This is a genomic window from Pseudomonas citronellolis, assembly GCF_001586155.1.
Classification (GTDB): Bacteria; Pseudomonadota; Gammaproteobacteria; order Pseudomonadales; family Pseudomonadaceae; genus Pseudomonas; species Pseudomonas citronellolis.
Genome location: NZ_CP014158.1, coordinates 5,013,075 through 5,124,329 on the forward strand (window position 1 = coordinate 5,013,075; position 111,255 = coordinate 5,124,329).

Annotated in this window: 103 protein-coding genes and 2 tRNA genes (2 of these 105 running past the window's edge); 54 read left to right on the forward strand and 51 right to left on the reverse strand. The window is 68.4% G+C overall.

From position 1 onward, the window contains the following. The 5 genes from PcP3B5_RS21770 to PcP3B5_RS21785 all read left to right on the forward strand — a co-directional run. Positions 1-88, forward strand: partial view of an MFS transporter gene (locus tag PcP3B5_RS21770; protein WP_043270959.1) — the 3' end only. It extends 1,277 nt beyond the left edge of the window; the window shows 88 of its 1,365 coding nt (coding positions 1,278-1,365); the start codon falls outside the window, past its left edge; it ends in the stop codon at positions 86-88. Between the two features lie 162 nt (positions 89-250). Next, positions 251-1,561, forward strand: a complete 1,311-nt coding sequence (locus tag PcP3B5_RS21775) for a mechanosensitive ion channel family protein (protein ID WP_043270961.1) — start codon at positions 251-253, stop codon at positions 1,559-1,561. A 117-nt stretch (positions 1,562-1,678) separates the two neighbouring features. After that, on the forward strand, positions 1,679-2,209 hold the full coding sequence (locus PcP3B5_RS21780) for a dihydrofolate reductase family protein (RefSeq protein ID WP_043270963.1): 531 nt from the start codon (positions 1,679-1,681) through the stop codon (positions 2,207-2,209). Next, complete coding sequence (locus PcP3B5_RS32250; protein ID WP_009623629.1) at positions 2,206-2,334, forward strand: NUDIX hydrolase; 129 nt, start codon at positions 2,206-2,208, stop codon at positions 2,332-2,334. The genes PcP3B5_RS21780 and PcP3B5_RS32250 overlap by 4 nt, the downstream gene beginning before the upstream one ends. Positions 2,335-2,702: 368 nt before the next feature. Next, complete coding sequence (locus PcP3B5_RS21785; RefSeq protein ID WP_043270965.1) at positions 2,703-3,305, forward strand: C40 family peptidase; 603 nt, start codon at positions 2,703-2,705, stop codon at positions 3,303-3,305. A gap of 200 nt (positions 3,306-3,505) precedes the next feature. Here the strand turns inward: PcP3B5_RS21785 and rarD are convergent, their stop codons facing one another. The 4 genes from rarD to PcP3B5_RS21805 form a co-directional block, all read right to left on the reverse strand. Further along, the gene (rarD, locus tag PcP3B5_RS21790) at positions 3,506-4,417 is read right to left on the reverse strand and encodes an EamA family transporter RarD (protein ID WP_043270967.1); all 912 of its coding nucleotides are present in this window, start codon (positions 4,415-4,417) and stop codon (positions 3,506-3,508) included. After that, positions 4,414-5,277, reverse strand: a complete 864-nt coding sequence (locus PcP3B5_RS21795) for a carboxylate/amino acid/amine transporter (RefSeq protein WP_043270970.1) — start codon at positions 5,275-5,277, stop codon at positions 4,414-4,416. Before PcP3B5_RS21795 ends, rarD begins: the two co-directional genes overlap by 4 nt. A 325-nt stretch (positions 5,278-5,602) precedes the next feature. Next, entirely contained in the window at positions 5,603-6,202 is a 600-nt protein-coding gene (locus PcP3B5_RS21800; RefSeq protein WP_043270972.1) for an FMN-dependent NADH-azoreductase, read from the reverse strand. A 149-nt stretch (positions 6,203-6,351) separates the two neighbouring features. Next, a complete protein-coding gene (locus PcP3B5_RS21805) occupies positions 6,352-6,666 on the reverse strand; it encodes a hypothetical protein (protein ID WP_009623635.1) in 315 nt (104 codons plus the stop codon). A gap of 55 nt (positions 6,667-6,721) precedes the next feature. On the opposite strand from PcP3B5_RS21805, the gene PcP3B5_RS21810 reads away from it, so the two are divergent. The 6 genes from PcP3B5_RS21810 (at position 6,722) to PcP3B5_RS21830 (ending at position 12,341) form a co-directional block, all read left to right on the forward strand. Further along, positions 6,722-7,645 (forward strand): PA3225 family LysR-type transcriptional regulator, encoded by a 924-nt coding sequence (locus tag PcP3B5_RS21810; protein WP_009623637.1) that lies wholly within the window; start codon positions 6,722-6,724, stop codon positions 7,643-7,645. 15 nt (positions 7,646-7,660) lie between these two features. Next, complete coding sequence (locus PcP3B5_RS21815) at positions 7,661-8,452, forward strand: alpha/beta fold hydrolase (protein ID WP_043270975.1); 792 nt, start codon at positions 7,661-7,663, stop codon at positions 8,450-8,452. A gap of 30 nt (positions 8,453-8,482) precedes the next feature. After that, positions 8,483-9,043, forward strand: a complete 561-nt coding sequence (locus tag PcP3B5_RS21820) for a peptidylprolyl isomerase (protein WP_043271553.1) — start codon at positions 8,483-8,485, stop codon at positions 9,041-9,043. 75 nt (positions 9,044-9,118) lie between these two features. After that, the gene (locus tag PcP3B5_RS21825; RefSeq protein ID WP_061562383.1) at positions 9,119-10,951 is read left to right on the forward strand and encodes an ABC transporter ATP-binding protein; all 1,833 of its coding nucleotides are present in this window, start codon (positions 9,119-9,121) and stop codon (positions 10,949-10,951) included. A gap of 148 nt (positions 10,952-11,099) precedes the next feature. Beyond that, a complete protein-coding gene (locus PcP3B5_RS30995) occupies positions 11,100-11,564 on the forward strand; it encodes an REP-associated tyrosine transposase (protein ID WP_082657051.1) in 465 nt (154 codons plus the stop codon). A 510-nt stretch (positions 11,565-12,074) separates the two neighbouring features. Next, positions 12,075-12,341: a DUF2790 domain-containing protein gene (locus tag PcP3B5_RS21830; RefSeq protein WP_009620414.1), complete on the forward strand. Its 267-nt coding sequence runs from the start codon at positions 12,075-12,077 to the stop codon at positions 12,339-12,341. An 88-nt stretch (positions 12,342-12,429) separates the two neighbouring features. Here the strand turns inward: PcP3B5_RS21830 and PcP3B5_RS21835 are convergent, their stop codons facing one another. Beyond that, complete coding sequence (locus PcP3B5_RS21835; RefSeq protein ID WP_061562384.1) at positions 12,430-13,557, reverse strand: GNAT family N-acetyltransferase; 1,128 nt, start codon at positions 13,555-13,557, stop codon at positions 12,430-12,432. Positions 13,558-13,768: 211 nt separating this feature from the next. Between PcP3B5_RS21835 and PcP3B5_RS21840 the strand changes: the two genes are divergently transcribed. Continuing rightward, positions 13,769-14,020: a hypothetical protein gene (locus PcP3B5_RS21840; protein ID WP_009620418.1), complete on the forward strand. Its 252-nt coding sequence runs from the start codon at positions 13,769-13,771 to the stop codon at positions 14,018-14,020. A 3-nt stretch (positions 14,021-14,023) separates the two neighbouring features. On the opposite strand, the gene PcP3B5_RS21845 is transcribed toward PcP3B5_RS21840, so the two are convergent. Next, positions 14,024-15,052: a glycosyltransferase family 4 protein gene (locus PcP3B5_RS21845; protein WP_061562385.1), complete on the reverse strand. Its 1,029-nt coding sequence runs from the start codon at positions 15,050-15,052 to the stop codon at positions 14,024-14,026. After that, positions 15,049-15,861 (reverse strand): UDP-2,3-diacylglucosamine diphosphatase, encoded by an 813-nt coding sequence (locus tag PcP3B5_RS21850; protein ID WP_009620422.1) that lies wholly within the window; start codon positions 15,859-15,861, stop codon positions 15,049-15,051. The genes PcP3B5_RS21845 and PcP3B5_RS21850 overlap by 4 nt, the downstream gene beginning before the upstream one ends. Positions 15,862-15,985: 124 nt before the next feature. Here PcP3B5_RS21850 and PcP3B5_RS21855 point away from each other — a divergent pair, with 124 nt between their 5' ends. The 3 genes from PcP3B5_RS21855 (at position 15,986) to PcP3B5_RS21865 (ending at position 18,097) form a co-directional block, all read left to right on the forward strand. After that, on the forward strand, positions 15,986-16,750 hold the full coding sequence (locus PcP3B5_RS21855; RefSeq protein ID WP_061562386.1) for a helix-turn-helix transcriptional regulator: 765 nt from the start codon (positions 15,986-15,988) through the stop codon (positions 16,748-16,750). Between the two features lie 77 nt (positions 16,751-16,827). Further along, positions 16,828-17,169, forward strand: coding sequence for a tRNA-binding protein (locus tag PcP3B5_RS21860; RefSeq protein WP_061562387.1), 342 nt, complete (start codon positions 16,828-16,830; stop codon positions 17,167-17,169). Between the two features lie 64 nt (positions 17,170-17,233). Next, a complete protein-coding gene (locus PcP3B5_RS21865; RefSeq protein ID WP_082816389.1) occupies positions 17,234-18,097 on the forward strand; it encodes a DMT family transporter in 864 nt (287 codons plus the stop codon). Between the two features lie 478 nt (positions 18,098-18,575). On the opposite strand, the gene PcP3B5_RS21870 is transcribed toward PcP3B5_RS21865, so the two are convergent. From PcP3B5_RS21870 to PcP3B5_RS21890, 5 genes are all read right to left on the reverse strand, one after another. After that, the gene (locus PcP3B5_RS21870) at positions 18,576-19,061 is read right to left on the reverse strand and encodes a hypothetical protein (RefSeq protein ID WP_061562388.1); all 486 of its coding nucleotides are present in this window, start codon (positions 19,059-19,061) and stop codon (positions 18,576-18,578) included. 176 nt (positions 19,062-19,237) lie between these two features. Continuing rightward, entirely contained in the window at positions 19,238-19,636 is a 399-nt protein-coding gene (locus PcP3B5_RS31870; protein ID WP_160326804.1) for a DUF1493 family protein, read from the reverse strand. 255 nt (positions 19,637-19,891) lie between these two features. Further along, positions 19,892-21,463, reverse strand: a complete 1,572-nt coding sequence (locus PcP3B5_RS21880; protein WP_061562389.1) for an aldehyde dehydrogenase (NADP(+)) — start codon at positions 21,461-21,463, stop codon at positions 19,892-19,894. A 146-nt stretch (positions 21,464-21,609) separates the two neighbouring features. After that, positions 21,610-22,602, reverse strand: coding sequence for an AraD1 family protein (gene araD1 / locus PcP3B5_RS21885; protein ID WP_009620432.1), 993 nt, complete (start codon positions 22,600-22,602; stop codon positions 21,610-21,612). Between the two features lie 28 nt (positions 22,603-22,630). Further along, positions 22,631-23,935 carry an MFS transporter gene (locus PcP3B5_RS21890; RefSeq protein ID WP_061562390.1) on the reverse strand — a complete coding sequence of 435 codons (1,305 nt, stop codon included), beginning with the start codon at positions 23,933-23,935 and terminating at the stop codon, positions 22,631-22,633. 188 nt (positions 23,936-24,123) lie between these two features. Here PcP3B5_RS21890 and PcP3B5_RS21895 point away from each other — a divergent pair, with 188 nt between their 5' ends. Then, the gene (locus PcP3B5_RS21895) at positions 24,124-25,857 is read left to right on the forward strand and encodes an IlvD/Edd family dehydratase (protein WP_058072869.1); all 1,734 of its coding nucleotides are present in this window, start codon (positions 24,124-24,126) and stop codon (positions 25,855-25,857) included. Between the two features lie 89 nt (positions 25,858-25,946). Then, positions 25,947-26,669, forward strand: a complete 723-nt coding sequence (locus PcP3B5_RS21900) for a FadR/GntR family transcriptional regulator (RefSeq protein WP_009620436.1) — start codon at positions 25,947-25,949, stop codon at positions 26,667-26,669. Positions 26,670-26,676: 7 nt separating this feature from the next. On the opposite strand, the gene rfaD is transcribed toward PcP3B5_RS21900, so the two are convergent. Both rfaD and PcP3B5_RS21910 read right to left on the reverse strand, forming a co-directional pair. After that, positions 26,677-27,675, reverse strand: a complete 999-nt coding sequence (gene rfaD / locus PcP3B5_RS21905) for an ADP-glyceromanno-heptose 6-epimerase (protein WP_061562391.1) — start codon at positions 27,673-27,675, stop codon at positions 26,677-26,679. 109 nt (positions 27,676-27,784) lie between these two features. Then, positions 27,785-28,069 carry an Rdx family protein gene (locus PcP3B5_RS21910; protein ID WP_009620440.1) on the reverse strand — a complete coding sequence of 95 codons (285 nt, stop codon included), beginning with the start codon at positions 28,067-28,069 and terminating at the stop codon, positions 27,785-27,787. Positions 28,070-28,135: 66 nt separating this feature from the next. On the opposite strand from PcP3B5_RS21910, the gene PcP3B5_RS21915 reads away from it, so the two are divergent. Then, positions 28,136-30,322, forward strand: a complete 2,187-nt coding sequence (locus tag PcP3B5_RS21915) for a patatin-like phospholipase family protein (protein ID WP_061562392.1) — start codon at positions 28,136-28,138, stop codon at positions 30,320-30,322. 707 nt (positions 30,323-31,029) lie between these two features. Here PcP3B5_RS21915 and PcP3B5_RS21920 read toward each other — a convergent pair. The 5 genes from PcP3B5_RS21920 to recQ form a co-directional block, all read right to left on the reverse strand. After that, complete coding sequence (locus PcP3B5_RS21920; RefSeq protein WP_061562393.1) at positions 31,030-33,111, reverse strand: motility hub landmark protein FimV; 2,082 nt, start codon at positions 33,109-33,111, stop codon at positions 31,030-31,032. Between the two features lie 281 nt (positions 33,112-33,392). Continuing rightward, the gene (gene slyA, locus PcP3B5_RS21925) at positions 33,393-33,827 is read right to left on the reverse strand and encodes a transcriptional regulator SlyA (protein WP_061562394.1); all 435 of its coding nucleotides are present in this window, start codon (positions 33,825-33,827) and stop codon (positions 33,393-33,395) included. Positions 33,828-33,921: 94 nt separating this feature from the next. Next, positions 33,922-34,938, reverse strand: a complete 1,017-nt coding sequence (locus PcP3B5_RS21930; RefSeq protein WP_061562395.1) for a DUF2804 domain-containing protein — start codon at positions 34,936-34,938, stop codon at positions 33,922-33,924. Between the two features lie 93 nt (positions 34,939-35,031). Continuing rightward, the gene (locus tag PcP3B5_RS21935) at positions 35,032-36,189 is read right to left on the reverse strand and encodes a GGDEF domain-containing protein (protein WP_061562396.1); all 1,158 of its coding nucleotides are present in this window, start codon (positions 36,187-36,189) and stop codon (positions 35,032-35,034) included. Positions 36,190-36,314: 125 nt separating this feature from the next. Then, positions 36,315-38,459 (reverse strand): DNA helicase RecQ, encoded by a 2,145-nt coding sequence (gene recQ / locus PcP3B5_RS21940; RefSeq protein WP_061562397.1) that lies wholly within the window; start codon positions 38,457-38,459, stop codon positions 36,315-36,317. 954 nt (positions 38,460-39,413) lie between these two features. On the opposite strand from recQ, the gene PcP3B5_RS21945 reads away from it, so the two are divergent. The 4 genes from PcP3B5_RS21945 (at position 39,414) to lapD (ending at position 43,136) form a co-directional block, all read left to right on the forward strand. Continuing rightward, entirely contained in the window at positions 39,414-40,001 is a 588-nt protein-coding gene (locus tag PcP3B5_RS21945; RefSeq protein WP_009620456.1) for a UPF0149 family protein, read from the forward strand. A gap of 10 nt (positions 40,002-40,011) precedes the next feature. Then, entirely contained in the window at positions 40,012-40,413 is a 402-nt protein-coding gene (locus PcP3B5_RS21950) for a YbaN family protein (RefSeq protein ID WP_009620458.1), read from the forward strand. A gap of 62 nt (positions 40,414-40,475) precedes the next feature. Beyond that, positions 40,476-41,177: a cysteine protease LapG gene (gene lapG / locus PcP3B5_RS21955; protein ID WP_061562398.1), complete on the forward strand. Its 702-nt coding sequence runs from the start codon at positions 40,476-40,478 to the stop codon at positions 41,175-41,177. A 9-nt stretch (positions 41,178-41,186) separates the two neighbouring features. Then, on the forward strand, positions 41,187-43,136 hold the full coding sequence (gene lapD, locus PcP3B5_RS21960) for a cyclic di-GMP receptor LapD (RefSeq protein ID WP_061562399.1): 1,950 nt from the start codon (positions 41,187-41,189) through the stop codon (positions 43,134-43,136). A 311-nt stretch (positions 43,137-43,447) separates the two neighbouring features. On the opposite strand, the gene PcP3B5_RS21965 is transcribed toward lapD, so the two are convergent. Both PcP3B5_RS21965 and pap read right to left on the reverse strand, forming a co-directional pair. Further along, positions 43,448-43,780, reverse strand: coding sequence for a hypothetical protein (locus PcP3B5_RS21965; protein ID WP_043271016.1), 333 nt, complete (start codon positions 43,778-43,780; stop codon positions 43,448-43,450). A gap of 11 nt (positions 43,781-43,791) precedes the next feature. Beyond that, complete coding sequence (gene pap / locus PcP3B5_RS21970; RefSeq protein ID WP_009620467.1) at positions 43,792-45,282, reverse strand: polyphosphate:AMP phosphotransferase; 1,491 nt, start codon at positions 45,280-45,282, stop codon at positions 43,792-43,794. Positions 45,283-45,389: 107 nt separating this feature from the next. Between pap and mnmC the strand changes: the two genes are divergently transcribed. Further along, positions 45,390-47,357, forward strand: coding sequence for a bifunctional tRNA (5-methylaminomethyl-2-thiouridine)(34)-methyltransferase MnmC2/FAD-dependent 5-carboxymethylaminomethyl-2-thiouridine(34) oxidoreductase MnmC1 (gene mnmC / locus PcP3B5_RS21975; protein WP_061562400.1), 1,968 nt, complete (start codon positions 45,390-45,392; stop codon positions 47,355-47,357). 274 nt (positions 47,358-47,631) lie between these two features. Here mnmC and PcP3B5_RS21980 read toward each other — a convergent pair whose 3' ends face one another. Further along, positions 47,632-48,102, reverse strand: a complete 471-nt coding sequence (locus tag PcP3B5_RS21980; RefSeq protein ID WP_043271020.1) for a MarR family winged helix-turn-helix transcriptional regulator — start codon at positions 48,100-48,102, stop codon at positions 47,632-47,634. A 140-nt stretch (positions 48,103-48,242) separates the two neighbouring features. On the opposite strand from PcP3B5_RS21980, the gene PcP3B5_RS21985 reads away from it, so the two are divergent. From PcP3B5_RS21985 to PcP3B5_RS22000, 4 genes are all read left to right on the forward strand, one after another. Further along, complete coding sequence (locus tag PcP3B5_RS21985) at positions 48,243-50,012, forward strand: N-acetylglutaminylglutamine amidotransferase (RefSeq protein ID WP_061562401.1); 1,770 nt, start codon at positions 48,243-48,245, stop codon at positions 50,010-50,012. 61 nt (positions 50,013-50,073) lie between these two features. Beyond that, a complete protein-coding gene (gene ngg, locus PcP3B5_RS21990; protein ID WP_009620475.1) occupies positions 50,074-51,846 on the forward strand; it encodes an N-acetylglutaminylglutamine synthetase in 1,773 nt (590 codons plus the stop codon). Further along, the gene (locus tag PcP3B5_RS21995; RefSeq protein WP_043315663.1) at positions 51,843-53,045 is read left to right on the forward strand and encodes an osmoprotectant NAGGN system M42 family peptidase; all 1,203 of its coding nucleotides are present in this window, start codon (positions 51,843-51,845) and stop codon (positions 53,043-53,045) included. The genes ngg and PcP3B5_RS21995 overlap by 4 nt, the downstream gene beginning before the upstream one ends. A gap of 69 nt (positions 53,046-53,114) precedes the next feature. Beyond that, positions 53,115-53,345 (forward strand): YheU family protein, encoded by a 231-nt coding sequence (locus PcP3B5_RS22000; protein ID WP_043315660.1) that lies wholly within the window; start codon positions 53,115-53,117, stop codon positions 53,343-53,345. 455 nt (positions 53,346-53,800) lie between these two features. Here PcP3B5_RS22000 and PcP3B5_RS22005 read toward each other — a convergent pair whose 3' ends face one another. The 10 genes from PcP3B5_RS22005 to PcP3B5_RS22045 all read right to left on the reverse strand — a co-directional run bounded on the left by PcP3B5_RS22005 (position 53,801) and on the right by PcP3B5_RS22045 (position 62,408). Further along, on the reverse strand, positions 53,801-54,130 hold the full coding sequence (locus PcP3B5_RS22005) for a YnfA family protein (protein ID WP_009620480.1): 330 nt from the start codon (positions 54,128-54,130) through the stop codon (positions 53,801-53,803). Between the two features lie 18 nt (positions 54,131-54,148). Next, positions 54,149-54,574, reverse strand: coding sequence for a hypothetical protein (locus PcP3B5_RS22010; RefSeq protein WP_009620481.1), 426 nt, complete (start codon positions 54,572-54,574; stop codon positions 54,149-54,151). Positions 54,575-54,808: 234 nt separating this feature from the next. Next, the gene (locus tag PcP3B5_RS22015) at positions 54,809-55,621 is read right to left on the reverse strand and encodes an SDR family oxidoreductase (RefSeq protein ID WP_009620482.1); all 813 of its coding nucleotides are present in this window, start codon (positions 55,619-55,621) and stop codon (positions 54,809-54,811) included. A 128-nt stretch (positions 55,622-55,749) separates the two neighbouring features. After that, positions 55,750-56,055: a hypothetical protein gene (locus PcP3B5_RS22020; protein ID WP_009620483.1), complete on the reverse strand. Its 306-nt coding sequence runs from the start codon at positions 56,053-56,055 to the stop codon at positions 55,750-55,752. 114 nt (positions 56,056-56,169) lie between these two features. Further along, the gene (locus PcP3B5_RS30400; RefSeq protein ID WP_009620484.1) at positions 56,170-56,322 is read right to left on the reverse strand and encodes a DUF3309 family protein; all 153 of its coding nucleotides are present in this window, start codon (positions 56,320-56,322) and stop codon (positions 56,170-56,172) included. A gap of 138 nt (positions 56,323-56,460) precedes the next feature. After that, positions 56,461-57,087, reverse strand: coding sequence for a 3'-5' exonuclease (locus PcP3B5_RS22025; protein WP_061562402.1), 627 nt, complete (start codon positions 57,085-57,087; stop codon positions 56,461-56,463). Continuing rightward, the gene (locus tag PcP3B5_RS22030; RefSeq protein WP_061562403.1) at positions 57,084-58,874 is read right to left on the reverse strand and encodes a DUF294 nucleotidyltransferase-like domain-containing protein; all 1,791 of its coding nucleotides are present in this window, start codon (positions 58,872-58,874) and stop codon (positions 57,084-57,086) included. The genes PcP3B5_RS22025 and PcP3B5_RS22030 overlap by 4 nt, the downstream gene beginning before the upstream one ends. A 77-nt stretch (positions 58,875-58,951) precedes the next feature. Then, positions 58,952-60,607 (reverse strand): cation acetate symporter, encoded by a 1,656-nt coding sequence (locus PcP3B5_RS22035; RefSeq protein ID WP_009620490.1) that lies wholly within the window; start codon positions 60,605-60,607, stop codon positions 58,952-58,954. Next, positions 60,604-60,915, reverse strand: coding sequence for a DUF485 domain-containing protein (locus tag PcP3B5_RS22040; RefSeq protein ID WP_024128557.1), 312 nt, complete (start codon positions 60,913-60,915; stop codon positions 60,604-60,606). Before PcP3B5_RS22040 ends, PcP3B5_RS22035 begins: the two co-directional genes overlap by 4 nt. A 635-nt stretch (positions 60,916-61,550) precedes the next feature. Then, a complete protein-coding gene (locus tag PcP3B5_RS22045) occupies positions 61,551-62,408 on the reverse strand; it encodes a glycine betaine ABC transporter substrate-binding protein (RefSeq protein ID WP_061562404.1) in 858 nt (285 codons plus the stop codon). Between the two features lie 276 nt (positions 62,409-62,684). Here PcP3B5_RS22045 and PcP3B5_RS22050 point away from each other — a divergent pair, with 276 nt between their 5' ends. Beyond that, positions 62,685-64,268 (forward strand): glycoside hydrolase family 17 protein, encoded by a 1,584-nt coding sequence (locus PcP3B5_RS22050; protein WP_061563324.1) that lies wholly within the window; start codon positions 62,685-62,687, stop codon positions 64,266-64,268. A 1-nt stretch (position 64,269) separates the two neighbouring features. On the opposite strand, the gene PcP3B5_RS22055 is transcribed toward PcP3B5_RS22050, so the two are convergent. After that, positions 64,270-64,641, reverse strand: coding sequence for a hypothetical protein (locus PcP3B5_RS22055; RefSeq protein ID WP_061562405.1), 372 nt, complete (start codon positions 64,639-64,641; stop codon positions 64,270-64,272). A gap of 171 nt (positions 64,642-64,812) precedes the next feature. Here PcP3B5_RS22055 and PcP3B5_RS22060 point away from each other — a divergent pair, with 171 nt between their 5' ends. From PcP3B5_RS22060 to PcP3B5_RS22075, 4 genes are all read left to right on the forward strand, one after another. Beyond that, a complete protein-coding gene (locus PcP3B5_RS22060; RefSeq protein ID WP_009620500.1) occupies positions 64,813-65,298 on the forward strand; it encodes a GNAT family N-acetyltransferase in 486 nt (161 codons plus the stop codon). A 110-nt stretch (positions 65,299-65,408) separates the two neighbouring features. Then, positions 65,409-66,755, forward strand: coding sequence for an alpha/beta fold hydrolase family protein (locus PcP3B5_RS22065; RefSeq protein WP_061562406.1), 1,347 nt, complete (start codon positions 65,409-65,411; stop codon positions 66,753-66,755). Beyond that, a complete protein-coding gene (locus PcP3B5_RS22070) occupies positions 66,756-67,586 on the forward strand; it encodes an MlaA family lipoprotein (RefSeq protein WP_009620504.1) in 831 nt (276 codons plus the stop codon). Between the two features lie 110 nt (positions 67,587-67,696). Further along, positions 67,697-68,554, forward strand: coding sequence for a pirin family protein (locus tag PcP3B5_RS22075; RefSeq protein ID WP_061562407.1), 858 nt, complete (start codon positions 67,697-67,699; stop codon positions 68,552-68,554). Between the two features lie 326 nt (positions 68,555-68,880). On the opposite strand, the gene PcP3B5_RS22080 is transcribed toward PcP3B5_RS22075, so the two are convergent. Further along, on the reverse strand, positions 68,881-70,062 hold the full coding sequence (locus PcP3B5_RS22080) for a patatin-like phospholipase family protein (RefSeq protein ID WP_061562408.1): 1,182 nt from the start codon (positions 70,060-70,062) through the stop codon (positions 68,881-68,883). 72 nt (positions 70,063-70,134) lie between these two features. Further along, the gene (locus PcP3B5_RS22085; RefSeq protein WP_058072890.1) at positions 70,135-71,064 is read right to left on the reverse strand and encodes a lipid A biosynthesis lauroyl acyltransferase; all 930 of its coding nucleotides are present in this window, start codon (positions 71,062-71,064) and stop codon (positions 70,135-70,137) included. Positions 71,065-71,222: 158 nt separating this feature from the next. Here PcP3B5_RS22085 and minC point away from each other — a divergent pair, with 158 nt between their 5' ends. From minC to PcP3B5_RS22115, 6 genes are all read left to right on the forward strand, one after another. Beyond that, on the forward strand, positions 71,223-72,080 hold the full coding sequence (minC, locus tag PcP3B5_RS22090; RefSeq protein ID WP_061562409.1) for a septum site-determining protein MinC: 858 nt from the start codon (positions 71,223-71,225) through the stop codon (positions 72,078-72,080). Between the two features lie 61 nt (positions 72,081-72,141). Beyond that, positions 72,142-72,957 (forward strand): septum site-determining protein MinD, encoded by an 816-nt coding sequence (minD, locus tag PcP3B5_RS22095; RefSeq protein ID WP_061562410.1) that lies wholly within the window; start codon positions 72,142-72,144, stop codon positions 72,955-72,957. Next, positions 72,954-73,208: a cell division topological specificity factor MinE gene (gene minE / locus PcP3B5_RS22100; protein WP_009620516.1), complete on the forward strand. Its 255-nt coding sequence runs from the start codon at positions 72,954-72,956 to the stop codon at positions 73,206-73,208. Before minD ends, minE begins: the two co-directional genes overlap by 4 nt. Before the next feature lie 66 nt (positions 73,209-73,274). Then, on the forward strand, positions 73,275-73,910 hold the full coding sequence (locus tag PcP3B5_RS22105) for an RluA family pseudouridine synthase (RefSeq protein WP_009620518.1): 636 nt from the start codon (positions 73,275-73,277) through the stop codon (positions 73,908-73,910). Positions 73,911-73,922: 12 nt separating this feature from the next. After that, complete coding sequence (locus PcP3B5_RS22110; protein WP_061562411.1) at positions 73,923-74,501, forward strand: class I SAM-dependent methyltransferase; 579 nt, start codon at positions 73,923-73,925, stop codon at positions 74,499-74,501. Positions 74,502-74,971: 470 nt separating this feature from the next. Then, a complete protein-coding gene (locus tag PcP3B5_RS22115; protein WP_043271052.1) occupies positions 74,972-76,261 on the forward strand; it encodes a M18 family aminopeptidase in 1,290 nt (429 codons plus the stop codon). Positions 76,262-76,584: 323 nt separating this feature from the next. Here PcP3B5_RS22115 and PcP3B5_RS22120 read toward each other — a convergent pair whose 3' ends face one another. After that, positions 76,585-77,301 carry a UTRA domain-containing protein gene (locus tag PcP3B5_RS22120; protein ID WP_043271054.1) on the reverse strand — a complete coding sequence of 239 codons (717 nt, stop codon included), beginning with the start codon at positions 77,299-77,301 and terminating at the stop codon, positions 76,585-76,587. Between the two features lie 349 nt (positions 77,302-77,650). Here PcP3B5_RS22120 and PcP3B5_RS22125 point away from each other — a divergent pair, with 349 nt between their 5' ends. From PcP3B5_RS22125 to PcP3B5_RS22150, 6 genes are all read left to right on the forward strand, one after another. Beyond that, the gene (locus tag PcP3B5_RS22125; RefSeq protein WP_061562412.1) at positions 77,651-78,706 is read left to right on the forward strand and encodes an ABC transporter substrate-binding protein; all 1,056 of its coding nucleotides are present in this window, start codon (positions 77,651-77,653) and stop codon (positions 78,704-78,706) included. A 65-nt stretch (positions 78,707-78,771) separates the two neighbouring features. Then, positions 78,772-79,581, forward strand: a complete 810-nt coding sequence (locus PcP3B5_RS22130; protein ID WP_043315626.1) for an alkaline phosphatase family protein — start codon at positions 78,772-78,774, stop codon at positions 79,579-79,581. Continuing rightward, positions 79,578-80,420, forward strand: a complete 843-nt coding sequence (locus PcP3B5_RS22135) for an ABC transporter permease (protein ID WP_043271058.1) — start codon at positions 79,578-79,580, stop codon at positions 80,418-80,420. The genes PcP3B5_RS22130 and PcP3B5_RS22135 overlap by 4 nt, the downstream gene beginning before the upstream one ends. Further along, positions 80,404-81,192, forward strand: a complete 789-nt coding sequence (locus PcP3B5_RS22140; RefSeq protein WP_058072894.1) for an ABC transporter permease — start codon at positions 80,404-80,406, stop codon at positions 81,190-81,192. Before PcP3B5_RS22135 ends, PcP3B5_RS22140 begins: the two co-directional genes overlap by 17 nt. Next, positions 81,189-82,184 carry an ABC transporter ATP-binding protein gene (locus tag PcP3B5_RS22145; RefSeq protein WP_043315622.1) on the forward strand — a complete coding sequence of 332 codons (996 nt, stop codon included), beginning with the start codon at positions 81,189-81,191 and terminating at the stop codon, positions 82,182-82,184. Before PcP3B5_RS22140 ends, PcP3B5_RS22145 begins: the two co-directional genes overlap by 4 nt. Continuing rightward, positions 82,184-82,837, forward strand: coding sequence for an HAD family hydrolase (locus PcP3B5_RS22150; RefSeq protein ID WP_043271064.1), 654 nt, complete (start codon positions 82,184-82,186; stop codon positions 82,835-82,837). Before PcP3B5_RS22145 ends, PcP3B5_RS22150 begins: the two co-directional genes overlap by 1 nt. A 241-nt stretch (positions 82,838-83,078) precedes the next feature. Here PcP3B5_RS22150 and PcP3B5_RS22155 read toward each other — a convergent pair whose 3' ends face one another. Continuing rightward, entirely contained in the window at positions 83,079-84,041 is a 963-nt protein-coding gene (locus PcP3B5_RS22155) for an NAD(P)H-quinone oxidoreductase (protein ID WP_043271066.1), read from the reverse strand. A 152-nt stretch (positions 84,042-84,193) separates the two neighbouring features. Between PcP3B5_RS22155 and PcP3B5_RS22160 the strand changes: the two genes are divergently transcribed. Continuing rightward, the gene (locus PcP3B5_RS22160; protein WP_043271068.1) at positions 84,194-86,275 is read left to right on the forward strand and encodes a carboxy terminal-processing peptidase; all 2,082 of its coding nucleotides are present in this window, start codon (positions 84,194-84,196) and stop codon (positions 86,273-86,275) included. 96 nt (positions 86,276-86,371) lie between these two features. After that, positions 86,372-88,120 (forward strand): GGDEF domain-containing protein, encoded by a 1,749-nt coding sequence (locus PcP3B5_RS22165; protein ID WP_043271070.1) that lies wholly within the window; start codon positions 86,372-86,374, stop codon positions 88,118-88,120. Positions 88,121-88,127: 7 nt separating this feature from the next. Here the strand turns inward: PcP3B5_RS22165 and PcP3B5_RS22170 are convergent, their stop codons facing one another. The 7 genes from PcP3B5_RS22170 to PcP3B5_RS22200 form a co-directional block, all read right to left on the reverse strand. After that, a complete protein-coding gene (locus tag PcP3B5_RS22170) occupies positions 88,128-88,607 on the reverse strand; it encodes a hypothetical protein (protein ID WP_043271072.1) in 480 nt (159 codons plus the stop codon). Continuing rightward, positions 88,604-88,969 (reverse strand): hypothetical protein, encoded by a 366-nt coding sequence (locus tag PcP3B5_RS22175; protein WP_009620544.1) that lies wholly within the window; start codon positions 88,967-88,969, stop codon positions 88,604-88,606. Before PcP3B5_RS22175 ends, PcP3B5_RS22170 begins: the two co-directional genes overlap by 4 nt. Further along, the gene (locus PcP3B5_RS22180) at positions 88,966-89,283 is read right to left on the reverse strand and encodes a helix-turn-helix domain-containing protein (RefSeq protein WP_043271074.1); all 318 of its coding nucleotides are present in this window, start codon (positions 89,281-89,283) and stop codon (positions 88,966-88,968) included. Before PcP3B5_RS22180 ends, PcP3B5_RS22175 begins: the two co-directional genes overlap by 4 nt. A 171-nt stretch (positions 89,284-89,454) precedes the next feature. Then, a complete protein-coding gene (locus PcP3B5_RS22185) occupies positions 89,455-89,880 on the reverse strand; it encodes a YkvA family protein (protein ID WP_009620548.1) in 426 nt (141 codons plus the stop codon). A 368-nt stretch (positions 89,881-90,248) separates the two neighbouring features. Then, a complete protein-coding gene (locus PcP3B5_RS22190; protein ID WP_009620550.1) occupies positions 90,249-90,986 on the reverse strand; it encodes a BamJ family beta-barrel-assembly machinery protein in 738 nt (245 codons plus the stop codon). A gap of 231 nt (positions 90,987-91,217) precedes the next feature. Next, positions 91,218-91,294 (reverse strand) — tRNA-Asp (locus PcP3B5_RS22195). 15 nt (positions 91,295-91,309) lie between these two features. Next, positions 91,310-91,385, reverse strand: a tRNA-Val gene (locus PcP3B5_RS22200). 178 nt (positions 91,386-91,563) lie between these two features. On the opposite strand from PcP3B5_RS22200, the gene rdgC reads away from it, so the two are divergent. The 4 genes from rdgC to PcP3B5_RS22220 all read left to right on the forward strand — a co-directional run bounded on the left by rdgC (position 91,564) and on the right by PcP3B5_RS22220 (position 94,557). After that, on the forward strand, positions 91,564-92,484 hold the full coding sequence (gene rdgC / locus PcP3B5_RS22205; protein ID WP_009620552.1) for a recombination-associated protein RdgC: 921 nt from the start codon (positions 91,564-91,566) through the stop codon (positions 92,482-92,484). A gap of 270 nt (positions 92,485-92,754) precedes the next feature. Beyond that, positions 92,755-93,699 carry a bile acid:sodium symporter family protein gene (locus tag PcP3B5_RS22210; RefSeq protein WP_043271076.1) on the forward strand — a complete coding sequence of 315 codons (945 nt, stop codon included), beginning with the start codon at positions 92,755-92,757 and terminating at the stop codon, positions 93,697-93,699. 142 nt (positions 93,700-93,841) lie between these two features. Further along, positions 93,842-94,156, forward strand: coding sequence for a quaternary ammonium compound efflux SMR transporter SugE (sugE, locus tag PcP3B5_RS22215; RefSeq protein WP_009620556.1), 315 nt, complete (start codon positions 93,842-93,844; stop codon positions 94,154-94,156). Between the two features lie 191 nt (positions 94,157-94,347). Further along, on the forward strand, positions 94,348-94,557 hold the full coding sequence (locus PcP3B5_RS22220; RefSeq protein WP_009620558.1) for a cold-shock protein: 210 nt from the start codon (positions 94,348-94,350) through the stop codon (positions 94,555-94,557). A 49-nt stretch (positions 94,558-94,606) separates the two neighbouring features. On the opposite strand, the gene PcP3B5_RS22225 is transcribed toward PcP3B5_RS22220, so the two are convergent. From PcP3B5_RS22225 to PcP3B5_RS22235, 3 genes are all read right to left on the reverse strand, one after another. After that, positions 94,607-96,481 (reverse strand): MFS transporter, encoded by a 1,875-nt coding sequence (locus PcP3B5_RS22225; protein WP_061562413.1) that lies wholly within the window; start codon positions 96,479-96,481, stop codon positions 94,607-94,609. 984 nt (positions 96,482-97,465) lie between these two features. Continuing rightward, positions 97,466-98,326 carry an AraC family transcriptional regulator gene (locus PcP3B5_RS22230; RefSeq protein WP_061562414.1) on the reverse strand — a complete coding sequence of 287 codons (861 nt, stop codon included), beginning with the start codon at positions 98,324-98,326 and terminating at the stop codon, positions 97,466-97,468. Between the two features lie 9 nt (positions 98,327-98,335). Then, a complete protein-coding gene (locus tag PcP3B5_RS22235; protein WP_009620564.1) occupies positions 98,336-98,905 on the reverse strand; it encodes a GNAT family N-acetyltransferase in 570 nt (189 codons plus the stop codon). Between the two features lie 251 nt (positions 98,906-99,156). On the opposite strand from PcP3B5_RS22235, the gene PcP3B5_RS22240 reads away from it, so the two are divergent. Together PcP3B5_RS22240 and PcP3B5_RS22245 are read left to right on the forward strand one after the other, a co-directional pair. Next, the gene (locus PcP3B5_RS22240) at positions 99,157-102,633 is read left to right on the forward strand and encodes a PAS domain-containing hybrid sensor histidine kinase/response regulator (RefSeq protein WP_061562415.1); all 3,477 of its coding nucleotides are present in this window, start codon (positions 99,157-99,159) and stop codon (positions 102,631-102,633) included. 648 nt (positions 102,634-103,281) lie between these two features. Then, positions 103,282-104,541 carry an MgtC/SapB family protein gene (locus PcP3B5_RS22245; RefSeq protein ID WP_009620567.1) on the forward strand — a complete coding sequence of 420 codons (1,260 nt, stop codon included), beginning with the start codon at positions 103,282-103,284 and terminating at the stop codon, positions 104,539-104,541. A gap of 119 nt (positions 104,542-104,660) precedes the next feature. Here PcP3B5_RS22245 and PcP3B5_RS22250 read toward each other — a convergent pair whose 3' ends face one another. After that, entirely contained in the window at positions 104,661-105,359 is a 699-nt protein-coding gene (locus tag PcP3B5_RS22250; protein WP_237143113.1) for a MerR family transcriptional regulator, read from the reverse strand. 460 nt (positions 105,360-105,819) lie between these two features. Here PcP3B5_RS22250 and PcP3B5_RS22255 point away from each other — a divergent pair, with 460 nt between their 5' ends. Both PcP3B5_RS22255 and PcP3B5_RS22260 read left to right on the forward strand, forming a co-directional pair. Next, the gene (locus tag PcP3B5_RS22255; protein ID WP_043271084.1) at positions 105,820-107,607 is read left to right on the forward strand and encodes an SDR family oxidoreductase; all 1,788 of its coding nucleotides are present in this window, start codon (positions 105,820-105,822) and stop codon (positions 107,605-107,607) included. Beyond that, on the forward strand, positions 107,604-108,491 hold the full coding sequence (locus PcP3B5_RS22260) for a metal-dependent hydrolase (protein ID WP_043271086.1): 888 nt from the start codon (positions 107,604-107,606) through the stop codon (positions 108,489-108,491). The genes PcP3B5_RS22255 and PcP3B5_RS22260 overlap by 4 nt, the downstream gene beginning before the upstream one ends. A gap of 331 nt (positions 108,492-108,822) precedes the next feature. Here the strand turns inward: PcP3B5_RS22260 and PcP3B5_RS22265 are convergent, their stop codons facing one another. The 3 genes from PcP3B5_RS22265 to PcP3B5_RS22275 all read right to left on the reverse strand — a co-directional run. Then, entirely contained in the window at positions 108,823-110,187 is a 1,365-nt protein-coding gene (locus PcP3B5_RS22265) for a DNA recombination protein RmuC (protein ID WP_162493543.1), read from the reverse strand. A gap of 524 nt (positions 110,188-110,711) precedes the next feature. After that, positions 110,712-110,918 carry a hypothetical protein gene (locus PcP3B5_RS22270; protein WP_043271090.1) on the reverse strand — a complete coding sequence of 69 codons (207 nt, stop codon included), beginning with the start codon at positions 110,916-110,918 and terminating at the stop codon, positions 110,712-110,714. Positions 110,919-110,993: 75 nt separating this feature from the next. Next, positions 110,994-111,255: the end of an RES family NAD+ phosphorylase gene (locus PcP3B5_RS22275; RefSeq protein WP_043271092.1), read on the reverse strand. 509 nt of this gene lie beyond the right edge of the window; only the last 262 of its 771 coding nucleotides appear in the window; the start codon falls outside the window, past its right edge; it ends in the stop codon at positions 110,994-110,996.

Genomic DNA, 111,255 nt, shown 5'->3' on the forward strand with positions numbered 1-111,255 from the left:
TGCGCTGTGCTTCCTGGTCGCCGCGGCGGTGGTCTGGGGCTTCGGCATCGAGACCCGCGGGCGCACCCTGGAGGAGCTGGCGGGCTGAGGTTACATTTCGGAAATATCCTGCTCGGCCCTGCCGCTACCCTGCCGTTACAATGCCGCGCTCATCCCGGCCACCGCGGCCGGGCCTTCGCGGCTACCCCGTAGCCTCCGCACCACGCGCCACCCCGCACTGGCGCCCCGATCCAAAGGATGTTTCCGGCCTATGGACCTTTCCTCTCCCCTCGCCACCCTCCAGGGCTACTGGGCCCTGCTCGACCAACACCCGCTGACCAGCGCCGCCCTCGGCCTCGTCATCCTCCTCGCAGTGGCCTGGATCGTCGGCCGCCTGGCCCGCTTCCTGGTCCGCCGCGCCGCCGACCTGCTGGCGCGCCAGCCGGCCCTGAGCTGGCTCGCCGACCTGCGCGACAACCGCGTGTTCCAGCGCCTGGCGCAGACCGTGCCATCGCTGGTGGTGCAGTTCGGCCTGGTGCTGATCCCCAACCTGGCCGGCAGGCCCGAGGCCTTCCTGCGCAACCTGGCCATGGCGGTCACCGCGCTGTTCCTGCTGCTGGCCCTGAGCGCCCTGCTCGACGCCCTGCTGGACATCTACGCGCGCACCGAACACGCCCGCACCCGCTCGATCAAGGGCTACGTGCAACTGGCCAAGCTGTTCCTCTTCGTCTTCGGCGGCATAGTGGTGGTGTCGATCCTCATCGACCGCTCGCCGATGCTGCTGCTCTCCGGCCTGGGTGCCATGTCCGCGGTCCTGCTGCTGGTCTACAAGGACACCCTGCTGAGCTTCGTCGCCAGCGTGCAGCTGACCAGCAACGACATGCTGCGCGTGGGCGACTGGATCGAGATGCCCCAGGTCGGCGCCGACGGCGACGTGGTGGACATCACCCTGCACACGGTGAAGGTGCAGAACTGGGACAAGACCATCGTCTCGGTGCCCACCTGGCGCCTGATGTCCGAGTCGTTCAAGAACTGGCGCGGCATGCAGCAGTCCGGCGGGCGGCGCATCAAACGCAGCCTGTACCTCGACGCCAGCCAGGTGCGCTTCCTCGACGAGGCCGAGGCGCAGAAGCTGTCCGGCGTGCGCCTGCTGACCGACTACCTGCGGCGCAAGCAGGACGAGCTGGCCGAGTGGAACCAGGCCAACGCCGGCAACGTGCCGCTGTCGGCCAATCGCCGGCGGCTGACCAACATCGGCACCTTCCGCGCCTACGCCGAGGCCTACCTCAAGGCCCACCCGGACATCCATCCGCACATGACCTGCATGGTCCGCCAGCTGCAGCCCGGCGCCGAGGGCGTGCCCCTGGAGATCTACTGCTTCACCCGCACCACCGCGTGGCTGGACTACGAGCGCATCCAGGGCGACATCTTCGACTACCTGATGGCGGTGCTGCCGGAGTTCGGCCTGGGCGTCTACCAGCAGCCCAGCGGCCAGGACCTGCGTGGCGGGCTGCAGGGCCTGTTGCCGACACCGGCGGCTCGTAGCGAACGCCACCCGGCGCTGGACATGGAACAGGCCTGAGAACCCGCGCCAGGCTCCGATCGGACGGGCGACAGCCCCCGGCCTGGCTGCCTCGCCTGGCCGGTGCCATGCTCAAGGCAGGCGCGCGCTTCCGCGCGCCTTTCCCGGAGAAACGCCGTGTCCGCCACCCTCATCTATTACGTGGCCAGCAGCCTGGACGGCTACATCGCCCGCCCCGACGGCAGCGTCGACTGGCTGGACGCATTCGACGGCCATGACGACGACCATGGCTATTCAGCCTTCTACGCCGGCATCGACGGCCTGCTGATGGGCCGCGGCACCTACCTGCAATGCCTGGACTTCGGCGACTGGCCCTACCCGGACAAGCCGGCCATCGTCCTCACCCGCGCCAACCAGCTGCCGCTGGCCTCGCCCCAGGTGGAACTGCAGCACTGCCCGCCCAGCGAAGCCCTGGCCAGCCTGGAAGGCCGCGGCTGCCAGCGCATCTGGCTGGTGGGCGGCGGCAGCCTGGCCGGCAACTGCCTGGCGGCGGACTTGCTCGACGAGGTGATCGTCAGCATCATTCCGCACCTGCTCGGCGCCGGCATCCCGCTGTTCGGCATCGGGCTCGAACGGCGCCTGCAGTTGCTGGAACAGCGCAGCTTCCCCAGCGGCATCGTGCAGGTGCGCTACCAGGTCCTCAAGTGAGCCCCCGCGCCGCCGCCGAACCGGAAGAGCTGGCCTGGCTGGAAGACGGCCGCCACCCCGAGCCGCTGGCGCCGCTGCTGCGCGAAAAAGTCCTGCCGGCGCTACGCGAACACCTCGCCGACTGACGGAAATCGTCAGAGGACCTGCATTTCGTCGGGTTTTTCCCTGCGACACCAGGTCCCACCCCGCGCCCTTCCCGCCCCCTTCCGGCCCCCCTCGCGCGAACCTGGGCCATCTCCCGGCAACCCGCCTGGCATAGGGCTTTCGGCTATAAGGTCGGCGCCCGACCGGGCAGTCCGAACACATGTCACCGAATGCCCGCCGAGTCACACGGCGCTCCCCACAAGCGACGGACGGTCAAAACACTGTCACGAAAAGTCGGTCAGAATGCGCGGAATTTTTCGCGGACCAAAGGAAACCATCGCCCGCCGAAGAGCAACGGCGATCCAGCGGAGTCTGGGTTACATCCACAACCAGAAAGAAGACATGCCGAATGCGCAGTACCCTTTTGACATGCCTTTCCATAGGCTTGGCAGCCAGTTTGGCCGCCGTTGTAACCGGGGTGGAAGCTTCCCCACGGGCCACGCGTTCCTACGCGCCCGCCCCCCTCGAACTCCGTGTCCCGGTACAGGGCAAGGAGCTGCTGAGCATCGCCCCGCCGGCGAAGCAGCAGCCCAGTGACGCCCACCAGGTCACCCAGCGCGCCTTCAGCATGATCGGCACGCCCTACCGCTGGGGCGGCACCTCGCCCAAGGGTTTCGACTGCAGCGGCCTGGTCAAGTACGTGTTCCGCGACGTCGACGACGTCGAGCTGCCGCGCACCGCCCGGGCCATCTACCAGAGCAGCAACCCCAAGGTGGCGCGCCGCGACCTGCAGCCCGGCGACCTGGTGTTCTTCCGCATCCGCAGCCGCAACGTCGACCACGTGGGCATCTACGTCGGCAACGACCGCTTCGTCCACGCCCCGCGCCGCGGGCAGCGGGTGAAAGTGGCCAACCTCAACGACAAGTACTGGCAACGCCATTACCTGGCGGCCAAGCGCGTGCTGCCGGAGACCCTGGCCAAGGCCGACCTGCCGGGCAATCGCTTCGAGTAAGGGCCCGCGCCGCGAGAACAAGGACGCCGTTTTCCCTGCCCGGGAAAACGGCGTTTTTCATGGGCGCGGGACCAACGGCGGATAACCGCGAACGGTTATTCGCCCCACGGTTGGGCAGGGCTGTAGGAGCGGGCCCTGCCCGCGAATCGCGCGCAGGGCGCGCTCCTACATTGAAATGGCGTGGCTGAAAGCGTGCCTCATCACGCCCCACCACCCCGCCGCTCGCGCCGCGCCTGCTTGCGCAGCAGCCGCGCGCTGTCCCAGCCGGTGAGCAGGATGGCCAGCCAGATCGGCCCGTAGGTCCACAGCTGCTGCGGCTGGAACGCCTCGCCGAGGAACAGCACCGCCAGCAGGAACAGCAGCATCGGCTCGACATAGCTGAGGATGCCGAACAGCCCCATGGGCAGCAGCCGGCTGGAGGCCATCATGGCAGCGAAGGCCAGGGCGCTGATCAGCCCCAGCATCGGCAGCAGCGCCCACAGCCGCGGCGTTTCGGCGAACACCTGGAGGTCGCCGAAGTGCCAGATGGTCCACAGGGCGAAGGGCAGCAGCACCGCCATCTCGAAGACGAAGCCGGACAGCGCGTCCACGCCCATGCGCCGGCGCAGCATGAAATACGGTGGATAACCCAGGGCGGTGATCAGGCTGAACCAGGAGAAGGCGCGGGTCAGCCACAGCTCGTGGAGCACGCCGACCAGCGCGCAGGCCACGGCGATGCCCTGCAGCGGCGTCAGGCGCTCGCCGTAGAACAGCCGGCCGCAGAGCACCATGGTCAGCGGCAGCAGGAAGTAGCCCAGGGACAGCTGCAGGGTCTGGCCGACCATGGGCGCGTAGATGAACACGCCCCACTGCACCAGCATCATCGCCGCGCTCAGCGGGAAGCACAGCAGCAGCCAGCGCTCGCGCAGCAGGCGCCGGCCGGCATCGCGCAGCACGCCGCCCTGGCCGGTGAAGGCCACCAGCAGCAGGACCATGGGGATCGACCAGACCACCCGGTGCGCCACGATCTGGATGCTGTCCAGCGGCGCCAGCCAGCGCAGGTAGCCCGGCAGCGTGACGAAGAGCACCGAGGCGGCCAGGGAAAGGGCGACGCCGCGACCGGAAATGTTCATGCCACGGCCCTCCGCGCCAGCCCCAGGCGGTTCACCCAGAGCGACGCCACTATCACCCCGCCGCCCAGGGCCAGGCGGGCCAGGTCGGCATGTTCGTTCCAGATCAGCAGGTTGATCAGGAGCCCCACCGGCACGTGCAGGTTGTTCATCACCGCCAGGGTGCCGCCATCCACCAGCGTAGCCCCCTTGTTCCACCAGAACTGCCCAAGGGCAGTGGCCAGCAGGCCCATGAACAGCAGCACCAGCCACTGCACCTCGGTGGTCGGCAGCTTGGCCGGGTTGCCCAGCAGCACCCAGCCGGGCAACGCCACCAGCAGCGCGCCGACGAAGAAGTAGCCGAAGCGGCGGTACTGCGGGATGTCCGACGGGTAGCGCGCCACCAGGTGCTTGTACAGCACCTGGCCGGCGGCGAAGGTGGCGTTGGCCAGTTGCAGCAGCAGGAAGCCTTCGATGAAGTCGCCGCTGACGCCATCGTAGCGGATGATCGCCGCGCCCAGCACGGCCACCGCCGCTGCCAGCAGCGCCCAGGGGTTGAAGCGGCGGTTCAGGGCGTCGTCGATCAGCGCCACGTGCAGCGGCGTGAGCACGGTGAACAGCAGCACCTCGGGCACCGTCAGCACGCGGAAACTCTGGTACAGGCAGACGTAGGTGATGCCGAACTGCAGCGCGCCGACCAGCATCACCCCGCCGATGAAGCGCGGCGCCACCCCGCGCCAGCGCGTCAGCGGCAGGAACACCGCGCCGGCCAGCAGCACCCGGGTGAGCACGGCGAAATAGCTGTCCACCTGGCCGGCGAGGTACTCACCGATCAGGCTGAAGGAAAACGCCCAGAGGACGGTTACGAAAAGCAGGTAAGGCATGACCGGACAGGCGCACCGAAAAGGGGCGTGGAACATAGCGGTTTTGCCGGGGCGAAGAAAGGGCCAGGGTGCTGTCCGGCATGAACGGGAGGTTCAGCGTCGGCCTGTAGCGGGCCCTGCCCGCGATTCGCGCGCAGGGCGCGCTCCTACATGGGAACGACGTGGATAGGATTCATCCGCGATCCCGCCGGCAGGGCCGGCGCCCCATGTCATCGCGAACCCCGGCAAAGAAAAAGCCCGGTCGACATTCGCAGGGGGGAAGTGCGTCGACCGGGCGTCGCGCCCAGGAGCGACGGGCGCGCAAGTGGTAAGCCGGAATCTGGGGTCAGGCCACCGCGGCCAGTTGCTCGCGGGCCTTGGCCAGGCCTTTCTCGGCGAACTCGGGGCCCATGTTCAGACCCTCGGCATGGACGAAGGTGACGTCGTGGATGCCGATGAAGGCCAGGGCCTGGCGCAGGTAGGGCTCCTGGTGGTCCAGCGGGCCGCCGGCGTAGACGCCGCCGCGGCTGGTCAGGATGTAGGCGCGCTTGCCGCCGAGCAGGCCCTGGGGACCGGTCTCGGTGTACTTGAAGGTGACGCCGGCGCGCAGCACGTGGTCCAGCCAGGACTTCAGGGTGCTGGGGATGGCGAAGTTGTACATGGGCGCGGCCAGCACCAGCACGTCGGCGGCCAGCAACTCCTCGGTGAGCAGGTTGGAACGCTGCAGCGCGGCCTGCTCGGCGGCGCTGTGCTGCTCGGCCGGCTTCATCCATCCGCCCAGCAGGTCGGCGTCCAGGTGCGGCACCTGTTCCAGCGCCAGGTCGCGGACCTGGATCTCGTCGGCGGGGTGGGCGGCGCGCCAGTTGGCGATGAACTCGGCGGTCAGCTGGCGGGAGACCGAACCTTGTTGGCGGGCGCTGCTTTCGATTACCAGAACACGGGACATGGGCTTGACCTCCAGCGGTCGTTTGCGTCGATGGAGGCCAGCTTATGGAATGACTTATCGATAAAAAAGCAGAAATAATTGCTTCAAAATATCGATTTAGTTGATTTGTACCGCGTCTGCTCCTAGTCTGGAGAACATGCGCTGCCGGCTCAGGCCGGGTTGCAGGTCAGCTTGATGCGCAGCTTGATGATGGCGCGGCCGAAGCTGGCGGTGAGGTTGCTGGACTTGCCGGCGGCGAGCACCGTCTTGCGCACCTTGGGCGACTCCGGGCCGTTCTGGAACACCGCGGTGCAGGCCACGTCCTGCTTGCCGTAGTTCTGCAACAGCACGGCGCCCATGCTGTCGCCGATGTCCTGGGTCTGGACGTCGATCTCCGTGCCGTTGAGGGACTTCTCCACCTCGATCGGGTAGGCCAGGGCGGTCAACGGCAGCGACAGCAGCAACGCACAGCAGATTCTTTTCATGTGGCGGTCTCGCTCGGTTCAGGCAGAGCGCCAGATTAGACAAGAGGAGGCGAGGATGAAAGCGCCCCGCGTTACCCTGGATCAATGGCGCACGCTGCAGGCGGTGGTCGACCACGGCGGCTTCGCCCAGGCCGCCGAGGCCCTGCACCGCTCGCAGTCTTCCATCAGCTACACGGTGGCGCGCATGCAGGAGCAGCTCGGCGTGCCGCTGCTGCGCATCGACGGCCGCAAGGCGGTGCTCACCGAGGCCGGCGAGGTGCTGCTGCGGCGCTCGCGGCAACTGGTGAAGAGCGCCGGCCAGCTGGAGGAACTGGCCCACCACATGGAGCAGGGCTGGGAACCGGAAGTGCGCCTGGTGGTGGACGCAGCCTACCCCACCCTGCGCCTGGTCCGCGCGCTGTCCGCGTTCGTGCCGCAGAGCCGCGGCTGCCGCGTGCTGCTGCGCGAGGAGGTGCTGTCCGGCGTCGAAGAGGCGCTGCAGCAGGGCCATGCGGACCTGGCCATCAGCGGGCTGAACATCGCCGGCTACCTGGGCGCCGACCTGTGCACCGTGGAATTCGTCGCCGTGGCCAACCCGGACCATCCGCTGCACCGCCTGCAGCGCGAGCTGACGCACCAGGACCTGGAAAGCCAGATGCAGGTGGTCATCCGCGACTCCGGCCGCCTGCAGCCGCGCGACGTCGGCTGGCTGGGCGCCGAGCAGCGCTGGACGGTGGGCAGCCTGGCCACCGCCGCCACCTTCGTCGGCAACGGCCTGGGCTTCGCCTGGCTGCCGCGGCACATGATCGAGCGCGAACTGCGCGACGGCTCGCTGAAGCCGCTGCCGCTGACCCAGGGCGTCACCCGCGAGAGCCGCTTCTATCTTTATCCGAACAAGGAAAAGCCCCTGGGCCCGGCCACGCAGATCCTCGTCGAACTGCTGAAGACCTTCGCCAACGTACCCCTGGACGCCCCCTTCGCCGCGCCGCCGAGCGCCTGACCCGGAGAACCGCCGATGCCCTACCTGCACCACGACGGCCAGCGCCTGTACTTCGAGGACAGCGGCCAGGGCACGCCCGTGCTGCTGGTGCACGGCCTGGGCTCGAGCAGCCGCGACTGGGAGTACCAGGTGCCGGAGCTGCTCCGGCGGCACCGGGTGATCGCCCTCGACGTGCGCGGCCACGGCCAGTCCGACAAGCCCCGCGAGCGCTACAGCATCGCCGGCTTCGCCGAGGACGTGGCGGCGCTGATCGAGGAACTGCGCCTGGCCCCGGTGCACCTGGTGGGCATCAGCATGGGCGGAATGATCGGCTTCGAGCTGGCCACCCGCCGGCCGGACCTGCTCAAGAGCCTGACCATCGTCAACAGCGCCCCGGAAGTGAAGCCGCGCACTTTGCGCGAATACCTGGAAGTGGCGCGCCGGCTGTTCCTCGCCCACGTGCTGGGCCTGGACACCGTGGGCAAGGCCCTCGGCAAGCTGCTGTTCCCCAAGCCGGAGCAGGCCGACCTGCGGCGCAAGATCGAGCAGCGCTGGCCGCAGAACGACAAACGCGCTTACCTTTCCAGCCTGCACGCCATCATCGGCTGGGGTGTGCAGGAGCGCCTGGGGCGCATAACCTGTCCGACGCTGGTGGTCAGCGCCGACCGCGACTACACCCCGGTGACGCTCAAGCAGGCCTACGTGGAGCGCCTGCCCAACGCGCGCCTGGTGGTGATCGAGGATTCGCGCCACGCCACCCCGCTGGACCAGCCGCAAGCCTTCAACAGCACCCTGCTCGACTTCCTCGAGCAGGTAGACCATTCCTAAAACACCTCAGGAAACATCCGCAAAATGACCCTGTTCAAACGCTTCCTGCTCGCCGCCTGTACCCTCGTCCTGGCCACCTCGGCGCTCGCCGCCGACCCGGCGAAACCCCACGTGCTGCTCTCCACCACCCTGGGCGAGATCGAGGTAGAACTCGACAGCGCCAAGGCGCCGATCAGCGTGAAGAACTTCCTCGGCTACGTCGACAGCGGCTTCTACAACGGCACCATCTTCCACCGGGTGATCCCCGGCTTCATGGTGCAGACCGGCGGCTTCACCGAGAAGATGCAGGAGAAGGACACCGGCGAGCCGATCAAGAACGAGGCCGACAACGGCCTGCTCAACGCCCGCGGCACCCTGGCCATGGCCCGCACCAGCGACGTGAACTCGGCCACCAGCCAGTTCTTCGTCAACCTGACCGACAACGACTTCCTCGACCACGGCCAGCGCGACTTCGGTTACGCCGTGTTCGGCAAGGTCGTGCGCGGCATGGGCGTGGTCGACATGATCGCCAAGGTGCCCACCACCAACCGCGGCATGTACCAGAACGTGCCCGCCGAGCCGGTGGTCATACTCTCCGCCAAGCGTCTCTGAGAATCCCCGATTCCCACGCTGACGGAGGCCTGAAACGGCGGGCCCGGGACGGGCCCGCGACAACCGAGAGACATCATGCTCTACCGCCGCTTCGAAAAGCTCATCGACCCCTTCCGCGACGCCCCCGAGCACATGCCTCCGGCCGACGTCTGGCGCTTCTACACCTACTACCTGCGCCAGGTCTGGCCGGTGTTCTCGATCCTGCTGGTGGTCGGCCTGATCGTCGCCCTGATCGAGGTGGCGCTGTTCAGCTACCTGGGGCGCATCGTCGACCTCGCGCAGAACACCGCGCCCGCCGACTTCTTCCGCCTGCACGGCAACGAACTGGCCTGGATGGCCGTGGTGGCGCTGGTGCTGCGCCCGCTGTTCAACGCCCTGCACGACATGCTGGTGCACCAGAGCATCAACCCCAGCATGACCAACCTGATCCGCTGGCAGAACCACCGCTACGTGCTCAAGCAGAGCCTGGGCTTCTTCCAGAACGACTTCGCCGGGCGCATCGCCCAGCGCATCATGCAGACCGGCAACTCGCTGCGCGACTCGGCAGTGCAGGTGGTGGACGCCTTGTGGCACGTGGCGATCTACACCATCAGCGCCCTGGTGCTGTTCGCCGAGGCCGACTGGCGGCTGATGATCCCCCTGGTGCTCTGGGTGATCGCCTACGTCGGCGCCCTCGCCTACTTCGTGCCGCAAGTGAAGCGCCGCTCGGTGGCCGCCTCGGACTCGCGCTCCAAGCTGATGGGGCGCATCGTCGACGGCTACACCAACATCACCACCCTCAAGCTGTTCGCCCACACCCGCCAGGAAGAGGACTACGCCCGCGAGGCCATCGCCGAGCAGACGCACAAGGCCCAGCGCGCCGGGCGCGTGGTGACCTCCATGGACGTCAGCATCACCATCATGAACGGCATCCTCATCGCCGGCACCACGGGCCTGGCGCTGTGGCTGTGGAGCCAGGAACTGATCTCGGTGGGCGCCATCGCCCTGGCCACCAGCCTGGTGATCCGCATCAACAACATGTCCGGCTGGATCATGTGGGTGGTCGGCGGCATCTTCGAGAACATCGGCCAGGTGCAGGACGGCATGCAGACCATCGCCATCCCCCGCCAGGTGGTCGACGCGCCCGACGCCAAGCCGTTGGTGGTGACGCGCGGCGAGGTGCGCTTCGACGAGGTGGACTTCAGCTACGGCAAGGGCAGCGGCCTGATCCAGGGCCTGGACCTGGTGGTGCGCCCGGGCGAGAAGATCGGCCTGGTCGGGCCCTCCGGCGCCGGCAAGTCGACCCTGGTCAACCTGCTGCTGCGCCTGTATGACCTCGAAGGCGGGCGCATCCTGATCGACGACCAGGACATCGCCCACGTGACCCAGGAGAGCCTGCGCGCGCAGATCGGCATGGTCACCCAGGACACCTCGCTGCTGCACCGCTCGATCCGCGACAACCTGCTCTACGGCCGCCCCGGCGCCAGCGAGGAAGAACTGCAGGAGGCGGTGCGCAAGGCCCGCGCCAGCGAGTTCATCCCGCAGCTGTACGACGCCCAGGGCCGCACCGGCCTCGACGCCCACGTCGGCGAGCGCGGCGTAAAGCTCTCCGGCGGCCAGCGCCAGCGCATCGCCATCGCCCGCGTGCTGCTCAAGGACGCACCGATCCTGATCCTCGACGAAGCCACCTCGGCGCTGGATTCGGAAGTGGAATCGGCCATCCAGGAAAGCCTGGAGACGCTGATGCAGGGCAAGACGGTGATCGCCATCGCCCACCGCCTCTCCACCATCGCCCGCATGGACCGCCTGGTGGTGCTGGAACACGGCCGCATCGTCGAAAGCGGCAGCCACGCCGAGCTGATCGAACACGGCGGCCTCTACGCCCGCCTGTGGCGCCACCAGACCGGCGGGTTCGTGGGGGTGGATTAACCAACAATCCCCCTGTAGGAGCGCGCCCTGCGCGCGATTTCGCGGGCAGAGCCCGCTCCTACAGGGCAGGCAGCGCATTCGGTGGCGGCCAGCGCTCTTTCCTCAGGGGTTGGAAGCGATATTCAGTCCTTTCCCCTGAGGACTGAATATGGACGAGCAATCCCCGGGCCATTCGGCGCTGCGCAAAGGTCGGTTTTCCCAGCCTCATACGACCTACCTGGTTACGACCACCACATACGACCGCACACCCATTTTTCGCTGCTTTCCTGCCGCCTGTGCGGCAGCGCGCTGCTTCGGCGACCCGAGGCTCCTCGACGACGGCCATATGCTGGCTTGGGTACTGATGCCCGACCATGCCCACTGGCTGCTCCAGATCGGTTCTGGGGCGAGCTTGAACAGTCTTGTGAACCGTCTGAAATCATGCAGTGCCCGGCACGTGAACCAGTGTCTGGGCAGGTCCGGAACACTATGGGCACGGGCGTATCATGATCGCGCACTGCGCCGAGACGAGGACCTGCGTGCCGCCGCACGCTACGTCGTCGCCAATCCCCTACGTGCCGGCCTGGTGGCCAAGGTTGGCGACTACCCCTTCTGGAACGCGGTCTGGCTGTAGGAGCGCGCCCTGCGCGCGAATCGCGGGCAGGGCCCGCTCCTACAGGTTGACGCCGAATCTCCTGCCCAGCCCATTCGCAAAGCACCACACCTTGTAGGAGCGCGCCCTGCGCGCGAATCGCGGGCAGGGCCCGCTTACAGGTTGACGCCGAATCTCCTGCCCTGCCCATTCGCAAAGCACCGCACCTTGTAGGAGCGCGCCCTGCGCGCGAATCGCGGGCAGGGCCCGCTTCTACAGGATTCCTGCGGCATATCGCCCAGTCCGTTAATGAAGCCTTAAGCCTCCATCCCGAACCCTGCGACAAGTCGCCGCATCACCCTGGTCGATGATCATTAGCAAGCACATCAATTTCTCGCGTGGGGTGGTTCGGTGGTCATATCTGTTCCACGCCCCGCCACGCGGTGGACGCCTGACGCATCGCCCCCTGCCCGCCCCCGGACCCGCGGCCAGACATCGGATGCCAGTGCTCCAGGGCGGGGCTTCATCCCCTTCGCTATGAGGACCACCAGAATGAAGATTGCTTCTGTCGTATCGGCGGTGCTTTCCAGCCTCGCTCCCATGGTCTTCGCCCAGGACGCGATCAAGGAGCCGGGCGCCGACCTTCCGACGGTCGAATATCACTACGGCATGTCGCTGGATATCGACAAGGTGCTGCACCGTACCGACAACTCGCACAAGGTGGGCATGGTCCCCGCCTACCTCGTGTACCAGGACCACGAGGGCACCACGCACCGCGTGCGCTTCCTCGAATGGGGCGGCCAGGCGAGCCACGTCTGAGCCCCACCCGGTCTCGGTCCCTGGTCGACTTGGCCACCCCGCGAGCCTGTCGTAGCGGCCGGGGGCCGACCTTCTACCCGACTTTCCCTTACTCCGCCTGCCGGTAAGGCAGCGCCGCCCGCGCCTCCTCGGCGTAGGCGCGGATGCCGGCGCGTTCCTGGGCGAGGAAATCGTCCACCGCGGCGCGCAGGCCCGGGTGCCCCAACTGGTGCCAGGAGCGTGTGAGCACCGGCTCGAAGCCACGGATCAGCTTGTGCTCGCCCTGGGCGCCGGCGTCGAAACGGCGCAGCCCGGCGGCCAGGGCGTAGTCCAGGCCCTGGTAGAAGCAGGTCTCGAAGTGCAGGCGGTCATACTCCGCCAGGCAGCCCCAGTAGCGCCCGTAGAGGGTGTCGCCATCCACCAGGCTGAAGGCCATGGCCACCGGCCGTCCGTTGCGGCGGGCGAAGACCACGCGGATCGCCTCGCCCATGCGCTCGGCCAGCAGACTGAAGAACTCCCGCGTCAGGTACGGCGCCTGGCCGCGCACCTCGTAGGTGCTGGCGTAGCAGGCATAGACGAAGTCCCAGTCGGCCTCGGCCAGCTCGGGCCCCTCCATCCAGCGGAACTCCATGCCCTGCCCCGCCACCTGCTCACGCTCCTTGCGCAGTTGCTTGCGCTTGCGCGAGGCCAGGGCGTCGAGGAAATCCTGGAAGTCCCGGTAACCGCGGTTGAACCAGTGGTACTGGCAGCCCAGGCGCTCCAGCCAGCCGTCCTGCGCGGCGATCAACCCATCGGCGCGCGGATCGGTGAAGTTCACGTGCACGCCGGACCACACGCCTTCCGCGGTGCCCTCGGCCAGCACGCCCAGCAACTCGGCGATGCCCTCGTCCGAGCCCAGCAGGCGCGCACCGCTCACCGGCGAGAAGGGCACGCCCACCAGCAGCTTGGGGTAGTAGCGGATGCCGGCGCGCTGGCAGGCGTCCGCCCAGCCCCAGTCGAACACGTATTCGCCATAGGAATGCGCCTTCACGTAGGCCGGCAGCGCCGCGCGCAGCCGCCCGGTGTCGTCGAGCAGCACATGGTGCGCCGGGCGCCAGCCGGTGCGCGCGGTGACGCTGCCGCTGTCCTCCAGGCTGGCGAGGAAGGCGTGGCGCAGGAACGGCTGGGCGTCCGGCAGCAGGGCGTCCCACTGGCCGGGCGCGAGGTCGCCGAGGCGGGAAAGTCTATGGATAGGCATGCCGACAGTCTGGCGCCGGGCGCGGTAGAAGAAAAGTGCCGCGGCGCCCTTCGTCGCCCCGTCCTTGCACGGCCGGCCCGCTGTTCTAAGGTGGGGATACGCGAAAGCACAGGCCCCGCCCCAAGCGGGACAGCCACGCCAGAGCGGCGCGGCGCCTGGCGCCGGCAATGGCGCAGGCGGCGCCCCCTGGCCCGACAGCGAGGTCCATGCCATGCAAACCCTGCAATGCACCCATCGCGACTACACCATCATCGCCCGCGTCTTCGAACACCCGGGGCTGCCCACGCCCTATGCCGGCGGCTGCCAGATCATCGCCCCGGACGGACGCAGCACGCGGCGCCAGCCGCTGCCGACGAAGATGGCCTTCCTCGCCGACCTGGACGCCGCGCAGCACGCCTCCATCGCCCACGGCAAGTGGCTGGTGGACCAGAGCCTGGACAGCGACCGCGACCTGTTCCACTAGGCCTCAGTCGACCAGGGCCTCGGCCTCGGTCATGCCACCCGGCTCGCCGAGCGGCCGCTGCAGGGCCAGGAACTGCTGCGCCGAGAGCCGCCAGGACTGCCCGGCGGCCCACTCGGCGCAGGCCTGGCGGTCCAGCGCCAGGGCGCGCAGGCAAGCCTTGCGCAGGTCGCTATCGATGGCGCCAGTGACGCCATCCTCCAGCACGTCCAGCGGGCCCGGCACCGGGAAGGCGGCCACAGGCGTGCCGCAGGCCAGGGCCTCGTACATCACCAGGCCGAGGGTGTCGGTGCGCGAGGGGAACACCAGCACACTGGCCGCGCGATAGGCCTCGGCCAGCGCCTCGCCATGGCGGTAGCCGAGGAATTGCACCTGGGGATAACGCGCCTGCAATGCGCTACGCAATGGGCCGTCGCCGACCACCCGCTTGAGCCCGGGCAGGTCCAGGTCGAGGAAGGCTTCCAGGTTCTTCTCCGGCGCCAGGCGCCCGACATAGAGGAACACCGGGCCCTCGACAGGCCCCGGCCCCATCTGGAATTGCTTGGTATCCACGCCCTTGCGCCACAACTCCAGACCTTGCACGCCCCAGTCGGCGAAGGCGCCACGCATGCGCTCGCTGCTCACCAGCACCGCCGCGCTGGGCGCGTGGAAGCGGCGCAACACGGCGTAGCCGAAGGACAACGGCAGCCAGGACCAGCGGTTGTTCAGGTATTCCGGGAAGCGCGTGTGGATCGCCGTGGTGAAGGCCAGGCCGCGGCGCAACAGCCAGCGTCGCGCGGCCCAGCCCAACGGGCCCTCGGTGGCCAGGTGCACGCAGTCCGGGGCGAAGGCCTCGATGGCCGGGCCGACCTTCCACAGGTCCCAGGCCAGGGGGATTTCCGGGTAGCTCGGGCAGGGCCGGCTGCGGAACTCGGCCGGCGACAGCAGGCGCACCTGGTGCCCCATCGCTTCCAGTTCGGCGACCAGCGCACGCAGGCTGGTCACCACGCCGTTCACCTGCGGCGCCCAGGCGTCGCTGACAATCAGCAGCCTCATGCCGCCGGCTCGGCGACGATGGCCTCGCTGGCGTGCTGGAGCTGCTCCTCGGCCAGGCGGTAGAGCTGGATGCTGCCGTCCCAGTGCTCGATCAGCGCCGTGCAGGACTCCACCCAGTCGCCGCAGTTGAGGTACTCCACCTCGCCGATCTGGCGGATCTCCGCGTGGTGGATGTGCCCGCAGACCACGCCGTTCAGCCCGCGCTTGTGGACTTCGTGGGCGATGGCTTCCTCGAAGTCGCTGATGAAGTTCACCGCGGTCTTCACCTTGTGCTTCAGGTACGCCGACAGCGACCAGTAGCCATAGCCGTAGCGGCTGCGCCAGTGGTTCAGCCAGCGGTTGAGGGTCAGGGTGAACTCGTAGGCCGAGTCGCCGAGGAACGCCAGCCAGCGGTGGTAGCGGGTGATCACGTCGAACTGGTCGCCGTGGATCACCAGCAGGCGGCGGCCGTCGGCGGTGGTGTGCTCGATCTCGTCGACCAGGCGGATGTTGCCCAGCAGCAGCGTGGAGTAGCGGCGCAGGAACTCGTCGTGGTTGCCGGTGACGTAGATCACCTCGGTGCCGCGCTTGCTCATGGTCAGCAGGCGGCGGATCACGTTGGTGTGCGCCTGCGGCCAGTAGATGCCGCCGCGCAGCTTCCAGCCGTCGATGATGTCGCCCACCAGGTAGATGCGCTCGGCGTGGTAGCGCTTGAGGAAGCCCGCCAGGTGCTCGGCCTGGCAGTCGCGCGTGCCCAGGTGGACGTCGGATATCCACAGGGTGCGCACCCGTTGTTTCTTGGTCGGCATCAGGCGTTGGGCGCTGGTCATGGGCGGCCTCCGGCGGGGTTTAGTCGATTTTCCGGCCCGGCGGTGACCCGCGCGTGACGGCCGTGCGACAGTCCCGTGACAGCCTGCGCCGCGCTAGACTGTGGGCCTGCCCCCGGAGCCCGCCATGAGCCAGATCCTCTCCCTGCGCCGCTACAGCCACGAGCACCTCGCCCACAGCCACGACCACGCGCAACTGGTCCTGGGGCTGTCCGGCGACCTGGAGTTCGAGGTCGGCGGCCTGGGCAGCCGCGTCACCCGCCAGCACTTCGCGGTGGTGCCGCGCGGCGCGCACCACGCCTGCGCCGCCCCCGGCGGCAGCCAGTGCCTGGTGTTCGACCTGGAGGACGAGGACCTGCTGCTGCGCGGCCTGGGCGAGCACGCGCAGAGCATCCGCCGCCTGCTGGAGCGCCCCGCCGCCCTGGCCCTGAACCCGGCCCAGGGGCAACTGGTGCACTGGCTGGCCGCCAGCCCCCTGCAGGACCCGGTGATCGCCCGCCAGGGCGCCCTGCTGCTGCTCGCCAGCCTGGCCGGCATGCAGCACGCCGCCGAGGAGCCGACGCGCCTGCCGCTGGCCAGCCTGGACGCCTACGTCGACCGCCACGCCGGCCACCCGCTGCAGGTCGCCGACCTGGCGCGGCTGGCCGGGCTGTCGGCGGCGCGCTTCCACGCCCGCTTCCTCGCCGAGACCGGGCAGACGCCCATGGACTACGTGCGCCAGCGCCGCCTGCAACTGGGCCGCGAACTGCTCTGCGCCACGCACCTGGCGGTGGGCGAGATCGCCGCGCGGGTCGGCTATGCCTCGCAGAGCGCCTTCACCGCCGCCCTGGTCCGCCAGTTCGGCAGCACGCCGCGGCAGATCCGCCGCGAGGCGCGCGACAATTCCCGCTAGCCGCGCGACAGACAAACGCCCCGCCACGCCCTAGACTGCCGCCCCATCATTGAGAAGATGAGCTGAGGAGATCGGCGATGTCGGCAGAGACCATCGAGTGGCAGGATTTCGAGCGCGTCGAACTGCGCGTGGGCACCATCGTCCACGCCGAACCCAACACCAAGGCGCGCAAGCCGGCGTACATCCTGCAGGTCGACCTCGGCCCGCTGGGGCTGAAGACCTCCAGCGCGCAGATCACCGCGCACTATTCCCTCGACGAACTGCTCGGCCGCCAGGTCCTGTGCGTCTGCAACTTCGCCCCCAAGTCCATCGCCGGGGTGCGCTCGGAAGTGCTGGTCACCGGCGTCTACGACAGCGACGACAAAGTGGTGCTGGCCGGCTTCGACAAGCCGCTGCCCAACGGCGCGCGCCTGGCCTGAGGCCTTCAACCGCCAGGCGACTGGCTCATCGAGCACCTGCGATCCTGCGATAGATAGAGAAGCAATGCGCGTTCCCCGACTGACACCCCGCTCGGCCCTGATCGGCCTGCACGTAGGCGCCCTGATGTTCGGCCTGAGCGGCATCTTCGGCAAACTCATCCTCGCTGCCCCGCTGGTGATCGTCTTCGGCCGCGCGCTGTTCGGCCTGGCGGCCCTGGGCGGCGCCTTCGCCGGGCACCTGGCGGCGCAACCGCGGCCAAGCCCGCGCCAGGCCGCCGCGCTGGCCGGTAGCGGGCTGCTGCTGTGCGCGCACTGGCTGACCTTCTTTCTCGCGGTGAAGGTGGGCAACGTCGCCGTGGCCACCCTGGGTTTCGCCAGCTTCCCGGCCTTCACCGTGCTGCTGGAAGGGCTGCTGTTCCGCGAACGCATCCGTCGCGCCGAGTACCTGGTGGTGGGGCTGGTGTGCCTAGGCCTGGTGCTGGTGACGCCGAACCTGGACTTCAGCCAGGGCGCCACCGCCGGGCTGTTCTGGGGCATAGTCTCGGGCCTGCTGTTCGCCCTGCTGTCGCTGGCCAACCGCGCCAGCGTTCGCGGGCTGGACCCGATCCTCTCGGCCTTCGCGCAGAACCTCACCATCGTCCTCTGCCTGGCGCCGCTGGCGCTGTTCGAACTGCCCGCGGTGCGGGCGCTGGACTGGCTGTGGCTGGTGTTGCTGGGGGTACTGTGCACGGGCGTGGCGCACAGCCTGTTCGTCGCCAGCCTGCAACTGATCAAGGCGCGCACCGCGGCGGTGATCTTCGCCCTGGAGCCGGTCTACGGCATCGCCTTCGCCGCCGTGCTGTTCGGCGAACAGCCGAGCCTGCGGATGCTGGCCGGTGGCGCGCTGATCATCTTCGCCACCTTTCTCAGTGCGCGGAGTGCGGCTTAGCCTGTGTTGCCGGGACGTCCGGCGTGGCCGGTGAATCCAATCGCGGACGGAGTCCGCTCCTACGCCCGTGTTTCCCTGGAGCTGTAGGAGCAACTGTCTTGCCCAGCGCACCGGGGCGCTTTTCGTAGGATGGGTTGAGCCTGCGATACCCATCGGACCATGGCGATGGGTATCGCTTCGCTCAACGCCATCCTACGGGGCACTGCCGGAAGGTGCAGGACTCTGTCCGCGATTCGGCGAATACGCCGTAGACGTTTCAGGATGGCTCCGGACTCAGCCCCGCTCCGAACGGCCCCCTCTCCCTCCGGGAGAGGGCTGGGGTGAGGGCATGATTCCGCTCCAATAGCGTCGGGAAAAATAAGAAGGCCGCCCCGCAGCATGCGTAACCCGACTCCTTGCCCTGGGGAGGGATTGCCAAGGAATCACCGCACGATTACCTGCGAAGCGGCCTGTTCGGTCCGGCCCGGAGCCGGTTGTTTCAATTGATGCTGTAGCCCCGCCCATTCAGGCAGGCACCCAGCGCCCGCCGGTAGGTATCCGCCACGCCCGGTGCCGGCGCCTGGCTGGCCACGGCCGGGTCGAAGCCGCTCTGGCCAACGGCCCAGGTGTGGCACTCGTAGCGGTCGCGGCTCTGCTGGTCGGGCGTCTGCCCGCGCGCCGGGTAAGCGATCACGTCATAGCTCACGCCTGCCGGCGCCTGCTGCACCGCCGGCGGCGGCTCCACCACCACGTACTGGCGGCGGTCGGCATTCCACAGGTAGTAGGTGCCCGCAGCGACGAAGTAGAGCGCACTGCCGATCCACAGCGACCGCGCGTAATCCGGCAGGCCGTGGCCATGCCCGGGGCCCGGCCCCCAGCCACGCCCCGGGCCGGGACCATAACCGGGCGGTCCGGCCACGGCGGCGGCCGACAGGCTCAGGGCCAAGGCAGCGGCGATCGACTTGAACACGGCTTGCGACGACATCTTGATTGCACCTCCGGACACGGGCGCCCAAGCACCCGCCTTTCATGGTGCCTATCATCGCTCGTCCGGGGCCTGTCGGTTGTCAGCGCTTGGTAAAGACTGGGTAAAACAACCGATACATCCGCAACACGGTTCATGTGGAGAGGGAACGCAATCGGCGCGAAGCCTGGTAGCCATCAATTGCGGATGACGAACCCCTTCACAGGCAATTCCTCCGTCCGCACATAGAGCCTCTCGCTCCGCCATTGGGCCGACTCGAATGTCGCCTGGCACCACTTCTTCATCAGGGCCGCCTGGTAAAGCATGCCGAACGTAAAGGCCTTGTCACCTTGGCGCGCCTTGTCTTTCGGTCTCCTGTAGAAGGGACCGAATCCTTCGGGGCGGAAGTAACGCAGACAATCGTATTCCGCGGTGTCCACCTGGAAATGCTGGAAGAAAGGCGGAACCAGATCATTGGAGTCATCGCCATCGACGCCCAGGTCTTGATTGATCCGGGTCGCGAAACTGAGCGTCTCGAAGTCTCTTTTTCCGAAGCCAAGACTCTCCTGATAGAAGATCACAACCTCGTCCAGCAACTTTCTATCTATTGGCAGTTCGGGCAATACATTCAAAAGAACCTGTCCTCGGTCGAGTCGATCAGTCAGCGCACGACGACAACTAACACAAACAGATCCATGACACGGGCCAAAAACAGTTTCAGGAACAATCCCGCAACCGACAGGGATATGAACCAAGCCAGCACAACCTTCTACCCACAACGTCACCCGCCGGAAGCGGTTCAGCCTTAACATCGCCCGTCGGCGCGGGCGATGCAGCCGATGGCAGGGCGGCTAGAGGGGCTCGCGGCTGGCGACGCCGTCCACCAGGCGGGTGATGCCCAGCGGATTGGCGTCCTTGAGGGCGAGGGGCAACAGTGCGTCGGGGTAGTTCTGGTAGCACACCGGGCGCAGGAAGCGGTCGATGGCCAGGGTGCCCACCGAGGTGCCGCGGGCGTCCGAGGTGGCCGGATAGGGGCCGCCGTGGACCATGGCGTCGCAGACTTCCACGCCGGTCGGGTAGCCGTTGAGCAGCAGGCGCCCGGCCTTGCGCTCGAGCAGGGGCACCAGGGCGGCGAAGCACGAGAGGTCCTCCGGCTCGGCGATCAGGGTCGCGGTGAGCTGGCCGCGCAGCCCCTGCAAGGCACGCTGCAGCTCGGCGGCATCGGCCACTTCGACGACCACGGTGACCGGCCCGAAGACCTCCTCCTGCAGTAGTTCGTCCCCCTCTATCAGCAGGCGCGCGTCGGCCTGGAACAGCTGTGGCAACGCCTGGCGGCCTTTTTGCGGCTGGCCGGCCAGATGGCGGATGCCGGGGTGCGCGTGCAGGGCGGCGATGCCGCGTTCGTAGCTCTTCAGGGTGCCGGCGTTGAGCATGGTCTGCGCCGGCTGGTCGGCCATGCGCCCGGTTAGGCTGGCGACGAAGGAGGAGAACTCGGCCGAGGCGATGCCGATCACCATGCCGGGGTTGGTGCAGAACTGCCCGCAGCCCAGCACCACCGAGGCGGCCAGGTCCGCAGCCACCTGCTCGCCACGCGCGGCCAACGCCGCCGGCAGCGCCAGCACCGGGTTGATGCTGCTCATCTCGGCGAACACCGGGATCGGCTGCGGCCGGGCCGCGGCCAGATCGCACAGCGCGCGTCCGCCCTTGAGCGAGCCGGTGAAGCCGACGGCCTGGATCGCCGGGTGCTTGACCAACCGCTCGCCGACGCCGCCGCCGTAGATCATGTTGAACACCCCGGCCGGCATGCCGGTGGCCTGCGCCGCGCGGACGATGGCCGAGGCGACGTGCTCGGCGGTCGCCATGTGCCCGCTGTGGGCCTTGAACACCACCGGGCAACCGGCGGCCAGCGCCGCTGCGGTGTCGCCGCCGGCGGTGGAGAAGGCCAGCGGGAAGTTGCTGGCGCCGAACACCGCCACCGGGCCGACGCCGATGCGGCACTGGCGCAGGTCCGGACGCGGCAGCGGCTGGCGTTCCGGCAGCGCACGGTCGATGCGCGCGCCGTGGTAGTCGCCGCGGCGCAGCACCTGGGCGAACAGGCGCAGCTGGTTGCTGGTGCGAGCGCGCTCGCCCTGGATACGCGCCGCCGGCAAGGCGGTCTCGCGGCAGACGATGGCGATGAAATCCTCGCCCAGGGCATCCAGTTCGGCGGCGATGGCATCGAGGAATTCGGCACGGCGCGCGTCGGGCAGCGCGCGGTAGGCAGGGAAGGCCGCTTCGGCGGCGAGCGCGGCGGCGTCCACCTCTTCCGGGGTGGCCTGGTGGAAGCTGTAGGGCAGCGCCTCGCCGGTGCTGGCGTCGAGGCTTTGCAGGGTCAGGTTGCCCTGGGCGGTGCGTGCGCCGCCGATGAAGTTGTGTCCGAACATGGAGGGTCTCCTGGTTCTACGGAAAAAACTGCCGGGCCTCGTGGGCCCGCATGGCCCCTGGGGGGCGGGTCGGACCTGGGGCCGTGGCGGAAGCCGCGCTGCAGGCCCCGGATAGGCGCCTGGCCGACGCGCGGGGGGGTGGGCGCTCAGAGCGCCCGGACGAGCCCCGGCCGCGGAGTCTCGGCGGCCGGAGCGATGCCATTGCGCAGGGGCTCGCCGAACTCGCCCAGACTGACCTCGAAGACGTCGCCGGGGCGCGCCTGCACGCCGTCGGCGAACGACAGGGTGGCGGTGCCGAAGTAATGCACGTGGACATCGCCCGGGCGCAGGAACTGCGCATACTTGAAGTGGTGGAACTCCAGGTTCTCCAGGCTGTGGCACATGTTTTCCTCGCCGCAGAGGAAGGGTTTCTCCCACAGCACCTGGCCGTCGCGCAGGATGCGGCTGCTGCCCTCCAGGTGGCGCGGCAGTTCGCCCAGGCGCAGCTCCGGGCCGTAGCTGCAGAAGCGCAGCTTGGAATGCGCCAGGTACAGGTAGTTGCGGCGCTCCATCACGTGGTCGGAAAACTCGTTGCCCAGGGCGAAGCCCACACGGTAGGGCCGCGCATCAGGGCCAACGACGTAGAGGCCGACCAGTTCCGGCTCCTCGCCGGCATCCTCGGCGAAATCCGGCAGCGGCAGCGCGGCGCCGGGGCGCACGACTATGCCGCCGTCGCCCTTGTAGAACCATTCCGGCTGCGCACCAGCCTGGCCGGCGGGCGGGCGGCCGCCCTCCACACCCCACTGGAACATGCGCATGCTGTCGGTGACGGCAGCCGCCTCGGCCTGTTGCTGGTGCATCTTGTCGCGGGTGGCGGCGCTGCCCAGGTGGGTCAGGCCGGTGCCGGTGACCAGGCAGTGCGCCGGGTCCTCGTGGTCCAGCGGCGGCAGGACGCGCCCCTCGCGCAGCAGCGCCGGGTAGTCGTGGGCTTCGCCCTGGCCCCTGGCCAGGATTTCGCCGGTCAGGTCCCGGCCGGCCTCGATGGCTGCCAGGGCCAGGACACGTACGCTGCTGGCGTCCTGGACCTCGAGGGCGCGCCGGCCCTCCACCACGCCGACCCGGCGTTCGCCGGCGGCGGTTTCGAATTGGATCAGTCGCATGCTCTTGCTCGCTTGTCGGTTGTCGGGTTCAACGGGAACTGCCGGCCAGCGCCGCGCCTTCGCGCTGGCGCCGCTCCAGGCGGCTGTATACGACGCCGGTGAGCACCAGGCCCAGCAGCATCACCATCGACAGGAAGTACAGGCCCGAGGCCAGGTTCCCGGTGTACGCCTTCAGCGCGCCTATGCCGAACGGGCCCAGGTAGCCACCGAGGTTGCCGATGGAGTTGATCAGCGCGATGCCGGCCGCCGCGCTGGCGCCGGAGAAGAAGCGTCCCGGCAGGGTCCAGAACACCGCCGTGCAGGAGAACAGCGCGAAAGCCACCAGGCATAGCGCCGCCAGTTGCAGCACCGGCACGCTCAGCCAGGCACTGAGGAACAGGCCCAGGGCGCCCAGGGCGTAGAGCGCGCCGAGGTGGCCATAGCGGTCGTTGAGGCGGTCGGAGCTGCGCGGCACCACCAGCAGGCCGATGATGCCGAACAGGTAGGGCACCGCCGAGACGAAGCCGGTGACCAGGTCGCTGCCGCCGAACTGGTGGATCAGCGTCGGCAGCCACAGGCCCAGGCCGTAGATGCTCAGGGTCACCGGCAGGTAGTACAGCGCCAGCAGCAGCACACGGCGGTCCTTCAGGGCGTGCAGCGGGTTGCCGTGGCGGGTCTGGCCGAACTCGCGCAGGTCGTTCTGCAACTGCTCCTTGAGCCAGGCACGCTCGGGTTCGCTCAGCCAGCGCACCTTGTCCGGGCCGTCCGGCAGCAGGCGCAGGGTCGGCCAGGCGAGCAGCACCGCCGGCGTGCCGATGCAGATGAACAGCCATTGCCAGCCATGCAGCCCGAAGTGACCGTCGAGCCCCAGCAGTGCGCCGGACAGCGGCCCGGTCACCAGCATCGCTAGCGGCTGGGAAAGGATGAAGAAGCCGAGGATCTTGCCGCGGTGGCGCACCGGGTACCACTGGGTGATGTAGTACAGCACCCCGGGGAAGAAGCCGGCCTCGGCGGCGCCGAGCAGGAAACGCATCACGTAGAAGCTGTTGGGCCCGCTGACGAAGGCCATGCCGATGGTGATGGCGCCCCAGGTGATCAGGATGCGGGCGAACCAGCGGCGTGCGCCGAAGCGGTCGAGCAACAGGTTGCTGGGTACTTCGAAGAGGAAATAGCCGATGAAGAAGAGACCGGCGCCGAAGCCGTAGGCGGCGTCGCCGATGCCCACGTCGACCCCCATGTGCAGCTTGGCGAAACCGACGGCGGAACGGTCCACGTAGGCGACCAGGTACAGCAGCACCAGGAAGGGAATGAGTTTCAGCGTGATCCGGCGGACGAGCCGCTGTTCCTGAATCATGGCGGGGACTCCGATTGTTCTTGTAATGGGAACTGCGCACGGCCGAGGCATTTCTGGCAGGCCTTCGGTTCGGTAGAATCGACTATATAGTATTACTATTAATCACAACAACCCTTCACAAAGCGTAAATCACGCAGTAGATTGCCGAAACACCGACAAATTAGTAATACAATAAGAGCACCTATCCCATGCCTGACAAAAAAACCGTCCTGCGCTCCGCCCAGTGGTTCGGCACCGCCGACAAGAACGGCTTCATGTACCGCAGCTGGATGAAGAACCAGGGCATCCCGGACCACGAGTTCCAGGGCAAGCCGATCATCGGCATCTGCAACACCTGGTCCGAGCTGACTCCCTGCAACGCGCACTTCCGCAAGATCGCCGAGCACGTGAAGAAAGGCGTGCTGGAAGCCGGCGGCTTCCCGGTGGAGTTCCCGGTGTTCTCCAACGGCGAATCGAACCTGCGCCCCACCGCCATGCTCACCCGCAACCTGGCGAGCATGGACGTGGAGGAAGCCATCCGTGGCAACCCGGTGGACGCCGTGGTGCTGCTCACCGGCTGCGACAAGACCACTCCCGCCCTGCTGATGGGCGCCGCCAGCTGCGACGTGCCGGCCATCGTGGTCACCGGCGGGCCCATGCTCAACGGCAAGCACAAGGGCCGCGACATCGGCGCCGGCACCATCGTCTGGCAGATGCACGAGGCCTATAAGGCCGGGCAGATCGACCTCAACGAATTCCTTTCCGCCGAGGCCGGCATGTCGCGCTCGGCCGGCACCTGCAACACCATGGGCACCGCCTCCACCATGGCCTGCATGGCCGAGGCGCTGGGCACCTCGCTACCGCACAACGCCGCCATACCGGCGGTGGACTCGCGCCGCTACGTGCTGGCCCACCTGTCCGGCATGCGCATCGTCGACATGGCCCACGAGGACCTGCGGCTGTCGAAGATCCTCACCCGCGAGGCCTTCGAGAACGCTATCCGCGTCAACGCCGCCATCGGCGGCTCGACCAACGCGGTGATCCACCTCAAGGCCATCGCCGGGCGCATTGGTGTGGACCTGCAATTGGACGACTGGACCCGCGTCGGCCGCAACACCCCGACCCTGGTCGACCTGCAGCCTTCCGGGCGCTTCCTGATGGAGGAGTTCTACTACGCCGGCGGCCTGCCCGCGGTGATCCGCCGCCTCGGCGAGAACGGCCTGCTCCCCCATCCCGCCGCACTCACCGCCAACGGCAAGGCGCTATGGGACAACTGCCGCGAGGCGCCTCTGTATGACGAGGAGGTGATCCGCCCGATCGACAAGCCGCTGGTGGCCGATGGCGGCATCTGCGTGCTGCGCGGCAACCTGGCGCCCAAGGGCGCGGTGCTCAAGCCCTCGGCGGCCACCCCCGAACTGATGCGCCACCGCGGCCGCGCGGTAGTGTTCGAGAATTTCGAGGACTACAAGGCACGGATCAACGACCCACAGCTGGAGGTGGACGCCAGCTCGGTACTGGTGATGAAGCACTGCGGGCCCAAGGGCTACCCGGGCATGGCCGAGGTCGGCAACATGGGCCTGCCGGCCAAGCTGCTGGCCCAGGGCGTGACCGACATGGTGCGTATCTCCGACGCGCGCATGAGCGGCACCGCCTACGGCACCGTGGTCCTCCACGTCGCCCCGGAGGCCGCCGCCGGCGGCCCGCTGGCGGTGGTCCGCGAGGGCGACTGGATCGAGCTGGATTGCCACCAGGGCCGCCTGCACCTGGATATCCCCGACGAGGAACTCGCCGCTCGCCTGGCCGACCTGCAACCGCCACCGAGGCTGATCAGCGGCGGCTACGCGCGGCTCTACGTGGACCATGTGATGCAGGCCGACGAAGGTTGCGACTTCGACTTCCTGGTCGGCTGCCGCGGCAGCGCCGTGCCCCGCCACTCCCACTGAAGCCGGGGCTCCCGGCGCAGGCCGGGCGCCAGTGCCGGCGGCGATGCTATGATGCGGCGCCCAGCCCTCATGGATCGCCGCCCGAGCACATGGACTACCGCAAGCCCAAACCGCGCAAGAGCATGCATGCCACCCTGGTCCAGGACCTGGGTATGCAGATCGTTTCCGGCCGGCTGCAGCCCGAGCAGAAGCTGCCTTCCGAAGCCAGCCTGTGCGAGGAGTACGCGGTCAGCCGTCCGGTGTTCCGCGAGGCCATGCGCGTGCTCACGGCCAAGGGCCTGATCTACGCGCGGCCCCGTCTGGGCACCCTGGTGCGGCCCAAGCGCGACTGGCACATGCTCGACCCGGATGTGCTGCACTGGCTGATGCAGTGCACCCCGCAGCAGGAGTTCTTCAGCACCCTATCCAGCGTGCGCTGGGTCATCGAGCCGGCCGCCGCGGCCCTGGCCGCGACCAACGCCAGCGAGGAAGACCTGGAGGCCATAGAAGAGGCCTACCAACGCATGGAGGCGGCGCGCACCCACGAGGAACGTCTGCAGCCGGACCTGGACTTCCACACGCGCATCGCCGACGCCACCCACAACGACCTGCTGGCCTACCTGTGCAACATGCTGTCGCTGGCGTTGAGGGAATCGATGCGCTATTCCAACCAGCGCCCCAACTTCCACGAGCTGGCGCTGCCGCGGCACAAGGCGATACTCACCGCGATCAAGAACCACGACGCCCTGGGCGCACGGCACGCCTCGCTGGTGCAGCTGGAAGACGCCCGGGTGGCGCTGGGCAAGGTGCTCGGCCAGGACCCCACCGCCTGAGCGGGCCTCAGGCCGCTTCCTGTTCCAGCAACCACCGGCAATAACGCTCCACCCCCTCCTCCACGCCCAGCATCGGCGCGCGGTAGCCGGCCTCGCGGAGGAAGGCGATGTCGGCGCAGGTGTAGCACTGGTACTTGCCGCGCAGGCTGTCGGGGAATTCGATGTATTCCAGCAGGCCCTGGGCGATGGCCTGCTGCAGGTCCAGCGGCGGTTGGTCCTGCTGCGCGCGCAGGCTGTTGATCACTGCCAGGGCCACGTCGTTGAACGGCTGGGCGCGGCCGCTGCCGAGGTTGAAGATGCCGCTGCGGCCGGGGTTGTCGAGGAAGTGCAGGTTGACCCGCGCCACGTCGTCCACGTAGACGAAGTCGCGCAGGTGGCCGCCGGCCGGGTAGTTGCCGTATTCGCCGAACAGTTGCACCTTGCCGCTGGCGCGGAACTGCTCGAAGCAGTGGAAGGCCACCGAGGCCATGCGCCCCTTGTGCTGCTCCCGCGGGCCGTAGACGTTGAAGTAGCGCAGCCCGACGACCTGGCTGCGCGCCTGCGGCAGGGCGCGGCGCACGCGCTGGTCGAAGAGGAACTTGGAGTAGCCGTAGGCGTTCAGCGGCCGCTCGTACTCGCGCAGCTCGCGGAAGTCGCGGCCGGCGCCATATACCGCCGCCGAGGAGGCGTAGATGAACGGTACGCCGAGCTTCAGGCTGGCTTCCAGCAGGTCGCAGCTGTAGCGGTAGTTGTTGTCCATCAGGTAGCGGCCGTCGCCTTCCAGGGTGCTGGAGCAGGCGCCCTGGTGGAACAGCGCGCGGACCACGCCGAAGCCGCCGCGGGCGTAGCGTTCGACGAAGTCGCGCTTGTCCAGGTAGTCGGCGATGTCGCAGTCGGCCAGGTTGCGGGCCTTGTCGCCCTCGGTCAGGTCGTCGACCGCGATGATGTCGGTTTCACCACGCCGGTTCAGCGCCTTGACGAGGTTGCTGCCGATGAAGCCGGCCGCCCCGGTGACGATGATGCTCATGTGGCAACCCTCCCCTGGGGAGAATGAGTTGCCCACAGGCTATTGCGCGCGCCGCCGGCAGCCTTTGATATAAGGCAGGAAAAGATAGCTCACTAACGAAATACCCGGCTCACGGCCGGTCGTTGTGCCCCAGGTCGCGCTGCGGGTCGATGCGGTCGCGGACCCGCTGCTTGAGCACCTTGGCCTCGGGGAAGCCGCCGTCGGCCTTGCGCTCCCAGATCTGCTCGCCGTCGCAGGTGATGCGGAACACCCCGCCGGTGCCGGGCTCCAGGCTCACCCGGGCGAGGTCGTCGGCGAAGGTGCTGAGCAGCTCCTGGGCCAGCCAGGCGGCGCGCAGCAGCCACTGGCACTGGGTGCAATAGGTGATGACGATTTCCGCTCTGGGCTGGCTCATGGCGACCGGGCTCCTGCTCTGGGATGCCTATAATAGCCGCCTGGAAGCCCGATCGGACCCCGCCCCATGCGCCGCCTGCTGTTCGCCCTGCTGCTGCTCCTTCCGCTGTCCACCCTCGCCGCCGGGCACCCGCCGAAGATCGGCCTGGTGCTGTCCGGCGGCGCCGCCCGCGGCCTGGCCCACATCGGCGTGCTCAAGGCCCTGGACGAACAGGGCATCCACATCGACGCCATCGCCGGGACCAGCATGGGCGCGGTGGTCGGCGGGCTCTACGCCGCCGGCTACACGCCCAAGGAGCTGGAGCGCATCGCCCTCGGCCTGGACTGGCAGCAGGCGCTGTCCGACTCGCCGCCGCGGGTGGACGTGCCCTTCCGGCGCAAGCAGGACGACCGCGACTTCCTGGTCAAGCAGAAGCTCAGCTTCCGCGACGACGGCTCCCTCGGCCTGCCCCTGGGCGCCATCCAGGGGCAGAACCTGACCATGCTCCTGGAAAGCCTGCTGGTGCACACCAGCGGCACCCGCGACTTCGACAAGCTGGCCATCCCCTTCCGCGCCGTGGCCACCGACATCGCCACCGGCGAGAAGGTGGTGTTCGACCGCGGCCACCTGCCCCAGGCGATCCGCGCCAGCATGTCGATCCCGGCGGTGTTCGCCCCGGTGGAGGTCGACGGCAAGCTGCTGGTGGACGGCGGCATGGTCGACAACATCCCGGTGGACGTGGCGCGCAGGATGGGCGTCGACGTGGTCATCGTGGTCGACATCGGCAACCCGCTGCTGGAGCGCAAGCAACTGACGACGGTGGTGGACATGCTCAACCAGTCGGTCACCCTGATGACGCGCAAGAATTCCGAGGCGCAGCTGGCTACCCTGAAGCCCGACGACGTGCTCATCCAGCCGCCGCTCAGCGGCTACAGCTCCACCGACTTCGGCCGCGTGCCGCAGCTGATCGACGCCGGCTACCGCGCCACCAGCATCCTCGCCACGCGCCTGGCGGCCCTGCGCAAGCCCCGCGACCAGGAGGCCGTGGCCCTGGCCGAGGCGCGCACGCCGGACGAGCGCACCCCGGTGATCGGCAGCATCCGCGTGGAGAACGACTCCAAGGTCGGCGACGAGGTGATCCGCCACTACATCCGCCAGCCGCTGGGCCAGCCGCTGGACCTGGAGCGCCTGCAGAGCGACATGAGCACCCTCTACGGCCTGGACTACTTCGACCAGGTGCAGTACCGCGTGGTCCGCGAGAAGGACGGCAATGCCCTGGTCATCCATGCCCTGGGCAAGCGCAGCGGCACCGACTACCTGCGCCTGGGCCTGAACCTGTCGGACGACCTGCGCGGCGACAGCACCTTCAACGTCGGCGCCAGCTACCGCGTCAACGGCATCAACCGCCTGGGCGCGGAATGGCTGACGCGCCTGCAGATCGGCGACCAGCAGGAGCTCTACAGCGAGTTCTACCAGCCGCTGGACGCCGGCTCGCGCTACTTCGTGGCGCCCTACCTGTTCAACGAGGCGCGCAACGTCGAGGCCACCGACAACGACGACCCCATAGCCGAATACCGCCTGGAGCGCTACGGCTACGGCCTCAACCTCGGCCGGCAGATCGCCAACAACGGCGAGATCCGCCTGGGCGTGGCCCAGGCCTTCGGCAAGGCCGACGTGCGCGTGGGCCAGCAGGACCTGCCGGACTTCCACTTCAACGAAGGCTACGCCGAGCTGAAGTACTCCTTCGACACCATGGACAACGTCGACTTCCCCCGCGAGGGCGAGGACATCCAGGCCGGCTACCGCGAGCACACGCCGTCGCTGGGCGACGACGACCGCTACCGCCAGTGGGAACTGCGCCTGGACAAGGCGCTGAGCAGCGGGCCGAACACCTGGGTGCTCGGCGGCGGCTACGGGCGCACCCTGGACGACGCCGACGTGGTGGTGTCGAGCTTCCTGCTCGGCGGCGCGCGCGAGCTCTCCGGCTTCCGCCAGGACGCCCTGGCCGGGCAGAACTACAGCCTCGGCCGGGTGATCTACTACCGGCGCATGACCGAGCGTTCGTTCCTGCCCCTGGACTTCCCCTTCTACCTCGGCGGCAGCCTGGAACGCGGGCGGGTGTGGAACAACGACAACAGCTACGACACCGGCTATATCAACGCCATGAGCATCATGCTCGGCTTCGAGACGCCGCTGGGGCCGTTGTCGTTCAGCTATGGGCTCAACGATGCCGACGAGCATGCGGTGTACCTGAACCTGGGGCGGAATTTCTGAGGGAGCCCTGCCGTCCTCGGGCGCAGGTGTTCCGGCTGGCGGCGGATAACCGCGAACGGTTATTCGCCCTACGGTCGGACGCGGGTGTAGGAGCGACTGTCTTGCCGACTGCGCCAGGGCGCTCTTCGTAGGATGGGTTGAGCCTGCGAAACCCATGCGGCCACAGTGATGGGTATCGCTTCGCTCAACCCATCCTACGGGGTGTGTGGTGGTGTAGGAGCGCGCCCTGCGCGCGATATCGCGGGCAGGGCCCGCTCCTACAGGTCGCCGGGAGGCACGGTATTCCTTCCCCTGTAGGAGCGGACCTTGTCCGCGATAGCCGGACATCCCAGCGCGATTCGCGGATGAGATCCGCTCCTACCGTACGAGCGGGCACGGCTCGCTCCTACGAAGAGCCCTCCGGCGTGGCCTGCAAGACAGTTGCTCCCCCGCGCCATTCCCCTCGGGATTGAGGGAGCAGGCCTGCGGCTCCCTCACCCTAACCCTCTCCCGGAGGGAGAGGGGACCGTTCGGTGTGCTCGGGGAGATTGGAGTTAGCCGGAGAGTAAGGATTCTCCGGCTGAAACCTCACTCCCAGCCGGCACGTACTGCCCCCTCTCCCTCCGGGAGAGGGCTGGGGTGAGGGGAAAGCCCGAGCGCCGAGCCTCACCGGCTTCAGGCAACAAAAAGCCCGGCACAAGGCCGGGCTCCGGATGACTCAGGATGCTTCAGGCAATCCGCGCCAACAGCTCGCGGGCCTCTTCCTGTTCCTGCTTGTCGCCCTTCTGCAACACCTGCTCAAGGATCCGGTAGGCCTCGTCGAGGTCGCCGCGGTCGATGCAGGCACGGGCCTGGTCGAGGCTGGCCAGCAACTTGTCCTGCTCGCCGCCGGAACGGCTCGGCAGGCCGAAGGCGCCGGCCTGTTCGTCGTCCAGGTCGAACTCGGTGACTTCGGGCAACTCGCGCAGGTTGCTGCGGAAATCCTTCAGCAGATCGTCGGTGTGGTCCTTGCCGCCCTTGGCCGGCGAGCCCTTGGGCGAATCGAAGGCGTCCAGGCTGTTCCAGTCCAGGTCCAGGGACAGTTCGCCCAGGTTCAGGTCGCCGGCGTCGCTCAGCGGCGGCTGTGCCGGCGCGGGGTGCTCGCCGATGTCGCCCAGTTCCAGCCCGTCCCATTCGCCGAGGCCGTCGCTGATGGCCTGCTCGTCTTCGCGCTCGAGCATGGCGGGGTAGCGGGCCTTGAGCTGGTCGATCTGCTTCTGGTCGCCGCCCATCGCCTGCAACGCCCGCTCCTGCTCGTGGAAGGCGGTCCGGTCGCCGAGCTCGGCGAGCACCAGCAGCAGCTTCAGACGCAGGTCGCGGCGCTGCGGTTCGGCGGCGACGGACTTGACCAGCATGTCACGGGCCTGGCCGAAGCGGCCGTAGGCGATGTAGATGTTCGCCCCTTCCAGGCTGTCGCTGCTGGCCGCCGGCAGCCGTGCCAGGGAGGCTTCGTTGACGCTGGCCAGCGGCTCGACGGCGGAAGCCACCACCGGCCTGGCCGGTGCTGCCGGGCGGGCCGGCGCCAGCGGCGGCAGGCTGACGGCCTCGGGCTGCGCCTGGGGCGGCTCGTCGCCGCTGGGCTTGCGCCGGCGCTTGTAGACCAGGCCCAGGGCCAGCACCAGGGCTGCCAGGGCGGCCCACGGCCAATAGCGGCTCAGGGAAGCGTTTTCTTCATCCTGCGCGGCGGGCGCCTGGGGCGCCGGCTTGGCGGCTTCCGCCGTCGGCGCAGGCGCAGCAGCCGGTGCAGCCACGGGTGCGGCAGGCGCGGCTTCAGGCACCTGAGCGCTGGCCGGCGCGGCCGCTTGCTCGGCCTGGCGCCGGGCCAGCTCGGCCTGCAGGCTCTGCACCTGCTGGTCGCGGCTTTCCAAGGCCTTCTGCAGGGTGTCGAGCTGCTGTTGCAGGGTGTCCATGCGCTGGTTCAGGCGCTCGCGCTCGGCGGTCAGGTCGACCAGTTGCCCTTGGGCCTGGGCCACCGTCGCCTCGCTCGGCGCCGGCGCGGCAGGCGCGGCGCTGGTCGGCGCGGCGGCAGCAGCGGTGTTCGTGGCAGCCGCAGGCGCAGCCTGGCCGGCGGGCAGCACCAACTGGTAGCCGAGGCGCAGGCGGTGCGGGTTGCCGCCGATGAACGCCTGCGGGTTGAGCTGCTGCAGCTGGGTCATCAGCGCCTGGCGGGCGGCGCCCTTGGCGCCCAGGCGGCCGGAGATGCTCCACAGGGTGTCGCCCGCGGCGGTGGTGTAGCGCCCCTCGCCCGCGGCGATGGGCGCGCTCGGAACGGGTGCCGGGCGCGCTGCCGCACTGCGCTTGGCCGGGCGGCTGGCTGCCGGGCCGCTGTCGGCGCCGCGCGTGGGAGCGCTCTGGGCATAGCTGCCGCCGGCATAGCCCGGCGGGTCGATCAGCAGTGTGTACTCGCGCAGCAGGCGGCCGTTGGGACGCTCCAGTTCGAGGAGGAAATTCAGGTAGGGCTCGTGCACCGGCTGGGTGGAAACCACACGGATGTAACCGCGGCCGTTACGGATCACCGGGGTGAAGCGCAGGTTCTGCAGGAAGGCGGTGCGGTCCACGCCCATGCGCTCGAAGGTGGCCATGTCGGCCAGGCGGGCGATGAGTTCGTCACTGCTCAGGTCGCCGGGCTGCAGCAGTTCGATCTCCGCATCCAGCGGCTGGTTCAGCGCCGAGCGCACGGTGATGTCGCCGAGCCCCAGAGCATGGGCCTGGGAAGTCATGAGTGCCGAGAGTACGGCCATTGCCAGCGGCAAGCGAGTGAGTCGAGCCATAGGTCCCATCCCAGTTGTGTCCAGGTCTGCAGGCCATCCTTGACCTCGCTGTGCGATCGGTCGTGCTGTCCATGCAATATAGACGCCCATCCGGGACGTGGGTTGGCCCGGCAACGCCATAAAGGCTCATTGCCATCACGATTAGGCGCAGGTCCCGTCTAGGTCAAGACAATTCGTCGGAAACCCGGCGAAAGGTCTGGGTGCCACTCCGAACGGATGACGGCCCCCGTAGGAGCCGTCAGAAGTTTGGCAATTCTACTCGAAAGAGTGTGAAGAATCGCTCAGTTCTTTTCCAGGTTGGAGAGAATGCGGGAGAGGATTTTCTGACAGGTTGCTATGTCCGACTCGTCGATGCCGGCCAATACGTCATTACGTACGCTGGCGGCGATGTTCTCGATGTCGGCGATCAGCACGTCGGCCTTGGGCGTCAGGCAGATGCGCTTGGCGCGGCGGTCCTCGGCCACCGCCTGGCGGCGCACCAGGCCCTGGGATTCGAGGCCGTCGAGCAGGCGAGCGAGGGTCGGGCCTTCGACGCCGACCGATTGCGCGAGCTCGCGCTGGGTGGGGATGCCGGAATTGCGCGCCAGGTGCAACAGCACCAGCCAACGGGCCTGGGAAAGCCCCAGGTGGCTGAGGCGGCGGTCGAGTTCGGCGCGCCATGCACGCGAGGCCTGGGCCAGTTGGGTGCCGAAGTAGTGCTTGTCTTTATCTGTCATTGTGCTGCAGCAGTTTCAGGCTAATTGATTTGGCTAATTATTAGTCGGCTAATCAAGCCCGTACAATGACATTTTGTCGCAGGGCTTTACCCGTTCACCATTTGGCGTACTGGTCCTCGACGAAGCCCCACAGGTCGTCGATGACCAGCGACGCGCGGCCATGGGGGCGCAGCTCGCCGCGGAAGCGCCCGAAGATCTGCTTGAAGTTGCTCGCCAGCAGGCCCAGGTTCAGGCGTTCGCGATGCAGGCCGCGGGCCTCGAAGGTGAGGTCCACCTGGCCGTCGAAGGAGCGGATGCGCCAGGGGCCCAGCTCCCGGTCGCGGTCGAACTCGAAACGCACGCTGTCGACCTTGCACAACTCGCCGTCGAGCCAGAAGCAGTTCTCGGTGAAGCTGGTCTCGTTAACCCCGCACGACAGGTTCAGCCCCACCCGCCTCCCCTGCGCTTCGCCGGACAGGCAGGCCCAGTTCCAGAAGGTCTCGCGGCGCATGTAGCCGGCCGACCAGTCGTGGTGGGCGAAGGCGTCGATGGCGCGCAGGTCGAAGTCGCCCAGGGCGCTGCGCACCTGGCCCGCGCAGCGCACCCCGGCGACCTTGCGCGCGTATACCCAGCCGTTCACCGCCGCGGGCGTGCACAGGCTCATGGGCTGGAAGGCCGGTTCCGCCTCGTCGAAACAGGCGTCGATGCGCGTGCCGTCGTCCAGTTCCACCAACAGGCGCTTGCGCAGCGGCCCGGCAGAGTTCTCCAGGCGCAACCGGTTGCGCCCCTGGCGCAGTTCGCAGGCGCCGTCGTCCGGGCGCTGCGAGAAGCGCGTGCCCAAGCCCAGCGGGCATTTGAAGCGACGTTCGAGCATGCGCCCGCTGCGCGGCTCGTAGAGGTAGACGAAGCCGACGGCCACCAGGCTCAGTTCGGCCAGGGCGCAGCCGCCGATCAGCTGCGGGCTGATCAGGCCGAAGTACTGGAACTGGTGGAAATTGCGCCACTTGCTCAGCGCGCCCAGCTTGCGCCCCATGGGCGAGCGGTAGTCGAAGTCGCGGTGGTTGACGTCCTGCGGGGTCTCGGCGAACACCCCGTAGTGGGGCTGGCCGTTGGCCTGGATCAGTCGCTGCATGGCGGGCGCTCGGCTGCGGGGTCGGCGGCATCCTAGCACCGGCGTACCAGCGGGCGCAGTCACCGGCGGCGCCAGGACGGGGGACCGAATGGGTCAGGCCACCACCTGGTTGCGGCCGAACGCCTTGGCCTCGTAGAGGGCGCGGTCGGCGTGGGCGTAGATCGCCTGCTGGGCCGAGGCGGCGCCGGGTTGCAGGCAGGAAACGCCGATGGACAGCGTCACCTCCGCCGCGGTGCTCGACCCCTCGTGGCTGATGCCCAGGCTCTGCACCGCCTGGCGCAACACCTCGGCGCGCTGCCGGGCCTCGTCCAGGTCGGTGCCATAGAGCAGCACGGCGAACTCCTCGCCGCCCAGGCGCACGGCCATGTCCAGCGGCCGCCGCGCGCTGGCCGCCAGGGCCCTGCCTATGCTGCGCAGCACCTCGTCGCCGGCCTGGTGGCCATAGCGGTCGTTGTAGGCCTTGAAGTGGTCGACGTCGCAGAGCAGCAGCGACAGCGGCGTGCCGTCGCGCTGGGCCTGGCGCCACAGGCGCTCTAACTGGCGGTCGAAGCTGCGCCGGTTGTGCAGGCCGGTGAGGGCGTCGTGGTCGGCCATCTGGCGCATCAGCCGGCTGACCAGGAAGTGCTCGCGGGACTTGTACTCCAGCAGGTAGCAGCCCACCGCGCCGACCAGGTTGCCCAGCAGCAGGAACACCAGGTTGTTCAGCAGCTTGGCCGGCGCCAGGCCGGCGTAGAGCTCGCAGCCCAGGTAGGCCAGGAGGATCAGCGAGGCCGAGCCCAACGCCTCGGAAAAGCGCAGGCCGACCAGGAAGTAGGCGGCCATGCTGACCAGCAGCAGGCCCTCGTAGGGATAGCCGGGGTCGACGCGGTGGGCGATGCCCACCACCACGGCGGCGCCGATGCCCACGGCGAGGATGCAGGCGAGGCTCAGCGGCACCACCAGGCGCACGAAGCGCCGTTGCAGGATCAGCCCGCCGCAGACCACCAGCAGCACCAGCACCGCGGCGCGCACGGCGAGCATGCTCCAGTGCTCCGGCCCCGGGATCAGCAGCAGGTCGATGGCCGCCAGCGCCAGCCAGGCCAGCACGGCGAAGCCGAGGGCGCTGCACTTGAGGGCGAAGTTGTCTTCCAGCAGGTAGGCGCGGTACTCACCTTCCACGGGCGCGTCGAAGCGCAGGCGGCGGAAACCGCGGGCGAGCTGTTCGGCGTAGGGGTTGGCGCGCACGTCGTCGAGCCAGGCATGTTGTGGCACGTCCGCCTCTTCTGGTGGAGGTCTTGGCCACACCTTAGCCCGTTGCGAAGCGCGTCACAAGTTTGTCGCCTCGAAACGCCACTTTTCTGTCAGCCATCAGAGCGCCAGCATGGCCGGCGCCGGTCTCAGACTTCCAGCTCGGCCTGCAGCGCGGCGCGCACGCAATGCAGCACGCCCTGCGGCACGCGGCCCTCGAAGCGCTCGGCCAGGGCCGCTACCGGCGGCAGCTCGCCGTCCTCTTCGAGGAAGGCATCCTGCACTTCGGCCAGCAGCTCCTCGGGCAGGTCCAGGGCCTGTTCCAGGCTCAGCTGCTGCGCGGCAATGGCCTCGGCCAACAGGTTGTAGACGTTCTTCTCGGTGCAATCGAGCTGGCGGGCGATCTGCGCCGGGGTCATGCCGGCGCGGGCCAGGCTGACCAGTTCGTGGCTGAGGTCGACCACCGGCGCCGGCGTGGCGGGCGCCGCCTCGGACTCGGTGAGCACGTCGAGGAAGGCCTGGCCGTAGCGCTCCAGCTTGCGCGCGCCGACGCCGCTGACCTGGGCCATGGCGGTGAGCGTGGTCGGCTGGCTGCGCAGCATTTCCAGCAGGGTGGCATCGGGGAAGATGACGTAGGGCGGCACCGAATGTTCCTGCGCCAGCTTGCGCCGCAGGGTGCGCAGGGCTTCCCACATTTCGCGCTCTTCCTGGCGCACCAGCTGGCTGGCCGGGCTGGCGCCGCCGGATGACGGGGACTTGCTGCGCTGCGGCTTGGGATCGCGGCGCAGGGCCAGCGTCTCCTCGCCACGCAGCAGCGGCCGGCAGGCCTCGGTCAGGCGCAGGCTGCCGTAGCCGTCGAGGTCGACGTCGGCCAGGCCGCGCGCCACCAACTGGCGGAACAGGGTGCGCCACTCGTCCTCGGGGCGGCCCTTGCCGATGCCGAACACCGCCAGGTGCTGGTGGCCGAGGCTGCGCACCTTCTCGGTTTCCTTGCCCATCAGGATGTCCACCAGGTGGCCGACGCCGTAGCGCTGGCCGCTGCGGTAGATGGCCGACAGCGCCTGGCGCGCGGGCTCGGTGGCGTCCCAGGTCTCGACGCCGTCGACGCAGTTGTCGCAATGCCCGCAGGGGTTGGGCATGACCTCGTCGAAGTAGGCCAGCAGCGCCTGGCGCCGGCAGCGCGGCTCCTCGCACAGGGCCAGCATGGCTTCGAGCTTGTGCCGTTCGACGCGCTTGTGGCGCTCGTCGCCCTCGGAGTTCTGCATCATCTGCCGCAGCAGCAGCACGTCCTGCAGGCCGTAGGCCATCCAGGCGTCCGCCGGCAGGCCGTCGCGGCCGGCGCGGCCAGTTTCCTGGTAGTAGGCCTCCAGGCTCTTGGGCAGGTCGAGGTGGGCGACGAAGCGCACGTTGGGCTTGTCGATGCCCATGCCGAAGGCGATGGTCGCCACCATGATCAGCCCTTCCTCGTTGAGGAAGCGCTTCTGGTGGAAGGCGCGCAGCTCGTTGGACAGCCCGGCGTGGTACGGCAGCGCCGGGAAGCCCTGGTTGGAGAGGAACTCGGCGACCTCCTCGACCTTCTTGCGCGACAGGCAGTAGACGATGCCGGCGTCGCCGCGGCGCTCGGCGAGGAAGCCCAGCAGCTGCTTGCGCGGCTGCTCCTTGGGCACGATGCGGTAGAAGATGTTCGGCCGGTCGAAGCTGGAGAGGAACTGCTCGGCGTTCTGCAGGTGCAGGCGCTGGATCATCTCCTCGCGGGTGCGCATGTCCGCCGTGGCGGTCAGGGCGATGCGCGGCACGTGGGGGAACAGTTCGGCGAGCTGGCCCAGTTGCAGGTATTCCGGGCGGAAGTCGTGGCCCCATTGCGACACGCAGTGTGCCTCGTCGATGGCGAACAGACCGACGTTCAGGCGCTGCAGGAAGTCCAGCATGCGCGGCTGCACCAGGCGCTCGGGGGCGAGGTAGAGCAGCTTGATCTCGCCGCGCTGCAGGCGCGCGGCGATGTCTCGCTGCGCCTCGGGGCTGAGCGAGGAGTTCAGCGCGGCGACCGGCACGCCCAGCTCGTCGAGGGTGGCGACCTGGTCTTCCATCAGCGCGATCAGCGGCGAAACCACCACGGTCAGGCCCTCGCGCAGCAGCGCCGGGACCTGGAAGCACAGCGACTTGCCGCCGCCGGTGGGCATCAGCACCAGGGCGTCGCCGCCGCTGGCCACGCGTTCGATGATGCGAGCCTGGTTGCCGCGGAAGGCGTCGTAGCCGAATACGTCTTTGAGGATGCGCTGGGCCTGGTCGAGCATGGGGGACTCCGTTTCGAGCCGGGCATTATACGCAAGCGGGGCGATGGGGGTGGGTCAGCCGTCGCAATGGATGGAGGCACCTGCTCTATTAGAGCGCCCTCTCCCTGACGGAAGAGAGCGCCGTTCGTGCCGCCGGGGCGTCCGGCGTGGCCGGAGAATCCAATCGCGGACAGAGTCCGCTCCTACGCCCGGCCTTCCCGGAACTGTAGGAGCGGGCCCTGCCCGCGATTTCGCGCGCAGGGCGCGCTCCTACATGGGAATGGTGCGGGTGGGCGGCGTAGGAGCGGCTCTCACCCGCGAATCGCGCCGATATGTCCGGCTATCGCGAACAGGGTCCGCTCCTACGAAGAGCCCCACGGCGTGGCCGGCAAGGCAATCCCGTAGGATGGGTTGAGCGAAGCGATACCCATCGCCGCCACCGCATGGGTTTCGCAAGCTCAACCCATCCTACGAAGAGCACCTCGGCGCAAGACAGTTACGCCTAAGGTTCAGGCGTAGGAGCGGACTCCGCCCTACGATGAAACATCCGAGCGCACCGAAACGCCCCTTCAGAAGGCCGAACGAACCCCCCGCTCAGGAGGTTCGCGAATGGCGTTCTGCCGGGTGGGGTCGGTGCGAGTCCTGAAGAGCGCCCTCTCCCTAACCCTCTCCCTGAAGGGAGAGGGGACCGTTCGGAGCGCGCTGATGTTTCGGCGTTAGCCGGCTACTCCGCGCCATCAGGATGAAACCACACCTCCTCTCGGCACGGACTAGCCCCCTCTCCCTTCAGGGAGAGGGCTGGGGAGAGGGAACGGAGTCAATCCAAGGCTCCGTTGCAACCGGGGAACTCCGTTCGCGAGCAAGCTCGCTCCCACGAAAAGCAGAACCCTACGCCGGCCACCAAGCCCCGTGGCTGGCCCGCGGGCCGCGGAAAGACTACAATTCAGGCCCGCATCCCCGCCGAGGTAGTAACCGATGTCCTTCGCCGACCAACTGGCCCGCCTGCAAGCCTTTCTCGATGCCGACGACCTGCACGAGGAAGCCTTGGACTATGTCGCGGCCCACGGCTACCTGACCGCCTTGGCGATCTGCCCCGACCAGGTGCCCGACCGCGAGTGGATCGATGCGCTCTTCGCCGAGCCGCCGCACTACCGCAGCGAGGCCGAGCGCGAGGAAATCGAGGGCTCCCTGCTGCTGCTCAAGGCGCACATCACCCGCCAGTTGGCCGGCGACGAGGAACTGGAGCTGCCCTGCGAGCCCTACCTGGGCGACGAACCGGACGACTCCGACATCCGCGGCTGGTGCATCGGCTTCATGGAAGGCGTGTTCCTGCGCGAGGCCGTGTGGTTCGAGCAGGCCGAGGAAGAAGTCAGCGAGCTGCTGCTGCCGATCATGGTCGGTTCCGGGCTGTTCGACGAGCAGCCGGAGTTCGACGAGATCGCCCGCGACCGCCACCTGGTGGACGACATGGTCGCGCAGATCCCCGAGCTGCTGACCAACCTGTTCCTGCTCTGCCAGGCCCCGGAAGAGAAGCCGGCGCTGCTCAAGCCCCGCCAACACTGATCCGGCGCCTATGGCAACGCGGGAAATCCGCCATAGCCGTCACGCCTGGGTGCGCTACCTGCTGCTGGCCGTCGGCTGGCTCAGCGTGGCGCTCGGCGTGGCCGGGATCTTCCTGCCGCTGCTGCCCACCACGCCCTTCCTGCTGCTCGCCGCGGCCTGCTTCATGCGCAGTTCGCAGCGCTTCTACGACTGGCTGGTGAGCCACCCCAGGCTGGGCCCGTGGATCGGCGACTACCTGGAAGGCAACGGCATCCCGCTCAAGGGCAAGCTCTACACCGTGGGGCTGATGTGGATCAGCATCGGCTTCTCCTGCTACCTGGTCCCGCACCTCTGGGCCAGGGTGTTCATGCTCGCCAGCGCGGTGCTGGTCAGCCTGTACATCCTCCTGAAGGTGAAGACCCGCCGTCTCTGAGGCGGCATCGACAGCCGGCGAACAGCGCCTAGACTTGCCACATCCCCCCTGGAGCACTGGCGATGCAGCCATTGCGAGGAGCCCGTCGGCTGTTCGTCTGCCTGCCCCACCTCCGGGCCGGCCTGGCGCTGCTCCTCGTCCTGGCCCTGGACATCCAGGCGCAGTGGGACTTCGACGCCATCCTGCGCAAGGCCGAGCAACGCTGGGGCGACCTGGGCCCGGCGCGCCAGCGCATCCGCGACTGGGGCGAGCTGTTGCAAAGCGCCCGGGGCCAGGACGAGGCCGGCAAGCTCAAGGCCGCCAACGACTTCTTCAACGCCAGCCTGGCGTTCCGCGACGACCGCAGCGTGTGGGGCCAGGAAGACTACTGGGCGACGCCCGTCGAGGCCCTGTACAAGGGCGCCGGCGACTGCGAGGACTACGCCATCGCCAAGTACGTCACCCTGCGCCAGCTCGGCATCCCCAGCGACAAGCTGCGCATCACCTACGTCAAGGCGCTGCGCCTGAACCAGGCGCACATGGTGCTGACCTGGTACGCCAGCCCCGACGCCGAGCCGCTGGTGCTCGACAACCTCATCCCGCAGATCCGCCCCGCGTCGCAGCGCCAGGACCTGCTCCCGGTCTACGCCTTCAACGCCGAGGGGCTGTGGTTGCCCGGCCCCGGCGGCGGCAAGCGCAGCGGCAGCAGCAAGCAGCTGTCGCGCTGGCAGGACCTGTTGACCAAGATGCGCGGCGAGGGGCTGATCCTCGACGAGACGCGCTAGGAGGCATGCATGTCGCTACTCAAGCAACTCTTCCTGGCCATCTGCCTGTTCCTGGTGGTGGCCTTCGCCGGCAGCTTCGCCACCAGCCTGGAGAGTTCCCGCGAGCAGCTCATAAGCCAGTTGCGCTCCCACGCCCAGGACGCCGCCACCGCCCTGGGCCTGTCGCTGACGCCCCACGTCGACGACCCGGCGATGATCGAGCTGATGGTCAGCTCGATCTTCGACAGCGGCTACTTCGCCAGCATCCGCGTGGTGCGCATCGCCGACGGCCAGGTGCTGGTGGAACGCAAGGCCGCCCCGGGCAACGGCGAGGTGCCCGGCTGGTTCGCCCGCCTGGTCAACCTCAAGGCCGAAGGCGGCGACGCCCTGATCATGCGCGGCTGGGAACAGGCGGCGCGGGTCGAGGTGGTCAGCCACCCGCAGTTCGCCCTGGCGCGGCTGTGGGACAGCGCCCTGGGCAGCCTGGCCTGGCTGCTCGGTTGCGGGGTGGTCAGCGCGATCCTCGGCGGCTGGCTGCTGCGCACCCAGCTACGCCCGCTGGACCAGATGGTGCAACAGGCCCGGGCCATCACCCGCCGCGAATTCCTCACCCTGCCCCGCGAGCCGCGCACCCCGGAACTGCGCCGGGTGGTGCAGGCGATGAACCAGATGGTCGAGAAGCTCAAGGCGCTGTTCGCCGAGGAGGCCTCGCGCAGCGAGAAGCTGCGCGAGGAGGCCTACCAGGACAGCCTCTCCGGCCTGGCCAACCGCCGCCTATTCGACGCCCGCCTGGAAGCCCAGCTGACGCCCGGCGAGCAGAGCGCCGCCGGCTACCTGCTGCTGCTGCGCCTGAACGACCTGGCCGGGCTCAACCAGCGCCTGGGCGGCCAGCGCACCGACGCGCTGATCCGCGAAGTCGCCGGCCTGCTGCAGGGCGCCCAGGCCCAGCACGGCAAGCCCGACTGGCTGGCCGCGCGCAGCCGCGGCGGCGAGTTCACCCTGCTCGCCCCGGGGCTGGACGGCAGCGGCGCCGAGCGCCTGGCCGAAGCCCTCAGCGACCAGTTGGAAAGCCTCCAGCGCACCGGCGCCAGCGACGTCCAGCCGGTGGCGCACCTGGGCCTGGCCGCGTTCCGCCCGGGGGAAGCGGCGGCCAGCGTCCTGGCCCGCGCCGACCAGGCCCTGGCCAGCGCCCAGGCCAACGCCGAACGGCCCTGGCAGCGCCTGGACGAATCCAATGGCCAGCCGGCCCAGGACAGCCACGCCTGGCACGCCTGGATCGACAGCGCGCTGCAGAAGAGCCAGTTGCAACTGTGGTTCCAGCCGGTACGCGCCTGCGCCGACGGCGCCCTGCTGCAGCAGAAGCTGCTGGCGCGCCTGCTCGACCCGCAGGGCCAGGCGGTGGCCGCCGGGCAGTTCCTGCCCTGGGTGGAGCGCTTCGGCTGGGCGGCCCGCCTGGACCAGGCCATGCTCGAACACGCCCTGGCCCACCTGGCCCAGCACCCCGAACCCGTGGCGCTGAGCCTGTCGGCCGCCAGCGTGCGCGAGCCCCGGGCGTTGCGGCAACTGCTCGAAGCCATCAAGGCCAACCCGCAGCAGGCCGCCCTGCTGACTCTGGAACTGGACGAGCGCTACCTGCCGCCGCCGGCCGAACTGGAACAACTCGGCCAGGCAGTGCGCGAAACCGGCGCCAGCCTCGGCCTGCAGCACTTCGGCGGGCGCTTCAGCCTGATCGGCAACCTCACCCATCTGGGCCTGGCCTACCTGAAGCTCGACGGCAGCTACATCCGCGCCATCGACCAGGACCAGGCCAAGCGCCTGTTCATCGAGGCGGTGTTCCGCGCCACCAACAGCATCGACCTGCCGCTGATCGCGGAGATGGTGGAGAGCGAGGGGGAACTGCGGGTGTTGCGCGAGATGGGGATCAAGGGGGCGATGGGGCGGTTGGTCGGGGCGCCGGTGCCGTGGGGTGAGGGGGGATAGAGGGGCGCCGAATCGCGGACAGAGTCCGCGGTTACAGGGGCGCACGGACGTAGCAGCAACTGTCTGCGCCGAGGGCGCTCTTCGTAGGATGGGTTGAGCTTGCGAAACCCATGCGGTTGCGCTGATGGGTATCGCTTCGCTCAACACCATCCTACGAAAAGCCATGCTCGTTCATGCTGTAGGAGACTCTGTCCGCGATTGGATTCACCGGCCACGCCGGACACCCCGGTGGCACGAACGGCCCCCTCTCCCTCTGGGAGAGGGCTGGGGTGAGGGCGCTCTTGAGCCCAACACCAAAAAACCATGCTCCCTCAGAACAACCGCTCATCCTCCTCCTCCACCAAAGCCCCCAACCCATCCAGCCCAGCGCGAGTGGTGGCGCGGTCTTCCAGCTTGCGCCGGGCCGCTTCGGGCAGGTCGGTGTAGCGGATCAGGCCGCGACCCACCAGCACGCCAACCAGGTCCTCGATCACCCGCACCAACTCCAGGTCCGAGCGCTGCAGGGACTGCAGGCGCGCGTCCAGGGCGCCGCTCATCCAGGCCAGCACCTCGGGGTCGTCGGCCGGGGCGCCCTGGCCGCCGGCGAAGGGTTCGCGTTCGACCCGCACCAGGCGGCCGTTCTCATCGCGCTGCACGTAGACCATCGCCGTCTCCTTCACTTGTCCTTGTCGAACGCCGCCTCCAGCGCATCGTTGAGGGTGCGCAGCACCTTGACCCGGGCGAAGCGCTTGTCGTTGGCCTCGACCAGAGTCCAGGGCGCGATCTCGGTGCTGGTGCGGTCCACCATGTCGCCCACCGCGTCGACGTACTGGTCCCACTTGTCGCGGTTGCGCCAGTCTTCCTCGGTGATCTTGTAGCGCTTGAAGGGAATGCTCTCGCGCTCCTTGAAGCGCTCGTACTGGGTGTCCTTGTCGATGGCCAGCCAGAACTTCACCACCACTATGCCGAACTCCACCAGTTGCTCCTCGAAGTCGTTGATCTCCGAATAGGCGCGCAGCCAGTCGGCCGGCGGGCAGAAGCCCTCGACGCGCTCCACCAGCACCCGGCCGTACCAGGAACGGTCGAAGATGGTGAACTGCCGGCGCGCCGGCATGTGCCGCCAGAAGCGCCACAGGTAGGGCTGGGCGCGCTCCTCCTCGGTGGGCGCGGCGATGGGCACGATGTGGTACTGGCGCGGGTCCAGGGCGTCGGTGACGCGGCGGATGGCGCCGCCCTTGCCGGCGGCGTCGTTGCCCTCGAACACGGCGAGCAATGAATGCTGGCGGAAGCGCTTGTCGCGGATCAGCGTGGCCAGGCGCGCCTGCTCCCGGGCCAGTTGCGTCTTGTACTGGTCCTTGCTCAGCGCCAGGCTCAGGTCGAGGCTGTCGAGCAGGCCGCGGTTGTCCAGGCTGGCCACCAGCGGCGCGGCGTGGGGCTGCCGGCGCGGCCGGTCCTTGACGTCGAGCGCCGCCTGCAGGCCTTCGAGGATGGTGCGGCCGACGGTCAGGCTGCGGTAGCGCTCGTCCGCGCCTTCGACTATGTACCAGGGCGCGTAGTCGCGGCTGGTGCGGCGCAGCACGCGCTCGCCGTAGCGCACGAACTTGTCGTAGACCTCGCTCTGCAGCCAGTCGATCTCGCTCAGCTGCCAGGAGCGCTGGGGGTCCTTCTCCAGTGTCTTCAGGCGCTCCTTGAGCTGCTTCTTGGACAGGTGGAACCAGAACTTGAAGATCAACGCGCCCTCGTCGCAGAGCATGCGTTCGAAACGCTCGGCGGCGTCGATGGCCACGTCCAGGCGGCTGCTCTTGATGTCGCCGTTGACCCGCGCGTGGAGCATCTGGCTGTACCAGTTGCCGAAGAAGATCGCCGTGCGCCCCTTGGGCGGCAGGCGCCGCCAGAAGCGCCATTGCGGCGGGCGGGCGAGTTCCTCGTCGGTGGGCCAGAGGAAGCTGTCCACCTGGATCAGCCGCGGGTCCATCCACTCGTTGAGCAGCTTGACCGTCTCGCCCTTGCCGGCCCCCTCGATGCCGTTGATCAGGATGATCACCGGGAACCGCGCCTGCCGCTTGAGCTCGTACTGGGCCTCCAGCAAGGCTTCGCGCAGCTCTATGACTTCCCTTTCGTAGGTTTCCTTGTCGATGGAATGGCCGATCTCGGCGGACTCGAACATGCACTGCCTCCTGACTGCGGGTTGCATTGAAGGTAGCGGATGTGACGCAGGCTGTCTGCGCGGGGGATCGGCTAAAATGCGCGCTTCGCTTTCCTGCCGGTAGCCCCATGCCCGACCACCACAGCGCCCAGCTCGACTGGGACGAAAACGGCCAGCCCCTGTCGCGCGCCTACGGCGACGTGTACTTCTCCCGCGCCTCGGGCCTGGCGGAAACCCACCACGTGTTCCTCGACGGCAACCAGTTGCCGCGACGCTTCGCCGCACTGCCGGCGGGCGGGCGCCTGTGCATCGGCGAGACCGGCTTCGGCACCGGCCTGAACTTCCTCTGCGCCTGGCGCCAGTTCCAGGCCCTGGCCCCGGCGGATGCGCGCCTGCACTTCGTCAGCGTGGAGAAGTACCCGCTGCGCCGCGACGACCTGGCGCGCGCCCTGGCCCTGTGGGACGAACTGCGGCCCTGGAGCGAGCAGTTGCTGGCGCAGTACCACGCCATCCACCCCGGCTTCCAGCGCCTGCTGTTCGACGGCGGCCGGGTGGTGCTCACCCTGCTGGTGGGCGACGTGCTGGAAACCCTGCCGGAGCTGGACGCACGCATCGACGCCTGGTTCCTCGACGGCTTCTCGCCGGCGAAGAACCCGGAGATGTGGACCGAGCCGCTGTTCGCCGAGCTGGCGCGGCTGGCAGCCCCTGGCGCGACGCTGGCCACCTTCACCAGCGCCGGCTTCGTCCGCCGCGGGCTGATCGCCGCCGGCTTCGCCATGCAGCGGGTCAAGGGCTTCGGGCAGAAGCGCGAGATGCTGGTAGGCGAGTTCCAGGGCCAGCCGCAGGGCGCCGCCAAGCCCTGGTATGCGCGCCCGCCGGCGCCCGTGGGCGAGCGCCGCGCCCTGGTCGTCGGCGGCGGCCTGGCCGGCTGCGCCACGGCCGCCAGCCTGGCCGCGCGCGGCTGGAAGGTGAGCCTGTTGGAACGCCATGGCGAACTGGCCACGGAAGCCTCGGGCAACCCCCAGGGCGTGCTCTACCTCAAGCTCTCGGCCCACGGCACGGCGCTGTCGCGCCTGGTGGTGGCCGGCTTCGGCCATACCCGCCGGCTGCTGGAACGCCTGCAACGCGGCCGCGACTGTGACGCCTGCGGCGTGCTGCAGTTGGCCTTCGACGAAGCCGAGGGCAAGCGCCAGGCGAAGCTGGCCGAGGCCTTCCCCGAGGACCTGCTGCAAGCCCTGTCGAAGGAAGACGCCGAGGCCCGCGCCGGTGTCGCCCTGCCCGCCGGCGGATTGTTCTTCCCCGAAGCCGGCTGGGCGCATCCGCCGGCACTGTGCCGGGCCCTGGCCGAACACCCGAACATCGAACTGCTGAGCGGCCACGAGGTGCGCCTGGAGCGCGACGGCGGGCAGTGGCATGCCCTCGACGGCGAGCAGCGCCTGGCCTCGGCGCCGGTGGCAGTCCTGGCCACCGCGGCCGAGGTACGCGCCTTCCCCGGCGCGGCCAGCCTGCCGCTCAAGCGCATCCGCGGGCAGATCAGCCGTCTGCCGGCCACCGAAGCAAGCGAGGCACTGCGTACCGTGGTCTGCGCCGAGGGCTACGTCGCCCCGCCGCGCCTGGGCGAGCACACCCTGGGCGCCAGCTTCGACTTTCACAGCGACGACCTGCAGCCCACCGTCGCCGAGCACCAGGGCAACCTGGAACTGCTGCGGGAAATCTCCCCCGACCTGCTGCAGCGCCTGGGCCCGCAGGACCCGGCAGCCCTCGAAGGCCGCGCCGCGTTCCGTTGCACCACCCCGGACTACCTGCCGCTGATCGGCCCGCTGGCCGCGCGCGAAGCCTTCGCCGAGGCCTACGCCGTGTTGGCCAAGGACGCCCGCCAGGTGCCCGAAGCGCCCTGCCCCTGGCTCGACGGCCTGTACCTGAACAGCGCCCACGGCTCCCGCGGGCTGATCAGCGCGCCGCTGTCCGGCGAACTGCTGGCAGCCTGGCTGGACGACGAACCGCTACCCCTGCCCCGCGCCGTGGCCGAGGCCTGCCATCCCAACCGGTTCTTCCTGCGCGAGTTGGTGCGGGGGCAGAAGAAGGCTGAAGGCTGAACGGATTGTCACCGGGGCGTCCGGAGTGGCCGGCAAACCACCACGTAGGATGGCGTTGAGCGAAGCGATACCCATCAGAAAATCGTAGGGCGCATAACGCCTACGGCGTTATCCGCCGTTTGGCCTTGGTTCCCGGCGGCGTCTGGGTTGACCTTGGCGTGGGCTGTGGCTTCGGTGTATCGGCGGATAACCGCGAACGGTTATTCGCCCTACGCAGGGCACGGTCGTACCGCGATTGGACTCACAGGCCGCGCAGGGGCATTGCGTGGCCCCATCACTCCTCTTCCTCCTCCTCCGGCAACTCGAACAACTCCGCCGCCCGCAGCAACCCCGCCAACACCGCATGCCGCTCCCACTCGGGCAATTCGGCGAAGCGCGCCAGCACATACTCCGGCAACAGCGGCGGCGCCGACTGCAGCGCATCGCGGCCAGCGTCCTCCAGCAGCAACCACTGCTTGCGCCTGTCCTGCTCGTCACGCCGGCGCGCCAGCAGGCCACGGCTTTCCAGACGGTCGAGCACCCCGGACAGCGAAGCCTGGGACAGGCTCACGCGCTTGGCCAGGCGGCTGGCGGTGATCTCCCGCTCCACCAGCATCACCTGCAGGATCAGCAACTGCAGCGGCGTCAGCCCGCCGAAGCGGCTCAGGCGCTTGGCATGCACCTCGCTGCCCTGCTGCAGCCGCCGCAGGGCCTGGAACATGGACAGCGCATAGGCATCCTCCAAGGCATTTTTCCTTTCAACCATAATCAATCGTCCGTTCAAAAACCGCAGTAATTCATAAAAAAATCATAGAACTACTTTCACATGAAAGAGTCTTTCTGTTAACACAAAAAAGGGCCCCGGCCTGAACCCCATTCATCCCCAACGGAGAACCGGTAAGGAAAATGTGCGGCTTAGCAGGAGAACTACGCTTCGACAATCAACCGGCCGACCTCGCGGCGGTCGAACGCATCACCCACCATCTCGCCCCCCGCGGACCCGACGCCTGGGGCTTCCATAGCGAAGGGCCAGTGGCCCTTGGCCACCGCCGGCTGAAGATCATGGACCTGGCCGAAGCCTCCGGCCAGCCGATGATCGACACCACCCTGGGCCTGTCCCTGGTGTTCAACGGCGCCATCTACAACTACCCCGAGCTGCGCAAGGAGCTGGAAGCCCTCGGCTACCGCTTCTTCTCCGGCGGCGACACCGAGGTGCTGCTCAAGGGGTACCACGCCTGGGGCAAGGAGCTGTTGCCCAAGCTCAATGGCATGTTCGCCTTCGCCATCTGGGAGCGCGACGCCCGCCGGCTGTTCATCGCCCGCGACCGCCTGGGCATCAAGCCGCTGTACCTGGCCCGGGACGACAAGCGCCTGCGCTTCGCCTCCAGCCTGCCGGCGCTGCTGCAGGGCGGCGGCGTCGACACCAGCCTGGACGCCGAGGCGCTCAACCTCTACCTGAACTTCCACGCCGTGGTGCCCGCGCCGCGCACCATTCTCAACGGCGTGCGCAAGCTGCCGCCGGCGACCTGGATGAGCATCGACGCCGATGGCCGCAGCGAGCAGCACTGCTGGTGGCGCCTGGAATACGGCTGCCACGAGGACGAGCGCGAACTGCGCCTGGAAGACTGGGAAGACCGCGTGCTGGACAGCCTGCGCGAGGCCGTGGCCATCCGCCAGCGCGCCGCCCGCGAGGTGGGCGTGCTGCTCTCCGGCGGGGTGGACTCCAGCCTGCTGGTCGGCCTGCTGCACGAGGCCGGGGTGGACGACCTGCTGACCTTCTCCATCGGCTTCGAGGATGCCGGCGGCGAGCGCGGCGACGAGTTCCGCTACTCCGACCTCATCGCCCGCCGCTACGGCACGCGCCACCAGCAGCTGCGCATCGGCGAGAACGAGGTGATCGAGCAGCTGCCGGCGGCCTTCCGCGCCATGAGCGAACCCATGGTCAGCCACGACTGCATCGCCTTCTACCTGCTCGCCCGCGAGGTGTCGAAGCACTGCAAGGTGGTGCAGAGCGGCCAGGGCGCCGACGAACTCTTCGCCGGCTACCACTGGTACCCGCCCATGGTCGACGCCGCCTCGCCGCTGCACGCCTACCGCGCGGCCTTCTTCGACCGCAGCCACGGCGAGTACGAGGCCACGGTGCGTCCGGCCATGCGCGTGGAGGACGTAGCCCAGGCCTTCGTCGCCGAGCACTTCGCCATGCCCGGCGCCAGCGACGCGGTGGACAAGGCGCTGCGCCTGGACAGCACCATCATGCTGGTGGACGACCCGGTCAAGCGCGTCGACAACATGACCATGGCCTGGGGCCTGGAGGCCCGCGTGCCGTTCCTCGACTACCGCCTGGCCGAACTCTCGGCGCGCATCCCGGCGCGCTTCAAGCTCGGCGACGGCGGCAAGCAGGTGCTCAAGGCCGCGGCGCGGCGGGTGATCCCGGCCGAGGTGATCGACCGGCCCAAGGGCTACTTCCCGGTGCCGGGCCTCAAGCACCTGCAGGGCAACACCCGGGCCTGGGTCAGCGAACTGCTGCTGGACCCGAGCCAGGACCGCGGCCTGTTCGAGCCGGCGCAGATCGACCGCCTGCTCGGCAGCCCGCAGGACGACCTCACCCCGTTGCGCGGCTCCAAGCTCTGGCAGCTGGCCGCCCTCAACCTCTGGCTGACCGAACAGGGACTCTGACCCAGCCAGCAGCGCGGGCCGCCGGCACCATACCGGCGGCCCGCCCTCCAGGGAGCGAACCATGAAAAGCCATTTCAACCTGCCCCATCCGCACAACCAGCGCCTGCTGCGCGGCCAGGTGCCGACCTACCAGCGCCTGCAGGCGCGCTTCGCCGAGGACCACGAGCGGCCCGGCTGCGAGCCCCACAGCCTGCACTGCGGCTGGGGCCGGCTGCTGATCGGGCACACCTTCGCCGAACCCGACGCGCTGGCCGGCGAGCTGCTCAACGAGCGCCCCGGCGAGCGCGACATCGCCCTCTACGTGGCGGCGCCGCAGCAGGTGCTGGCCCATGCGCCGCAGCAGCTGTTCCTCGACCCCTCCGACACCCTGCGCCTGTGGTTCACCGACTACCGCCCGGCGCGCCGCTCGTTCCGCGGCTTCCGCATCCGCCGGGTACACGGCGAGGACGACTGGGCGGCGGTCAACCGCCTGTACCTGGCCCGCGGCATGCTGCCGGTGGACGCGCAGCGGCTCACCCCGCACTACCAGGGCGGGCCCACCTACTGGCTGGCCGAGGACAGCGAGACCGGCAATGCGGTCGGCGCGGTCATGGGCCTGAACCACGCCAAGGCCTTCCACGACCCCGAAGGCGGCTCCAGCCTCTGGTGCCTGGCGGTGGACCCGCAATGCAGCCGGCCCGGCGTCGGCGAGGCGCTGGTGCGCCACCTGATCGAGCACTTCATGAGCCGCGAACTGGCCTACCTCGACCTCTCGGTGCTGCACAGCAACAAGCAGGCGAAGGCGCTGTACCGCAAGCTGGGCTTCCGCGAGCTGGCGACCTTCGCCATCAAGCGCAAGAACGGCATCAACCAGCCGCTGTTCCTCGGTCCCGGCCCCGAGCAGGGCCTGAACCCCTACGCCCGGATCATCGTCGACGAGGCCCATCGCCGCGGCATCGAGGTGCAGGTGCAGGACGCCGAGGCCGGCATCTTCAGCCTGACCCAAGGCGGCCGGCGCATCCGCTGCCGCGAGTCGCTGTGCGACCTGACCAGCGCGGTGAGCATGACCCTCTGCCAGGACAAGCGCCTGACCCACCGGGCGCTGGAACGCGCCGGGCTGAAGCAGCCGCAGCAGCGCCTGGCCGCCAGCGCCGCGGACAACGCCGCCTTCCTCGCCGAGCACGGCGCGCTGGTGGTCAAGCCGGTGGACGGCGAGCAGGGCCAGGGCGTGGCGGTGAACCTGACGAACAGCGAAGAGGTCGAGGCCGCCATCGAACACGCCCGCCAGTTCGACGGCCGCGTGCTGCTGGAGAGCTACCACCCCGGCCAGGACCTGCGCGTGCTGGTGATCGGCTACGAGGTGGTGGCCGCCGCGGTGCGCCACCCGGCCACGGTGATCGGCGACGGCCGCCACAGCATCCGCCAGCTGATCGAGGCGCAGAGCCGCCGGCGCCAGGCCGCCACCGGCGGCGAAAGCCGCATCCCCCAGGACGGCGAGACCGAGCGCACCCTGCAGGCCGCCGGCTTCGGCTACGACGACGTGCTGCCCGAAGGCCGCCGCCTGGCCGTGCGCGGCACCGCCAACCTGCACACCGGCGGCACCCTGGAAGACGTCACCGACAAGCTCCACCCGGCCCTGAGCGAGGCCGCCATCCGCGCCGCGCGGGCGCTGGAAATCCCGGTCACCGGGCTCGACCTGCTGGTGCCCGACGTGGAGGGCGAGGACTACGTGATCATCGAAGCCAACGAGCGCCCGGGCCTGGCCAACCACGAGCCGCAGCCCACCGCCGAACGCTTCCTCGACCTGCTCTTCCCGCTCAGCCGCGAACCCCTGGACCGCGAGGTGCCCGCATGAGCCGACTGCCGCAACCGGACCTCAACTACCTGCAGCGGGTGCTGCTGGAGATGCTCGCCATCCCCAGCCCCACCGGCTTCACCGACACCATCGTGCGCTACGTCGCCGAGCGCCTGGAGGAGATCGGCATCCCCTTCGAGATGACCCGCCGCGGGACCATCCGCGCGACCCTCGCCGGCCGCCGCAACAGCCCGGACCGCGCGGTCTCGGCGCACCTGGACACCATCGGCGCCATCGTCCGCGAGATCAAGCCCAACGGCCGCCTGGCGCTGGCCCCGGTGGGCTGCTGGTCGAGCCGCTTCGCCGAGGGCAGCCGCGTCACCGTGTTCTGCGACAACGGCGTGCTGCGCGGCAGCGTGCTGCCGCTGATGGCCTCGGGGCACGCCTTCAACACCGCGGTGGACAGCCTGCCGATCAGCTGGGACCACGTCGAGCTGCGCCTGGACGCCTACACCGTGAGCCCGGCCGACAGCGCCTCGCTGGGTGTGTCCATCGGCGACTTCGTGGCCTTCGACCCGCTGCCGGAGTTCACCGACAGCGGCCACATCAGCGCCCGCCACCTGGACGACAAGGCCGGCGTGGCGGCGCTGCTGGCGGCGCTCAAGGCCATCGTCGAAAGCGGCCAGGAACCGCCGATCGACTGCCACCCGCTGTTCACCATCACCGAGGAGATCGGCTCCGGCGCGGCCGGCGCCCTGCCCTGGGACGTGAGCGAGTTCGTCGGCATCGACATCGCCCCGGTGGCCGAGGGGCAGAACTCCAGCGAACACGCAGTCAGCGTGGCCCTGCAGGACTCCGGCGGGCCCTACGACTACCACCTCTCGCGGCACCTGCTGCGCCTGGCCGAGCGCCACGAGGTGGCGGTGCGCCGCGACCTGTTCCGCTACTACCACAGCGACGCGCAGTCGGCGATCGAGGCCGGCCACGACATCCGCACCGCGCTGCTGGCCTTCGGCTGCGACGCCACCCACGGCTACGAGCGTACCCATATCGACAGCCTGGCCAACCTGGCGCGCCTGCTTTGCGCCTACCTGCTCAGCCCGCCGGTGTTCGACAGCGACGCCGAGCCCAAGGAAGGCGCCATCGAGCGCTTCAGCAAGCAGCTGGAACACCCGGTGCACATGGAGAGCACCACCCACGTGCAACCGGTGGGCGAGTTGCTGGACAACGGCAAGGACGACGAAAAGGGGCGCCACTGAGGCGCCCCGGACTCGCCGCCGGCGCGGTGCGCGACTAGAATCGCCGCCTGTTCCGCCGAGTGCCCGCCCATGCTGATTCCCTACGACCTGCTCGAAGCCGAGACCCTCAACAACCTGCTGGAAGACTTCGTCACCCGCGAAGGCACCGACAACGGCGACGACACGCCCCTGGCCACCCGCGTCGAACGCGCCCGCCACGCGCTCAGGCGCGGCGAGGCGGTGATCGTGTTCGATCCGGAGAGCCAGCAGTGCCAACTGATGCTCAAGGTGGAAGTGCCGAAGGAGTGGCTGGAGAGCTGAGCGATACCCATCGCCACGGCCGCATGGGTTTCGCTTCGCTCAACCCATCCTACGGGGTGTGTGGTGGTGTAGGAGCGCGCCCTGCGCGCGATATCGCGGGCAGGGCCCGCTCCTACAGGGGTACGCCATGGCTGATGCCGCGTAGGAGCGAGCTTGCTCGCGAATGGCGCTTGCCGGGGACTTTAGGTGCTGGGCTTTGGAGCGCCCTCTCCCCAGCCCTCGGCTGCGCGCCCCGCCCTGAAGGGAGAGGGGGCTTGTCCGTGCCGAGAGAGGAAATGGTTTCAGCCGGCAACCTTCGGAGTTGCCGGCTAACTCCAAAATACCCGAGCACGCCGAACGGTCCCCTCTCCCTTCAGGGAGAGGGTTAGGGAGAGGGAACAGAGGTGGGCCCGGCAGCGGAGTCACCGGGGAGCTTGTTCGCGAGCAAGCTCGCTCCTACGAAAAGCCAGCCTCCATCAAGGCGCCAACTTCGGCCCCAGCAGCACCACGCTCGCCCCCACGATGCACAGCGCCACGCCCAGCCAGTCGCTCCACAGCGGCCGGCTCTTCTCCACATAGGCCAACCAGAACAGCGACGCCGCCACGTAGATGCCGCCATAGGCCGCATAGGAACGCCCGGCATAGGCCGCCTCGACGCGGGTCAGCAGCAGGGCGAAGCACAGCAGGCTGAACAGCCCGGGAATTATCCACAGGGGCGTGCGGTCCAGGCGCAGCCAGAGGAAGAAGGCGTAGCAGCCGGCGATCTCGCAGAACGCCGCCAGGAGGAACCACAGGTAGTTGAGCATCTCGCTTTCCTTGGCGGCTCAGCCGCGCAGGCCGCCTTCGCGTTCCCAGGCGCAGCGTACCCGCAGGTCGCCTTCCTGGGGGCTGTGGAAGCCGCGTTCGGATTCCCAGCGGAAGGTGTGGCAGCCGTTGAGTTCGGTTTCCAGGTGCACCACCGCGCTGGCCCAGTACAGGCGCTTGAGCAGCGCCTCGAACTGTTCCACCCACAGGTTCCACTCGTATTCGATGGCCGGGTAGCTGGCGCCGAAGTGGATCACCTGGGACTGGTACAGGCCGGCACCTTCCTGCTCGCAGCGGCTGAACATCTCGCGGCCGAGGAACGGCCAGGCCTCGCCCATCGGCAGGCTGTCCAGCACCTTGCGGTTGGCCGCGCGGCGCAGGCGCCGCTCCATGGAGTCGCCGGGCCAGTCGCGGATGCAACCATAGACGATGGATTCGGACTGCAAGACGGTGAGACTCCCTCTGGACGACGCTGCCTTCTAGCACAGGCGCTGGCGCCACGGAAGCGCCGGGCGGCAATGTTGCGTGGCCTGGCCCGGAAAAGCGAAAGCCCCGCGATGGAGGCGGGGCTTTCACTGGGGTCCAACTTACATCGGCAGGCAGGCCGGTGAAGCAAAACTACGCTTTTGCACCGCCCTGGGCAAGCGCTGTTTTCGCTTGCACCGAAGCGGTGCAGAGACTCAGGCCAGGCTGCGCTGCTTGGCCTTCATCTTCTGCGCCATGCGCGTCATCTCGTCGTAGATCGCCTGCGGGTTCTGCTGCTTGACCTGCCAGGCCAGGCGGCCCTGCTCGTGGGGCAGGATCATGAAGCTGCCGCGCTCGACTTCCTGGTGGATGTAGTCGGCGATGTCGGCGGCGCTGATCGGCGAGCCTTCCAGCAGCTTGCCCACCTGGTTCTTCATGTCCGGGCTGGGGCCGCGGAAGGAATCCAGCAGGTTGGTCTGGAAGAACGACGGGCAGACCACGTGGACCTTCACGTCCACCAGGCTCAGCTCGGCCAGCAGGCTTTCCGACAGGGCCACCACGCCGGCCTTGGCCACGTTGTAGTTGCTCATCGCCGGGCCCTGCATCAGCGCGGCCATGGAGGCGATATTGACGATGCGCCCCTTGCTGCGCTCCAGCAGCGGCAGGAAGGCCTTGCAGCCCTTGACCACGCCCATCAGGTTGATGGAGATCTGCCAGTCCCAGTCCTCTAGCGACAGCTCCTCGAAGAAGCCGCCGGAGGCCACGCCGGCATTGTTGACGATGACGTCGATGCCGCCGAGCTTCTCCTCGCAGGCCTGGGCCAGCGCCGTCAGCTGGCTGTAGTCGCGCACGTCGCAGCGCTGGGTGAAGCCGTCGCCGCCGGCCTCGCGCACCAGGCGCAGGGTTTCGGCCAGGCCGTCGTCGTTGATGTCGGCCAGGGCCAGGCGCCAGCCTTCGCGGGCCCAGCGCAGGGCGATTTCGCGGCCCAGGCCGGAACCGGCGCCGGTGATCATCATGCGGTTTTGCATAGGGGGTTGCCTTGTCTTGTCCGGGGAATTGTCCGGCAGTGTAGCCAAGGCCCCGCCCGCGCTGCGCTTTAATCAGGCTGCTGAATGGCGCCGGCAAACCGGCGCCACAGCCAGGTAAGGCGCGGCCTTCAGAACAATGGAAGCAGCAGACAGGAAAGCTTCCCGAGAACCAGTGCGACGCCCGCGAAGATCAGCACGAAGGCCGCGCAATTGACCTTCTCGCGACGCAGGCCGGCGAACGAATGCACGCGGTAACGCAACAGGAAGAAGCCCAGCGCCAGCAGCAGGGCCGGGGCGAAATAGACGAACTGCCAGTAGCGTTGCGGATCGCTCTCCCGCGCCAGCCAGTCCGCCGCCGGCAGCGCCACCAGGCCACTGAGCAACTGGCCGAGCAGCCACAGGCTGCCCAGGGCGACCAGTACGACTCCGAGCATTCCCTTTCCCCCGTCCTGCAAAAGGCCATCATGGTAGGGCGTGGGCGGACGGCGGGCTGTGTCCTGGATCACTTTGCGCACGTTGCGCCGGCGGCGAACCGCAAAGGGTTCACGCTATACGTAGCCCAGCAGGAGCATGACCAGCAGCACCACCAGGACCACGCCGAGGATCCCCGAGGGCCCGTAGCCCCAGCTGCGCGAATAGGGATACACCGGCAGGCCGCCGATGAGCAGAAGGATGAGGATGACCAGCAGAATGGTTCCCATGGTGCGCCTCCCGTAGGCAGTCGGACGGCACGCCGGCAATGCCGGCCCGCGTCCGCGGAACGGGCAGCGCACGGGCTGCCCACCTGCTATTGGGACTGGCGCCGCAACGCCGGGATTCAGTTTTTCTGCGCCGCGGGCTCAGTGCTGCAGGTCGGGCAGCGAGCCCTTGCGCAGACGCAGGAACATCAGCGCCACGCTGCGCGCATCGCCCAGCGCGGTGTGGCGGCCCTCCACGGGAATGCCCAGGGTGCGCGCCAGGGTGTCGAAGCGCAGGTCCAGGTGCAGGTCCGGGTAGCGCCGCGCCATCTTGCGTTGGTACAGCGCGGAGACCTCGATGCGCGGATTGCCCAGGGCCTCGCCCAGGCGCTCGCGCAGGTGGCGGCGCAGCACGGCGACGTCGAACGACAGGTAGTAGCCCAGCAGCGGGCGGTCGCCGATGAAGGCCAGCGTCCGGCGCAGCGCCTCGTCCAGCGGCAGCTGGCCTTCGAGGTCGGCGCGGCGCAGCTTGTGGATGCGGATCGACTCGCCGTCGAGGCTGGCTGGCGGCTCCACCAGCAGCTCCAGGCGCTCGCCGAGCATCAGCTTGCCGCGGCGGATGAGCACCGCGCCAATGCTGAGGATGTCCGCCTTGCGCGGGTCGAGGCTGGTGGTCTCCAGGTCCAGGGAGACGATCTCCTCGGCCTCCTCCGGGGCGTGCAGGCACCAGTACAGCCGGCGGCGCCAGCCGGACCAGTGATGGTCGGGAATCTTCACCTGGGCGTTCATCGGCTCTCCAGGTGGAACTGCCGTTCCAGGCTCTGCTTGAACTTCTTCACCGCATGCAGGCCGAAGCGCAGCATGTCGCGCTCGTGGCGGCTCAGGCGGGCGACGTCCAGGCCCTGCTGGCGGCCGTCGCGCTCGCCGGCCAGTTGCTGGACCAGGCGCAGCTGCAGGAACAGCTCGAAGGCCTCGGCGAGATTCTCCGCCAGGCCCTCGTCGAGCACGCCGCGCGCCTTCAGCGCTTCCAGCCGGGCCAGGCTGCCGCGCGCCTCCAGGCCCTCGCGCAGGGCCAGCACGCGGCAGCCGTGGACGATGGGGAAGATACCGCCGCGCTTGATGTCCAGGTGTTCTTCGCGGGTCTTCAGCTGGCCGAGGAAGGTCAGCGGAGTGTCGAACTGCTGGGCCGCCACGGCGATGTCCGCCAGCCAGCGCTCGCCGTCCGCGGCGAAGCCCAGCAGGCCCTGGCGCAGGCCGTCGAACAGCTGGCGGTTGCCGGCCACCGGCCAGGCGTCGGCGAGGATCGACAGGCGCAGCAGTTGTTCCGGGCGCCCCTCCAGGGCCGTGGCATTCAGCTCGCGCTGCCAGGCGGCCAGCGGCTTGCACCACTGCGCGTGGCTGGCCATGACGCCGCCGGGGCACGGCGGGTAGCCGCAGGCCAGCAGTGCTTCGCTGAAGCGCTGCATCAGCGCCAGGGCCTGCTCCTGGGGGAAGTCGTCGGCGAGGATCAGGGCGTTGTCCTGGTCGGTCTTGAGCAGTTGCTCGCCGCGGCCTTCGCTGCCCATCACCACCAGGCAGCAGCGGCTGCGCAGCGGCGCCGGTATCAAGAGTTCGAAGAGGCGTTCGAGCAATTGCTCGTTGAGCGCGCCGACCAGCTGCATGATGAAGCGCAGGCGGATGCCGTTGCCGGCCAGGGTGGCGATCAGGGTGTGCAGCGTCTCGGCGGCGCCGCGCAGTTCCTCCTCGGTCTCGGCGCGGGCGATGCGCAGCGCCAGGACGTGGGAATGGGTGGAGAACAGGCTGAGCACCTGGGTCAGGTGCAGCAGGCCGACCACTTCGCCGTCCTCGTGCACCGCGACGCGCTCGATGCGCAGGCGCGTCATGAGGATCATGGCGTCGAACAGGAAGTCGCCCAGCTCGACACTGGCCAGCGGGCCGTGGGCGAGCGGGCCGATGGCCTCGTCCTCGGCGCGGCCGTCGCGGAAGTGCGCGCGCATCAGGTCGGTGCGGGTGACGATGCCCAACTCGCCGCCGCTGCGCACCAGCAGGGCGTCGGCGCCATGGCTGAGCTGCAGGCGCGCGGCGTCGCCCAGGGGCAGCCCGGCGTCCACTTCGATGGCCGGCAGCAGGTGTTCGCGGGCGATGCGGGTGAGGATGAATTCGGCCAGGTTCTGCCCGTCGCGCCGCGCCAATTGGCGCTTGGCCGCGAGGTCGGCCTGGAAGAAGCGGGCGAAGCCGGGGTTGTCGCCGCACAGCTGGTGGAAGGTGCTGGCCGGCAGTTCGTAGAGGATGCTCTCCTCCACCGCGCGGTAGGCATGCTTGCTGCTGCCGGAGAACAGCCCGCGGATGTCGAACAGGTCGTCGCCAGCGTACTGGGCGAACAAACGGCCGTCCTCGCCGCGTTCCTCCACCACACCCTTGAGCACGATGAACAGGCAGGGCACCGCCGCGCCGGCTTCGAGCACGGTCTCGCCACTGGTGTAGTAGGCGACGCTCAGGGCCTCGGCGAAGGTCTGGCGCTCGCTCGCGCGCAACTGGTCGAACGGCGGCGCGGAGAAGTTGAAGCTCTCGGGCATCGCGAGCCCCTTGTAGCAGTGCGTAAAAGGCGAAGCCGGAGGCGAGCCTCCGGCTTCGTCGGGTCAGCCGCGAGGCATCAGTGGGCTACTGCGCCACTGGCGCCCAGGCCGGTCTGCGAGCGGATGAACTGCGGGAAGAAGCGTGCGCGCTCCTCGTCCGCCGCCGCCGACTTGTCGGTGATGGAGAAGAACCAGATGCCGATGAAGGCCACGGCCATGGAGAACAGCGCCGGGTATTCGAACGGGTAGATGGCTTTCTCGTGGCCGAGGATCTGCACCCAGATGGTCGGGCCGAGGATCATCAGCACCACCGCGGTGATCAGGCCCAGCCAGCCGCCGATCATGGCGCCGCGGGTGGTCAGCTTCTTCCAGTACATCGAGAGCAGCAGCACCGGGAAGTTGCAGCTGGCGGCGATGGAGAAGGCCAGGCCGACCATGAAGGCGATGTTCTGCTTCTCGAACAGGATGCCGAGGACGATCGCGACCACGCCCAGGGCGACGGTGGTGATCTTCGACACGCGCAGCTCGTCCTTCTCGTTGGCCTTGCCGCCCTTGATCACGCTGGCGTACAGGTCGTGGGACACCGCCGAGGCACCGGCCAGGGTCAGGCCGGCGACCACCGCGAGGATGGTGGCGAAGGCCACCGCGGAGATGAAGCCGAGGAACAGGCTGCCGCCCACGGCGTCGGCCAGGTGCACGGCGGCCATGTTGTTGCCGCCGATCAGGGCGCCGGCGGCGTCCTTGAAGGCCGGGTTGGTGCTCACCAGCACGATGGCGCCGAAGCCGATGATGAAGGTCAGGATGTAGAAGTAGCCGATGAAGCCGGTGGCGAAGAACACCGACTTGCGGGCTTCCTTGGCGTCACTGACGGTGAAGAAGCGCATCAGGATGTGCGGCAGGCCGGCGGTGCCGAACATCAGCGCGAAGCCCAGGGAGAAGGCCGAGATCGGGTCCTTCACCAGGCCGCCGGGGCTCATGATGGCCTCGCCTTTGGGGTGCACCTTGATGGCTTCGGAGAACAGCGCGCTGATGTCGAAGTTGACGTGCTTGAGCACCATGATCGCCATGAAGGAGGCGCCGCACAGCAGCAGCACGGCCTTGATGATCTGTACCCAGGTGGTGGCCAGCATGCCGCCGAACAGCACGTAGAGCACCATCAGGATGCCGACCATGACCACGGCGACGTGGTAATTCAGGCCGAACAGCAGCTCGATCAGCTTGCCGGCGCCGACCATCTGCGCGATCAGGTAGAAGGCCACCACCACCAGCGAGCCGCAGGCGGACAGGGTGCGGATGTCCTTCTGCTTGAGGCGGTAGGAGGCCACGTCGGCGAAGGTGTACTTGCCGAGGTTGCGCAGGCGCTCGGCGATCAGGAAGAGAATGATCGGCCAGCCCACGAGGAAGCCGATGGAGTAGATCAGGCCGTCGTAGCCGGAGGTGAACACCAGCGCGGAAATCCCCAGGAAGGACGCGGCGGACATGTAGTCGCCGGCGATCGCCAGGCCGTTCTGGAAGCCGGTGATGCTGCCGCCTGCGGTGTAGAAGTCGGCGGCCGACTTGCTGCGCTTGGAGGCCCAGTAGGTGATGCACAGGGTGAAGCCGACGAAGGCGACGAACATGACGATCGCCGAGACGTTGATCGGCTGGCGCTGCACATCGCCGGTCAGGGCGTCGGCCCAGAGGGCGGGGGCGAAGGCGGCCAGGCCGAGGGCCGCGAACAGGCGGGCGATCATTGCTGGACCTCCTTGAGGACTTCCTGGTTCAGGCGGTCGAACTCGCCATTGGCGCGGCGCACGTAGATGCCGGTGAGGACGAAGGCGGACAGAATCAGCCCGACGCCCAGGGGAATGCCCCAGGTCACCGAGGAATCGGGGCTCACCTTGGTGCCCAGCACTTGCGGTTCGAATGCGATCAGCAGGATGAAGGCCACGTACAGGCCCAGCATGATCAGTGAGAGCAGCCAGGCGAATCGCTCGCGTTTGGCCACCAGTTCCTTGAAGCGCGGATTGGTATCAATCCGCTGGTAGATGCTGTCGTTCATTTTGTTCTTGTCCTCACAGCGGGGGATGACGCGGATGTCGTCGATCCCCACTTTAGGACTCTGGTGCAAGGCCTCCAGACGACTTTAGTCGTAGCGGGCTGGGAGTGGCTTTCTAGAGCCTTCGGCGCAGAAATGGCGGAGGTACCTGTAGGAGCGAGCTTGCTCGCGAATGGGGTTTGCCGGGAGTTATGGTGCTGGGTTCAAGGGCGCCCTCACCCCAGCCCTCTCCCAGAGGGAGAGGGGGCCGTTCGGAGTGGCTTGCCAGTCCGGCACCCTCCTCCACTCCCGTCATTTGCCGACCGCGCCAGGGTGATTTTCGTAGGATGGGTTGAGCCTTGCCGGCCACGCCGTGGGGCTCTTCGCAGGAGCCGCTCCTACGCCGCCCACCCGCACCATTCCCATGTAGGAGCGCGCCCTGCGCGCGAAATCGCGGGCAGGGCCCGCTCCTACAGTTCCAGGAAGGCCGGGCGTAGGAGCGGACCTTGTCCGCGATTGGATTCACCGGCCACGCCAGGCGCCCCGGTGGCACGAACAGCCCCCAACAAACAAAAAAGCCGCTTCCCCCAAAAGGGAAGCGGCTCTCCTCACAACCTCCACCGCCCCGGCAGCAACCTACCGCCAGGCCAGGCAAAGCCTTACTGCGTCCACTCCTTCACCCGGTCCGGATGGCTGGCCACCCACTGCTTGGCCGCCGCCTCGGGCTTGGCGCCGTCCTGGATGGCGAGCATCACCTGGCCGATCTCCGCGCCGTCCTTCCACTGCAGCTTCTTCAGCAGCGCCCAGACTTCCGGGGCCTTCTTCTCCAGCGCCGGGTTGGCCACGCTGTCGACGTGCTCTTCCTCGCCGTAGACCTTCTTCGGGTCATCGAGGAACTTCAGCTTCCACTTGGCGAACATCCAGTGCGGAATCCAGCCGGTCACCGCCACCGCCTTCTTGTCGTTCTCGGCGCGGGTCAGCTCGGCGATCATGCCGCTGCCGGAGCTGGCCACCAGCTTGTAGTCCAGGCCGTAGTCCTTGATCGCCTGGTCGGTCTTGAGCATCACCCCGGCGCCGGCGTCGATGCCGACGATGCGGCCGCCGAAGTCGTCCTTCATCGCCTGGAGGTCTTCGATGCTGTTGGCCTTGACGTACTCCGGCACGATCAGGCCGATCTTTGCTCCGGGGTAGTTGACGCCCAGGTTGACCACCTGGTCCTTCATCTTCGCGTAGTAGGCGCCGTGGGTCACCGGCAGCCATGCCGAGAGCATGGCGTCGAGCTTGCCGCGGGCCACGCCCTGCCACATGATCCCGGCCGCCACCGGCATCAGCTTGACCGGGTAGCCGAGCTTCTCGCGGATCACCTCGGCGGCCACGTGGGTGGTCGCCACGCTGTCCGACCAGCCATCCACGTAGCCGATGGTGATCTCCGGCTTGGCCGCCGCACCGGCCAGGCCCGCTGCCGCCGACAGCACGAGCCCCGCACCCAGGCCCATCAGTCGTCGCATCATTCGCATAAGAGTCTCCCCTTGTTCTAGGTTCACCGGAACGAGCGCTCCGGGACGGTCTTGGCCGCCCCTCCATCATCTGCGCGAGGGGCTGGCGGGCTGCTCCGAGAACGACGCGCAACCTGCCGGTACGCGACAACGACTGTCCAATTGCGACAACCACGGAGCATTTACGACATGCTCGTGTCCCCCACTGATGCCAGAGAGCCATCCCACGCTCGTCTGCGCAGACGCCGGAGGCGGGGCATTGCTAAGATGCGCGACCTGCTCGAAAGCACCGCGCCCATGCCCAGATTCCAGCGCCATCCTTTTTCAGCCTACTGTCTCGGTCTGCTCCTGGCCACCCTTGCCCTCTGCGCCACCTGGTACCTGCAAGGCCGCGCCATCGTCCTGCCCGACGCGGCTGGCCCCACGCACAAGCTGCAGTGCGCCTCCTACAGCCCCTTCGGCAAGGACCAGTCGCCCTTCGACCAGCCCTTCACCCTGCGCCCGGCGCAGATGGACGCCGACCTGGCGCTGCTGGCGACGCGCTTCACCTGCGTGCGCACCTATTCCATGAGCGGCCTGGAGGGCATTCCCGAGCTGGCCCGCAAGCATGGCCTGAAGCTGATCCTCGGCGCCTGGATCAACGCCATCCCCGCCGACAGCGAGCGCGAGGTGCAGAAGCTGATAACGGCGGCCAACGCCTACCCCGACGTGGTCCTGGCGGTAATCGTCGGCAACGAGACGCTGCTGCGCCAGGAGGTCACCAGCAAGTACCTCGAAGGCCTGCTGGCGCGGGTGAAGAGCCAGGTGCGCCAGCCGGTGTCCTACGCCGAGGTCTGGGAATACTGGCTCAAGCACCCGCAGCTGGCGGCCAGCGTCGACTTCATCACCCTGCACCTGCTGCCCTACTGGGACAACCAACCCAGCGGCATCGACGGTGCCCTGGAGCACGTCGCGGACATCCGCCGGCGCTTCGACCAGGCCTTCCCCGGCAAGGCCATCCTGATCGGCGAGACCGGCTGGCCCAGCGAGGGCCGCCAGCGCCAGACCGCCCTCCCCAGCCGCGTCAACGAGGCGCGCTACATCCGCGATTTCGTGCGCCTGGCCGAGGAACACGGCTGGCGCTACAACCTGATCGAGGCCTTCGACCAGCCGTGGAAGCGCCGCATCGAAGGCGCCGTGGGCGGCTACTGGGGCCTGTTCGACGCCGACCGGCAGGACAAGAACGTGCTTGCCGGGCCGGTTTCCAACCAACCGGACTGGCCGCTCTGGCTGGGCCTTTCGCTGGCGCTGTGGGGCGCCGCCCTGCTGCTCGGCGGCCGCCCGGCCCACGCCCGTGACGCCCTGCTGCAACCGCTGGCCGCCGCCCTCGGCGCTGCCTGCGTCGGCCTGTGGGGCGCCCAGGCCCAAGTGATCTGCACCTTCCTCGACGAATGGCTGTGGGCGGCCTACCTGGTGCTGCTCAACCTGCTGGTGCTGCTGCACCTCTCCCTGGCGCTGGGCGCCGGGGCCGGTTGGCGCGCACGCCTGCTGGCCTGGCTGGAAGCCCGCGGCGGCTGGTGGCTGCTGGCCAGCGGCTTCGCCGGCGCGGTGTGGATGCTGGCCCTGGTGTTCGACGCGCGCTACCGCAACTTCCCCAATGCGGCGCTGCTGTTCCCGGCGCTGGTCTACCTCTGCCGGCCGGCGACCGCGCCACGCCGCGAGGCTAGCCTGCTGGCGCTGCTGATCGCCGCGGGCATCGTCCCGCAACTCGTGCTGGAAGGGCTGGGCAACCGCCAGGCGTTGATCTGGGCGGGGATCGCCCTGCTGCTCGCCGGCGCCCTGTGGCGCGGCCTGCGCCAGGAAAGGTGCGTGGCGGCCACAGCCTCGGCGCCGGCCGCCTGACTCAGGCCCGCGCCGGGCGCGGCTGGCGCACCAGGCGCAGCCCGGCCAGCACCACGGCGAACACCGCCATGCTCACGCTGTAGAACACCAGCGCCAGCAGGCCGACGAACAGCGCCAGGGCCGCCAGCCACCAGCCGATGCGCCCCGGCAGCAGAAAGGCCGGCACGGACGCCGCCAGCGCCGCCTGGCCGAACACCCCGAAATGGATCAGCAGGCCCAGCCCGGAGCGCGCCTGGCACGCCCACAGCGCCGCATTGTCGGCGCACACGTCCACCCAACTGCCGTTTTCCAGCAGGCCGAAGCGCACGCCATAGCAGGCGGCCAGCCAGAGGGCGGCGAGGCAGAGCAGGATCAGCGATGAACGTGAGGGCATGGCGCCATTTTCCGCGGGCGAAGGGCGCCCAGCATAACCAGCGCAGAGGCCGATGCAAGAGGCTCGGAGCCCCTCGCGCGGGCGGCTACGGCAACCGCGCATCGCCGACCGCGAGGTTGCCAGCGCCGGGCCGGCACGGCATGCTCGGCGGTCCGCTTCAAGGAGATCGCCATGTCCCGCATCCAGCTGCGCCCTGCCCGCCCCGACGACGTCCCGCTGATTCTCGAACTGATCGCCGAGCTGGCCGACTACGAGCGCCTGTCCCACGAGAACAAGGCCGACGCCGGGCGCATGCATGAGCACCTGTTCGGCCCGCGCCCCTACGCCGAGGTGCTGATCGGCGAGGTGGACGGCGTCGGCGCCGGCTTCGCGCTGTTCTTCCACAACTACTCCACCTGGCTGAGCCAGCCCGGCATCTACCTCGAAGACCTCTACGTGCGCCCAAGCGCCCGTGGCCTGGGCCTGGGCAAGGCGCTGCTGAGCGAACTGGCGCGCCTGGCGGTGGAACGCAAGTGCGGGCGCCTGGAGTGGTCGGTGCTGGACTGGAACGAACCGGCCATCGGCTTCTACCGCAGCCTGGGCGCCGTGCCCCTGGACGAATGGACCGTCTACCGCCTGGCCGGCGATGCCCTCGCCCGCCTCGGCCGGCGCGACTGAACGACCACCCAGGAGGATTACGGACGCGTCCTACAGCACTTGTAGAACTTGCACTTGTCACAGCGCTCGGTTTCACTGCATTTCGCGTCCTACTGAAAGGAATCCACCGCATGCCTCTGCTTACGCGCGTGGCTGCCCTGCTCGGCAGCCTCGTCATGGGCTTCGCAGGTCCGGCGCTCGCCAGGGATGTCGACCCGGCCAGTTACGGCTACCCCCTGGGCAACCCCTTCGAAGCGACCATCGCCACCACCCCGGCGGAACTGCGCCCGCAACTGCCGGACGATGCCGACATCGACCAGCACGACTACGCCCTCAAGCTGCGTCCGGAGCGCGAGTTCCAGCTGCCGGACAACTTCTGGCCGGTGAAGAAGCTGCACTACCGCCTGGCCCGCCAGGACCACCCGGCGCCGCTGGTGTTCATCATCGCCGGCACCGGCGCCAGCTACCTCAGCAGCACCCCGGAATACCTCAAGCGCCTGTTCTACGGCGCCGGCTACCACGTGGTGCAGATTTCCTCGCCGACCAGCTGGGACTTCATGGCCGGCGCCTCGATGCGCGCCACCCCCGGCTACAGCCCCGACGACGCCGACGACCTGTACCGGGTGATGCAGGCGGTGCGCGCCCAGCACCCGAGCCTGCCGATCACCGGCTACTACCTCACCGGCTACAGCCTCGGCGCGCTGCACGCGGCCTTCGTCAGCCACCTCGACGAAACCCGCCGCAGCTTCAACTTCAAGCGCGTGCTGCTGCTCAACCCGCCGGTGAACCTCTACACCTCGGTGAGCAACCTCGACCGCCTGGTGCAGACCCAGGTCAAGGGCATCACCGACTCCAGGACCTACTACCAGCTGGTGCTCGGCAAGCTGACGCGCTACTTCCAGCAGAAGGGCTACATCGACCTCAACGATGCTTTCCTCTACGACTTCCAGCACTCCAAGCAGCACCTGACCAACGAAGAGATGGCCATGCTGATCGGCACGAGCTTCCGCTTCTCGTCCGCCGACATCGCCTTCACCTCGGACCTGATCAACCAGCGCGGGCTGGTCACCCCGCCGCACTACCCGATCAACGAGGGCACCAGCCTGGAACCCTTCTTCAAGCGCGCGCTGCAATGCGACTTCGACTGCTACATGGTCGAGCAGCTGATCCCCATGTGGCGCAAGCGCCATGGCGGCGGCAGCCTGCCGCAGCTGATCCAGCAGACCAGCCTGTACGCCCTGCAGCAGTACCTGCACGACACGCCGAAGATCGCCGTGATGCACAACGCCGACGACGTCATCCTCGGCCCCGGCGACATCGGCTTCCTGCGCCGCACCTTCGGCGACCGGCTGACGCTGTACCCGCTGGGCGGCCATTGCGGCAACCTCAACTACCGGGTCAACGCCCAGGACATGCTGGACTTCTTCCGCGGCCAGGACGCCACCCTGCAGGCCGCCGCCGACACAGGAAAGCGCTAGATGACCCGCCGATCCCCCTGGCTGCTGGCCCTGCTGCTGGGCAGCGCGCTGGCCCACGCCGACAACGCCTCCGACCTCGGCCCGGCGCCCGCCGTGCCGCCCTCGGCCGCCAGGCAGGTGCAGCTGACGCCCGACGCCGACGGCTTCAAGCACCCGCTGGACGCGCTCAAGTTCAACCCCGGCCTGGACCAGCGCGAGTTCGAACGCGCCACCCTCAGCGCGCTCAACGTCTACGACCCCTGGGAGTCGTGGAACCGCCGCGTCTACCACTTCAACTACCGCTTCGACGAGTGGGTGTTCCTGCCCGTGGTGCACGGCTACGAGTACGTCACCCCACGCTTCGTGCGCAGCGGCGTGAGCAACTTCTTCAGCAACATCGCCGAGGTGCCAAGCCTGCTCAACAGCCTGCTGCAGTTCAAGGGCAAGCGGGCCATGAACACCACCGCGCGGCTGCTGTTCAACACCACCTTCGGCGTACTCGGCCTGTGGGACCCGGCCACCCGCATGGGCCTGCCGCGGCAACCCGAGGACTTCGGCCAGACCCTCGGCTTCTACGGCGTGCCCGCCGGCCCCTACCTGATGCTGCCGATCCTCGGCCCGTCCAACCTGCGCGACACCGGCGGGCTGGTCACCGACTTCGTCGCCGGCCAGCAGGTGGACTACCTGGGCGTGGCCAGCGCCAGCGGCGACTACTGGGAAATCCCCACCCTGGAGGTCATCGACCGGCGCTACAGCAACAGCTTCCGCTACGGGCAGATGAACACGCCCTTCGAGTACGAGAAGCTGCGCTACTTCTATACCGAGGCGCGCAAGCTGCAGATCGGCGAATGAGTGGGCGGGCCGAATATCGACAAATTCGATATTCGGCCCGCAAAACTCGCAACCATTCATTCAATCGGCGGGACTACCATGGCCTCCATGCCTGAACGAGGAGGTCCCCCATGACCCAGCTGCGCAACCTGATCGACCTGCACATCGGGCGCCCCGCCTCCGACGGCGCCGGCGTGCGCCTGACCCGCGTGATCGGCGGCCCGGGCATCGAACGCTTCGATCCCTTCCTGATGCTCGACCAGTTCGACACGCAGAACCCCGACGACTACATCGGCGGCTTCCCCGACCACCCGCACCGCGGCTTCGAGACAGTGACCTACATGCTCGAAGGGCGCATGCGCCACCGCGACCACCTGGGCAACGAAGGCCTGCTCAAGCCCGGCGGCGTGCAGTGGATGACCGCCGCCCACGGCATCATCCACAGCGAGATGCCCGAGCAGGAGCAAGGCGCCATGCGCGGCTTCCAGCTGTGGCTGAACCTGCCCGGCAAGAGCAAGCTCGGCCCGGCCGGCTACCGCGACATCGAGCCGCAAGACGTACCGCGCACCACCACCGCCAACGGCGTGGAAGTGACCGTGATCGCCGGGCGCTTCGACGACGGCCAGGTGCAACTCGACGGCGCCGTGCAGCGCCCGGACAGCGAACCGCACTACTACGACCTGAAGCTGCCGGCCGGCGCCGACATCGGCATCAATCTGCCGAACAGCCACCGCGCGCTGCTGTACGTCTACGAAGGCAGCCTGCAGGTGCAGGCCGAGCGCGGCGGCGAAGTCGGCACCAACCGCCTGGCGCGCCTGGGCGAAGGCGACGCGGTGAAGCTGCACAGCGACACGGGCGCGCGAGTCCTGCTGCTGGCCGGCAAGCCGCTGAACGAGCCGATCGTGCAGTACGGGCCCTTCGTGATGAACAGCCGCGAGGAGATCGAACAGGCCCTGCGCGATTACCGGGACGGCGTGCTGGCGGTCTGAGCCGCCGGGGTCGCGGCCCTGCCCGCGAAATCGCGCGCAGGGCGCGCCCACATGGATACGGCGAGGGTGAGGCAGCGTAGGAGCGGATCTTATCCGCGAATCGCGCCGATGGTTTCGGCTATAGCGGACAAGGTCCGCTCCTACGGGGGCGGAATACCGCGCCCCCGGCAACCTGTAGGAGCGGGCCCTGCCCGCGATTTCGCGCGCAGGGCGCGCTCCTACATGGTTACGGCATGGGTGGGACAGCGTAGGAGCGGATCTCATCCGCGAATCGCGCCGGAACCTCCGGCTATCGCGGACAAGGTCCGCTCCTACGCTGCCCCACCCTACAGGCAATGCTCCTCCAGCCCAAGAAAGCGCACCAGCTCCGCGCGCTTGTCCATCGCATCCTTGTAGCCCAGGCGGATCAGCTCGTGGCAATAGCCGCGCTCGAACAGCAGGTAGCTCAGCACCCCCGCCCCGCTCGCCCGCGTCGCGCCCGGGCCGCGCAGGAACAGGCGGACCGCCCAGGGCAGTTCCTTGCGGTGCTTGGCCGCGATCTCGTCCAGCGGCCGCGACGGCGACACCAGCAGCACCTCCACCTCGCGCAGCCCTGCCTCGTGGCAGCGGCGCTCCTGGGGCACCAGCGAGCCCAGGTAATTGACGCGCTGCAACACCTCGATATCGCCCTCCAGGCTATCGATGAAGGTGCTGTTGAGCAGGTGGATGCCCATCTGCGCCAGGGTCGGCGGCCGCCCGCTGGGCTGGCCGGCGCCTTCGTTGGGGTCGTTGCGCATCGGGTTGCCGCTGACGCCGATCACCAGCACGCGGTTGGCGCCCAGGTGCAGCGCCGGGCTGATCGGCGCCTGCTGGCGCACCGCGCCGTCGCCGAAGTACTCGCGCTTGATGCGCACCGGGGCGAACAGCAGCGGGATCGCCGAGCTGGCCAGCAGGTGCTCCAGGTGCAGCCGCGTCGGTACGCCGATGCGCCGGTGGCGCAGCCAGGGCTCGATGGTGGCGCGGCCCTGGTAGAAGGTCACCGCCTGCCCGGAGTCGTAGCCGAAGGCGGTCACCGCCACCGCGCGCAGCTTGCGTTGCTGCAGGGCGGCGCTGATGCCGGAAAAGTCCATCTCGCGGGCCAGCAGGTGGCGCAGCGGCGTGCTGTCGAGCAGCGCCACCGGCCGCCGCCGGCCCAGGCCCAGCAGGCTGTGGCCGAGGAAGCGCAGGGCCTGGCCGAGCACCCCGGTGAAGTCGGCGCGGTACACCTGGCCGGTGTGGAAGCCCTTCCACACCCGCGTCAGGCTGTGGATGGCCTCGCGGAAGGACAGCGCGCCGCAGGCCAGGCCCACGGCGTTGATGGCGCCGGCCGAGGTGCCGACGATGACCGGGAAGGGATTGGCCGCGCCCTCCGGCAGCAGCTCGGCGATGGCCGCCAGCACGCCCACCTGGTAGGCGGCGCGGGCGCCACCGCCGGAGAGGATGAGGCCGGTGACGGCCTGGGGGGATTGGGGAACGGCAGATTCAGTCACGACCGGAGTCCTGGATGCGTCCTGCATTTGAGTATGCAGCGCCGCTCGCCGCGGTAAAGCCGGCCGCCGCGCTCAGCGCTTGTCGTAGAGCTTCGGCGCGCCTTCCGGGCGGCTCTTGAAACGGCGGTGGGCCCAGAGGTACTGCTCGGGCTGCTGGCGGATCTCGGCTTCCACCCACTGGTTGATGCGCAGGCAGTCGGCTTCCTCGCTCTCGCCGGGGAAGTCCTGCAGCGGCGGGTGCACCACCAGGCGGTAGCCGGAGCCGTCGGCCAGGCGCGTCTGGGTGAAGGGCATGACCTGCGCGCGGCCCAGGCGGGCGAACTTGGTGGTGGCGGTGACGGTGGCGGCCTGGATGCCGAACAGCGGCACGAACAGGCTCTGCTTGGCGCCGTAGTCCTGGTCCGGGGCGTACCAGATGGCGCGCCCGGCGCGCAGCACCTTGAGCATGGCGCGCACGTCCTCGCGCTCGATGGCGCTGGCGTCCAGGTTGTGCCGCTCGCGGCCGCGGCGCTGCACGTAGTCGAACACCGGGTTGTCGTGCTCGCGGTACATGCCGTCGATGGTCTGCACCTGGCCCAGCAGCGCCGCGCCTATCTCCAGGGTGGTGAAGTGCATGGCCATGAGGATCACGCCCTTGCCTTCGGCCTGGGCCTGGCGCAGGTGCTCCAGGCCTTCTATATGAGCGAGCCTGGCCAGGCGCGCCCGGGGCCACCACCAGCTCATGGCCATCTCGAAGAAGGCGATGCCGGTGGAGGCGAAGTTGGCCTTGAGCAGCCGGGTGCGCTCGGCGGCGGACAGCTCGGGGAAGCACAGCTCCAGGTTGCGCGCGGCGATCGCCCGGCGGCTGCCGACCACGCGGTACATCAGCGCGCCCAGGCCGCGCCCCAGCGCCAGCAGCGCCGGATAGGGCAGCTGCACCACCAGCCACAGCGCGCCCAGGCCCAGCCACAGCGGCCAGTAGCGCGGATGGAGGAAGGCGGGACGAAAGCTGGGACGATCCATGGAGGGTTCCGAAATGACGGGCAAAGGCGGCATTCTACCGCGAGCGCCGCCTTTGCGCCGCCGCCCCGGTGCCACTATCGCACCTGGCCCCGCGCCAGGCTTGCGGCTGCCGGGAGGGTTCGCTATAAGTCGAGGCCATTTAGCGATGCAGTGCGACCATGAGCCAAGCCGACCTCCTCGACCAAGATCCCGTTTTCCAGCTCAAGGGCAGCATGCTCGCCGTCACCGTGCTGGAACTGGCGCACAACGACCTGTCGCGCCTGGACCGTCAGCTCGCCGACAAGGTCGCCCAGGCTCCCAACTTCTTCCGCGACACCCCGCTGGTGCTGGCCCTGGACAAGCTCCCCGACGGCGAGGGCCAGCTCGACCTGCAGGGCGTGCTGGACATCTGCCGCCGCCACGGCCTGCGCACCCTGGCCATCCGCGCCAACCGCGAGGAAGACCTGCGCCTGGCGACCATGCTGGACATCCCGGTGCTGCCGCCCTCCGGCTCCCGCGACCGCCCGCTGGAACCCAGGGACGCCGCGGCGGCCCCGGCGAACGAAGGCATAGTGCGCCGCCCGCGCAGCGAGAAGCTGGCCGAACCGGTGGTCGAAAAAGCCATCGACAAGGCCAACGGCAAGACGGCGGACAAGACGCCTGAAAAAGCCCCTGAAAAGGCCGCCGAACCCGCCGCTCCGGCCGTCCGTCCGACTAAACTAGTGACCACCCCGGTACGCGGCGGCGTGCAGATCTACGCCGCCGGCGGCGACCTCATCGTGCTCGCCCCCGTGAGCCCCGGTGCGGAACTTCTCGCCGACGGCAACATCCACGTATACGGTCCGATGCGCGGTCGTGCCCTGGCCGGCGTCAAGGGCGACACCAGCGCGCGAATCTTCTGTCAGCAACTGGGCGCCGAACTGGTCTCGATCGCCGGGAATTACAAGGTGGCAGAAGACCTTAGGCGTAGTCCGCAATGGGGGCAGGCGGTACACGTCAGCCTGTCGGGAGACGTGTTGAACATCACCCGCCTTTAACGGATACTGCCGCGAATTTCAGGGACCAGAACTCTTCGTTTTTTCTTTGGGGTGAATCACCTTGGCCAAGATCCTCGTAGTCACATCCGGTAAGGGTGGCGTCGGTAAAACCACCACCAGCGCCGCCATCGGCACCGGCCTGGCCCTGCGCGGCCACAAGACCGTCATCGTCGACTTCGACGTGGGCCTGCGTAACCTCGACCTGATCATGGGCTGCGAACGCCGCGTGGTTTATGACTTCGTCAACGTCATCAACGGCGAAGCCACGCTGACCCAGGCCCTGATCAAGGACAAGCGCCTCGAGAACCTGTTCGTCCTGGCCGCCAGCCAGACCCGTGACAAGGACGCCCTCACCCAGGAAGGCGTCGGCAAGGTCATGGAAGAACTCAAGCAGAACTTCGAATACATCATCTGCGACTCCCCGGCCGGCATCGAGAAGGGTGCCCACCTGGCCATGTACTTCGCCGACGAGGCGATCGTCGTGACCAACCCGGAAGTCTCCTCGGTGCGCGACTCCGACCGCATGCTCGGCCTGCTGGCCAGCAAGTCGGCGCGTTCCGAGAAGGGCGAGGAGCCGATCAAGGAACACCTGCTGCTGACCCGCTACAACCCCGAGCGCGTCACCAAGGGCGAGATGCTCGGCGTGGAAGACGTCGAGGAAATCCTGGCGATCCGCCTGCTGGGCGTGATCCCTGAGTCGCAGGCCGTGCTCAAGGCCTCGAACCAGGGCGTGCCGGTCATCCTCGACGACCAGAGCGACGCCGGCCAGGCCTACAGCGACGCGGTCGACCGCCTGCTGGGCAAAGAGATGCCACATCGGTTCCTCGATGTGCAGAAGAAAGGATTCCTGCAACGACTGTTCGGAGGACGTGAATGAGCCTTTTAGACTTCTTTCGCAGCCGGAAAGCGCCGAACAGCGCGTCCATCGCGAAGGAAAGACTCCAGATCATAGTCGCCCACGAGCGCGGCAACCGTTCGCAACCGGATTACCTCCCGCAGCTGCAGAAAGACCTGCTGGAAGTGATCCGCAAATACGTGCCGATCGACCAGGAACAGGTCCAGGTGGAACTGGCCAACCAGGGCAGCTGCTCGATCCTGGAACTCAACATCACCCTGCCGGAACGTTGATCGTTCCCGGAGTGAACTGCGGCGGCCTCGGCCGCCGCAGTCATTTCTAGCCGCTGTCGAGGCCCCATGCCGCTGTCGAACATCCAGATCGTCCACCAGGACGCCGCCCTGCTGGTGGTGAACAAGCCCACCCTGCTGCTCTCGGTGCCCGGCCGCGCCGAGGACAACAAGGACTGCCTGGTCACCCGCCTGCAGGAAAACGGCTACCCGGAGGCGCGCATCGTCCACCGCCTGGACTGGGAAACCTCCGGCCTGATGGTGCTGGCCCGCGACCCCGACAGCCACCGCGAGCTATCCCGGCAGTTCCACGACCGCGAGACCGAAAAGGCCTACACCGCCCTGTGCTGGGGCGAGCCGGAACTGGACAGCGGGCGCATCGAACTGCCGCTGCGCTACGATCCGGAGAACAAGCCGCGGCACATCGTCGACCACGAGCACGGCCGCCACGCCCTGACCTTCTGGCGCGTGGTGGAACGCTGCGGCCAGTACGCAAGAGTCGAGCTGACGCCGATCACCGGCCGCTCGCACCAGCTACGCGTACACATGCTGTCCATCGGCCACCCGCTGCTCGGCGACCGCCTCTACGCCGAGGGCGAAGCCCTGACCCTGCGCGACCGCCTATGCCTGCACGCCAGCCTGCTGTGCCTGACCCACCCGCAGACCGGCGAGCGCCTGCGCTTCGAGTCGCCGGCGCCGTTCTGAGCGGGAACCGCCATGGACCGGCAAGACTTCCACCAGGCAACCCGCGGCGCCCCGCCCCATCCGTCGCTGATGCAAGCGCTGGAGTATTGGCACTGCGCGCCCGGCCTGGCCCTGGACCTGGGTTGCGGCTCGGGACGCGACACCCATGAGCTGCTGCGCCAGGGTTGGCGGGTGCTGGCGATCGACAGCAATGCCGCCGGCCTGCGTCACCTGACGGAAGGTTTATCCACAGGCCAGGCCGAACGCCTGCGAACCCGCTGCGAACGCTTCCAGGACACCGCCCTGCCCAACGCGCAGCTGATCAACAGCAGCTTCGCCCTGCCCTTCTGCCCGCCCGCCGATTTTCCGCGCCTGTGGCAAAGCATCGAGGCTGCCCTGCAGCGTGGCGGGCTGTTCGCCGGGCACTTCTTCGGCGAGCGCGACCAGTGGCAGGGGCGCGACGGCATGAGCTTCCACACCCGCAAAGCCGCGCAAGCCCTTTTCCAGGGCTGGGAAACGCTGCGCTTCGAAGAACACGAGTGGCAAGGCAAGACAGCCGTCGGAGGCATCAAGCACTGGCATATCTTCGCCGTGGTGGCACGACGCCCGTAGGAGCGGACCTTGTCCGCGAAAGCCGGACATCCCGGCGCGTTTCGCGGATGAGATCCGCCGCCCCACCCGCACCATTCCCCTGTAGGAGCGCGCCCTGCGCGCGAATCGCGGGCAGGGCCCGCTCCTACAGGTCGCCGTGAGGCGTGGCACTCTCCCCCAAGGAGCGGACCTTGTCCGCGATAGCCGGAGGTTCCGGCGCGATTCGCGGATGTGATCCGCTCCTACAGGTCGCCGGGGGCACGGTGTTCCTCCCCCGTAGGAGCGGACCTTGTCCGCGATAGCCGGACGTCCCGGCGCGTTTCGCGGATGAGATCCGCTACGCCGCCCCACCCACACCATTCCCCTGTAGGAGCGCGCCCTGCGCGCGAATCGCGGACGGAGTCCGCGATGAATCCCCGCCGGCATAGCCACAACCCCGCCGCCCCCGCCATTTGCGATAAACTTCCGCCCATCGTTGTCCGGAGTTTCCCATGCGTGCAGATCTCAACCAGGGCCTGATCGATTTCCTCGCGGCCTCGCCGACGCCTTTCCACGCCACCGCCAGCCTCGCCCGGCGCCTCGAGGAGGCCGGTTACCAGCGCCTCGACGAGCGCGACGCCTGGCGCACCGAGGCCGGCGGGCGCTACTACGTGACGCGCAACGACTCCTCGCTGATCGCCTTCAAGCTCGGCCGCAACGCCCCGCTGGAGCACGGCCTGCGCCTGGTCGGCGCGCACACCGACAGCCCCTGCCTGCGCGTCAAGCCGAACCCGGAACTGGCCCGCAAGGGCTACTGGCAACTGGGCGTCGAGGTCTACGGCGGCGCGCTGTTCGCCCCCTGGTTCGACCGCGACCTGTCCCTGGCCGGGCGCGTCACCTTCCGCCTGGCCGGCAAGGTGGAAAGCCGCCTGATCGACTTCCGCGCGCCCATCGCGGTGATCCCCAACCTGGCCATCCACCTCAACCGCGAGGCCAACATGGGCTGGGCGATCAACGCCCAGACCGAACTGCCGCCGATCCTCGCCCAACTGGCCGCCGGCGAGACCCGCGACTTCCGCGACCTGCTCGGCGAACAGCTGCAGAACGAGCACGGCATCATCGCCGACGCCATCCTCGACTACGAACTGAGCTTCTACGACACCCAGCGCGCCGCGGTGGTGGGCCTGGGCGGCGAGTTCATCGCCGGCGCCCGCCTGGACAACCTGCTGTCCTGCTACGCCGGCCTGGAGGCCCTGCTGGCCAGCGGCGACGAGCAGAGCGCGGTGCTGGTCTGCACCGACCACGAGGAAGTCGGCTCCTGCTCGGCCTGCGGCGCCGACGGCCCCTTCCTGGAGCAGGTGCTGCGCCGCCTGCTGCCCGACGGCGACGCCTTCGTACGGGTGATCCAGCGCTCGCTGCTGGTCTCCGCCGACAACGCCCACGGCGTGCACCCCAACTACGCCGACAAGCACGACGGCAACCACGGCCCGCTGCTCAACGGCGGCCCGGTGATCAAGGTCAACAGCAACCAGCGCTACGCCACCAGCAGCGAGACCGCCGGCTACTTCCGCCACCTGTGCCTGGAAAACGAAGTGCCGGTGCAGAGCTTCGTGACCCGCAGCGACATGGGCTGCGGCTCCACCATCGGCCCGATCACCGCCAGCCAGCTGGGCGTGCGCACCGTCGACATCGGCCTGCCGACCTTCGCCATGCACAGCATCCGCGAACTGGCCGGCAGCCACGACCTGCGCTACCTGGCCAAGGTGCTGGGGGCGTTCTACGGCAGTGCCGAGCTGCCTTGAGGCTGCGGCTTTTCGTAGGAGCGAGCTTGCTCGCGAACGGCGTTTCCCGGGCACTCCGATATTCGGAGTGGCCTCCGTTCCCTCTCCCTAACCCTCTCCCTGAAGGGAGAGGGGACCGTTGGGCAGGGTTTGATGTTATGGCGTTAGCCGGCTAGCGCAGTGGCTTCCGGCGGAAACCATCACCTTTCTCGGCACGGACAAGCTCCCTCTCCCTTCAGGGCGGGGCGCGCAGCCGAGGGCTGGGGAGAGGGGGCGAAGGTCAACCAAACGCACGAAGGTCCAGGTTCGCGAGCAAGCTCGCTCCTACGAAGAGCCCCACGCCCTCAATCCGGCACTTCCACGCTCACATGAATGGCATCGTGCCGCCAGAACTCCAGGTCGCAGTCGATCACCCGGCCGTGCTGGTCGCGGTTGATGCGGGTGATGCGCAGCGCCGGGCTGCCTTCGGCCACCCGCAGGGCGCTGGCGGCTTCGCCGTGCAGGGCGGTGGGGACCATGTCGAAGCGCACGCGGCCGTAGCGGATGTCGTAGCGGCTGGCGTAGAGATCGGTCAGCGACTGGCGCAGGTCGTTGTCGAGGATGCCGGGGAAGTAGGCCGGGTTCAGGTAGTGCTCCACGTACAGCACCAGGCGCCCGTCCACCCGCCGTGCGCGGCGGATCTGGTAGACGCTGGACAGCGCCGGTAGCTCCAGGTGCGCGCAGATCGCCGGGCTGGCCGGCAGTTGGCGCGCCGAGAGTACCTCGGTGGCCGGCACCCGCTGCTGGCCGGCGACCATCGCGTGGAAGTGGCTGCGCACCAGCGGGTTGTACAGCAGCCGCGGCGGCGAGACGAACCAGCCGCGGCGCTCCTCGCGGTAGATCAGGCCCTGGGCCTCCAGTTGCGTCAGCGCCTCGCGCAGGGTGATGCGCGTGGTGTCGAACAGCTCGCTCAGGCGCCGTTCCGCCGGCAGCTTGCCGCCGGCCGGCAGCAGGCCGCTGTCGATCTGTTCCAGCAGCGCCCGGCAGATCGCCGTCACCGTCGGTAGCGCCTCGTCGCGCATGCTGTTTCCCTCTTTTGGACTAGACCAGCCCCAACCTGGGGCACTTCACCGCAACCGGCGGCAGCTTCCACTGTAGGAATCGCCGGTGACCATCCGGTGACAATGCCATGGCAAGCAGGCCCCATGCCAGCTCCCGGGCCCGGCATAGCCCCGGCGCATCAAGGTCTTGTGCATGGTCTAGGCTGTATCCGGGCGCTGCCTGCCGAACGACCGGCCGCCGCCCGGACACGAAATTGTCATGCCCGCTTCGTAGATTGGCCTGGGTCTTGCTGATCTAGACCAGCGATGCGCCGCGCCCTTGCCGGGGCGCGGGCCCGACTGCCAAACCCGATGACCGAAGGAGCACCGAATGAAACGCTTGCTTGCTTCACTGCTGGGAACCGCGATTGCCCTGGGCAGCGCGACCGCCATGGCCGCCGAGGCCGACCTGCAGGCGCTGGAACAGGCCGCGCGCAAGGAAGGCCAGGTGAACAGCGTGGGCATGCCCGACAGCTGGGCGAACTGGAAGGACACCTGGAAGGACCTGGAGAGCAAGTACGGGCTCAAGCACATGGACACCGACATGAGCTCGGCCCAGGAGCTGGCCAAGTTCAAGGCCGAGGGCGAGAACGCCAGCGCCGACATCGGCGACGTCGGCGCCGCCTTCGGCCCCATCGCCGTGCAACAGGACGTCAGCCAGCCCTACAAGCCGAGCACCTGGGACCAGGTCCCGGACTGGGCCAGGGACAAGGACGGCCACTGGGCCCTGGCCTACACCGGGACCATCGCCTTCATCGTCAACAAGCAACTGGTCAAGGACGTGCCGCGCAGCTGGGCCGACCTGCTCAAGGGCAAGTACAAGGTCACCATCGGCGACGTCAGCAGCGCGGCCCAGGCGGTCAACGGCGTGCTCGCCGCGGCCATCGCCAACGGCGGCGACGAGAAGAACATCAAGCCGGGCCTGGAGTTCTTCGCCCAGTTGGCCAAGCAGGGCCGCCTGTCGCTGACCAACCCGGTGATCAACACCCTGGAGAAAGGCGAGGTGGAAGTCGGCATCGTCTGGGACTTCAACGGCCTGAGCTACCGCGACCAGATCGACCCCAGCCGCTTCGAGGTGCTGATCCCCTCCGACGGCTCGGTGATCTCCGGCTACACCACCATCATCAACAAGTACGCCAAGCACCCCAACGCCGCCAAGCTGGCCCGCGAGTACATCTTCAGCGACGCCGGGCAGATCAACCTGGCCAAGGGCAACGCCCGGCCGATCCGCGCCGAGCACCTGCAGCTGCCGGCCGAGGTCAAGGCCAAGCTGCTGCCCAACGAGCAGTACGCCAAGGCCCAGCCGATCAAGGACGGCCAGGCCTGGGAAGCGACCTCCAAGCGCCTGCCGCGCATGTGGCAGGAAAACGTGATCATCAACATGTAGTGACGCGGCGCCGCCCCGGCCACGGCCGGGGCGCCCGTTCCGGTTTCCCAGCACAGGCAGCTACGATGTCCCGTCCCGTCATCCTGGTCATTCTCGACGGCCTCAACTACGGCGTCGCCCATGACTGCATGGGCCACCTGCAGGCGCTCTGCAACGCTGGCCGCGGCCGCCTCTACCGCCTGCAGTGCGAGCTGCCGTCGCTGTCGCGGCCGCTCTACGAATGCCTGCTCACCGGCGTCGCGCCCATCGACAGCGGCATCCTGCACAACCAGGTGTCGCGCCTGTCGAAGGAGCGCAGCCTGTTCCACTACGCCCGCGACGCCGGCCTGAGCACCGCGGCGGCGGCCTACCACTGGGTCAGCGAGCTGTACAACCGCTCGCCCTTCGACGCGGCCCGCGACCGCCACACCGAGGACGCGGCGCTGCCGATCCAGTTCGGCCACTTCTACTGGACCGACCACTACCCCGACTCGCATCTGCTGGCCGATGCCGAGCACCTGCGCCGCCGCCACAAGCCCGACGTGCTGCTGGCGCACCCGATGAACATCGACGACGCCGGCCACCGCCACGGCCTGAACAGCGCGCAGTACCGCAACGCCGCGCGCCAGGCCGACGTGCTGCTCTCGGAATACCTGCACCAGTGGCTAGCCGCCGGCTACCAGGTGATGGTCACCGCCGACCACGGCATGAACGACGACCATACCCACGGCGGCATCCTCCCCGAGGAGCGCGAGGTGCCGCTGTTCGTCTTCGGCGAGGCCTTCAGCCTCGACGACCAGGTGCGCCCGCGCCAGGTCGAGCTGTGCGGCAGCCTCTGCGAAATCCTCGGCGCGCCCCACGACAAGCCGGTCTGCCAAGGGCTGCTGCGGCCATGAGCGCGAACCGCGGAAAGCGCCTGGCCCTGCTCTGCCTGCTGCCCTTCGCGCTGTTCTTCTTCGCCTTCCAGATCGCCCCGCTGCTGTGGGTGGCGATCAACAGCCTGCGCAGCGAGGACGCCTGGGGCCTGGGCAACTTCGCCGAGATATTCGCCTCGCCCTTCTACCGCCAAGCGATCCGCTACAGCCTGGAGATTTCCCTGTGGTCGAGCCTGATCGGCCTGGCCATCGCCGTGCTCGGCAGCTATTCGCTGCGCCAGGTGGACAGCCGCCTGCGCGACTTCGTCATGGCCTTCGCCAACATGACCAGCAACTTCGCCGGGGTGCCGCTGGCCTTCGCCTTCATCATCATCCTCGGCTTCAACGGCGCCATCACCCTGCTGCTCAAGCAGGCCGGGCTGATCGAGGACTTCAACCTCTATTCCAAGACCGGCCTGATCATCCTCTACACCTACTTCCAGATTCCCCTGGGGGTGATGCTGCTCTACCCGGCCTTCGACGCCCTGCGCGAGGACTGGCGCGAGTCGGCGGCGCTGCTGGGCGCCAACCACTGGCAGTTCTGGCGGCACATCGGCATCCCGGTGCTGACGCCGGCGCTGCTGGGCACCTTCGTCATCCTCCTGGCCAACGCCCTGGGCGCCTACGCCACCGTCTACTCGCTGACCACCGGCAACTTCAACGTGGTGCCGATCCGCATCGCTGGCCTGGTCTCCGGCGACGTCTTCCTCGACCCGAACATGGCCAGCGCCCTGGCGATGATCCTGGTCGGGCTGATGACCGTCATCACCCTGGCCCACCAGTGGCTGCTGCGGCGGAGCTACCATGTCCAGAAACGCTAGCCCGCTGTACCACCGGCTGGTGGTCTGGGCCCTGTTCCTGATCCTGCTGCTGCCGCTGGCCGCCACCCTGCTCTACTCCCTGGCCACCCAGTGGTCGGCCAGCGTGCTGCCCGACGGACTGACGCTGAAGTGGTACCTGGCGCTGTGGACCGACCCGCGCTTCCTCACCGCCTTCGGCCAGTCGCTGCTGGTGTGCTTCGGCGCGCTGCTGCTGAGCGTGCTGCTGATCCTGCCGCTGATGTTCGTGGTGCACTACCACTACCCGCGCCTGGACGCGCTGATGAACGTGCTCATCCTGCTGCCCTTCGCGGTGCCGCCGGTGGTCTCCTCGGTGGGCCTGCTGCAGCTGTATGCCGCAGGCCCCCTGCCGCTGACCGGCACGCCCTGGATCCTCATCGGCTGCTACTTCACCATCGCCCTGCCGTTCATGTACCGGGCCATCGGCAACAACCTGCAGGCGATCAACCTGCACGACCTGATGGACGCCGCCCAGCTGCTGGGCGCCAGCACCTGGCAGGCGGCCCTGCTGGTGGTGCTGCCGAACCTGCGCAAGGGCCTGATGGTGGCGCTGTTCCTGTCCTTCAGCTTCCTCATCGGCGAGTTCGTCTTCGCCAACCTGCTGGTCGGCACCCGCTACGAGACGCTGCAGGTCTTCCTCAACAACATGCGCAACAGCAGCGGCCACTACACCAGCGCGGTGGTGGTCTCCTACTTCCTCTTCATCCTGCTGCTGACCTGGGCCGCCAACCGCCTGAACAAGGACCGCACATGAGCTTCCTCAGCGTCGAACGCCTGGACAAGAGCTTCGGGGACACCCAGGTCTTCCAGGACATCGACTTCGCCGCCCGGCGCGGCGAGTTCGTCACCCTGCTCGGCCCCAGCGGCTGCGGCAAGTCCACCCTGCTGCGCTGCATCGCCGGGCTCACCGCGGTGGACAGCGGGCGCATCCTGGTCGACGGCCAGGATCTGGTGCCGCTGCCGCCGCAGAAGCGCGGCATCGCCATGGTGTTCCAGAGCTACGCGCTGTTCCCCAACATGACCGTGCAGCAGAACGTCGCCTTCGGCCTGCGCATGCACAAAGTGCCGGCCGCGGAGGCCGCCAGCCGGGTGGCCGAGGTGCTGGAGATGGTCGAACTGGGCCAGTACGCCGCGCGCTACCCGCACCAGCTCTCCGGCGGCCAGTGCCAGCGCGTGGCCCTGGCCCGCTCGCTGGTCACCCGCCCGCGCCTGCTGCTGCTCGACGAGCCGCTGTCGGCCCTGGATGCGCGCATCCGCAAGCACCTGCGCGAGCAGATCCGGCGCATCCAGCAGGAGCTGCAACTGACCACGGTGTTCGTCACCCACGACCAGGAGGAGGCGCTGACGCTGTCCGACCGCATCGTGCTGATGAACGCCGGGCGCATCGTCCAGAGCGGCGACGCGGAAACCCTCTACACCGCGCCGGCCGACGCCTTCGCCGCCGGCTTCATCGGCAACTACAACCTGCTCGACGCCGAGCAGGCCGGCCGCCTGCTCGGCCGGCCCTTCGCCGGGCAGGTGGCGATCCGCCCGGAATCCCTGCGCCTGAGCCTGGATGCGGGCGACGGCATCGCCGCCCAGGTGCTGTCCCACAGCCTGCTGGGCAACGTCATCCGTTACCGGGTGCGGGCCAACGGCGTCGAACTCACGGTGGACGTGCTCAACCGCAGCGCGGAACGTCTCTATCCGGCCGGCAGCCAACTGGCGCTGGCGATCGATCATGAAAGCATCCGGGAGGTGGCCTGATGGCCCTGGTGATCTTCGACCTTGACGAAACCCTCATCGACGGCGACTGCGCCAGCCTGTGGAGCCGGCGCATGGCCGAGCTGGGCTGGGTCGACGGCGAATCCTTCATCCGCCGCGATACCGAGCTGATGGCGCGCTACGCCCTGGGCGAACTGTCGATGGAGGCCTACATGGCCTTCAGCCTGGAGCCCATGGCCGGGCGCAGCGTCGAGGAAGTGGAGCGGGAGGTGGAGGCCTACGTCGAGGACGTCATCGAACCGCTGATCTACAACGACGCCTGCCGCACCCTGGCCCGCCACCGCGCCGCCGGCGACAGCCCACTGGTGATCTCCGCCTCCGGCGTGCACCTGGTGCAGCCGATCGCCGAGCGCATCGGTATCCAGGACGTCCTGGCCATCGACCTGGAGGTAGTGGACGGCCACTACACCGGCCGCACCCAGGGCGTGCTGACCTACCGCGACGGCAAGATCATCCGCCTGCTCGACTGGCTGGGTGGCGACGAAAACCCGCTGGCCGCCGCGCACTTCTATTCCGACTCGCGCAACGACCTGCCGCTGCTGCACCGCGTCGGCAACCCGCACACGGTCAACCCCGACCCGGTGCTGCGCGCCGAGGCGGAAAAACACGGCTGGGAAATCCTCGCCTGGCGCTGAGCCCACCAGGAAACGCCATTCCCCTGTAGGAGCGCGCCCTGCGCGCGAAAGCGCGGGCAGGGCCCGCTACCCACCGGCAAACACGACGCCGCGTAGGATGGTGTTGAGCGAAGCGATACCCATCACCGATGGCCGCATGGGTTTCGCCAAGGCTCAACCCATCCTACGAAGAGCGCCTCGGCGCAGCCGGCAAGACAGTTGCGCCTACAGATTCAGGACAAACACCGTGCGGAACCGCCCGTCAGGCCAGGCTCTCGTCGACCAGCAGCACCACCTTGCCCTGCACCTGGTTGCTGGCCAGGGCCTCGAAGGCCTGCTCGGCGTCCTTGGCGGCGAACTGGCGTTCCAGCCGCGGCTGCAGCTGGCCGCTGGCGAACAGCGGCCAGACGCGGGTGCCCAGCTCGGCGATCAGTTGCGCCTTGAAGTCGGCGTCGCGGCTGCGCAGCGTCGAGCCGGTCAGCTGGATGCGCTTGCCCAGCAGCAGCGCCAGGTCCAGCTCGGCCTTGCGCCCGCCCATCAGGCCGATGACCACCCAGCGGCCGTCCTGGCGCAGCACCTGCAGGTTGAGCGCCGCGTAGTTGGCGCCCACCGGATCGAGGATCACGTCGAAGGGTGCGAAATCGCGCAGCGATTCCAGCCCCTCGCCGCGCAGAACGCCGCCCTCGGCGCCCAAGGCCTCGCAGTAGGCCAGGCGGTCGGCGGAGCCGACGCTGACCCAACAGGGGCTGCCGAAGGCCTTGCACAGTTGGATGGCGGCCGAGCCCACGCCGCTGGCGCCGGCGTGCAGCAGGACCTTCTCGCCCGGCTGCAGGCCCGCCAGCTGGAACAGGTTGAGCCAGGCCGTGGCGTACACCTCCGGCAATCCCGCCGCCTCGGCCAGCGACAGGCCGGTGGGCACCGGCAGCACGTGGCGGGCGTCGACCACCACATCCTCGGCCATGCCGCCGCCGGCCAGCAGCGCGCAGACGCGGTCGCCCACCTGCCAGGTGGCGCCGGCGCCCACTTCGCTGATCACCCCGGCGCATTCCAGGCCGAGCACGTCGCTGGCCCCCGGCGGCGGCGGGTAGAGCCCGGCGCGCTGCAGCAGGTCGGCGCGGTTGAGTCCGGCCGCGGCCACGCGGATGCGCACCTGCCCCGCCCCGCAGGTCGGCGCGGCGCGCTCGGCCCACTCCACCCGCCCTTCGATACCTTGCAATGCGTTCACGCTACCTCCATAGTGCTTGCACGGCCCGCACCACGTCGGTCGGGCCTTCCTCTTCGCTCGTCGCGCCAGAGCCCAATCTCGACAAGCTTGGAACCCGGCGACGCCAGATACGGCCTAATATGCGTCATAACTCCGCACCCAGTCGATTAAGCATGAAGCGATTTCTGCCCCGCACCGCCCTGCTGTTGGTCCTCGGCGCCAGCGCCCTGTCCTCGTTCGCCGCGCCCTCCGCCGGCCAGAACTCCTGGGACGGCCTGCAGCCGGACCGTGACCAGGTGATCGCCAGCCTCAACATCGTCGAGCTGCTCAAGCGCCATCACTACAGCAAGCCGCCGCTCAACGACGACCGTTCGGCGAAGATCTACGACGCCTACATCAAGGCCCTGGACCCGTCGCGGATGTACTTCACCGCCGGCGACATCGCCCAGTTCGCGCCCTGGCGCACCCAGTTCGACGACTTCCTCAAGAGCGGCGAGCTGGACCCCGGCTTCACCATCTACAAGCGTCACCTGGACCGCCTCAAGGAGCGCCTGGACTTCGCCCTGGCGATGCTCGGCAAGGGCGTCGACAAGATCGACTTCAAGGTCGACGAGAGCCTGACCATCGACCGCGAGAACGCGCCCTGGGCCAAGAACGGCGCCGAGCTCGACGACCTCTGGCGCAAGAAGGTCAAGGACGAGGTCCTGCGCCTGAAGATCGCCGGCAAGGACGACAAGGCCATCCAGGAACAGCTGACCAAGCGCTACAAGAACCAGCTGATGCGCCTGGAGCAGACGCGCAGCGAAGACATCTTCCAGGCCTACATCAACGCCTTCGCGCAGACCTACGACCCGCACACCCAGTACCTGTCGCCGGACAGCGCGGAAAACTTCGACATCAACATGAGCCTCTCCCTGGAGGGCATCGGCGCGGTGCTGCAGAGCGACAACGACTACGTCAAGGTCGTGCGCCTGGTGCCGGCGGGCCCGGCGGAGAAGAGCAAGCAGATCGCCACCTCGGACAAGATCATCGGCGTCGCCCAGGGCAAGGGCGAGATGGTCGACGTGGTCGGCTGGCGCCTGGACGAGGTGGTCAAGCTGATCCGCGGGCCGAAAGGCTCGCAGGTGCGCCTGGAAGTCATCCCGGCGAGCAACGCGCCGAACGACCAGACCAGCAAGATCGTCACCATCACCCGCGAGGCGGTGAAGCTCGAAGACCAGGCGGCGAAGAAGTCGGAAATCACCCTCGACCACGACGGCCGCAACTACAAGCTCGGCGTGATCGACGTGCCGGCCTTCTACCTGGACTTCAAGGCCTACCGCGCCGGCGACCCGAACTACAAGAGCACCACGCGCGACGTGAAGAAGCTCATCGGCGAGCTGCAGAAGGACAAGGTCGACGGCATCGTCATCGACCTGCGCAACAACGGCGGCGGCTCCCTGCAGGAAGCCACCGAGCTGACCGGCCTGTTCATCGACCAGGGCCCGACCGTGCTGGTGCGCAACAGCGACGGCCGCGTCGACGTGCTCAACGATGACGAGGGCAAGGCCTTCTACACCGGGCCGATGACCGTGCTGGTCAACCGCCTGTCCGCTTCGGCCTCGGAAATCTTCGCCGGCGCCATGCAGGACTACCACCGCGCGCTCATCGTCGGCGGCCAGACCTTTGGCAAGGGCACCGTGCAGACCATCCAGCCGCTCAACCACGGCGAGCTGAAGCTGACCCTGGCCAAGTTCTACCGCGTCTCCGGGCAGAGCACCCAGCACCAAGGCGTGATCCCGGACATCGCCTACCCGTCCATCGTCGACGACAAGGAAATCGGCGAGAGCGCCCTGCCCGACTCCATGCCCTGGGACACCATCCGCCCGGTGCTGTCGGCGCAGAGCGACCCCTTCAAGCCGTTCCTCGACCAGCTGAAGACCCAGCACGACGCGCGCACCGCGAACAATGCCGACTTCGTCTACGCCCGCCAGCGCCTGGCCCTGGCCCAGGAACTGATGAAGGAGAAGACCGTCAGCCTGAACGAGGCCAAGCGCCGCGCCCAGCAGAGCAGCATCGAGGGCCGCCAACTGGCCATGGAAAACGCACTGCGCAAATCCAAGGGCCAGGAGCCGCTGAAGGAGCTCAAGCAGGAGGACGACAACGCCCTGCCGGACGACGACAAGACCAAGCCGCAGGACGACGCCTACCTCACCGAGTCCGGGCACATCCTGCTGGACTACCTGACGCTCAGCTCGGCGCTGGCCAAGCACTGAAAGAGCGGAGTCGTCACGAAACAGTCATGACTCAGTAGTGAAATGCGCAAGGGCCGGGAGACCGGCCCTTCGTCTTTTCACCCACAGAGAACCGTCATGACCGTCACCGAGCAGTTGAGCGCGCTGGCCCAGATCATCGCTCACGGCGACCTGCATTGTCTGTTCCAACCCATAGTGTCGCTCTCCGAGCGGCGCCTGGTGGGCTACGAGGCCCTCACCCGCGGCCCCTCCAACAGCCCGCTGCACTCCCCCCTCACCCTGTTCAGCACCGCGCGCCACGCCGGCCGCCTGAGCGAGCTGGACGTGCTCTGCCGGCGCCGCGCCTGCCAGCGCTTCCACGAGCTGGGGCTGGGCGGCAAGCTGTTCCTCAACGTCGCCCCCGAGTCACTGCTGGACCCCAGCCACCAGCCCGGCCGTACCCTGCAGTTGCTGCAGACCCTCGGCATAGCGCCGGGCGACGTGGTCATCGAGCTGACCGAGCAGGCGCCCATCGAGGACTTCGGCCTGCTCGACACCGCGCTGCACCACTACCGCGCCATGGGCTTCTGCATCGCCCTGGACGACCTAGGCGCCGGCTACTCCAGCCTGCGCCTGTGGTCGGAGCTGCGCCCGGACTACGTGAAGATCGACCGCCACTTCATCGACGGCATCCACCAGGACGGCGTCAAGCGCGAGTTCGTCGGCTCCATCCTGAAGATGGCCCACGCCTCCCGCGCCCAGGTGATAGCCGAGGGGATCGAATTGCCGGAGGAACTGGCGGTGCTCTCGGAGATGGGCGTCGACCTGGTCCAGGGCTACCTGATCGGCCGCCCGCAGGAACAGCCGGTGCGCGAGGTCCGCGGCCTGCTGCCGGACCTCGACCGCACGGACGCCCTGCACGGCGAGGAACAGGCCGACCTGCGCCCGCTGTTGCTGGAACAGCCGGCGGTGAGCCGCGACACGCCGATCGCCGAAGTGCTGGAAGCATTCCGCGCCCAGGCCAACCTGAACGCCCTGGCGGTGCTCGACGAGCACCAGCAGCCGGTGGGCATCGTCCACCGCCATGCGCTCTCCGATGCCCTGCTCAAGCCCTTCGGCACCGAACTGTACGCACGCAAGCCGATCAGCCGGCTGATGAGCGAGGACTTCCTCGCGGTGGAGCGCAGCCAGTCGCTGCAGCAAGTCAGCCGCCTGCTCACCAGCCGCGCGCGGCAGCGCATCGAGGAAGACTTCATCATCACCCAGGGCGGCCGCTACCTCGGCCTGGGCCGGGTGATCGACGTGCTCAAGCTGATCACCGAACTGAAGATCCGCCAGGCGCGCTACGCCAACCCGCTGACCCTGCTGCCGGGCAACGTGCCCATCCAGCAGTGCCTGGGCCGTCTACTGCAACAGGAGCGCGAGGCCGCGGTGTGCTACGTCGACATCGACAGCTTCAAGCCCTTCAACGACCTCTACGGCTACGCCCGCGGCGACGAAGTACTGCTGTGCCTGGCGCAATGCCTGAGCGACCGGGTGGACCCCGGCTGCGACTTCGTCGGCCACATCGGCGGCGACGACTTCATGCTGGTGTTCACCTCCGGGGACTGGCGCAACCGCCTCAACCAGTTGCTGGAGGACTTCCAGGGCCAGTGCCGGCGCTTCTACAACCAGGAGCACCTGCAGGCCGGCTGCTTCGTCGCCTACAACCGCCGCGGCCAGCGCCAGGAGTTCCCGCTGCTGTCGCTGTCGATCGGCGTGGTGCACCTCAAGCCCGGCGCCGGCGAACGCCTGGACGCGGCGCAACTGGCGAGCATCGCCTCCGAGGCCAAGCGCCACGCCAAGGAAATCCCCGGCTACAGCCGACACGTCATCACACTGGAATAGAAGCCGCTCAGAGTCCGAGACGCGCCGCCAGGGCCTGATAGCGTTCGGCTTGCTCGGCATCGGCGGCGAGGCCTTCGGCCCCGTCGCGATAGAGCTCGGCCAGGCGCCGCGCGGCCAGCGGATGACCGGCCTCGGCGGCCTGGGCCCAATGACGCGCAGCAGCGGCACCGTCCGGCTGCCGCTGCGCGCTGCCCTGCAGGGCCTGCACGCCCAGTTGGTAGGCAGCCTTGGCATCACCGCCGGCGGCCGCCAGGGCGAGCAAGCGCAGGCCCTCCTCGCGGGCGCCGAAGCCCTGGCCACGGAACAGCAGCAGGTGGCCGTAGAAGCTCTGCGCCGCCACGTCGCCGAGGTTGGCCATGCGCGAGAACTGCCCCTGCATCCACTGCCAGGCGCGCGGCTGGCGGACCAGCCAGGGCCAGCCCATCAGGCGTCGCGCCATGGCGTAGGACAGGCGGGCGCGCAGGCGCCAGACGAACTCGCGGCTCACGGCTCTTCCGGATAGTCGAATTCGAACACCCGCACCACCTCGGCGGCATGCCAGCCCGCCGCCGCCGGGCCGTCAGAAGCGCCGGAGAAGCGCCCCAGGCGCTCCACGCACTCGAAGAACCCGGTGCGCGGCAGGCGGCTGGCGCCCTGGCTGATCACCAGCGAACTACGCAGCGGCCGGCCGGCGCGGGCATCGAGCTGCGCCAGGTGTTCCAGGGCCGCGGTCAGGGTGGTCATCGCCGGGGTCGGCAGTTGCAGGCGCTCGATCAGTGCCCGGTAGGTCAACAGGTGGCGCTGGCGGCGCGCGTCTTCCAGCTCGTCCAGCAAGCCCTGCCAATGCTTGCGGCTGATATGCACGCTCAAGATGCCGACTCCGACTTCGCTCCCAGTGCGCGACGCAGGCCGTGCTCGATGGCTTCGCTGACCTCGCGCTCGCCGCTTTCGATCATCCCCAGGTAGGACGGGCTGATCCCCACCTCGCGAGCCACGCTCTCCAGGGACAGGCCACGCGCCTCGCGCAGTTCGCGCCAGGAGGCGGTCGGCGCCGCCGCCGTGACGACGGCTGCCGCTGGCGGGGCGGCGCGGGCGCCGGCAGCGGCCAGCAGCGCCTGGTAGTCGGCCCAGGGAAGCACGGCGTACTCCGCTTCGCCGTCTCGTGTGATCACTTGCACATTCATCGACAACACTCCTTGCATGCCGGCATTTCAACGGGCAATGACGGCAACCACTGGCGCCTGCCCGGCATTCCGACCCTTCACAGTATCGCCCATGAAACGCCGCTCGGCCTCATCGGGCGCATCATCGCGCACGGCATCGCAACGCCGCGCACGGTTCGCGTGGACGGCAACTCAGCCGCGCGCCGGCCGCTCCGGCCCCGGCAGCAGCGCCAGGGACTGGCGCGTCTCGCGGCTCTGCGCGTCGCGCCAGAGCTTGAAGGCATCCAGCTCGGCCTGCCAGTGGCGCACCACCCAGGCCAGCACCGCCAGGTCGTCCAGCAGGCCCACGCCGGGCAGCCAGTCGGGAATCATGTCCAGCGGCGAGAGGAAATACAGCAGCGCCGCCACCACGGCCAGCAGCGCCCTGGGGTTGAGCTGGCGATACTGCCCGCGCACGGTGGCCAGGGCGAGTTCCTGCAGCAGGCGCAGGTCGGCCTTGACCAGCTTCAGGCGCGCGCTCTTGCGCGCCACGGCGAACAGCAGCGCCGGTACCCGGCCCCGGGCGAGAAAGCGTTCGGCCAGGGCCAGATAACGGTCGAAACCGGCGGGTTTCTTCATCGGGCACCTCGTTCCGGCGGTGTCGCCGGGGGACGTTTGGGTTATCCACCTTTCCTGTGGATAACTCTGTTGAAAGTATCCGGTCTCCACGCCGGAAAGCCCGTCGCCAGCGGCCTACAGACAGATCGGCGATTTTTTGTTCAGCTCAGGAAACCTTATAAAAATCATACAGTTGCGGCTATTCGATATCACCCTTCGCTGTCAAGCACCGGCCGTAACCACGGCTGCGACATATATGTGCATAAGGGTAACATCCCGCACCAGACTACGCCCTTTCCGACCGACTGGTCAGCCGCGGAGCAGCGCCATCTTCCTGCAGAAACAGGAACGCCCCGCACGGGCGGGGCGTCCTCTTGGTACGAATGTACTCAGTTCTGCGCCGGGGCTTGCGGCTGCTCGCCGCCGGCCTGGTTGGCATCCTTGATGCCCAGCAGTTCCAGGTCGAACACCAGCACCGAGTTGGCCGGGATGGTCGGGCTCGGGCTCTGCGAGCCGTAGGCCAGTTCGCTGGGGATGAACAGCTTGATCTTCTCGCCCACGTGCATCAGTTGCAGGGCTTCGACCCAGCCCGGGATCACGCCGTTGACCGGCAGGTCGATGGGGCTGCCGCGCTGGATGGAGCTGTCGAACACGGTGCCGTCGGTCAGCTTGCCCTCGTAGTGCACGGTGACCACGTCGGTGGCCTTGGGCTGCGGGCCGTCGGCCTTCTTCACCACTTCGTACTGCAGGCCGGACTTGGTGGTGACCACGCCTTCGCGCTTGCCGTTGTCCTCGAGGAACTTCTTGCCGGCCTTGAGGGTTTCCTCGCTCAGCTTGGCCATGCGCTCCTCGGAACGCTTCTGCAGGTCGGTGAACGCCTGGGTCAGCTCTTCATCGGTGACGCGCTGCGGCTTCTTGCCGATGGCATCTTCGATGCCCTGGGCGACGGCCTTGGAGTCCAGATCGTTCATGCCTTCCTGGGCCAGGCTCTTGCCCATGTTCAGGCCGATGCCGTAGGAGGCCTTCTGCGCCGACGTCTTGAGCTCCACATTGGCAGCCTGCTGATCGCAGCCCGCGAGAACCAGGCCGACCAGTGCGATCGCTGCCGCCAACCGATGTTGTTTCATGCTGATTCCTTGTCTGATTGCCATGCTGGCATTTCGATGAAACCGCGAGCTTATCAGGGCGCCGCGGCCAATGGCTATGGGCAATAGGAACCACTGCCGGGGGATAAGTTCCCACGGCAAACTTATAGAAAAATTAACGGGATAGGCGTTGCGAACGGCGTCGCACGCGGGTCGTTTCCGGAGCCGGAAAAGACAAAGCCCCCAGGCATTTCTGCCTGAGGGCTTGGAATATGGCGCAGCGGACGGGACTCGAACCCGCGACCCCCGGCGTGACAGGCCGGTATTCTAACCGACTGAACTACCGCTGCGTCGGACCTCGAGTTTGGTGGGTGATGACGGGATCGAACCGCCGACCCTCTGCTTGTAAGGCAGATGCTCTCCCAGCTGAGCTAATCACCCTTCACTCTCGAAGTGGGGCGCATTCTACGGAGGCATTCGCACCCTGGCAAGCCCCCGCGTGAAAAATTTTTTCTGCCGTTCCAAAGGCTTAGGAAAACGCCGGCGAAACGCCATGGGCTTGGCCTGGACCGCCGCTGTGGGAATAATGCAGTCCTTTGTGTCCGGGAGTTTGACCCTCATGTGGTTCCGTAACCTGCTCGTCTACCGCCTCACCCAGGATCTGCAGATCGATGCCGATGCCCTCGAGAAAGCCCTGGCCAGCAAGCCGGCGCGCCCCTGCGCCAGCCAGGAACTGACCACCTACGGCTTCACCGCGCCCTTCGGCAAGGGCCCCGACGCGCCCCTGGCCCACGTCAGCCAGGGCTTCTACCTGATCAGCGCGCGCAAGGAGGAACGCATCCTCCCCGGCAGCGTGGTGCGCGACGCGCTGAAGGACAAGGTGGACGAAATCGAGACCGCGCAGATGCGCAAGGTCTACAAGAAGGAACGCGACCAGCTCAAGGACGAGATCGTCCAGAGCCTGCTGCCGCGCGCCTTCATCCGCCGCTCCTCGACCTTCGCGGCGATCGCCCCGGAGCTGGGCCTGATCCTGGTCGATACCGCCAGCGCGAAGAAGGCCGAGGACCTGCTCTCCACCCTGCGCGAGGCCCTCGGCTCGCTGCCGGTGCGCCCGCTCAGCGTCAAGGTCGCGCCCAGCGCCACCCTCACCGACTGGGTGAAGACCCAGGAGGCCGCCGGCGACTTCTTCGTGCTCGACGAGTGCGAACTGCGCGACACCCACGAGGACGGCGGCGTGGTGCGCTGCAAGCGCCAGGACCTGACCAGCGACGAGATCCAGCTGCACCTGTCCTCCGGCAAGCTGGTCACCCAGCTGGCGCTGGCCTGGTCGGACAAGCTCAGCTTCGTGCTCGACGACAAGCTGGCGATCAAGCGCCTGCGCTTCGAGGAACTGCTGCAGGAGCAGGCCGAGAAGGACGGCGGCGACGACGCCCTCGGCCAGCTCGACGCCAGCTTCATCCTGATGATGCTGACCTTCGGCCAGTTCCTGCCGGCGCTGTTCGAAGCGCTCGGTGGCGAGGAAATCCCCCAGGGCATCTAAGAACCAGCCCACGATCTGCTGCGCGTCGGCATAACTGCGTTGAAAACAGGCGAGTGATGCTCATTTAGCGGACTAAACTCGAACGCGAGCCCGGTGCCTCCCTCGCCTGTTTGACTCGCTGCGCTCGCCCTTCGGGCCAGCCTTCGGCTGTTACTCCCGTTGGTCGTTGCGCCTTGTTCTGCTCTAGCTCGCGAGATCGTGAACAGGTTCTTCAGAAGGTCGGCGCCCTATATGGCGCCGGCCCGACAATAACGACAAGGATCACCGTCCATGCGCGCCATCGCCTTGCTGAGCCGCTTCGTCGGCAACACCTTCGCCCTCTGGGTACTGCTGTTCGCCGTGCTGGCCTTCCTCGCGCCGCAGTGGTTCCGCCCGCTGGCGCCGGCGATAGTGCCGATGCTCGGCATCGTCATGTTCGGCATGGGCCTGACGCTGAAGCTGGAAGACTTCGCCGAAGTGGCGCGGCACCCCTGGCGCGTGTGCCTGGGCGTGGTCGCCCACTTCGTCATCATGCCCGGCGTGGCCTGGCTGCTGTGCCAGCTGCTGCACCTGCCGCCGGAGATCGCCGTGGGCGTGATCCTGGTCGGCTGCTGCCCCAGCGGCACCGCCTCCAACGTCATGACCTGGCTCGCCCGCGGCGACCTGGCGCTGTCGGTGGCCATCGCCGCGGTGACCACCCTGCTCGCCCCGCTGCTGACGCCGGCGCTGATCTGGCTGCTGGCCTCGGCCTGGCTGCCGGTGTCCTTCGCCGAGCTGTTCTGGTCGATCCTGCAGGTGGTGCTGCTGCCCATCGCCCTCGGCGTGGTCGCCCAGCGCCTGTTCGGCGCACGGGTGGGCAAGGTGGTGGAAGTGCTGCCGCTGGTCTCGGTGGTGTGCATCGTGGTGATAGTCGCGGCGGTGGTGGCGGCCAGCCAGGCGAAGATCGCCGAGTCCGGCCTGCTGATCATGGCCGTGGTGATCCTGCACAACGGCTTCGGCTTCCTCCTCGGCTACCTCGCCGGGCGCGTCTTCGGCCTGCCCCTGGCGCAGCGCAAGTCGCTGGCCCTGGAAGTCGGCATGCAGAACTCCGGGCTTGGCGCGGCCCTGGCCAGCGCGCACTTCTCGCCGCTGGCGGCGGTGCCCAGCGCGTTGTTCAGCGTCTGGCACAACATCTCCGGGGCCACCCTGTCGAGCTGGTTCCGCCGCTTGACGGACAAGCCCGAACAGACCTCCTGAAACCTGCTGGCCCGGGCGGCGCCTGCACAGGTTGCCGTCCGGGCCAGATTGTGCAAAATACTGCACATCGTGAGGACGACCTCACCACCGCCTGGTGCACCGACGGGGACGGCCCTGCCATCGACTACCCTCGGAGGTCCCCATGTCCTGGTTCATCCTTTTCCTCGCCGGCCTGTTCGAAGTGGCCTGGGCCGTCGGTCTGAAATACACCGAAGGTTTCACCCGCCTGTGGCCCAGCGTGCTGACCGCGCTGGCCATGGCCGCCAGCATAGGCCTGCTGGGCCTGGCCATGAAACACCTGCCGCTGGGCACCGCCTACGCCATCTGGACCGGCATCGGCGCGCTGGGCACGGTGACCCTCGGCATCCTGCTGTTCGGCGAATCCGTCGCCCCGCTGCGCCTGCTCAGCATCGCGCTGATCCTCTGCGGCCTGGTCGGGCTGAAGTTAAGCCATTGAAATCGGCACGTCCGTCCTGTCGCTTTCCCGGAAAAGTCCCGGTATGCTGCGGCAACTGTGCTTGCCAGGATCGTCACGGCTGATGACCTGAAGGCGGCGACGCTCTTCGTTCGGCCCGGCCCACACCTTGCAACTCAGAACAGGCGGCGGTAACGCCGTGCAGCAAACCACAACGTTCAAGGTGTAACTCCATGTCGAATCGTCAGACCGGCACCGTCAAATGGTTCAACGATGCCAAGGGCTTTGGCTTCATCACCCAGGAAAACGGTGGCGACCTGTTCGTTCACTTCCGTTCCATCCAGGGCAATGGCTTCAAGTCGCTGCAGGAAGGCCAGAAGGTCTCCTTCATCGTTGTAGAAGGCCAGAAAGGCCTGCAGGCGGACGAAGTTCAGGTCATCTGAACCTCGCGCCCCTGTGAAAAAGCCCCGGCTCTGCCGGGGCTTTTTCGTTTCAGCGGGCGTTGCCGCGCAGGTCCGCCACCTGCGCCTGCAGGTGCAGGCGCCCGGCCTCCTGCGGCGGCAGCGGCTGCCCCGCCACCAGGCGCACGCGCGACCAGAAGCGGCGGAAGAAGCCCTTGTCCGGGTCGCGGCTGAAGAAGCTGCCCCACAGGCCCTGCAGCGCCATGGGGATCACCGGCACCGGGGTTTCCTCGATGATCCGCTCCACCCCGCCGCGGAACTCGTTCATCTCGCCGTCGGCGGTCAGCTTGCCCTCGGGGAAGATGCACACCACCTCGCCGTCCTTCAGGTACTGCGCCACGCGGCGGAAGGCCTCCTCGTAGATGCGCTCGTCCTCGTGGCGCGCGGCGATGGGCACGGCGCCGGCGGTGCGGAAGATGAAGTTGAGCACCGGCAGGCGGAAGATCTTGTAGTACATCACGAAGCGCACCGGGCGGCGGATGGAGCCGGCGATGAGCAGCGCGTCGACGAAGGACACGTGGTTGCACACCAGCACCACCGGCCCCTCGTCGGGGATGGCCTCGAGGTTCTGGTGGTCGACGCGGTACATGGAGTGGCTGAGCAGCCAGACCAGGAAGCGCATGGTGAACTCGGGCACGATCTTGAAGATGTACACGTTCACCGCGACGTTCATCAGCGACAGCACCAGGAACAGCTGCGGGATGCTCAGCCTGGCCACCGACAGCAGCAGGATCGAGACGACGGCGGCAACCACCATGAACAGCGCGTTGAGGATGTTGTTCGCGGCGATCACCCGGGCCCGCTTGTCCTCCTCGGTGCGCGCCTGGATCAGGGCGTACAGCGGCACTATGTAGAAGCCGCCGAAGATGCCGATGCCGAGGATGTCGCCGAGCACCGCCCAGCTCTGCGGGTGCTCCAGCACTTCCAGCCAGGTGAATGGCGCGGCGCCGACGGGGAAGCCGCCGCTGTGCCACCACAGCAGGATGCCGAACAGGCTCAGGCCGATGGAGCCGAAGGGCACCAGGCCGATCTCCACCTTCTTGCCCGAGAGCTTCTCGCAAAGCATCGAGCCCAGGGCGATGCCCACCGAGAATACGGTGAGGATCAGCGTCACCACGCTCTCGTCGCCGTGCAGCAGCTCCTTGGCGTAGGTGGGGATCTGCGTCAGGTAGACGGCGCCGAGGAACCAGAACCAGGAGTTGCCCACCAGCGAGCGCGACACCGCCGGGCGCTGGCCGAGGCCCAGGCGCAGGATGGCCCAGGACTGCTTGAAGATGTTCCAGTCCAGCTGCAGCTGCGGCAGCGCGGCGGCGGCGCGGGGAATGCCGCGGCTGGCCAGGAAGCCGCAGATAGCCACCAGCACCACGGCGATGCCCACCGCCGGGGCGTAGGCCTGGCGCGACATCAGCACGCCGGCGCCGATGGTGCCGGCGAGGATGGCCAGGAAGGTGCCCATCTCCACCAGGGCGTTGCCGCCGACCAGCTCGTCGTCGCGCAGGTGCTGCGGCAGGATCGAGTACTTCACCGGGCCGAACAGCGCCGAGTGGGTGCCCATGGCGAACAGCGCGAGGAACAGCAGCGGCAGGCTGCCGAGCAGGAAGCCCGCGGCGCCGACCAGCATGATGACCACCTCGGCCAGCTTCAGGGCGCGCATCAGCGCGTCCTTGTTGAACTTCTCGCCGAACTGCCCGCCCAGGGCGGAGAACAGGAAGAACGGCAGGATGAACAGCAGGGCGCAGAGGTTGACCAGCAGGTTGCGGTCACCGCCGACGCTCAGGTGGTAGAGGATAGCCAGGATCAGCGATTGCTTGAAGATGTTGTCGTTGAAGGCGCCGAGCAACTGGGTGATGAAGAACGGCAAAAAGCGCCGGGAGCCCAGCAGGGCGAATTGCGAGTGTTGGCTCATCGTCCGTGTGTACCTGGTCAGGCGACCCCGAAAGCGGGCCGGGAGAACGCCGCGGCGTCCGTCGCAGATTTGACTGCAACTGCGATGCCTCTGGCCACATCCACGGGCAAAAATTCCGAATTGCCTCTCGCATGACCGGACAGGCCGGGGCGAAATCGCGGACAGAGTGCGCTCGTTGTTTCCGACTGCACCGAGGTGCGCTTCGTAGGATGGGTTGAGCTTGCGAAACCCATGCGGTCATGGCGATGGGTATCGCTTCGCTCAACCCATCCTACGGGGCTGCCCCACCCACACCGGCCCCATGTAGGAGCGCGCCCTGCGCGCGAATCGCGGGCAGGGCCCGCTACAGGTTGCACGGTATTCCTCCCCCGTAGGAGCGGACCTTGTCCGCGATAGCCGGAACCACCGGCGCGATTCGCGGATAAGATCCGCTCCTACGCTGCCCCACCCGCACCATTCCATGTAGGAGCGCGCCCTGCGCGCGAATCGCGGGCAGGGCCCGCTCCTACAGGTTGCACGGTATTCCTCCCCCGTAGGAGCGGACCTTGTCCGCGATAGCCGGAACCACCGGCGCGATTCGCGGATAAGATCCGCTCCTACGCCGCCCCACCCGCACCATTTCATGTAGGAGCGCGCCCTGCGCGCGAATCGCGGGCAGGGCCCGCCTACAGGTTGCACGGTATTCCTCCCCCGTAGGAGCGGACCTTGTCCGCGATAGCCGGAACCCCCGGCGCGATTCGCGGATAAGATCCGCTACGCCGCCCCCCGCACCATTCCATGTAGGAGCGCGCCCTGCGCGCGAAATCGCGGGCAGGACCCGCTCCTACAAGGTTGCACGGTATTCCTCCCCCCGTAGGAGCGGACCTTGTCCGCGATAGCCGGAACCACCGGCGCGATTCGCGGATAAGATCCGCTCCTACGCTGCCTCACCCGCACCATTCCATGTAGGAGCGCGCCCTGCGCGCGAATCGCGGGCAGGGCCCGCTACAGGTTGCCGGGTGGCAGGCCGGAGCGTCCGCAGGCCTGGCGGTATTCGCCCGGCGCCACGCCGTAGGCCTGCTTGAACTGGCGGCTCAGGTGGCTCTGGTCGGCGTAGCCCAGTTGCGCCGCCACCGAGGCCGGCGCGCAGCCGCCCTTGAGCAGGGCGCGGGCCTGTTCCAGGCGGCGTTGCTTGATCCAGGCGTGGGGCGGCAGGCCGGTGGCCTTGCGGAACACCCGGGCGAAGTGGAAGGGCGACAGGTTCACCGCCGCCGCCAGCTCTTCCAGCGACGGCGGCTCGACCAGCCGGGCCGCCAGCAGCTCGCGGGCGCGGGCCACCGCCTGGGGTTCCTGGCCGGCCGGGCGCGCCTCGGGCACCCGCGCGTGGCGCTGGAACAGCAACAGCAATGCCTCGCGCCAGCAGGTCTGGCGCTCCAGGCTGCTGGCATTGGATTCCAGCAGGCGGTGCACGTGCAGGAAGGCACGGCTCAGCTCGGGATCGTGCAACACGCTGGCGTCGAAGGTCGGCAGGCCGCGGCCACCCAGTTTCAGCTCGTCGAGCACGCTGCCGACCTGCCCGATCTCCGGATAGAACCCCCGGTACAACCAGCCCGCCTCGTGGGCCTTGGAGCCGGTGTGGACCTCGTCGGGATTGATCAGCACCAGGCTGCCGCTGGGCGCCAGGTGCTCGGCGCCACGGTGGCGGAAGCGCTGGGCGCCCTGCTCGATCAGCACCAGGGCGAAGCCTTCGTGGACGTGGGGGGCGAAGCGCTGCTCGATGAAGCGCGCGTGCAGCAACTCCAGCCCGCCCAGTTCCTGGGCCCGCCAGAAGCGCGTCTGCTCACCCTGGGCGCTGTCGAGGGGCATGCCGGGGCCTCAGCCGATGAAGCCGGCTTCCAGGGCGGCCTTCACCTGCGGCCACTCCAGGTCGGTGATGCTGTAGAGAACGCTGTCGTCCAGGCGCCCGCCGGCCAGGCGCCGGTGGTTGCGCAGCACGCCCTCGCGCACCGCGCCGAGCTTCTCGATGGCGCGCTGCGAGCGCAGGTTGCTGGCGGCGGTCTTCAGCTGCACGCGGACCATCTTCCAGTTGTCGAAGGCCTGGCGCAGCATCAGGTACTTGATGCTGGCGTTCAGCCCGGTGCCGTGCTGCGCCGCATCCAGCCAGGTGCCGCCGATCTCGCAGGCCGGCAGCGCCGGGAGGAAGTCCATGAAGCGGGTGGTGCCCACCAGTTGGTTGCCCAGGCGCACCACTAGCGGCAGGGCGCGGCCCTCGCGCTGCTCGGCGAGGCTGTTGCGGTACCAGTCCGGGCGCTGCGGCGCGCTCATGAACTTCAGCGCCTCGCGATTGGCCTCGGCCAGAGCCACCAGGTCCGGCACGTCGGCCTCGACCATGGGCTCCAGGCGCAGCGCACCGCGCTGCAGGGTGATGGGTGACGGTCTGAACATGGCCCCTCCTCGTACCTCGACTTTCCGCCGGCTCCTATCGGAACCCGGCGCCCGGCAATAGTGCCACAGCCGCGCCAGGGCGCGACGGGCGGGGGCCGGGCGAAAAGGCCGGCAAAGCTACCAGCGCTTTCCCACTGCGGCAAGCGGCCTCTGAGACCTTGGTCGCAGGGGTTCTGACAGCATCGGACTTTGGTGCGAAACTGCATCCCAGCAGCTCCTGCGGGGGAGCGAGTCGATTTGTCGGAGTTCGCATGTCGTTGTCCAGTGGGCTGATCGCCACGGTCGCCCTTCTCTACATGGCCATCCTGTTCGCCATCGCCTTCTATGGCGACCGCCGCCGCGCGCCCCTGTCGCCGCGCCTGCGCGCCTGGGTCTACAGCCTGTCGCTGGCGGTGTACTGCACCAGTTGGACCTTCTTCGGCGCCGTCGGCCAGGCCGCCGGCCAGCTCTGGTCGTTCCTGCCGATCTACCTCGGCCCGGTATTGCTGATGCTCTTCGCGCCCTGGGTGCTGCAGAAGATGATCATGATCAGCAAGCAGGAGAACATCACCTCCATCGCCGACTTCATCGCCGCGCGCTACGGCAAGTCCCAGGCCCTGGCGGTGGTGGTGGCGCTGATCTGCGTGGTCTGCGTGCTGCCCTACATCGCCCTGCAGCTCAAGGGCATCGTGCTGGGCGTGAACCTCCTGATCGGCGCCGGCGCCGACTCCGGCGGCAGCCGCGCCCAGGACACGGCGCTGATCGTCTCGCTGGTGCTGGCGCTGTTCACCATCGTCTTCGGCACCCGCAGCCTGGACGTCACCGAGCACCACCGCGGCATGGTGCTGGCCATCGCCTTCGAGTCGCTGGTCAAGCTGACCGCCTTCCTCGCCGTGGGCATCTTCGTCACCTTCGGCCTCTACGACGGCTTCGGCGACCTGTTCGACAAGGCCCGCGACGCCCCGCAGCTGGCCGAATACTGGCAGGAGACCGTGCACTGGCCGGCCATGCTGCTGCAGACCGGCGTGGCCATGACCGCCATCATGTGCCTGCCGCGGCAGTTCCACGTGCTGGTGGTGGAGAACATCGAGCCGCGCGACCTCAACCTGGCGCGCTGGGTGTTCCCCGCCTACCTGGTGCTGGCCGCGCTCTTCGTGGTGCCCATCGCCCTGGCCGGGCAGATGCAGCTGCCGGCCGGGGTCATCCCCGACTCCTTCGTGATCAGCCTGCCGCTGGCCGAGGCGCACCCGGCGCTGGCGCTGCTGGCCTTCATCGGCGGCGCCTCGGCGGCCACCGGCATGGTCATCGTGGCCAGCGTGGCGCTGTCCACCATGGTCTCCAACGACATGCTGCTGCCCTGGCTGCTGCGCCGCAAGGGCACCGACGCCGAGCAGCCGTTCGAGGTGTTCCGCCACTGGCTGCTGACCGTGCGCCGGGTGAGCATCGCGCTGATCCTCCTGCTGGCCTACGTCAGCTACCGCCTGCTGGGCTCCACCGCGAGCCTGGCGACCATCGGCCAGATCGCCTTCGCCGCCATCGCCCAGCTGGGCCCGGCGATGATCGGCGCGCTGTACTGGAAGCAGGCCAACCGCCGCGGCGTGTTCGCCGGCCTGGCCGCCGGCGCCGCGCTCTGGGCCTACACCCTGGTGCTGCCGGTGATCGCCCGCAGCCTGGGCTGGCCACTGGAGCACTTCCCCGGGCTGACCTGGCTGGCCGCCCACCCCTTCGGCATCAACATCGAGCCGCTGACCCTCGGCGTGCTGCTCTCGCTGATCGGCAACTTCGCCCTGTTCGGCCTGGTCTCGGTGTTCTCCCGCACCCGCGTCTCCGAGCACTGGCAGGCCAGCCGCTTCATCGGCCAGGAAATCTCCCAGCGGCTCAGCTCGCGCTCGATGCTGGCGGTGCAGCTGGAAGACCTGCTGATGCTCGCCGCGCGCTTCGTCGGCGAGGAGCGCGCGCGGCAGAGCTTCATCCGCTTCGCCTACCGCCAGGGCAAGGGCTTCGTGCCCAGCCAGAACGCCAACGACGAGTGGATCGCCCACACCGAGCGCCTGCTCGCCGGCGTGCTCGGCGCCTCCTCGGCGCGCGCGGTGGTGAAGGCCGCCATCGAGGGCCGCGAGATGCAGGTGGAGGACGTGGTGAAGATCGCCGACGAAGCCTCCGAGGTGCTGCAGTTCAACCGCGCGCTGCTGCAGGGCGCCATCGAGAACATCACCCAGGGCATCAGCGTGGTCGACCAGTCGCTGCGCCTGGTGGCCTGGAACCACCGCTACATCGAGCTGTTCGACTACCCCGAAGGACTGATCCACGTCGGCCGGCCGATCGCCGACATCATCCGCTACAACGCCGAGCGCGGCCTGTGCGGGCCCGGCGACCCCGACCTGCACGTGGCCAAGCGCCTGTACTGGATGCGCCAGGGCACCCCGCACACCTCCGAGCGGCTGTTCCCCAACGGCCGCGTCATCGAGCTGATCGGCAACCCCATGCCCGGCGGCGGCTTCGTCATGAGCTTCACCGACATCACCGCGTTCCGCGACGCCGAGCACGGCCTCAAGGAAGCCAACGAGAGCCTGGAGCAGCGCGTCGAGGAACGCACCCAGGAACTCTCCCAGCTGAACCAGGCGCTGACCGAGGCCAAGGGCACCGCCGAGGCCGCCAACCAGTCGAAGACGCGCTTCCTCGCCGCGGTCAGCCACGACCTGATGCAGCCGCTGAACGCCGCGCGGCTGTTCTCCGCGGCGCTGGCGCAGAGCGAACTGCCCGGCGAGTCCAGCGACCTGGTGCGCCACCTGGACTCCTCGCTGCGCTCGGCCGAGGACCTGATCACCGACCTGCTGGACATCTCGCGCCTGGAAAGCGGCCGCGTCAGCGCCGAGCGCGCGGCCTTCCCGCTCAGCGCCCTGCTCGACCCGCTGGGCGCCGAGTTCCGCGCCCTGGCCCAGGAACAGGGCATCGACTTCCACCTGCGCGGCAGCAAGCTGCGGGTGGACAGCGACATCAAGCTGCTGCGTCGGGTGCTGCAGAACTTCCTGACCAACGCCTTCCGCTACGCCAAGGGCCGCGTGCTGCTGGGCGTGCGCCGCGAGGACGGGCACCTGCGCCTGGAAGTGTGGGACCGCGGCCCGGGCATCCCCGAGGACAAGCTCAGCGTGATCTTCGAGGAATTCAAGCGCCTGGACAGCCACCAGACCCGCGCCGAGAAGGGCCTGGGCCTGGGTCTTGCGATCGCCGACCGGCTGTGCAAGGTGCTCGGCCACCGCCTGCAGGTGCGCTCCTGGCCGGGCAAGGGCAGCGTGTTCAGCGTCAGCGTGCCGCTGGCGCGGCAACCGGCGCCGGCCGAGCTCAACGGCCACAAGGCCGAGGTGCCCACCGAGCTGAACGGCGCCCAGGTGCTGTGCGTGGACAACGAGGACAGCATCCTGGTCGGCATGAACAGCCTGCTCAGCCGCTGGGGCTGCCGCGTGCTCACCGCGCGCAGCAAGGCCGAGTGCGAGCGACTGCTGGACAGCGACGCGCGCCCGGAACTGGCGCTGATCGACTACCACCTGGACAACGGCGAGACCGGCGCCGAGCTGATGGCCTGGCTGCGCACGCGCCTGGGCGAGCCGGTGCCCGGCGTGGTGATCAGCGCCGACGCCCGCCCCGAGCTGGTGGCGCAGATCCACGCCGCCGGCCTGGAATTCCTCGCCAAGCCGGTGAAACCGGCGGCGCTGCGGGCGCTGCTGAGCCGGCACCTGAGCCTGCGCTGAGCGGACGTCGTAGGGCGCATAACGCCTACGGCGTTATGCGCCGCCTGGCCTTGCTTGCCGGCGGCTCCGGGGTTGACCTTGGCGTTGGCTGTGGCCCCGGCGTATCGGCGGATAACCGCGAACGGTTATCCGCCCTACGGTTCCGGGAGGCACGGTATTCCTCCCCCGTAGGAGCAACTGTCTTGCAAGCCGCACCAGAGTGCTTTGCGTAGGATGGGTTGAGCTTGCGAAACCCATGCGGTTGCGCTGATGGGTATCGCTTCGCTCAACACCATCCTACGGGTCTTGTGCCTGTCTGAGGGGTAGGACCTTGTCCGCGATAGCCGGAACCACCGGCGCAATTCGCGGATGAGATCCGCCTACGCCACCCCAGCCGCGCCACGCCCTTGTAGGAGCGCGCCCTGCACGCGAATCGCGGGCAGGGCCCGCTCCTACAAATGGGTCCGGAGGTGGCATGACGTAGGAGCAACTGTCTTGCCGGCTACACCGCGAAGCTCTTCGTAGGAGCCATGCCCACCGGAACCTTGTCCGCGATAGCCGGACGTCCCGCCGCGAATCACGAATGAAATCCCCCACCTTGACCTGGAACATCCCCTCCACGCCGTCAGCTTCTAGACTCCCAGCATCCCCGCACGGAGCCGCCCCGCGATGCTGGACCACATGGAACTCGTCCTCGACCTCACCACCGCCCTGGCCATCGGCCTGCTGGTCGGCACCGAGCGCGGCTGGCGCGAGCGCGACTTCGAGGACATCCGCCAGGTCGCCGGCATCCGCACCTTCACCCTGGCCGGCCTGCTGGGCGGCTTGAGCGCGCTGCTGGCCGGGCACTTCGGCGTCTGGGCCTGGGCGGTGATGGCGCTGCTGGTGGGCCTGCTGGCGGTGGCCGGCTACCTGGCCGACGTGGGCCGCAGCGGCGACCAGGGCATGACCAGCGAGGTCGCCCTGCTCGCCACCTTCCTGCTGGGCAGCCTGGCGGTGGCCGACAGCCGCCTGCTGGCCGCCGGCGGCGGCGTGGTGGTGGCTCTGCTGCTGAGCCTGAAGGAATCCCTGCATGCCGCGCTGAAGCACCTGGACGCCCGCGAACTCTCGGCGGCCTTCAAGCTGCTGTTCATCTCGGTGGTGATGCTGCCGGTGCTGCCCAACCAGGGCTACGGTCCCTGGCAGGTGTTCAACCCCTACGCCAGCTGGTGGATGGTGGTGCTGATCGCCGGCCTGGGCTTCGCCGCCTACGTCGCCGTGCGCCTCACCGGCACCCGCCACGGCCTGCTGATCACCGCGCTGCTCGGCGGCCTGGTGTCGTCCACGGCGATGACCCTCACCCTCGCCGGCATGCACGGGCAACGCCGCCTGCAACCGCTGCTGGCCGCCGGCCTGCTGGCCACCTCGGCGCTGATGTTCCCGCGGGTGGCCCTGGAGGTCGGCCTGGTCAACGTCGAGCTGCTGCCGGACCTGCTGCCGCCGCTGATCGTCGCCACCCTGGTCTATGCCGGCGGCGCGCTGCTGTATTGGCAGCGCGCCAGCCGGGACGAGACGCCCGCCACCAGCGAACCGCCGCTGAAGAACCCCTTCGAACTGGGCCCGGCCCTGCGCTTCGCCGCCCTGCTGGCGCTGATCCTGTTCCTGGTCGAGGCCGGGCACCGCTACCTGGGCGACGTCGGCGTGTACCTGGTGGCGCTGCTCTCGGGCCTGGCCGACGTCGACGCCATCACCCTGTCCCTGGCCAGCAACGCCCTGGGCGGGCTGGACGCCGAAGTGGCCGGGCATGGCATCGTCCTCGCCGTGGTCAGCAACAGCCTGGTCAAGGCCGTCCTGATCGCCCTGGTCGGCGGCGCCCGGCTGGCCCTGCGCTGCGTACCGGTGATGGTCGCCGGCCTCGCCGCGGGGGCGCTGACGCTGCTCTTCGTGTAGATCAGACGAGCCAATGCAACGCCCGTAGGATGGGTGGAGCGAAGCGATACCCATCGCCATGACCGCATGGGTTTCGCAAGCTCAACCCATCCTACGAAAAGCACCTTGCAGAAGCGGCGTCAGCGCGGCTGCTCGAACTGGCGGAGGATCTCCCCCACGCGCTCACCGAGCATCTCGTTGGCCGACCGCTTCAGGCCCCGCGCCAGCTCCACCAGCACCACCTGCTCGGCCAGCGGACGCAGGCGCATGAACACCTCGGCCAGTTGCTCCAGGTCGGCCGCGCCGGGCAGCAGCTCGGCGCCGCGCTTGTCCACCAGGTGGGTGACCACCAGGCGCACGATGCCGGCGGCCAGGTGCTCGGTGTCGCCGCGCAGCACCGCCAGGTGCTCCAGCAGCGCGGCCAGGGGAATGCCCGAGCGGTACAGCTCGACGCCGGCGTTGAACAACCGCGGGCTGGGAATGCTGATGCGCTCGCCGTCGAATTGCAGCAGGCCCTGCTGCAGGGCGCGGTCGATGACCTCGTCGTCGAGTTCGTCGCCGAAGATCGCCTGCAGTTCGTCGAAGCCGATCTGCCCCGGCGTCTCCAGGTTCCAGGCGCCGAGGATGGCCTGGTCCAGGCCCAGCACGTGGTCGAGGTCGTGGCCGCGCTCCCAGCTTTCCAGCAGCTCCTTGATGTTCGACAGGCCGTAGCCGCGCTCCAGCAGGCCGCCGATCAGGCGCAGGCGGCGCAGGTGGCTGGCGAAGTACACGCCGCTGCGGCCGCGCCGCTCGGGCGGCGGCAGCAGGCCGCGGTCCTGGTAGGCGCGGATGTTGCGCACCGTGCTGCCGGCCTCGCGGGCCAGCTCGTCGACGCTGAATTCGCGCTCGTCCTCCATCTCCGCCGGGCTTTGCTCGGGGCGCTGGAGCAGGCGCTGCAGAAGGCTCAGGGGCGTGCTCATGGCGGCGATCATAGCCAGCGCCCGGCGCCGGCCACAACCGCAAGGCATCGATACCCAAGCGCTTGCGAAGCCCGTCACAACGCCCAACCAAAGGCGGGACTTCATCGCCCCGCGTACCCTGCCCTTTCCGCCAAACCCGCATGGCGACTGGGCTGCGCGCCGCTGCCCGCATTGGTAACAGCGCCGCCGGGCATGGCGCGGGCGGGGCGAATGGGTCAGCATCCATCGTGACATCGACCAATGTCATGGTCGCTCCGTACAACAACAATGGCCTGGAGAACGTCATGCCCCGAGGCACCCCGTCCGTCCATCCGCTCCCGCCGCCTGCACGGGAGGCCGCATGAACGCCATGCTCGAAAACCCCGGCCTGCCGCCGGCCGAACGCCTCGACGTGCAATCCGGCGCGGTGCGCCTGGCGGTGTACCGCTGGGGCGATGCGAACAAGCCGATGCTGCTGTTCGTCCACGGCTACCCGGACAACCACGAGGTCTGGCTGCCGCTGATCGCCCGCCTGCTCGGCCGCTACCAGGTGGTGGCCTACGACGTGCGCGGCGCCGGCGCCTCGGACAAGCCGCGGCGCACCCGCGACTACCGCCTGGAACTGCTCAGCCAGGACCTGAAAGCCGTGCTCGACGCCGTCAGCCCCGAACGCGCGGTGCACCTGGTGGCCCACGACTGGGGCTCGATCCAGACCTGGGAGAGCGTCACCGACCCGGCGTTGCGCGAACGCATCGCTTCCTACACCAGCATCTCCGGGCCCTGCCTGGACCACGTCGGCCACTGGATGCGCGACCGCCTGCGACGCAGGCGCCCGGCCGCGCTGCTGCAGATGCTCAGCCAGCTGCTGCACTCCTGGTACATCTACTACTTCCACCTGCCGCTGCTGCCGGCGTTGTCCTGGCGCCTGGGCGCCGCGCACCTGTGGCCGCAGTACCTGCGCAAGGTCGAGGGCATCCGCAACCCCGGGCGCAACCCGCACCAGGCCAGCGACGGCGAGCACGGCGTGAAGCTGTACCGGGCCAACTTCATCGGTTCGATCTTCAAGCCGCGCAAGCGCCATACCGAGGTGCCGGTGCAACTGGTGGTGCCGACCCGCGACCGCTACGTCGGCCAGCAGCTGTTCCAGCAGCTCTCGCTGTGGGCGCCGCGGCTGTGGCGCCGCGAGGTGACCGCCGGGCACTGGCAACTGCTCGCCGAGCCGGAACAGCTGGCCGGCTGGATCGACGAATTCGCCCGCCACATCGACGGCGGCGAGGCCAGCCAGCCGCTGCAGCGCGCCCAGCAGAAACCCGGCGCCGGGCCCTTCGCCGGCAAGCTGGTGGTGGTCACCGGCGCCGGCGGCGGCATCGGCCGCTCCACGCTACTGCGCTTCGCCGAACAGGGCGCCAGCGTGCTCGCCGCGGACATCGACCCGGCCGCCGCCGAAGCCAGCGCCGCCCAGGCCCGCAGCCGTGGCGCCACGGCCTTCAGCTATTGCGTGGACGTCGGCGACAGCGCCGCCATGGAGCGCTTCGCCACCTGGGTGAAAAGCAGCCTGGGCGTGCCCGACGTGGTGGTCAGCAACGCCGGCATCGGCCTGGCCGGCGCCATGCTCGACACCAGCGCGCAGGACTGGGAGCGCCTGCTGCGCGTCAACCTGTGGAGCGTCATCGACGGCTGCCGCCTGTTCGGCCGGCAGATGGTCGAGGCCGGCAAGCCCGGGCACCTGGTCAACGTCGCCTCCGGCGTGGCCTTCGCGCCCTCGCGCAACTACCCGGCCTACGCCACCAGCAAGGCGGCGGTGCTGATGCTCAGCGAATGCCTGCGCGCCGAACTGGCCGGGCACGGCATCGGCGTCAGCGCCGCCTGCCCCGGCTTCGTCGACACCGGCATCGTCCAGGCCACCCGCTTCGCCGGCCTCAGCGAGGAGCAACAGGCCCGCCGCCGCGCCAAGGTGCAGCGCTTCTACCGCCGGCGCCGGCTGAGCCCGGACAGGGTGGGCGAGAAGATCGTCCAGGCCGTGCAGCGCAACCAACCGGTGGTCGCCGCCGGCGCCGAGGTGCACCTGGCGCGCTGGCAGTGGCGCCTGCTGCCCGGCCTGTCGCGCCTGTTCGCCCGTTTCGACCTGACTTCCCGAGGCCAACCATGACCGACCATCATCACCGCCTGGTGCAACGCAAGGTGCAGTTCGACTACAGCGCCTCGCCGCTGCACTGGATCCCCGGGCAGGCCGAGGCCTCCCACGTCATCAACGTCATCCACATGATGCTGCCGGCCGGCGAGCTGTGGTTCTGCCGCCTGTACAACAAGGCCCTGCCCTTCGTGAAGGACGCGCGCATGCGCGACGACGTGCAGGGCTTCATCCGCCAGGAAGCGATGCACGCCCGCGCCCACTCCGGCGCCGTGGAGCGCTACCTGACGGTGCACGGCATCGACTCCAGCCGCTACCTGAAGGCCATGGACTACCTGTTCGAGCAGTTGCTTAGCGACACCCCGCTGGGGCTGCAGTTGTTCAACAGAACGCCCTGGCTGCGCCGCTGGTGGATCGGCCAGCGCTGCGCCATAGTCGCGGCGGTCGAGCACTTCACCTGTGTGCTTGGCAAATGGGTGCTGGAAGCCGAGGCGCTGGACCGCGCCGGCTCCGACCCGGTGCTGCTGGACCTGTTCCGCTGGCACGGCGCCGAGGAAGTGGAGCACCGCAACGTCGCCCACGACCTGCACGTGCACCTGGGCGGCAGCTTCATCAGCCGCCAGCTGTGGATGTTCGTGGTCTGGCCGCTGATCATCTGGCTGTTCGCCTTCGGCACCCGCACCCTAGCCCGCCAGGACCCGAGCCTGGGCAGGCCGCGGCCCTTCTGGCGCATCTGGCGCGACAGCGAAAAGCGCGGCCTGCTGCCGCGGCGAGCCTCGCTGGCCGGAAGCTTCCTGCGCTACTTCAAGCCCTGGTACCACCCGGACCACGAGGCCAACACCCAGGAGGCCCTGGACTACCTGGCGCGCTCGCCGGCGGCGAGTCGGGCGGCGCGGGGTTGAGGGGAGTTCCGGGTAAGAGCAAGAGCACCCTCTCCCTAACCCTCTCCCTGAAGGGAGAGGGGACCGTTGGGCAGAGTTGGGTGTTCTGGAGTTAGCCGTCAACACCGAGGGTTACCGGCTGGAGCCATTCCTTCTCTCGGCACGGACAAGCCCCCTCTCCCTTCAGGGAGAGGGGACCGTTGGGCAGAGTTGGGTGTTCTGGAGTTAGCCGTCAACACCGAGGGTTACCGGCTGGAGCCATTCCTTCTCTCGGCACGGACTAGCCCCCTCTCCCTTCAGGGAGAGGGCTGGGGAGAGGGAGCGGACTCAATCCCCGCGCCACAGCCTAGGACTATTTGTCCTCTTCCAGAACCTGCGGCTCATCACCCAACGCCCGCTCCAGCCAGTCGCCCGGCAAGCTCTTGCTGGCCCGCGCGCCGAGCAGCTTGACCTGTTCCGCACGGCTGATCAGGTTGCCGCGGCCCTCGCAGAGCTTGTTGCGCGCCGCCGCGTAGGCCTTGTCCAGCTGCTGCAGGCGCGAGCCCATCTCGTCCAGGTCCTGGACGAAGAGCACGAACTTGTCGTACAGCGCGCCGGCGCGCTCGGCGATCTCGCGGGCGTTCTGCGTCTGCCGCTCCTGACGCCAGAGGCTGTCGATCACCCGCAGGGTGGCCAGCAGGGTGGTCGGGCTGACGATCACGATGTTGCGCTCGAAGGCCTCCTGGAACAGGTTCGGCTCGGCCTGCAGGGCCACCGAGAAGGCCGCCTCCACCGGCATGAACAGCAGCACGAAGTCCAGGCTGTGCAGGCCCTCCAGGCGCCGGTAGTCCTTGCCGGAGAGGCCCTTCACGTGGTTGCGCAGGGACAGCACGTGCTGCTTCAGCGCCTGCTGGCGGATCACCTCGTCGTCACTGGCGACGAACTGCTGGTAGGCGGTGAGGCTGACCTTCGCATCCACCACGACCTGCTTGTCGCCGGGCAGGCGGATCAGCACGTCGGGCTGGAAGCGCTCGCCGTCCGCCGCGCGCAGGCTGACCTGGGTCTCGTACTCGCGGCCCTTCTCCAGGCCGGCGTGTTCCAGCACACGCTCCAGCACCAGCTCGCCCCAGTTGCCCTGGGTCTTCTGGCCCTTGAGCGCGCGGGTCAGGTTGGTCGCCTCCTCGCCCAGGCGCAGGTTGAGCTGCTGCAGGCGCTCCAGTTCCTTGCCCAGGGAGAAGCGCTCGCGGGCTTCCTGTTGATAACTCTCTTCCACGCGTTTCTCGAAGGCCTGGATGCGCTCCTTCAGCGGGTCGAGCAACTGCCCCAGGCGCTGCTGGCTGGCCTCGGCGAAGCGTTGCTCGCGCTCCTCGAAGATCTTCCCGGCCAGCTCGGCGAACTGCGCGCGCAGCTCGTCCCGCGCCGCCTGCAGGTCGCCCAGGCGCTGCTGGTGGCCTTCCTGCTGCTCGCGCAGTTCGGCGGCCAGCGCGGCGCGTTCGGCGGACAGCCGGCGCAGTTCCTCCTCGCGGCTCTCGCGCTCGGCCTGCCAACTGCGCTCGGCCTGCTGCTGGCGCTCGCGCTCGGCGCGGCCCAGGTCCACCTCGCGGCGCAAGGCCGCGGCCTCGCCGGCCAGCTCGCCGTGGCGGCCGCTCAGGCGCTGGAAGGCTTCGCGCTCGGCCTCCAGTTGCGCGCCCAGGCCATCCTGGGCCAATTGCGCGGTGGTCAGGCGTTCGCGCAACAGCGCCAGTTCGCTCTCCTGCCGCGCCGCGCGCTCGCGCAGGTGCCAGGCCAACCAGCCCAGCGGCAGCGTGGCGGCCAGCAGTCCGATCAGCAGGTTGGGCAAGTCGACGGGCATGGGCGCTCCAGGGCGGGTGGTCGCAGGAAAATTCGCGCCATGGTAGCAGCCGCGAATAGGAATTCAGTGCGGCTTTTGCCGTCAGGGCTCTTGACAACGCGGAAGGAAAGCAAGCGCTTGGGACAATCCACAGAAGCTGTGGATAACTGCGTGGATAAGGTGATGAAAACGTCTTATACGCCTTGCCCGCTGGGGCTGCCGCTTAGATTGGTGCTTTTTTCACCAATAAATAAAGCCATTAAAAATCAATAATTTACAAACGCTCAACGAAAAATCAAGCGCTTACGGAGGAATGTTTCCGGTGCTTGACAACAGCCACCAACATTGTGCACAAGTCCGCGCCGGACAGGGGCGGACCGCCTCATTTCAGGGCAATCCGAAGGGATTTTCAGGCAAGCTTCAGCAGCGAATCAGACGCATTCGCGGGCTCTGCGCCGACGTTCCTGGCTAGGAATATTGCCCGCCCCGGCAACAGGCGCGGCCTGGCCCAACGACTCCAGCACGCGCTCGTACATGCGTTGCGCGGTGGGCTTGTCGGGGTACTGGAAGAAGTACTGGTTGAGGTAGACGCGCCACTGGCGGCGGTCATGGGGATGGGCTTCCAGGCGAATGTCCATGGCGCACTCCGTTGCTTGGCCAGCGCAATAAGCTAGCGCGTTCGCCCCACCCCGCGCGGGCAGGACGACGGACGGTCACGCCGGATGCGGCAGGTCGCCCTCGACCAGGAATCCCGCGCGCGGGAACAGCCGCGGCGCCCCCGGCACCTGGGCATGCTTGAAGGCCACGTAGTCGGCGGTGGTCTCGCACAGCCAGGGCATGAGGTTGCGCGGGCGCTTGTCGACGAAGGCCGAAGGCACGAAGAGCGCGGCATTCAGCCCACCTTCCGGGCAGCGCGCCGAGCGGTATTCGAAGGCCTCCACCGCGGCAGCGCGCATGGCGCTGCCCAGCGCCTGG

Bases quoted from the DNA above. Each gene is read 5' to 3' on its own strand.
- PcP3B5_RS22180 (WP_043271074.1), bottom strand. From the start codon at position 89,283: ATGAATGTGCAAGTGATCACACGAGACGGCGAAGCGGAGTACGCCGTG.
- PcP3B5_RS22050 (WP_061563324.1), top strand. From the start codon at position 62,685: ATGCCCAGATTCCAGCGCCATCCTTTTTCAGCCTACTGTCTCGGTCTG.
- PcP3B5_RS22240 (WP_061562415.1), top strand. From the start codon at position 99,157: ATGTCGTTGTCCAGTGGGCTGATCGCCACGGTCGCCCTTCTCTACATG.
- PcP3B5_RS21920 (WP_061562393.1), bottom strand. From the start codon at position 33,111: ATGGCTCGACTCACTCGCTTGCCGCTGGCAATGGCCGTACTCTCGGCA.
- PcP3B5_RS21815 (WP_043270975.1), top strand. From the start codon at position 7,661: ATGCCCTACCTGCACCACGACGGCCAGCGCCTGTACTTCGAGGACAGC.
- PcP3B5_RS22105 (WP_009620518.1), top strand. From the start codon at position 73,275: ATGCCGCTGTCGAACATCCAGATCGTCCACCAGGACGCCGCCCTGCTG.
- PcP3B5_RS21865 (WP_082816389.1), top strand. From the start codon at position 17,234: ATGCGCGTTCCCCGACTGACACCCCGCTCGGCCCTGATCGGCCTGCAC.
- PcP3B5_RS21870 (WP_061562388.1), bottom strand. From the start codon at position 19,061: ATGTCGTCGCAAGCCGTGTTCAAGTCGATCGCCGCTGCCTTGGCCCTG.
- PcP3B5_RS21825 (WP_061562383.1), top strand. From the start codon at position 9,119: ATGCTCTACCGCCGCTTCGAAAAGCTCATCGACCCCTTCCGCGACGCC.
- ngg (WP_009620475.1), top strand. From the start codon at position 50,074: ATGAAAAGCCATTTCAACCTGCCCCATCCGCACAACCAGCGCCTGCTG.
- rdgC (WP_009620552.1), top strand. From the start codon at position 91,564: ATGTGGTTCCGTAACCTGCTCGTCTACCGCCTCACCCAGGATCTGCAG.
- PcP3B5_RS21995 (WP_043315663.1), top strand. From the start codon at position 51,843: ATGAGCCGACTGCCGCAACCGGACCTCAACTACCTGCAGCGGGTGCTG.
- PcP3B5_RS30400 (WP_009620484.1), bottom strand. From the start codon at position 56,322: ATGGGAACCATTCTGCTGGTCATCCTCATCCTTCTGCTCATCGGCGGC.
- PcP3B5_RS22110 (WP_061562411.1), top strand. From the start codon at position 73,923: ATGGACCGGCAAGACTTCCACCAGGCAACCCGCGGCGCCCCGCCCCAT.
- PcP3B5_RS22005 (WP_009620480.1), bottom strand. From the start codon at position 54,130: ATGCTCAACTACCTGTGGTTCCTCCTGGCGGCGTTCTGCGAGATCGCC.
- PcP3B5_RS22030 (WP_061562403.1), bottom strand. From the start codon at position 58,874: ATGCCCGAGAGCTTCAACTTCTCCGCGCCGCCGTTCGACCAGTTGCGC.
- minE (WP_009620516.1), top strand. From the start codon at position 72,954: ATGAGCCTTTTAGACTTCTTTCGCAGCCGGAAAGCGCCGAACAGCGCG.
- pap (WP_009620467.1), bottom strand. From the start codon at position 45,282: ATGTTCGAGTCCGCCGAGATCGGCCATTCCATCGACAAGGAAACCTAC.
- PcP3B5_RS22220 (WP_009620558.1), top strand. From the start codon at position 94,348: ATGTCGAATCGTCAGACCGGCACCGTCAAATGGTTCAACGATGCCAAG.
- PcP3B5_RS22060 (WP_009620500.1), top strand. From the start codon at position 64,813: ATGTCCCGCATCCAGCTGCGCCCTGCCCGCCCCGACGACGTCCCGCTG.
- PcP3B5_RS22190 (WP_009620550.1), bottom strand. From the start codon at position 90,986: ATGAAACAACATCGGTTGGCGGCAGCGATCGCACTGGTCGGCCTGGTT.
- PcP3B5_RS22065 (WP_061562406.1), top strand. From the start codon at position 65,409: ATGCCTCTGCTTACGCGCGTGGCTGCCCTGCTCGGCAGCCTCGTCATG.
- minC (WP_061562409.1), top strand. From the start codon at position 71,223: ATGAGCCAAGCCGACCTCCTCGACCAAGATCCCGTTTTCCAGCTCAAG.
- PcP3B5_RS22150 (WP_043271064.1), top strand. From the start codon at position 82,184: ATGGCCCTGGTGATCTTCGACCTTGACGAAACCCTCATCGACGGCGAC.
- PcP3B5_RS22185 (WP_009620548.1), bottom strand. From the start codon at position 89,880: ATGAAGAAACCCGCCGGTTTCGACCGTTATCTGGCCCTGGCCGAACGC.
- lapG (WP_061562398.1), top strand. From the start codon at position 40,476: ATGCAGCCATTGCGAGGAGCCCGTCGGCTGTTCGTCTGCCTGCCCCAC.
- PcP3B5_RS21810 (WP_009623637.1), top strand. From the start codon at position 6,722: ATGAAAGCGCCCCGCGTTACCCTGGATCAATGGCGCACGCTGCAGGCG.
- PcP3B5_RS21805 (WP_009623635.1), bottom strand. From the start codon at position 6,666: ATGAAAAGAATCTGCTGTGCGTTGCTGCTGTCGCTGCCGTTGACCGCC.
- PcP3B5_RS30995 (WP_082657051.1), top strand. From the start codon at position 11,100: ATGGACGAGCAATCCCCGGGCCATTCGGCGCTGCGCAAAGGTCGGTTT.
- PcP3B5_RS21830 (WP_009620414.1), top strand. From the start codon at position 12,075: ATGAAGATTGCTTCTGTCGTATCGGCGGTGCTTTCCAGCCTCGCTCCC.
- PcP3B5_RS21930 (WP_061562395.1), bottom strand. From the start codon at position 34,938: ATGCAGCGACTGATCCAGGCCAACGGCCAGCCCCACTACGGGGTGTTC.
- PcP3B5_RS21950 (WP_009620458.1), top strand. From the start codon at position 40,012: ATGGCAACGCGGGAAATCCGCCATAGCCGTCACGCCTGGGTGCGCTAC.
- PcP3B5_RS22085 (WP_058072890.1), bottom strand. From the start codon at position 71,064: ATGGATCGTCCCAGCTTTCGTCCCGCCTTCCTCCATCCGCGCTACTGG.
- PcP3B5_RS22135 (WP_043271058.1), top strand. From the start codon at position 79,578: ATGAGCGCGAACCGCGGAAAGCGCCTGGCCCTGCTCTGCCTGCTGCCC.
- PcP3B5_RS22130 (WP_043315626.1), top strand. From the start codon at position 78,772: ATGTCCCGTCCCGTCATCCTGGTCATTCTCGACGGCCTCAACTACGGC.
- PcP3B5_RS22055 (WP_061562405.1), bottom strand. From the start codon at position 64,641: ATGCCCTCACGTTCATCGCTGATCCTGCTCTGCCTCGCCGCCCTCTGG.
- PcP3B5_RS21985 (WP_061562401.1), top strand. From the start codon at position 48,243: ATGTGCGGCTTAGCAGGAGAACTACGCTTCGACAATCAACCGGCCGAC.
- araD1 (WP_009620432.1), bottom strand. From the start codon at position 22,602: ATGCGACTGATCCAATTCGAAACCGCCGCCGGCGAACGCCGGGTCGGC.
- sugE (WP_009620556.1), top strand. From the start codon at position 93,842: ATGTCCTGGTTCATCCTTTTCCTCGCCGGCCTGTTCGAAGTGGCCTGG.
- PcP3B5_RS21910 (WP_009620440.1), bottom strand. From the start codon at position 28,069: ATGAGCCAGCCCAGAGCGGAAATCGTCATCACCTATTGCACCCAGTGC.
- PcP3B5_RS21980 (WP_043271020.1), bottom strand. From the start codon at position 48,102: ATGGTTGAAAGGAAAAATGCCTTGGAGGATGCCTATGCGCTGTCCATG.
- PcP3B5_RS21895 (WP_058072869.1), top strand. From the start codon at position 24,124: ATGCCTGACAAAAAAACCGTCCTGCGCTCCGCCCAGTGGTTCGGCACC.
- PcP3B5_RS22245 (WP_009620567.1), top strand. From the start codon at position 103,282: ATGCTGGACCACATGGAACTCGTCCTCGACCTCACCACCGCCCTGGCC.
- PcP3B5_RS22230 (WP_061562414.1), bottom strand. From the start codon at position 98,326: ATGCCCCTCGACAGCGCCCAGGGTGAGCAGACGCGCTTCTGGCGGGCC.
- recQ (WP_061562397.1), bottom strand. From the start codon at position 38,459: ATGCTCGACCAGGCCCAGCGCATCCTCAAAGACGTATTCGGCTACGAC.
- PcP3B5_RS21880 (WP_061562389.1), bottom strand. From the start codon at position 21,463: ATGTTCGGACACAACTTCATCGGCGGCGCACGCACCGCCCAGGGCAAC.
- PcP3B5_RS22165 (WP_043271070.1), top strand. From the start codon at position 86,372: ATGACCGTCACCGAGCAGTTGAGCGCGCTGGCCCAGATCATCGCTCAC.
- PcP3B5_RS21795 (WP_043270970.1), bottom strand. From the start codon at position 5,277: ATGCCTTACCTGCTTTTCGTAACCGTCCTCTGGGCGTTTTCCTTCAGC.
- PcP3B5_RS21965 (WP_043271016.1), bottom strand. From the start codon at position 43,780: ATGGTCTACGTGCAGCGCGATGAGAACGGCCGCCTGGTGCGGGTCGAA.
- PcP3B5_RS21800 (WP_043270972.1), bottom strand. From the start codon at position 6,202: ATGTCCCGTGTTCTGGTAATCGAAAGCAGCGCCCGCCAACAAGGTTCG.
- PcP3B5_RS22040 (WP_024128557.1), bottom strand. From the start codon at position 60,915: ATGAACGACAGCATCTACCAGCGGATTGATACCAATCCGCGCTTCAAG.
- PcP3B5_RS22225 (WP_061562413.1), bottom strand. From the start codon at position 96,481: ATGAGCCAACACTCGCAATTCGCCCTGCTGGGCTCCCGGCGCTTTTTG.
- lapD (WP_061562399.1), top strand. From the start codon at position 41,187: ATGTCGCTACTCAAGCAACTCTTCCTGGCCATCTGCCTGTTCCTGGTG.
- PcP3B5_RS22260 (WP_043271086.1), top strand. From the start codon at position 107,604: ATGACCGACCATCATCACCGCCTGGTGCAACGCAAGGTGCAGTTCGAC.
- PcP3B5_RS22255 (WP_043271084.1), top strand. From the start codon at position 105,820: ATGAACGCCATGCTCGAAAACCCCGGCCTGCCGCCGGCCGAACGCCTC.
- PcP3B5_RS22035 (WP_009620490.1), bottom strand. From the start codon at position 60,607: ATGATCGCCCGCCTGTTCGCGGCCCTCGGCCTGGCCGCCTTCGCCCCC.
- PcP3B5_RS22000 (WP_043315660.1), top strand. From the start codon at position 53,115: ATGCTGATTCCCTACGACCTGCTCGAAGCCGAGACCCTCAACAACCTG.
- PcP3B5_RS22075 (WP_061562407.1), top strand. From the start codon at position 67,697: ATGACCCAGCTGCGCAACCTGATCGACCTGCACATCGGGCGCCCCGCC.
- rfaD (WP_061562391.1), bottom strand. From the start codon at position 27,675: ATGAGCATCATCGTCACCGGGGCGGCCGGCTTCATCGGCAGCAACCTC.
- PcP3B5_RS21890 (WP_061562390.1), bottom strand. From the start codon at position 23,935: ATGATTCAGGAACAGCGGCTCGTCCGCCGGATCACGCTGAAACTCATT.
- PcP3B5_RS21840 (WP_009620418.1), top strand. From the start codon at position 13,769: ATGCAAACCCTGCAATGCACCCATCGCGACTACACCATCATCGCCCGC.
- PcP3B5_RS21900 (WP_009620436.1), top strand. From the start codon at position 25,947: ATGGACTACCGCAAGCCCAAACCGCGCAAGAGCATGCATGCCACCCTG.
- PcP3B5_RS22025 (WP_061562402.1), bottom strand. From the start codon at position 57,087: ATGAACGCCCAGGTGAAGATTCCCGACCATCACTGGTCCGGCTGGCGC.
- PcP3B5_RS22125 (WP_061562412.1), top strand. From the start codon at position 77,651: ATGAAACGCTTGCTTGCTTCACTGCTGGGAACCGCGATTGCCCTGGGC.
- PcP3B5_RS21855 (WP_061562386.1), top strand. From the start codon at position 15,986: ATGAGCCAGATCCTCTCCCTGCGCCGCTACAGCCACGAGCACCTCGCC.
- mnmC (WP_061562400.1), top strand. From the start codon at position 45,390: ATGCCCGACCACCACAGCGCCCAGCTCGACTGGGACGAAAACGGCCAG.
- PcP3B5_RS22270 (WP_043271090.1), bottom strand. From the start codon at position 110,918: ATGGACATTCGCCTGGAAGCCCATCCCCATGACCGCCGCCAGTGGCGC.
- slyA (WP_061562394.1), bottom strand. From the start codon at position 33,827: ATGACAGATAAAGACAAGCACTACTTCGGCACCCAACTGGCCCAGGCC.
- PcP3B5_RS22115 (WP_043271052.1), top strand. From the start codon at position 74,972: ATGCGTGCAGATCTCAACCAGGGCCTGATCGATTTCCTCGCGGCCTCG.
- PcP3B5_RS21945 (WP_009620456.1), top strand. From the start codon at position 39,414: ATGTCCTTCGCCGACCAACTGGCCCGCCTGCAAGCCTTTCTCGATGCC.
- PcP3B5_RS22045 (WP_061562404.1), bottom strand. From the start codon at position 62,408: ATGCGAATGATGCGACGACTGATGGGCCTGGGTGCGGGGCTCGTGCTG.
- PcP3B5_RS22235 (WP_009620564.1), bottom strand. From the start codon at position 98,905: ATGTTCAGACCGTCACCCATCACCCTGCAGCGCGGTGCGCTGCGCCTG.
- PcP3B5_RS22145 (WP_043315622.1), top strand. From the start codon at position 81,189: ATGAGCTTCCTCAGCGTCGAACGCCTGGACAAGAGCTTCGGGGACACC.
- PcP3B5_RS22210 (WP_043271076.1), top strand. From the start codon at position 92,755: ATGCGCGCCATCGCCTTGCTGAGCCGCTTCGTCGGCAACACCTTCGCC.
- PcP3B5_RS22015 (WP_009620482.1), bottom strand. From the start codon at position 55,621: ATGCAAAACCGCATGATGATCACCGGCGCCGGTTCCGGCCTGGGCCGC.
- PcP3B5_RS21860 (WP_061562387.1), top strand. From the start codon at position 16,828: ATGTCGGCAGAGACCATCGAGTGGCAGGATTTCGAGCGCGTCGAACTG.
- PcP3B5_RS22070 (WP_009620504.1), top strand. From the start codon at position 66,756: ATGACCCGCCGATCCCCCTGGCTGCTGGCCCTGCTGCTGGGCAGCGCG.
- PcP3B5_RS22140 (WP_058072894.1), top strand. From the start codon at position 80,404: ATGTCCAGAAACGCTAGCCCGCTGTACCACCGGCTGGTGGTCTGGGCC.
- rarD (WP_043270967.1), bottom strand. From the start codon at position 4,417: ATGAACATTTCCGGTCGCGGCGTCGCCCTTTCCCTGGCCGCCTCGGTG.
- PcP3B5_RS21915 (WP_061562392.1), top strand. From the start codon at position 28,136: ATGCGCCGCCTGCTGTTCGCCCTGCTGCTGCTCCTTCCGCTGTCCACC.
- PcP3B5_RS22120 (WP_043271054.1), bottom strand. From the start codon at position 77,301: ATGCGCGACGAGGCGCTACCGACGGTGACGGCGATCTGCCGGGCGCTG.
- PcP3B5_RS21835 (WP_061562384.1), bottom strand. From the start codon at position 13,557: ATGCCTATCCATAGACTTTCCCGCCTCGGCGACCTCGCGCCCGGCCAG.
- PcP3B5_RS22160 (WP_043271068.1), top strand. From the start codon at position 84,194: ATGAAGCGATTTCTGCCCCGCACCGCCCTGCTGTTGGTCCTCGGCGCC.
- PcP3B5_RS21845 (WP_061562385.1), bottom strand. From the start codon at position 15,052: ATGAGGCTGCTGATTGTCAGCGACGCCTGGGCGCCGCAGGTGAACGGC.
- PcP3B5_RS22020 (WP_009620483.1), bottom strand. From the start codon at position 56,055: ATGCTCGGAGTCGTACTGGTCGCCCTGGGCAGCCTGTGGCTGCTCGGC.
- PcP3B5_RS21785 (WP_043270965.1), top strand. From the start codon at position 2,703: ATGCGCAGTACCCTTTTGACATGCCTTTCCATAGGCTTGGCAGCCAGT.
- PcP3B5_RS21850 (WP_009620422.1), bottom strand. From the start codon at position 15,861: ATGACCAGCGCCCAACGCCTGATGCCGACCAAGAAACAACGGGTGCGC.
- PcP3B5_RS21775 (WP_043270961.1), top strand. From the start codon at position 251: ATGGACCTTTCCTCTCCCCTCGCCACCCTCCAGGGCTACTGGGCCCTG.